71 protein-coding genes and 6 pseudogenes are annotated in these 81293 nt (G+C 70.3%); 47 read left to right on the forward strand and 30 right to left on the reverse strand.

The annotated features are described in order from the left end of the window. Positions 1–171: 171 nt before the first annotated feature. The 4 genes from ACIRVK_RS32815 (at position 172) to ACIRVK_RS32830 (ending at position 3830) form a co-directional block, all read left to right on the forward strand. A complete protein-coding gene (locus ACIRVK_RS32815; protein WP_404253557.1) occupies positions 172–357 on the forward strand; it encodes a hypothetical protein in 186 nt (61 codons plus the stop codon). A gap of 72 nt (positions 358–429) precedes the next feature. After that, positions 430–852, forward strand: a complete 423-nt coding sequence (locus ACIRVK_RS32820) for an Hsp20/alpha crystallin family protein (protein WP_404253559.1) — start codon at positions 430–432, stop codon at positions 850–852. Between the two features lie 356 nt (positions 853–1208). Continuing rightward, a complete protein-coding gene (locus ACIRVK_RS32825) occupies positions 1209–2645 on the forward strand; it encodes an MBL fold metallo-hydrolase RNA specificity domain-containing protein (RefSeq protein ID WP_404253561.1) in 1437 nt (478 codons plus the stop codon). Positions 2646–2759: 114 nt separating this feature from the next. Further along, entirely contained in the window at positions 2760–3830 is a 1071-nt protein-coding gene (locus tag ACIRVK_RS32830; RefSeq protein WP_404253563.1) for a zinc-dependent alcohol dehydrogenase family protein, read from the forward strand. Positions 3831–3882: 52 nt separating this feature from the next. Here ACIRVK_RS32830 and ACIRVK_RS32835 read toward each other — a convergent pair whose 3' ends face one another. Next, a complete protein-coding gene (locus ACIRVK_RS32835) occupies positions 3883–4104 on the reverse strand; it encodes a hypothetical protein (protein WP_404253565.1) in 222 nt (73 codons plus the stop codon). A gap of 507 nt (positions 4105–4611) precedes the next feature. Beyond that, positions 4612–5148, reverse strand: coding sequence for a TetR/AcrR family transcriptional regulator (locus ACIRVK_RS32840; RefSeq protein WP_404253567.1), 537 nt, complete (start codon positions 5146–5148; stop codon positions 4612–4614). Between the two features lie 75 nt (positions 5149–5223). Between ACIRVK_RS32840 and ACIRVK_RS32845 the strand changes: the two genes are divergently transcribed. Continuing rightward, a complete protein-coding gene (locus ACIRVK_RS32845; protein ID WP_404253569.1) occupies positions 5224–6273 on the forward strand; it encodes an aldo/keto reductase in 1050 nt (349 codons plus the stop codon). Positions 6274–6425: 152 nt separating this feature from the next. Here ACIRVK_RS32845 and ACIRVK_RS32850 read toward each other — a convergent pair whose 3' ends face one another. Continuing rightward, complete coding sequence (locus ACIRVK_RS32850) at positions 6426–7235, reverse strand: alpha/beta fold hydrolase (protein WP_404253571.1); 810 nt, start codon at positions 7233–7235, stop codon at positions 6426–6428. Between the two features lie 60 nt (positions 7236–7295). Continuing rightward, positions 7296–7781: a cupin domain-containing protein gene (locus ACIRVK_RS32855; protein WP_404253573.1), complete on the reverse strand. Its 486-nt coding sequence runs from the start codon at positions 7779–7781 to the stop codon at positions 7296–7298. Positions 7782–7933: 152 nt separating this feature from the next. Here ACIRVK_RS32855 and ACIRVK_RS32860 point away from each other — a divergent pair, with 152 nt between their 5' ends. Further along, positions 7934–8542 carry a TetR/AcrR family transcriptional regulator gene (locus tag ACIRVK_RS32860; protein ID WP_404253575.1) on the forward strand — a complete coding sequence of 203 codons (609 nt, stop codon included), beginning with the start codon at positions 7934–7936 and terminating at the stop codon, positions 8540–8542. Between the two features lie 157 nt (positions 8543–8699). Next, positions 8700–9962, forward strand: a complete 1263-nt coding sequence (locus ACIRVK_RS32865; protein WP_404253577.1) for a hypothetical protein — start codon at positions 8700–8702, stop codon at positions 9960–9962. On the opposite strand, the gene ACIRVK_RS32870 is transcribed toward ACIRVK_RS32865, so the two are convergent. Further along, positions 9917–10822 (reverse strand): aminoglycoside phosphotransferase family protein, encoded by a 906-nt coding sequence (locus tag ACIRVK_RS32870; protein WP_404253579.1) that lies wholly within the window; start codon positions 10820–10822, stop codon positions 9917–9919. The genes ACIRVK_RS32865 and ACIRVK_RS32870 overlap by 46 nt on opposite strands. 343 nt (positions 10823–11165) lie before the next feature. After that, complete coding sequence (locus tag ACIRVK_RS32875) at positions 11166–11726, reverse strand: hypothetical protein (RefSeq protein ID WP_404253581.1); 561 nt, start codon at positions 11724–11726, stop codon at positions 11166–11168. A 216-nt stretch (positions 11727–11942) separates the two neighbouring features. Between ACIRVK_RS32875 and ACIRVK_RS32880 the strand changes: the two genes are divergently transcribed. Next, on the forward strand, positions 11943–14876 hold the full coding sequence (locus ACIRVK_RS32880; RefSeq protein ID WP_404253583.1) for a BTAD domain-containing putative transcriptional regulator: 2934 nt from the start codon (positions 11943–11945) through the stop codon (positions 14874–14876). Between the two features lie 121 nt (positions 14877–14997). On the opposite strand, the gene ACIRVK_RS32885 is transcribed toward ACIRVK_RS32880, so the two are convergent. Continuing rightward, entirely contained in the window at positions 14998–15984 is a 987-nt protein-coding gene (locus tag ACIRVK_RS32885) for a hypothetical protein (RefSeq protein WP_404253585.1), read from the reverse strand. A 38-nt stretch (positions 15985–16022) separates the two neighbouring features. Continuing rightward, a complete protein-coding gene (locus ACIRVK_RS32890; RefSeq protein WP_404253587.1) occupies positions 16023–16538 on the reverse strand; it encodes a peptidase inhibitor family I36 protein in 516 nt (171 codons plus the stop codon). Positions 16539–16732: 194 nt separating this feature from the next. On the opposite strand from ACIRVK_RS32890, the gene ACIRVK_RS32895 reads away from it, so the two are divergent. Further along, the gene (locus tag ACIRVK_RS32895; protein ID WP_404253589.1) at positions 16733–17743 is read left to right on the forward strand and encodes an ArsR/SmtB family transcription factor; all 1011 of its coding nucleotides are present in this window, start codon (positions 16733–16735) and stop codon (positions 17741–17743) included. 721 nt (positions 17744–18464) lie between these two features. Here ACIRVK_RS32895 and ACIRVK_RS32900 read toward each other — a convergent pair. From ACIRVK_RS32900 to ACIRVK_RS32915, 4 genes and pseudogenes are all read right to left on the reverse strand, one after another. Further along, on the reverse strand, positions 18465–19271 hold the full coding sequence (locus tag ACIRVK_RS32900) for an alpha/beta fold hydrolase (protein ID WP_404253591.1): 807 nt from the start codon (positions 19269–19271) through the stop codon (positions 18465–18467). A 27-nt stretch (positions 19272–19298) separates the two neighbouring features. Then, positions 19299–19455: pseudogene (locus tag ACIRVK_RS32905) on the reverse strand (ISKra4 family transposase); the annotation flags it as partial. An 88-nt stretch (positions 19456–19543) separates the two neighbouring features. Further along, on the reverse strand, positions 19544–20029 hold the full coding sequence (locus tag ACIRVK_RS32910; protein ID WP_404253593.1) for a hemerythrin domain-containing protein: 486 nt from the start codon (positions 20027–20029) through the stop codon (positions 19544–19546). Positions 20030–20514: 485 nt separating this feature from the next. Next, positions 20515–21147, reverse strand: a complete 633-nt coding sequence (locus tag ACIRVK_RS32915) for an NAD(P)-dependent oxidoreductase (protein WP_404253595.1) — start codon at positions 21145–21147, stop codon at positions 20515–20517. Between the two features lie 120 nt (positions 21148–21267). On the opposite strand from ACIRVK_RS32915, the gene ACIRVK_RS32920 reads away from it, so the two are divergent. Beyond that, complete coding sequence (locus tag ACIRVK_RS32920) at positions 21268–21870, forward strand: TetR/AcrR family transcriptional regulator (protein ID WP_404253597.1); 603 nt, start codon at positions 21268–21270, stop codon at positions 21868–21870. Positions 21871–22035: 165 nt separating this feature from the next. Here the strand turns inward: ACIRVK_RS32920 and ACIRVK_RS32925 are convergent, their stop codons facing one another. Then, positions 22036–22635, reverse strand: a complete 600-nt coding sequence (locus ACIRVK_RS32925; protein ID WP_404253599.1) for a hypothetical protein — start codon at positions 22633–22635, stop codon at positions 22036–22038. A 239-nt stretch (positions 22636–22874) separates the two neighbouring features. On the opposite strand from ACIRVK_RS32925, the gene ACIRVK_RS32930 reads away from it, so the two are divergent. From ACIRVK_RS32930 to ACIRVK_RS32950, 5 genes are all read left to right on the forward strand, one after another. Next, positions 22875–23855, forward strand: a complete 981-nt coding sequence (locus tag ACIRVK_RS32930) for an Acg family FMN-binding oxidoreductase (RefSeq protein WP_404253601.1) — start codon at positions 22875–22877, stop codon at positions 23853–23855. 173 nt (positions 23856–24028) lie between these two features. Further along, entirely contained in the window at positions 24029–24469 is a 441-nt protein-coding gene (locus ACIRVK_RS32935) for a pyridoxamine 5'-phosphate oxidase family protein (RefSeq protein ID WP_404253603.1), read from the forward strand. A gap of 178 nt (positions 24470–24647) precedes the next feature. Then, positions 24648–26909 carry a formate C-acetyltransferase gene (pflB, locus tag ACIRVK_RS32940; RefSeq protein ID WP_404253605.1) on the forward strand — a complete coding sequence of 754 codons (2262 nt, stop codon included), beginning with the start codon at positions 24648–24650 and terminating at the stop codon, positions 26907–26909. 20 nt (positions 26910–26929) lie between these two features. After that, positions 26930–27655 (forward strand): pyruvate formate-lyase-activating protein, encoded by a 726-nt coding sequence (pflA, locus tag ACIRVK_RS32945; protein ID WP_404253607.1) that lies wholly within the window; start codon positions 26930–26932, stop codon positions 27653–27655. A gap of 71 nt (positions 27656–27726) precedes the next feature. Beyond that, positions 27727–28590, forward strand: coding sequence for a universal stress protein (locus ACIRVK_RS32950; RefSeq protein WP_404253609.1), 864 nt, complete (start codon positions 27727–27729; stop codon positions 28588–28590). 53 nt (positions 28591–28643) lie between these two features. Here ACIRVK_RS32950 and ACIRVK_RS32955 read toward each other — a convergent pair whose 3' ends face one another. Continuing rightward, positions 28644–29108 (reverse strand): pyridoxamine 5'-phosphate oxidase family protein, encoded by a 465-nt coding sequence (locus tag ACIRVK_RS32955; RefSeq protein WP_404253611.1) that lies wholly within the window; start codon positions 29106–29108, stop codon positions 28644–28646. Between the two features lie 432 nt (positions 29109–29540). Here ACIRVK_RS32955 and ACIRVK_RS32960 point away from each other — a divergent pair, with 432 nt between their 5' ends. Continuing rightward, positions 29541–30233, forward strand: coding sequence for a response regulator (locus ACIRVK_RS32960; RefSeq protein WP_404253613.1), 693 nt, complete (start codon positions 29541–29543; stop codon positions 30231–30233). Here the strand turns inward: ACIRVK_RS32960 and ACIRVK_RS32965 are convergent. After that, the gene (locus ACIRVK_RS32965; RefSeq protein ID WP_404253615.1) at positions 30193–30915 is read right to left on the reverse strand and encodes a CBS domain-containing protein; all 723 of its coding nucleotides are present in this window, start codon (positions 30913–30915) and stop codon (positions 30193–30195) included. The genes ACIRVK_RS32960 and ACIRVK_RS32965 overlap by 41 nt on opposite strands. 27 nt (positions 30916–30942) lie before the next feature. Next, positions 30943–31398 (reverse strand): annotated as a pseudogene (locus ACIRVK_RS32970) (cyclic nucleotide-binding domain-containing protein). 641 nt (positions 31399–32039) lie between these two features. Here ACIRVK_RS32970 and ACIRVK_RS32975 point away from each other — a divergent pair. From ACIRVK_RS32975 to ACIRVK_RS33010, 8 genes are all read left to right on the forward strand, one after another. Next, positions 32040–33455: an APC family permease gene (locus tag ACIRVK_RS32975; protein ID WP_404253698.1), complete on the forward strand. Its 1416-nt coding sequence runs from the start codon at positions 32040–32042 to the stop codon at positions 33453–33455. Positions 33456–33482: 27 nt separating this feature from the next. Further along, positions 33483–34697, forward strand: coding sequence for an arginine deiminase (locus tag ACIRVK_RS32980; RefSeq protein WP_404253617.1), 1215 nt, complete (start codon positions 33483–33485; stop codon positions 34695–34697). A gap of 19 nt (positions 34698–34716) precedes the next feature. After that, entirely contained in the window at positions 34717–35718 is a 1002-nt protein-coding gene (gene argF / locus ACIRVK_RS32985) for an ornithine carbamoyltransferase (protein WP_404253619.1), read from the forward strand. A gap of 3 nt (positions 35719–35721) precedes the next feature. Then, a complete protein-coding gene (locus ACIRVK_RS32990; RefSeq protein ID WP_404253621.1) occupies positions 35722–36645 on the forward strand; it encodes a carbamate kinase in 924 nt (307 codons plus the stop codon). 118 nt (positions 36646–36763) lie between these two features. Next, complete coding sequence (locus tag ACIRVK_RS32995; protein ID WP_404253623.1) at positions 36764–37591, forward strand: ZIP family metal transporter; 828 nt, start codon at positions 36764–36766, stop codon at positions 37589–37591. Between the two features lie 315 nt (positions 37592–37906). Beyond that, complete coding sequence (locus ACIRVK_RS33000) at positions 37907–38812, forward strand: universal stress protein (protein WP_404253625.1); 906 nt, start codon at positions 37907–37909, stop codon at positions 38810–38812. A 30-nt stretch (positions 38813–38842) separates the two neighbouring features. After that, positions 38843–39865 (forward strand): alcohol dehydrogenase AdhP, encoded by a 1023-nt coding sequence (gene adhP, locus ACIRVK_RS33005; RefSeq protein WP_404253627.1) that lies wholly within the window; start codon positions 38843–38845, stop codon positions 39863–39865. A gap of 5 nt (positions 39866–39870) precedes the next feature. After that, positions 39871–40743: a universal stress protein gene (locus ACIRVK_RS33010; RefSeq protein ID WP_404253629.1), complete on the forward strand. Its 873-nt coding sequence runs from the start codon at positions 39871–39873 to the stop codon at positions 40741–40743. Between the two features lie 63 nt (positions 40744–40806). Here the strand turns inward: ACIRVK_RS33010 and ACIRVK_RS33015 are convergent, their stop codons facing one another. After that, the gene (locus tag ACIRVK_RS33015; RefSeq protein WP_404253631.1) at positions 40807–43122 is read right to left on the reverse strand and encodes a PAS domain S-box protein; all 2316 of its coding nucleotides are present in this window, start codon (positions 43120–43122) and stop codon (positions 40807–40809) included. 123 nt (positions 43123–43245) lie between these two features. On the opposite strand from ACIRVK_RS33015, the gene ACIRVK_RS33020 reads away from it, so the two are divergent. From ACIRVK_RS33020 to ACIRVK_RS33040, 5 genes are all read left to right on the forward strand, one after another. Next, the gene (locus tag ACIRVK_RS33020; RefSeq protein ID WP_404253633.1) at positions 43246–43461 is read left to right on the forward strand and encodes a hypothetical protein; all 216 of its coding nucleotides are present in this window, start codon (positions 43246–43248) and stop codon (positions 43459–43461) included. Positions 43462–43691: 230 nt separating this feature from the next. Continuing rightward, complete coding sequence (locus tag ACIRVK_RS33025; RefSeq protein WP_404253636.1) at positions 43692–45416, forward strand: SulP family inorganic anion transporter; 1725 nt, start codon at positions 43692–43694, stop codon at positions 45414–45416. Between the two features lie 73 nt (positions 45417–45489). Next, entirely contained in the window at positions 45490–45915 is a 426-nt protein-coding gene (locus ACIRVK_RS33030; protein WP_404253638.1) for an ATP-binding protein, read from the forward strand. Positions 45916–46163: 248 nt separating this feature from the next. Further along, positions 46164–46514: an ArsR/SmtB family transcription factor gene (locus ACIRVK_RS33035; protein WP_404253640.1), complete on the forward strand. Its 351-nt coding sequence runs from the start codon at positions 46164–46166 to the stop codon at positions 46512–46514. Positions 46515–46613: 99 nt separating this feature from the next. Beyond that, positions 46614–47207, forward strand: coding sequence for a VOC family protein (locus ACIRVK_RS33040; protein WP_404253642.1), 594 nt, complete (start codon positions 46614–46616; stop codon positions 47205–47207). Positions 47208–47442: 235 nt separating this feature from the next. Here ACIRVK_RS33040 and ACIRVK_RS33045 read toward each other — a convergent pair. Then, positions 47443–47694 (reverse strand): annotated as a pseudogene (locus tag ACIRVK_RS33045) (universal stress protein); the annotation flags it as partial. Between the two features lie 198 nt (positions 47695–47892). Between ACIRVK_RS33045 and ACIRVK_RS33050 the strand changes: the two are divergent. The 4 genes from ACIRVK_RS33050 (at position 47893) to ACIRVK_RS33065 (ending at position 53772) form a co-directional block, all read left to right on the forward strand. Next, positions 47893–48870, forward strand: a complete 978-nt coding sequence (locus ACIRVK_RS33050; protein ID WP_404253644.1) for an L-threonylcarbamoyladenylate synthase — start codon at positions 47893–47895, stop codon at positions 48868–48870. A gap of 319 nt (positions 48871–49189) precedes the next feature. Further along, positions 49190–50779 carry an oleate hydratase gene (locus tag ACIRVK_RS33055; protein ID WP_404253646.1) on the forward strand — a complete coding sequence of 530 codons (1590 nt, stop codon included), beginning with the start codon at positions 49190–49192 and terminating at the stop codon, positions 50777–50779. 262 nt (positions 50780–51041) lie between these two features. Beyond that, positions 51042–52247 (forward strand): globin domain-containing protein, encoded by a 1206-nt coding sequence (locus ACIRVK_RS33060; RefSeq protein WP_404253648.1) that lies wholly within the window; start codon positions 51042–51044, stop codon positions 52245–52247. 199 nt (positions 52248–52446) lie between these two features. Continuing rightward, complete coding sequence (locus tag ACIRVK_RS33065; RefSeq protein ID WP_404253650.1) at positions 52447–53772, forward strand: PP2C family protein-serine/threonine phosphatase; 1326 nt, start codon at positions 52447–52449, stop codon at positions 53770–53772. Positions 53773–53800: 28 nt separating this feature from the next. Here ACIRVK_RS33065 and ACIRVK_RS33070 read toward each other — a convergent pair whose 3' ends face one another. The 9 genes and pseudogenes from ACIRVK_RS33070 to ACIRVK_RS33110 all read right to left on the reverse strand — a co-directional run bounded on the left by ACIRVK_RS33070 (position 53801) and on the right by ACIRVK_RS33110 (position 62873). After that, the gene (locus tag ACIRVK_RS33070; RefSeq protein WP_404253652.1) at positions 53801–54139 is read right to left on the reverse strand and encodes a cupin domain-containing protein; all 339 of its coding nucleotides are present in this window, start codon (positions 54137–54139) and stop codon (positions 53801–53803) included. A 15-nt stretch (positions 54140–54154) separates the two neighbouring features. Beyond that, positions 54155–54466 carry a hypothetical protein gene (locus ACIRVK_RS33075; RefSeq protein WP_404253654.1) on the reverse strand — a complete coding sequence of 104 codons (312 nt, stop codon included), beginning with the start codon at positions 54464–54466 and terminating at the stop codon, positions 54155–54157. Positions 54467–54554: 88 nt separating this feature from the next. Next, a pseudogene (locus ACIRVK_RS33080) lies at positions 54555–55001 on the reverse strand (class I SAM-dependent methyltransferase); the annotation flags it as partial. A 36-nt stretch (positions 55002–55037) separates the two neighbouring features. Further along, positions 55038–55392: pseudogene (locus tag ACIRVK_RS33085) on the reverse strand (DUF6457 domain-containing protein); the annotation flags it as partial. A 70-nt stretch (positions 55393–55462) separates the two neighbouring features. Next, the gene (locus ACIRVK_RS33090; RefSeq protein WP_404253656.1) at positions 55463–56098 is read right to left on the reverse strand and encodes a vitamin K epoxide reductase family protein; all 636 of its coding nucleotides are present in this window, start codon (positions 56096–56098) and stop codon (positions 55463–55465) included. Continuing rightward, positions 56095–56868 carry a respiratory nitrate reductase subunit gamma gene (narI, locus tag ACIRVK_RS33095; protein ID WP_404253658.1) on the reverse strand — a complete coding sequence of 258 codons (774 nt, stop codon included), beginning with the start codon at positions 56866–56868 and terminating at the stop codon, positions 56095–56097. The genes ACIRVK_RS33090 and narI overlap by 4 nt, the downstream gene beginning before the upstream one ends. Continuing rightward, positions 56865–57641 (reverse strand): nitrate reductase molybdenum cofactor assembly chaperone, encoded by a 777-nt coding sequence (narJ, locus tag ACIRVK_RS33100; protein WP_404253660.1) that lies wholly within the window; start codon positions 57639–57641, stop codon positions 56865–56867. Before narJ ends, narI begins: the two co-directional genes overlap by 4 nt. After that, positions 57638–59173, reverse strand: a complete 1536-nt coding sequence (gene narH, locus ACIRVK_RS33105) for a nitrate reductase subunit beta (RefSeq protein WP_404253662.1) — start codon at positions 59171–59173, stop codon at positions 57638–57640. The genes narJ and narH overlap by 4 nt, the downstream gene beginning before the upstream one ends. Position 59174: 1 nt before the next feature. Continuing rightward, complete coding sequence (locus ACIRVK_RS33110) at positions 59175–62873, reverse strand: nitrate reductase subunit alpha (protein ID WP_404253664.1); 3699 nt, start codon at positions 62871–62873, stop codon at positions 59175–59177. 559 nt (positions 62874–63432) lie between these two features. Here ACIRVK_RS33110 and ACIRVK_RS33115 point away from each other — a divergent pair. The 5 genes from ACIRVK_RS33115 to ACIRVK_RS33135 all read left to right on the forward strand — a co-directional run bounded on the left by ACIRVK_RS33115 (position 63433) and on the right by ACIRVK_RS33135 (position 68448). Beyond that, entirely contained in the window at positions 63433–64248 is an 816-nt protein-coding gene (locus ACIRVK_RS33115) for a DUF2249 domain-containing protein (RefSeq protein ID WP_404253666.1), read from the forward strand. Positions 64249–64292: 44 nt separating this feature from the next. After that, positions 64293–64793 carry a hypothetical protein gene (locus ACIRVK_RS33120; protein ID WP_404253668.1) on the forward strand — a complete coding sequence of 167 codons (501 nt, stop codon included), beginning with the start codon at positions 64293–64295 and terminating at the stop codon, positions 64791–64793. A gap of 188 nt (positions 64794–64981) precedes the next feature. Further along, the gene (locus tag ACIRVK_RS33125) at positions 64982–66022 is read left to right on the forward strand and encodes a hypothetical protein (RefSeq protein WP_404253670.1); all 1041 of its coding nucleotides are present in this window, start codon (positions 64982–64984) and stop codon (positions 66020–66022) included. Next, positions 65958–66848: a multicopper oxidase domain-containing protein gene (locus ACIRVK_RS33130; RefSeq protein WP_404253672.1), complete on the forward strand. Its 891-nt coding sequence runs from the start codon at positions 65958–65960 to the stop codon at positions 66846–66848. The genes ACIRVK_RS33125 and ACIRVK_RS33130 overlap by 65 nt, the downstream gene beginning before the upstream one ends. Positions 66849–67467: 619 nt before the next feature. Continuing rightward, positions 67468–68448 carry an Acg family FMN-binding oxidoreductase gene (locus ACIRVK_RS33135; RefSeq protein ID WP_404253674.1) on the forward strand — a complete coding sequence of 327 codons (981 nt, stop codon included), beginning with the start codon at positions 67468–67470 and terminating at the stop codon, positions 68446–68448. Positions 68449–68496: 48 nt separating this feature from the next. Here the strand turns inward: ACIRVK_RS33135 and ACIRVK_RS33140 are convergent, their stop codons facing one another. Further along, the gene (locus ACIRVK_RS33140) at positions 68497–68919 is read right to left on the reverse strand and encodes a pyridoxamine 5'-phosphate oxidase family protein (protein WP_404253675.1); all 423 of its coding nucleotides are present in this window, start codon (positions 68917–68919) and stop codon (positions 68497–68499) included. Positions 68920–69322: 403 nt separating this feature from the next. On the opposite strand from ACIRVK_RS33140, the gene ACIRVK_RS33145 reads away from it, so the two are divergent. From ACIRVK_RS33145 to ACIRVK_RS33155, 3 genes and pseudogenes are all read left to right on the forward strand, one after another. Continuing rightward, a complete protein-coding gene (locus ACIRVK_RS33145; RefSeq protein WP_404253677.1) occupies positions 69323–70609 on the forward strand; it encodes a nitrate/nitrite transporter in 1287 nt (428 codons plus the stop codon). Between the two features lie 91 nt (positions 70610–70700). Further along, on the forward strand, positions 70701–71177 hold the full coding sequence (locus ACIRVK_RS33150; protein ID WP_404253679.1) for a hemerythrin domain-containing protein: 477 nt from the start codon (positions 70701–70703) through the stop codon (positions 71175–71177). A gap of 42 nt (positions 71178–71219) precedes the next feature. Further along, positions 71220–72164 (forward strand): annotated as a pseudogene (locus ACIRVK_RS33155) (RNA-guided endonuclease InsQ/TnpB family protein); the annotation flags it as partial. Between the two features lie 38 nt (positions 72165–72202). On the opposite strand, the gene ACIRVK_RS33160 reads toward ACIRVK_RS33155, so the two are convergent. Then, complete coding sequence (locus tag ACIRVK_RS33160) at positions 72203–72370, reverse strand: hypothetical protein (protein WP_404253681.1); 168 nt, start codon at positions 72368–72370, stop codon at positions 72203–72205. Between the two features lie 265 nt (positions 72371–72635). Between ACIRVK_RS33160 and ACIRVK_RS33165 the strand changes: the two genes are divergently transcribed. Continuing rightward, complete coding sequence (locus ACIRVK_RS33165; RefSeq protein ID WP_404253683.1) at positions 72636–75020, forward strand: phosphoketolase; 2385 nt, start codon at positions 72636–72638, stop codon at positions 75018–75020. Positions 75021–75199: 179 nt separating this feature from the next. Here ACIRVK_RS33165 and ACIRVK_RS33170 read toward each other — a convergent pair whose 3' ends face one another. Continuing rightward, positions 75200–76894, reverse strand: coding sequence for a GAF domain-containing protein (locus ACIRVK_RS33170; RefSeq protein WP_404253685.1), 1695 nt, complete (start codon positions 76892–76894; stop codon positions 75200–75202). A 427-nt stretch (positions 76895–77321) separates the two neighbouring features. Here ACIRVK_RS33170 and ACIRVK_RS33175 point away from each other — a divergent pair, with 427 nt between their 5' ends. From ACIRVK_RS33175 to ACIRVK_RS33195, 5 genes are all read left to right on the forward strand, one after another. Then, positions 77322–78044, forward strand: a complete 723-nt coding sequence (locus ACIRVK_RS33175) for a CBS domain-containing protein (RefSeq protein ID WP_404253687.1) — start codon at positions 77322–77324, stop codon at positions 78042–78044. A 136-nt stretch (positions 78045–78180) separates the two neighbouring features. After that, on the forward strand, positions 78181–78603 hold the full coding sequence (locus ACIRVK_RS33180) for an Hsp20/alpha crystallin family protein (RefSeq protein ID WP_404253689.1): 423 nt from the start codon (positions 78181–78183) through the stop codon (positions 78601–78603). A gap of 191 nt (positions 78604–78794) precedes the next feature. After that, entirely contained in the window at positions 78795–79595 is an 801-nt protein-coding gene (locus tag ACIRVK_RS33185) for a universal stress protein (RefSeq protein WP_404253691.1), read from the forward strand. A gap of 98 nt (positions 79596–79693) precedes the next feature. Further along, positions 79694–80281, forward strand: a complete 588-nt coding sequence (locus tag ACIRVK_RS33190) for a hypothetical protein (RefSeq protein WP_404253693.1) — start codon at positions 79694–79696, stop codon at positions 80279–80281. A 115-nt stretch (positions 80282–80396) separates the two neighbouring features. Beyond that, complete coding sequence (locus ACIRVK_RS33195; RefSeq protein ID WP_404253696.1) at positions 80397–81209, forward strand: universal stress protein; 813 nt, start codon at positions 80397–80399, stop codon at positions 81207–81209. Positions 81210–81293: the final 84 nt, after the last annotated feature.

Here is an 81293-nt window from a genome sequence, read left to right on the forward strand (position 1 = left end):
ACCCCCCAGGTCATCCGTTCGACAGGGGGCAAACAGCCATACCGGACCCGGGGGCCAGGCGCCCCTTTTGCGGGGCCACGAGAAAGGTAACGGGGGGCACGCTCCAGCCCAGGTGCCTGGCCGGATCGATGGTGTCGGCCTCGTAGGCCACGACCACGCCGGAGTGCCCTCATGGGTGCGGATGACGGTGTCACCGGAAGGACCGGCGACACCGCCCCGGTGCCCGCCGCCGCACGGCTGGTGCGGGCCGTCGAGAGCGTCGTGGACGTGGACTGCGCGCTGCTGGGACCACGCCGGCGCCCCAACCGGCAGGTGCCGGGGGGACATTGGGGTGCCAGGGCCGACCGGGCCCGGTAGGGGTCCGGTCGGCCCACGCGCGTCCCGCCCCGGCGCGGGACGCTGGAAGTGGCGAGGAAAAGGAGGAGGGACATGACTGGCATGATCGAACGGCTGCCGGGCTGGCCGACCCTGCCCGACCTGTTCGGCTGGGTCGAATCCGGCTTCCCCGGGGCGCACACGGTCCCCGGACTGCACGCCATACGCATCGAAGAACACCTGGCGGACGAGAAGTACGTGCTGCGGGCGGAGCTCCCGGGCATCGACCCCGCCAAGGACCTTGAGATCACCGTCGCGGAAGGCGTTCTGACCCTTCGGGCCGAGCGCAGTGCGGAGACGACGCAGAAGCACCGCACGGAGTTCCGTTACGGCACCTTCGCCCGCTCCGTCCGGCTGCCGGCCGGGGCCAAGGGCGACGAGGCCGCCGCCGAGTACAAGGACGGCGTCCTGACCGTCACGATTCCGGTGCCCGAGACCAAGACGGGCACGAAGACCATCCCCGTGCGGCAGGGCTGAATGAGGGCGCTCGCCCGCACCGTGGTGCGCGGCCGGTACGCCGGCCGCGCACACGTCTGAAACCCGTCGCACCGTCGGGCACCTCGCCGCGTGCGTCGAGGCGGGGATCACCCGCCACCGGGCGGGGGTCGCACAGCACCTGGCCGGCACATCCGGCAGCAGGGACGGGCCCCGTGAAGGACGGGAAGGCCCATCCGCTTCTCGCGGATCCTGATTGCGCGGTGCACGGCCGCCGGCCGCTTCCCCGCGTCTTCTGGTGGGCCTTCCCGTCACCTCCAGCACACCATGTGCACCCCGGACACACCAGGGCCGATCGGCCCCGAATCCCGGCCCAGGCCGGTGAGGAGAAGGACGCCATGACCGCCGACGAACCGCGCCCGGCCGGCACTGCGCCGGCCCACCCCCGGCCCGCCCTGCTGACCTTCCTGGGCGGTGTGGGAACCGTCACCGGCAGCAAGTTCCTCGTCGAGAGCGACCATGCCCGCGTCCTCGTCGACTGCGGGCTCTTCCAGGGCCTGGCCGACCTGCGCCGACTCAACTGGCGCGGCCTTCCGTGCGACGCCGCGGACATCGAGGCGGTGGTCGTCACCCACGCGCACCTGGACCACTGCGGGTACCTGCCGCGACTGTTGCGCCACGGTTTTCGGGGACGGATCGTGACGACCGAGTTCACCGCGCGGCTCATGGAGATCGTGCTGCGGGACAGCGCAAAACTCCAGATCGAGGCGGCCCGGCACGCCGACGAGCACGGCTGGTCCAAACACCGGCCCGCGCAACCGCTGTACGACGACGCGGACGTCGACCGCACCCTCAAACTCGTCGACACCGTACCGGTGGGCGCATCCGCCGACATCGCCACCGGTACCACCCTGACACTGCACCCGGCCGGCCACATCCTCGGCTCGGCCTGGGCCCGGCTCACCCTGGAGGACGGGCACACCCTCGCCGTGAGCGGAGACCTGGGCCGACCGGGGCATCCGCTGCTGCGCCCCGCGGAACCGTTCTCCGGGGCGGACGTGCTGCTGATGGAATCGACGTACGGCAACCGGCGCCACGAGGAACAGGCGGGCCGGACCCACTTCGCGGACGTGCTGACCCGTACCCTCGCCCGCGGCGGCACCATCGTGATCCCCGCGTTCGCCCTGGACCGCACCGAGGTCGTCCTGCATGAACTCGCCGAACTCCGACGGCAGGGCCGCCTGCCCGCCGCGGTGCCGGTGTACGTCGACAGCCCGATGGCGCTGGCAGCCCTCGACGTCTACCGGGACGCCGTGCGCACGGTCGCTCCCGAGCTGCGGCCCGAGGTGGCGGCCGCGGGCACGGCCGCGCTGAGTCCCGAGCCGTTCCTGACGGCACGCTCGATCCAGGAGTCCGTCGAGATCGGCGAGTCCGGCGGCCCGGCCGTCATCGTCTCCGCCTCCGGCATGGCCACCGGGGGCCGTGTCCTGCACCACCTCAGGCGCCTGCTGCCCGACCCGCGCAACGCCGTCGTCGTGGTCGGCTTCGCCGCCAGGGGCACGCGTGCCCGGGACCTCGTCGACGGCGCCAAGGCCCTGAAGATGTTCGGCGAATACGTCCCGGTGCGCGCCCAGGTGGCCGACGTACCCCACTTCTCGGCACACGCCGACGCCGCCCAGATCATCGACTGGCTGCACGGCGCTGCCGCCCCGCACACCACCTACCTGGTGCACGGCGAACCCGACGCGGCGGACGCCCTGCGCGATCGCATCGACCGCACCCTGGGCTGGACCGCCGTCGTGCCCCGTGCCGGGGAGCGCGTACTCGTCCGGTGACGGGCCGCGGGGGCGACCGGCCCCTGCGGATCCCGCGAATGTTGGCCAAGCTGGACCTACGGGGGTGTTTCCGGCAGCTCGGGGATCCCGTGCATCAAGAGGGTGAGGTCGGACATGAAGGGCTACGTGTTCCACGGCCCAGGACAGGCGGCCTGGGAAGAGGTGGCAGACCCGGGCCTGGAGGAGGCCACCGACGCGATCGTGCGGGTCGAAGCCGTCACCATCTGCGGGACGGACCTGCACATCCTCAAGGGCGATGTGCCCGAGGTGCGTCCGGGCACGGTGCTGGGGCACGAGGCGGTCGGTGAGATCGTCGAGGTCGGCAGCGACGTGCGGACCGTACGGCCCGGGGACCGGGTCCTGCTCTCCTGCATCAGCGCCTGCGGACGCTGCCACTACTGCCGCGAGGCCATGTACGGCCAGTGCCGGGGCGGTGGAGGCTGGATCCTGGGTCACCTGATCAACGGCACTCAGGCCGAGTACGTCCGCGTCCCGTACGCCGACCTTTCCGTGTATCCGTTGCCCGGCGGCGTGGACAACGAGGACGCCGTGCTGCTGGCCGACATCTTCCCGACGGCCTACGAGGTGGGCGTGCTCAAGGGCCGGGTACGCCCCGGAGACACCGTCGCCGTGGTCGGGGCGGGGCCCATCGGCCTGGCCGCGATCGCCACGGCCCGGCTGTTCGCCCCGGAGCGGATCCTCGCCGTGGACCTCGCCGCGTCCCGCCTCGAGGCGGCCAGGAAGCTCGGCGCCGAAGCAGTGGCCGACGCGAGCGAGGCGCCGGAGCAGTTGATGGCCGACCTCACCGACGGGCTCGGTGCCGACGTGGTCATCGAGGCGGTCGGCGCGCCGGAGAGCTTCGAGCTGTGCACGCGCATGGTGCGCCCGGGCGGTCACGTGGCCAACATCGGTGTGCACGGCAAGCCGGCCACCCTGCATCTGGAAGACCTGTGGATCAAGAACGTGACGATCACCACGGGCCTGGTCGACACACGCTCCACCCCCACGCTGCTGCGCATGGCGGCGGCCGGACGGCTGCCGACCTCACAACTGGTCACCCACGGCCTCCCGCTCGACCGCATGGAGGAGGCGTACGAGGTCTTCGCCCGCGCCGACGAGACCGGCGCACTCAAGGTGGTACTCGGCGGCCCGCGGCGCGAGGTCGTCCCCGTGCCGACGGCATGACGGAAGCCCCGGCCGGACGGCTGCTCCGGCCGGGGCCATGCCGTTTCATGGTTCAGGTGCGGTAGTTCCGGTGGTGATCGGCATTGCCCATGAAGTGCTTTTCGATGATCGTCTCGCCTTCACCGGGCCGAGTGACCGCCCCGGGTGTGTTCATGAAGACGATCAGGCCCAGGATGCCGGCCGCCAACAGGACGAAGCCGACGACGAACGAGTTGTACCCGAAGATCAGGCACGCGCCCAGTACGGCCGCACCGATCAGGATGAGAGGGACCATGACTGCCTTCCTTCGGTCGGCGGTGCCCCGCGGACCGGACCCGGAGGAACGGTCCGGTCACTCTCAGTGTTCTTGGGGGACGACGCCCGGCCCAGAGGCTGAGCGGGCACGGGCCTGGTCCGAGCGGCCCCGAACGGAGGCCGAACCACCCCTGCTGAGACCGGGCCGCCGGTGTCACGGTGGGAGCAGAACTCTGCGCTGAGCTCCCGCGCTAACCGACGAAAGGGCCTGCCGTTGCGCCTGGTGTCCGCCTCGCTGTGGGAACGCTACGAGGGCACTGGGCGCCCCGGTGCCGGACGACGTCGGCGTGCCGTTGGATCTCATCCTCCCCGACGAGGGCACCTGTCTCGTCCTTCACGGCCGGATCCAGGGCCGGGCAGTGCCGTGGTTGTCCAGTCGGCCTGCGGTCATGGCGAGGACGAAGGCCAGGGAGCCGGACACGACACACGCGGACATCCTGGAGTTGCGGGCCGGCATCCGGCGCAGGTCCTGGCTCGTGCGCGGCGTCTACCGGTGTGTGCGGAGCCCGTCGAGGATGAGTGCGAGCATACGGGGAGCCCGGTCTTCGGGGCTGGATGCGGCGCGCCAGAGTGCGCCGGTGAGCTGCAGGAAGTCGCCCGGGTCGGCGTCCGTGCGGATGCTGCCGTCCTTCTTGCCTGCGTCAAGGAACTCTGTGATCGCGGCGACGACCGGGCCGTAGTTCTGCTCGCTGATCGCCTGGTGCGCGCTGGGGCTGAGGGCATCGCCGAGGCCGTGCTTCCTGCGCATTGCTTCGACGAGGTCGATGGTCCAGTGGCGGAGCGCTTCAAGTGGCGGCATCCGGGCCAGCAGGTCGGGCACGGTGCCGATGATGCGTGCGACCTCGTCCTGGTAGACGGCCAGTACCAGCGACTCGCGGGTGGGGAAATTGCGGTAGAGCGTGCCCGCGCCGACTCCCGCGCGCTGGGCGATCTGGTTCATCGACGTGCTGCCGTCCGCAGCGAGCGCTTCGCGTGCGGCGGCGAGGATGCGCGCCCTGTTCTCGCGGGCGTCTGAGCGGACCACAGGACCTCACCTTGCTAAGTGGAGAGTTCTCCACTACGTTTTGTGGAGAGCTCTCCACTTACTCTAAGGAGCGTCATGCATTACATCAAGCTGGGCATGACCGGCCTCGACGTGTCCCCGATCGCGATCGGCGCGATGACCTACGGCGAACCCGACCGCGGGCACCCCGTCTGGTCGAAGGGCGAACAGGATGCGCGCCCGCTCATCAAGCACGCGCTGGAGGCGGGGATCAACTTCTTCGACACCGCGAACATGTACTCCAACGGTTCCAGTGAGGAAATTCTCGGCCGGGCGCTCAAGGACTTCGCCGACCGAGATGCCGTGGTGATCGCCACGAAACTGCGCCATCCGATGAGGCTGGGACCCAACGGAAGGGGACTGTCGCGCAAGGCGGTCATGACCGAGGTCGACCATTCGCTGCGCCGCCTCGGCACCGACTACATCGACCTCTACCAGGTGCACCGCAACGACCACGCGACGCCGCTGGAGGAGACCCTCGAAGCCCTCAGCGACCTCGTCAAGGCCGGCAAGGTGCGCTACCTCGGCGCCTCGTCCATGCATGCCTGGGAGTTCGCGAAGGCGCTGCACCTGCAGAAGCAGAACGGCTGGGCACGGTTCGTGTCGATGCAGGACCACTACAACCTCCTCGCCCGTGAGGAGGAGCGCGAGATGATCCCGCTGTGCCTGGACGAGGGCGTCGGCACGATCATCTGGTCGCCGTTGGCGCGCGGACGCCTGGCTCGCGCGTGGGATGACGCCCGCTCGACGGTGCGCTCCGAAACGGACGGTGCCTACGCGGACCTCCTCTACTCGCCCGGGGAGGAGGCGTCCAACAAGGCGATCATCGACGCGGTGGGGGAGGTCGCGGACGCTCACGGCGTCAGCCGCGCACAGGTCGCGCTCGCCTGGTTGCGACGTCAGCCGGTCGTGACCGCGCCGTTGGTCGGCGCCGGCTCGATCCGGCAGATCGACGCGGCCGTGGCCTCCCTCGATGTGGAGCTCACCGACGACGAGGTACGCGCCCTGGAGGACCCGTACACGCCGCGGTACGACTGGCAGGGCATCTCGGACGAGGCCGAGATGGAAGCCATCCGTAAGCGCGTCCCCGGAATGGCCCTTTCGTGAAGCCCATCGTCCGCTCCGGCGCGACAGCCCGCGCCGGAGCCCTCCTCATCCCGCTCGACCCACCCGAGACCGCGTTGGGGTAGGTCGCGGCAGAGATCGCATCTCATGCCAGACCGGTCACGCCGGGCTTACGCGAACTTTCCGACAGTCCCTCAGCCAGCGGGTCGGTCGGTGGCGTGGCTGTTCGCGAACTCCCAGATCACAGACAGGAGTTGCTCGGGGGACTCCACCTGGGGCATGTGGCCGGTACGGGGCAGCAAGTGGAACCGGGCGCCGGGGATGGCTGCCGCGTAGGCCCGCCCGTAGTCGGCGTCCACGACCTGATCGCTCTCGCCCCACGCCACGAGGGCGGGCACCGTCGTCTTGGCCAGGCGCTCGCGCAGGGTGGGGTCGGCCATGGCGTCCGGGCCCGCGTAGACCTGCAGTGCGCCGCGGTTGCCGGCCATGACCGCGCGCTGTTCGTCGGAGAGCGAGCTCGGGTCGAAGCGGAACTTCGAGGGGTCGTGGAAGGAGAGCCTGGACAGTTCGACGGGGGTGAGCGGGAAGGTGTCGGCGACCGGGTGGCCGGGGACCTCGATGCCCACCGCGTTGATGAGGATGACGCTGGTGATCCGGTCGCTGCCGAGCGCGGCGAGCTCGGCGGCGAGCCACCCGCCGATGGAGTTGCCGACGACGGTCACGTCGTCCAGGCCGAGCACGTCGAGCAGGCGTATGTAGGCCTGGGCGAGCGTGGTGACGTCGGTCAGCCATTCGGGGCGGACGGTGCCGCCGAAGCCGGGGTGAATGGGCACGAACACCCTCGCCGGCCGCTGCTCCGACAGGAACTCGGCGAACGGGGTGACGGTCTGCGGTCCGCCACCGCCGTGCAGGAGGAGGAAAGGGCGTCCCTTCTCGCCGTGCAGGTCGACGGTGATGTCGAGGTCGCCCTCATCGAGGGAGACGGTGTGGGAGGTGCTGATCACGGAAGTTCTCCTCAAGTCGCCTGTGCTGGTGTGCTGTGCCGGTAAGGGGTTGTCCGGTCGTCACGCGAAGTCGGTGGCCGGGACTGTGGCGTAGCGGCCCATCACCTCGACCGTCGACTCAGGGGTCAGCTCCCGACCGCCGGCGATCATGTCCCGTAGGTCGCGGAAGTACTGCACGTACAGGTCGGGCGTGAAGGTGTTGAGCAGCACCGCCGGTTCGTCGCCGAGATTGGCGAAGGTGTGCGGGGCGCCGGGCGGGATCATCGCGAGGGTGCCTGCCGGGGCGATGTGGGTCGTCTCGCCCACGGTGAAGTGCACGGTGCCGGAGACGACGTAGAAGCCCTCGTCGTGCTGGGCGTGGCGGTGCTGGGGCGGCCCCTGGGTGTGCGGGGCGATGGTGATCTCACCGATGCCGAGACGGTGCCCCGTGGTCCTGCCGTCCTCGAGAATGCGCATCTGCGTCGGCCCGAGGCGGATCGTCTCGCCGCCGTCGGGGCCGATCACGGAAACCTCGCGCACCGCGGCCTCCTTGCTGCTGCCGGTCATGGCCCTTCCCTTCCGCCGTCGTGAGAGCCAGCTCTCACGAACCCTCGGCCTGAAACTAGAGGGTCAGGCTTCCTTATGCAAGTGAACTCTCATAATGAGAGCTGACAGTGGTAAGGTCATCCCGGATGTACAGGCGGGAAGAAGGACGCACGATGACGACGACCCGGACCGACACCGGCCGCACCAACCAGAAGAAGCGCACGCGTACGGCGATCGTGCAGGCCGCGCGTGAACTCATCGAAACCGGCGGCGAGGTGACCATGCCCGAGATAGCCCGCGCGGCCCTGGTCTCGGAAGCCACCGCCTACCGGTACTTCCCCGACCTCCCCTCGCTGATCAGCGAGGCTCTCGCCGGAGTCTGGCCTGCCCCCGCGGAGGCACTCGCGCCGGTCGCGCACTCCACCGACCCCGTCGAACGCGTCGCCTTCGCCTGCGAGTTCCTGCTGCGCGGCATACTCGCCCGCCAGGGATCGGTGCGGGCGATGATCTCGGCCACCATCACTCAGCCCAAGACGGCGTCCGCGCGCCCCGGGATCCGCTTCGCCCTGATCGACCACGCGCTCGCCCCCCTCGAAGCCACCGTGGGCGCCACGGATCCGGAAGCGTTCGCCCAGCTCAAGCGTGACCTCGCGGTGGTCGTCAGCGCGGAGGCGCTCTTCACGCTCACCGACCTCTGCGGGCTCGCTCCGCAGGCCGCGGTCGCCAGCGCCGTCCGTACGGCGACCACGCTGACGGAGGCCGCGGTCCGCGCGACCTCGTAGCCGTCCTGTTTTGTGGCTGACGGTCGTCTGTCTGGCTGTTGGGAACTGATGTACAAGTGAAGGCCTGTGTCGCATCCGGTCGCCGCGTGCCTGGGGAGGGCGCAGAGAGCGTCCTGCCGGATGGTGCCGGTCACGACTGATCGATTCAGGGGGGATCATGCGCAGACGTCTTTGTGCCTTGATGGTGGCGGGTGCGGGCCTGCTGGCCGTGGGCGCCGGCCCGGCGTACGGGGTGGCACCGGCCAGGGCCGGGTCGGCGGCGGGTCCGGTGCCGTACACCGTCGAGGATCTGGGCACCCTGGGTGGCACCCGCAGCCAGGCGAGCGCGATCGACGGCACGACGGTTGTGGGGACTTCGCTGACCAGCGGTGACGCGTCCGAGCACGCCTTCGTCTACGACCTGCGCCGGCGCACCATGACGGATCTGGGCACGCTGGGGGGTGACAGCCGGGCGACGGGCGTGAAGGGGGAGTACGTGGTGGGGGAGTCGGAGCTGTCTCCCAGTGGCGCCACGCACGGCTTCGTCTACAGCCTGCGCAGCCGTCGGCTCATCGACATCGGCACGCTCGGCGGCAGCAGCACCCACATCACGGGCCTTGACGGCGACACGGTGGTGGGAACGTCGTCGCTGCCCGGGGACGCGGTGTCCCACGCGTTCGCGTACAGCGTGCACGCGCGGACGATGACCGATCTGGGCAGCCTCGCCGGCCCGTCGGGTTCCAGCACCGCGACGGCGGTCAACAGCGGGACTGTCGTAGGCAGTTCGTCGCTGCCCAACTCGACAGGCACCGCGACGCACGGATTCGCCTACAGTCTGCGTACCCGGGTGATGACCGATGTCGGCACCCTCGGCGGACGCTCCAGCACGGCCAACGACATCAGCGGGTCCGTCGTGGTCGGTCAGTCCCGGACCGCCGGCAACAGGCTGAGTGGATACGCCTACGACCTGCGTACCGGCATCCGCACCGACCTGGGACCCCGCTTCCTGATCGCGCAGTTGATCAGCGGCGACACGGTGGTCGGCGGTGACAGCCTGCTCTCCAGTTCGTTCGACCTCACCACGCACGCGACTGCCGTGATCGGCTCGGGGCGTGGTGTCACCGAGGTCAAGCAGATCGCTCACAACCTCATGGTCGGCGACAACTTCGCCCCCAACTCCTTCGCCTTCGTCGCCCGCGTCGACAACGGCTCCTTCACCTACCTGCCCTCCCTCGGTGGCCTCAACTCCTCAGCGACGCAGGTCAATTGCCACGGTGTAGTCGCAGGCAGCGCAGCCCTCCCACCGGCTGACCCGGCCTCGGCCAACGGCCCCTTCCACGCCACCGTGTGGGTGCCGCACACGGGGGAGCGGGGCAGACTCGCCGGCGCCTCACGTCAGGAGAGCGAACTCGCCGTCAGGATGCGTTCCAAGGTCCGGTGACCCATCCGGCTCATGGGCGGGTTGCTCTTGACGTAGTACCAGACCAAGCCCATCGCCTGAACGAAGGCCCACGCCTTGCCCCGCTCCCACTCGAGGTCGTCGCTCCCCAGGTGATCACGGAGCACCTGCCGTGGCCCGGCCTCGAGCAGGTGCCACGCACTCACCAGATCCAGCGAAGGGTCGGCCGGTCCGAAGCCGCCGACGTCGAGAATCCCCGCAAGCCGACCGGCGGACACCAGCACGTTGCCGGGAATCAGATCGCAATGGGCCATGGCGTCCTCGGCTGAACCCCGCGGCAGCTCACGCAAGGTTGCCCAGAGGCGGCGCAGCCGCGGGACGTCGAGGAGTTCCTCGCTGTTTCTGAAGCAGGTCTCCATCCAGGCCTCATGGGACTGCAGGTCGCCTCCCCGCCCGGTGCCGGCGAACGTTCGGCCGTGCGTGTCGATCGCGCGCAGGTCGCCGATGAGCTCGGCCAAGTCGCAGGCGAACGCAGGTGATCGGCCCGGGTCGTCGTCGGTGGCCACGACGCCGGGCAACCACGTCTGCACCGACCACGGAAGCGGATAGCCTGCCCCGGGTTCACCGAGCCCGACCGGCTCGGGCGTCGGGTAACGCGTACGACCTGCCAACTCGCGAGCCGCTGCCGCTTCCGACTCCAGCCAGCGCCGCGTCGACTCGACGTCGGCGTACTCGAGAGGGAACCGGGCCGCCAACCGATCGCCGATACGGAAGACGGCGTTGACCGTACCCTGCGCCGCGATGCTCCTGACCGGCAGGCTCCGCCACTCGGGAAACTGCTGCTCCACCAGTATGCGCACCGTCTCAGGTGACACCGTCACCTGGTTGGCGTGCATCTTCATGCTGGAAGCATCGGCATCACGCTCTTCGGCGACAACTCATTTCCTTCAGCGGCCCGCTCCCGCATCGGTGGTTTGGGGCCAGGAGCCACGCCGTGTTCGGGTTTACGGGGGACCGACCCGCCGCCCTTCTAAACCGTCGGCCACCACGAGGCAGTCGTCCTCCGCGTCCCGCACGGCCGGCAACAGGGCCTGTTCTCCGCAGTCCAGGGAGATCTGGTAATTGCCGGATTCCAAGCCCCAGGAGGCGGCCAGACGCCCTGCAGGTTCTGCACCCTGGCTGTCGGAGCCCTTCCACCCGGGCGGCCTCCCGTGGAGGCGCACCCGCGACAGCCTTCGACCACAGCTACAAATGAGCCCAATCGATGGTCAGTTGCAGCCACCGTAGCGGCCGCTGCCCCAGCCGCCGTCCGAGAAGGTGTGCCAGTTGCCCCAGATGTGGTTGTTCGCGCACCGCGTGGACTGCTCCCACTTGGTTCGTCCTGTACACGATCAGGTCGACATCGGGCAGGAACTTCAGCGGGGGCGCGTACTGCCGGCCGTTCAAGTCGGTGTGAATGTCCATGATCGGTGACGTGGTGAAGGATCCGTCCGGATGGTCCGGCCTGAACGACGTCTTCTTGAGCGCGTCCTTGTTCTCGCCCTCGACGTACACACTGCCCTCGACGTGGTAGACGTCCACCTCCGGGGCTCCGGTGTCATTGTTCGCCGGGGAGGGGCTGGACGGACCGTACTGCCAGTGGATCTCGGCGTGCACGCCCTTGCAGTCACCGAAGTACCCCGGGTAGAGCTGGCCCAGTGTCGTGCCGTCCACGGTGAGAGAGATCGGGTGCGACTCCAGGATCGGCGACGTGGAACTGCCGCAATTGTGCGCCTCGACCGCGCTGGCGCTTCCGGCGCCTGTCATCGACACTCCGGCTGCGATGGTGAGTGCGCTGAAGCCGACAGCGAGCTTCGTGTGAATACGCGTCGTTCTTCCTGATGGATCACGTGGCGGGTATGCATCCCGGTGCGAGCCCCGCTGCGGTGACGCTATGGACAGTGATCCGTGGGCGGTCCTAGATTCGTCCTGGTGCCAGGTCCGGCCAGGGATCAGCGCTGCTCGGGGAGTGTCGGGGGAGACATGAGATTTGGCGTGCTGGGGCCGTTGTGCGCCCAGATCACGGGGCGCGAGGTCCGGCTCGACGGGCCGCGGCAGGCCAAGATGCTGGCCGCGCTTCTGGTCGACGCCAACAGCGTCGTCGCCACCGAGCGGCTCGTCGCCGTGATGTGGGATGGGAAAGCACCCGCCACCGCGGTCCGTCAGGTCCAGGACGCTCTCTCCGGGTTGCGCCGCAATCTGGCCGCGTACGGAGCACCCAGATCCCTGATCAGCACGCGACGCGGCGGCTACGAGATCCACCTGACCCCTGATCAGTCCGACCTCCTGGAATTCGATCACGAGCGGCGCCTCGCCGAACGGCACCAGGCCCCGTTCGAGACCGCTGCCGCCCTGCGGCGTGCGATGGCCTGCTGGCGTGGTGACGCCCTGGTCGACATCCCCAGCCGGGTCCTGGAGCTCGATGCGGCACGGCTGAACGAGAAGCGCGCGGCCACACACAAACAGTGCCTGAGCGTCGAACTCGACCTGGGGCGTCATCGTGAGGTCATCGAGGAGCTGACCGCCCTGCTCCGTGAAAACCCCTACGACGAGCAGCTCACCGAACACTTGATGGTCGCCCTCTACCGGTGCCGGCGGCAAGGCGAGGCGCTGCAGGTGTACGAGCGGCTGCGCCGGACACTGGCCGGTGATCTCGGCGTCGATCCCACCCCGTCGCTCCAGGCGCTGCATCGGCGCATCCTGAGCGCCGATCCCGCCCTGGCGGCTCCCGTCCAGGCCGGCGGTCCCTCGGACCCGCCACGGGAAGGCCCTGAGGCGACGGCCACCGAACCGGCGATGACGATGCCGGTACGCCAACTGCCGCTCGACGTGCCCGACTTCGTGGGCCGTACCGAGGCGCTGGCCGAGGTCGCCGGGCTCCTCGACGCGGCGGCGCCGAACCGGGCCCGGGTGGCCGTCGTGGTGGGCGGTCCCGGTGTGGGCAAGTCGTGTCTGGTCACGCATGCCGCACGGCTGGCCAGCGCCGCGTTCCCCGACGGCCAGCTCTACCTCGACCTCGCCGCCACCTCGGACGAGCCGCGGGACCCGGCGCTGATGCTGGCCGAGGCGCTGCGGGCCCTCTCGATCGCCGGCAGCGCGATCCCGAACAGTCTGTCCGAACGGGCCGCGCTCTACCGGTCGTTGCTGGCCGACCGCCGGATGCTGGTGGTGTTGGACGACGCAGGCCACGCCGATCAGGTGCTGCCGTTGCTGCCCGGAGCGGACGGCTGTGCCGTGTTGATCACCAGCCGCACTCTGCTGACGCAGCTTTCCGGCGCCCGGCACATCGACCTGGACGTGCTGAGCAGGGCAGAGGCCCGGGAGTTGTTCACGGGCATCGTCGGGCGGCGGCGGGTCGAGCGGGAACCGGCGGAGGCCGACGCGATCCTGGACTGCTGCGGCAACCTGCCGCTGGCGATCCGGATCGCCAGCGCCAAGCTCACCGGTCGCCCGGCCTGGTCGCTGCGGGTGCTGCGGGAGCGGATCGAGGACGAGTCCCGGCGGCTGGCCGAGCTGAGGATCGGGGATCTCAGCGTGCGAGCCAGCGTCGAACTGAGCTTGCGGCTGCTGCCCGCCGCGTCGGTGCGCGCGCTGAGCCTGCTGGGCCTGCTGGGCGCCTACACCCTGCCCGGCTGGGTGGTCGGCCCGCTGCTGGACCGCTCGGACGCCGAGGACGTGCTGGACACCCTCGTCGACGCCAGCCTGGTGCGGCTGACCGCCACCGACGCCATCGGCCAGCCGCGCTACCGGCTGCACGACCTGATCCGGACCTGTGCCGTGGAAATCGCCGCCCAGTTGCCGACGGCGGACAAGCGGGACGCGATCGTCCGGGTGCTGTCCGCCTGGCTCGAACTTTCCGGACGCGCTACCGATCGGATGCCGGCCGGGCTGCTGGTCTGCGAGCCCGGCTCGGCACCGCGCCGGTCCTTGCCCGACACGGTCGTGGACCGGCTGATGGCCGACCCGGTCGGCTGGTTCGACGCGGAACGCGACACCCTGCTCGGCGCGGTGAAACTGGCGGTGGACTGGCAACTGGACGAACTGGCCTGGGAACTGGCGGCCGGCGCGGTGACCTATTACGACCACCGCTGCCTGTATCAGGACTGGGAGCACGGGCACCGCCTCGCGTTGGACGCGGCCGAGGCAGCCGGCAACACCCGCGGCGCGTCGGTGCTGCTGCGCGGTCTCGGCCAACTGCACATCTACCGAGACGAGTTCGAGGCTGCCACCCGTACCCTGGAGTCCTCCATCGGGCTGTGCCAGGACGGCGGGGACAAGCGCGGTGAGGCGTTGTCGGTGGCGATGCTGGGCACGGTGAGCCGAGTGCAGGGCCGCTACGACGAAGCCGTCGACCGTGTCGAGCACGCGCTGGCCATCGCCGTCGGTGAGGGCGACCGGCACCTCGAAGCACAGCTGTCCTGTTCGATGGCCGTGATGCGGCTCATGCACGACGAACTCGACGAGGCGGAGTCCTGGTTCCGCGAGGCCCTGCGCCAGGCCAGGGCGCTCGACGACGGGCATCGGGTGGCGGTCGTCCTGAGGCGGTTCAGCCGGCTGCACGATCGACGCGGTGACCCGGACGAGGCGTTGAGCTGCCTGCGGCAGGCGTTGGCCACCTTCGAGGAACTGGCCGACGAACGGTGCGCCGCCTACACGCTGCTGGAAGTCGGCCGCGTCCACGCCGGCCGGCACGACCGGGACCGGGCGGGCCCGGCACTGGAACGCGCGGCCGACCTGTTCCACCGGCACGGCGACCGCCACGACGAGGCCGCGTGCTGGCAGCTGATCGGCGACCTCGACGCCGCCGCCGGCGCCCACGACCTGGCGCGCCAGCACCACGGGCGGGCGCAGCGCCTGTGGCAGACGATCGGCGACATGCACGAGACGAAGGCATCGGCGCCACCATCATCGCCGTGACCTGACTCCCGGCCAGGCGCTTTCTTCTCGCAACCCGGTGAAGAGCGCGTCCCCGTCCGCGACGTCCGGCACCGCGTCCCTCTCGACATGGCCTGTCGCGGGGGAGAGCTCCACAGCACCGTCAATCGAGTGGAGCTCGTGCGCTCTGGTCGAGGAGGGGCGCGGCACGGGTCACGGCCTGCCGGCGGTGCTGCCAGACACCGTCCAGGCGGGTCATGGTCCGGGTGGGCTGTCGGCGGAGGAAGGCGTCGCGCTGGGTGGCGGCGGCGCGGCGCAATCCGCTTGCCGTGTCGCAGTGTTGGTCGAGGGTCGCGGCAGCGCGTTGCTCCTGCGCCAATCGGGCAGCGCCGGCTCCCCTGACGGCCTCGGCCTGCAGTGACTGAATCAGCGCGGCGGGCGTCTTCGCCGGCCGGCCCGCCTGTGCCATGCAGCGTTGCCATCGCCCCAGAGCCGTCTGGTAGGAGGGGGCGGTGGCCAGGTACCGCTCGAGGAGCTGGTTGACGTCCTGCGGTACGAGTGTGTCCTCGAAGGCGGCGCGTACGGTGCCGTACAGTTGGGCCCGGGCGCGCGCCATGCAGCCGCCCGTGCCGTAGGACCCGCTCGCCCCGCTGGGCAGGACGAGTGCTGTCACCTGGTCGGCGGGGCCGTCGAGTGCGGCCGTGTAGCGGGTCTGCTGGGCGGCGGGCAGGGAGCGGACGTACCGGTCCTCGGCCGTGGCGCCGTTGTTCATGCGGCCCAGAGCCGTGGAGATGCCGTACGTGGGTGTCGAGCGGGAGCCGATCGACTGGGCCGTGGTCGCCCCGGCGGGTGGCTGCGGGCCCGCGTTCGTGACCAGGTAGCGCAGTCCCTGCTCGCGCATGCACCGCTGGGTGAGGATCTGCAGGGCGCTGAAGAGCTGCCACCGTTCGCGCAGGGCGGTGGCATCGGTGGTGAGGGTGGCAGCGGCATGACCGGACTCCCGCGCCGCCGGCGCCGCCTCAGCCGGTGCGGCCGTGTCCGTTCCGGCGCACCCGGTCGCGGCGGCGCAGACCAGTGCCACCACGAGGACCAGCAGGGGCAGCAGGCGTGTCGGTGCGCGCCCGGTGTGGCGGCGCGAGAGCTCTGTCATGGGTGAATGCCCGTCATCCGGTGGCCGTCAGTGTCCGGTCAGCAGTTCGAGGTCCAGTAGTTGCTGCTGATCGAGTCGTTGAAACTGGTCGACGTGCCCGGCCAGACGAGGTTCGCGAAGTTGTCGTTGGACCAGCCCCTGGGAAGGCAGGCCGACAGCCCGGTGTAGCCCGTGCCGCTCCAGACCTCGACGCCCAGGCCGCTCGTGCCGTGGTTGTATCCCGAGGACGCGCAGTCGGCCCATGTCCCGTTGTTGCAGGTGGAGTGGGAGTAGGCACCCCAGTTGGTGTTGTTTCCGGAGAACTTGCCCGGTCCGCCGCTGTAGCCGGCGTCGACCCAGAAACAGAAGTAGGTGCTCGGGCAGTCCCCGATGGCCTGCGGGGAGATCGCACCGGCAGCGGTTCTGTGTGCCGTCTGCGGTGCCGCGGCGGCCGGTTTGCCGGCGGGCGTGGTGGTGTGCCCGCCGGCGGCGAGGGCGTTGCCAGGAAGGACGAGGCCGACGAGTGCGGCCAGTGCGGTGGCGGCGAGTGCCATCGTCACACGGAAGGATCTCATGCGGATTCCCTCTTTCTCCGACTGCGAGTAGTGGAGTTTTTCGAAGCGTTGCCACGGATGCGGTCTTGGCGGAATTCAATCCCCAGGACGCCTGAGGCGATTGCAACGCCGGTGAGTGATATTGCCAACCGGGGCCCGGGGCGGCCATCATGTTTCGCCGGGATGAAAACTCCCAGGTGCAGAGGGGGAATCGGGTGCTCCGTATTCACTTCACCGACGCGGACCTGGCGAGAACCACGGTCGCCGCGCAGTGCGACCCTCTCTGGGAAGTCGCCATGAGCCTGCACCGGTTCCAGACGCGGGCGGGCCGCTGGGCCTATGCGGAGTGGTACCGCACCACCCGTCTGCGGCTCGGCGAACAGCAACTCGACCACCTGGTGCGCGAGGTCCTCGTGCCGCTCTTTCCACGTGCCGCCTACTTTCCGGACTTCCTCACGCCGCGTACGGCTGGAGGCGAGGGGCTGGACGCCGGATTCGATGCTGTCATGAGCACGTCAGGACGACGGATTCTTGACGAACTCGCCCTGTTCGACCGGGTGGTTGGCGCGCCGCAGTGGGCGCGGCGACTGGCCGGAACGCGGGAGCGTGCCGAGTTCATGGAGGCGGTTCGGGTGTATCACGCCGCCGCAGTGGCGCCCGTCACCGAAGAGATGCAGGCACGCGCGCACGCGGAACGATCGGCGCGGACCCGTGATGTGATGAACGGCGGGATCCACGGCATGCTGGGCGGGCTCGGGCCGACCATGCGCTGGCAGCCGCCGGTACTGACGGTCCACTACCCCGTCGAGGACCGGGACCTGCATCTGCGCGGACGGGGCCTGCGGCTCATCCCGTCCCATTTCTGCTGGCAGAACCCCATCACCCTGGCCGACCCCGAACTGCCGCCGACGCTTGTCTACCCCATGCTGCACGAGCCGGCGGCCCCGGTCCCGGCCGCGCCGCTGACCGCCCTGCTCGGCCGCACCCGGGCGACGGTCCTGTGGGTCACGGCCGCGGGGGCGGGGGCCACCACCTCCGAGATCGCCCGAGCCGTGGGGATCTCCGCCCCATCGGCCAGCAAACACGCGGCGGTGCTGCGGGAAGCCGGGCTGCTCGTCAGCAACCGCCGTGCCGCCCATGTTCTGCACACGCTCACCCCGGCGGGCGCGTCACTGCTGCGGGCGAGCCGGGGACGTCAGGAAGGGCGCCCGGAACAACTCCTGTAGGTGACACGGTAATACGGTTCCTTGAACGCGTGCAGCGTGTACATCGTGGAGACAATTCGGCTTGATCAGGCAATATCTTCCGGCGTGCCTGGCTCACCCATGTGAAATCATTTATCCCGGCGGATTATTGATGGGGGGCGCCTCGATGTCTTTCGTCAAGCGAGGCGTGGAGTTCTGGGTTCGCAGGATGGGCCGTCGCGGACCGAGGTCCCCGATGACTTGGTCGTCGGGGCGGGACCGGCGTTGAAGGCCAGGTGGGCGGCGGTGGGCAAGCTGGTGCCGTCGCCCGTCGCCCGTCGCCCGTCGCCCGTCGCCCGTCGCCCGTCGCCCGTCGCCCGTCGCCCGTCGCCCGTCGCCCGTCGCCCGTCGCCCGTCGGACCCAGGACGGGTGTCTTTCGGCGGGAGGCATCAAGTGACCGAAACCGCCCTGAAGTTGGAGACCGGAGGGCCTGCCGAGAGTGCCCCGGTTGGCGGCCTGCGCGAACGCCGGTCGACGGCACGTACGGTCGGCGGGGGTGGACCTTGATGGTCTGCGCGCCCCTGGACCTCCAGGAGGGCGGCCTTCAGCTGGCATCGAACTCCTGCCGCATCTCCCGCCCCTGTCCGCCGGTCTTGAGCCGCCACCCACCCCCTCCGCCCAACGGCAGGTACCCCTCGATGAACTCCCTTGGGTGTAGTTCCTTTGAAGGGGAAGTCCGAAGCGGTCAGGCGTCCCCAGCAGTCATTCTGGGGTGCTGTCCTGGCCTGCTGATGCCGGGGCAAGGATGCCAGCGAGGAGTGCGCCGAACTCCTCGGGTGCTTCCAACATCACCATATGGCCCGTGTGGGGAAGTTCGGTGTAGCTGGCTGCGGCGGACAGAGCCCAGGCAGGCACGTCCCATCCCGTGCGTGAGCGGGCCCCGGCGACCAGATGGACCGGGACACGCTCGAACACGTCCCGCAACTGCTGCTGGTAGTCAGGTCCAGCGGTGTACTCGACGACAGTACGAGCCATGGCGTGGATGGTCGAAGCGGGCTGGTAGGCCAGGTCTTGTGTCGCAGAGCGGAGGTACTCCCCGGTCGGCTCGATACCTGCGGCGCGCAGCCACCGTTCCGGATCGGCACGGTCGGCTTGCACGATGTGCTCCACCTCAGCGGGTGTCTTGGCTGCCAGTTGCTGCGACCAGAAAGCGTCCGCGAGGCTGAAGTTCCCTTCGACACTGACCAGCGATGCGGTCCGTTCCGGGAACCGGTGAGCGAACGCGGCGGCGATCACGCCGCCGACCGAATGCCCGACCACATGGACGCGACCGCCCGGCAGCGCCTGGTCAATGGCCGCACGCAGGTGTTCCACCTGCGTATCGATGGTGATAGTGCCGGGCTCGGCCCGGACATCGGCCCCGTAGCCGTGCAGGTCGGGACAGAGGGTAGGGGCCGGGTGGAGCGGCGCGAGGGCACGTGGGTCGGCGAATGAGCCGATCAGACCATGAATGAAGATCACTGGCAGCACGGGATGGCAGCTTTCCACGGGCCGGCGGAGCTCGTCCACTACGGCCTGTCCGAGGGCCGGTGGTGATCAGGCCGTGAGTTCGTACCCCCTGCTCGGGTTCCCGATAGAGACGCTGGTGTTCGCAGACGAGGTGATAGGCGAGGTAGGCGTCGAAGTCACCGTTGTCGTTCAGGGCGCGGAGTTTCAGCACGGCTTCGGCGCCGGCCAGGCCCCAGCGGGCACCAGCGCCTCTACCCCACCTTTGACCAGGACCAATACGAGCTCATGGCCTGATCACGAACCTCCCGAGCAAGAACGACAACCATGTCGATTCATGCCATGCCGAACCGGAAGACCATGTCGGGCCAGTCGGTGTCAGGTACTCCGTCGTCGAGCGCCTCGCTGATCGTCCGCTCTTCATAGCTGAAGTGGGATTCCATGATCGCCGCCAACCCGTCGAGCTCACGCCCGATCGCCTCCAGGACCGGGCCACGCGATTGCGCAGCCTTGTCAGCGAGTTCGCGCACCCGGGACAGGATCGAGGCGATCATTCCATGATCCTGAACAAGATTCGCGAGCGTCGCTGCGAGGTCCGGGCGTTCACGCAGCAACTGCGAGAACATCCCGTCGTCCTCGCCCTGATGGTGCGAGGTCAATGCGGCGCAGAAGGCCAGGCAATGGGTGACAAGCGCGTCGTCGCTCAACCGGCGGTGTCCGAGACTTGTCCTGATCTCGTTGATCTGGCGACGCAGTTCCTGATGTGCTTGGGAGAGCTGCAGGCTCAAGGCGGCTACACGGTCGCCGTCGCGGGAAGCCACGGATGGCGGTCCCTTCGGTTCCGCACCTCCATGCCTGACGCAGTCCGTCACCGGCACGCGATGCTGCCGCAATCTGATCACGCAATCCGGCGGCACGGCAACCACGCTGCCCGCCCGCATCCACGGAGAACCGCTCCGTACCCACGGCGTTCTGCCAGCTCAGCCCTTCACTCCAGAGGAACCACACCCAACTCCCTTCGCCTCCGTCAGTTGCACTCGCGTCATGCAAGCTGAAAGCGCAGCACCCCGTCTGACGCCGCGATCTTCCTGGAGTGGAACTCCTGCAGGCCATGGCCGCAGCTCACGGCTCGGGAGGTTCGACGGCGTGGGTTGGATGCACGCGGTGCGGGCATGGGGCCCTCGACCGCGTCCTGGACGAGACGTTGCCTTACGAGCCGAGGGCTGCGTGTCCTGAGGACTGCCATCGAGCCCTTTCTGCTTTCCTGGCCGCCTGCCGGACAGCCCGCTTCATGAACGCGCGAGGCCTAATACGCCACCCCAACCCCCTCCTTCGCCGTCCCCGGATCATCGATCATGCCCAGCATCGCGTGAGCGACGTCCGCCCGTGCGATGAACCGGCCCCGGCGCGGAAAGCCGCCGACGACGACCCGGTACGAGCCCGTAAGGGGCTTGTTCTGCAGCCGCGGTGGCCGTACGGACGTCCAGTCCGTGCCGCTGCGAGCGAGCTCGTCCTCCATCTCCCGCAGGTCGGCGTAGATGTCCTTGAGCAGTGACGAGACGATCCCGCGCATCCCGCGGTCGAGGAGGCCGTCATCCTCCGGCTCGGGGCCCACCGGGGCCGCGCTGACCACGAGCACCCGGCGCACGCCCTCGGCCTCCATGGCCCGCAGGACCGTCCGGGTCAGCCGGGTCGCTACCCCGGCGTCCTTGCGGCTGCGGGCACCCAGACCGGAGAGGACCGCGTCCCGGCCGGCGACCGCGGGGCGTACCGCCTCCGGGGCGGTGAGGTCGGCGCGGAAGACCTCCAGGCCGGTACCGGTCACCTCGAACCGGGCCGGGTCCCGCACCACGGCAGTGACCCGGTGGCCCGCAGCGAGCGCCTGCCGTACGACCTCCTGCCCGATTCCTCCGGTGGCGCCGAAAACGGTGAGGTTCATTGAGCCACTCCCATTCTCCATCAGTGGGTGAGTACTCACTCACCCCCATACCTCTAGAGTGAGTAAGTACTCACCTACTCGTCAAGAACCGTTGGACAGACCATGCGATCCTTAGCCGCCATGGAGCAGAAACCGGCCCGCGCCCGCATCCTCGACGCCGCCCACGAGCTCATGCTCACCGTCGGGCTGGCCCGTACCACCACCAAGGAGATCGCCAAGGCGGCGGACTGCTCCGAGGCCGCCCTGTACAAGCACTTCACCAGCAAAGAGGAACTGTTCATCGAGGTCCTGCGCGAGCGGCTCCCAGGGCTGGGTCCGCTGCTGCGCACCCTCACCGCCGAGCCGGGCAGGCACACCCTCGAGGAGAACCTCACCGAGATCGCCCGGCAGGCGGCCCTTTTCTACGAGCAGAGCTTCCCGATCGCCGCCTCCCTCTACGCGGAGACACAGCTCAAGAAACGCCACGACGACGCGATGCGGCAGATGGGATCCGGCGCGCACAGGCCCATCGAGGGCCTCGACGCCTACCTCCGCGCCGAACAGGCAGCCGGCCGCCTCCGCCCCGACGCGGACACCTTCGCGGCCGCATCCCTTCTCCTGGGCGCCTGCGCCCAGCGCGCCTTCGCCTATGACGCCACGAGCGACGGGCAGCCGCCCCCCGTGGACGACTTCGCCCGACGAATGGCCCGCACCGTGTTGAGCGGAATCGCCGTACGCGACTGAGACCGCGCCAGCCTGTCCGCCGACGAGGCGGCCAGTGTGCGCTACCTCGACTATTCCTCATGGGCCGAACTGTCGACTGGTAGCCGCCGGCCAACCGACGCGGCTGCACGCATCAAGGCAGGGCTACGGGCGTTCACCCAGGTCACACGGGCTCGGGGCCGACGGTCAGCTGGTCTTGTGGCCCCACTTCGGCCCGACCAAGGTCCATTCCTTGTCCCACTGCGCGATGCGCCGTCGGTCGAGCCACCACCGGCCGGCGCTGCCGATGCCGAAGACCAGGCCGCTCAGCGCGAGGGCGGCCGAGCCTCCGAAGAGTGCCGCTTCGGCGGCTGCCTCAGTGGGGGGCGTCGGCTGCGTGCTCAGTTTCCCGTTGCCGTCGATCCAGATCCTCACCGTTGAGCCGGCCGTCTTGCCGGTGGACACCAGCGTCTTGCCGCTGTGCGTGGAGCCGTCGGAGTTCGTCCAGCGGACCCTCGCCGGGGCAAAGTCCCCGCCCATGCCCGAGGTCGCGGGACGCGGGACGTCATCGAGGAGAACAGCGCTGACGGGGATGCGGTCCGCCCGCTGCTGGGCGAAGACCTGGTCGGCCGCGTGGGCCGTCACCACACCGGCCGCCGTGCCACCTACGGCGATGAGCACCCATATGGCCAGCACCAGCCACGCCTCGAGGACGTCGTCGCGTCGCCGGATCGGGTTGTTACGCCATCGCCACAGGGGCACACTCGTTCGCCTGCGCTTCCTGTTCGCGGGCCTGTCCTCGCGCATCTCTCCGCACCTCCTCGTCGTCACAGACACGAAGGTGACAGCCGCGGCCTTCCCGTGGCATGGGCCGATCAGGCGGGAGCCGAGGGCCGATCGGGCCACGGTTGTGTGATCCGCGCAGTGGGCCGTGTGCACTGAACGGGCCCGGCAAGGGGACCATCGGCCCCTCACCTTTCGACCGTGGTGCTCTCACGCTCGTAGGACATCAGCACCTGTCCGACTTCGTACGGGAGGAGGGCATCATGCGAACCGCGCCCCTCGATGCCGCGACTCTGGGAGCCTGTATCTCGGCCGCTGTGGCCGCGCCGTCGATCTACAACACGCAGCCGTGGCGCTTCCGGCTCGACCCGGAGACCGTCGTGCTGGAGGTACGTGCCGTACCCGAGCGTGGCCTGCGCCATGCGGATCCTGTCGGCCGGGCGCTGCATCTGTCCGTCGGTGCCGCTGTCTTCAACCTCCGTGTCGCTGCCGCCCACTTCGGCTGGGCACCCGTGGTACGCCTGCTGCCGGATCCCGAGGACCCGAGCGTTTTGGCCAACCTCCGGCTGGCCGGGGCAGCCCAGCGGCACACTGCGGGGCAGCGCCCCGATCTCTACCCGATGATCTGGCGCAGGCACAGCAGCAGGTTTCCCTTCACCGGCAGGCCGCTTCCACCGAACGTCCGAGTCGAACTCATCGACGCCGCTCGCACGGAAGGCGCCTCACTGACCTTCCCCCCGGCCGCCGAGACGGCTCGGCTGCTGCGCGTGGCCACGGCGGCTGAGCACCGCAACCGCGTCGATCCGGACCGTGCTGTGGAGAGCCGTCGATGGGTGCACCGGGATCCGGACGACTCCGCCGACCTGGGCATTCCCCAAGCGGCGCTGGGGCCGCAGGACGCGCGCGAGCAGCTGCCCCTGCGCGACTTCACGGCACAACGGCACCCCGAGCGGCTTCCAGCCCAGCCCTTCGAGTCGCTGCCTGTCGTCGCCCTGCTGACCACCGAGCACGACCGTCGCAGCGACTGGCTGCGCGCCGGACAGGCGCTGGAGCACCTCCTGTTGGTGGCCACGACGCACGGTCTGCGTGCCTCCCTGGTGCACCAGCCGATGGAGTGGCCCGACCTGCGCCGAGAGGTGAGCCCCGTGCCGGACCGCACCGGCCATGCACAGATGCTGATTCGCCTCGGGTACGGCCCGCAGGGCCCGGCGACTCCGCGGCGTGCGCCTGATCAGGTGTGCTGAGGGGCGGCGCCGTGAGAGTCGGGCGCGTAGAAGGGGCCGTCCGGCCCCCCTCCGCGGCCACGTTTCCTCGGGCCGCTCTCCGGCCAGGGCGGGAAAAGTGGCCCTCACCCGCGGCGGCCGGCGTACTCACCATGGAGTGTGATCCCTCCACCGGGCGAAGGACGGGCTGACTCATGTTTCCGAACGATGGTTTCCGCGAACTCGGTCGTCACGAGTCCCTGCGTTTGCTGGCGACGGCTCTCATCGGCCGTATCGTCTACACCCGCCAGGCGCTGCCCGCGGTCGTGCCGGTCAACTTCTGCCTGGACGCCGACGGAGCGGTGCTGCTGCGGACCTCGATGGCCTCGGAGCTGGCCCGTGCGGTCGATGGCGCCGTCGTCGCCTTCGAGGCGGACGCGGCCGACGTGGACGCGCACTCCGGCTGGAGCGTCGTCGTGACGGGCAGCGCCGAGATCGTGACGGATCCGGCCGAGGTGGCACGCCTGGAGCGGATCGGCCCGCGCTCGTGGGCTCCCTCGCCACGGGAGGTCTTCGTGCGCATCGAGCCGGAACTGGTCACCGGGCGCGAACTTGTCGGGGGCCGCACGATGTACGGAGTGCACCTCTCGGCCTGACCGCTGGGCACCATACGCCCGTGACCTGGCCCGAACGGCCCAACGCTGCTGGGCCGGACGGCGCGGCGAGAGGTTCCCGCAGGCCCTGCCCCACCCAGAGGTGCGCGAGGAGCATCGTCGGTGGAGCCGCGCACGGAACTGCCCGTGGTGCGGTGTCGCGAACGATGCGGAGACTGAGATGACCGTGGCAACCCGTCCCGACGTGGACGTTCCCGCTGATGCCTGGCGTGGCTTCGCCGGCCGGGGCTGGCGTGAGGGGATCGACGTACGCGACTTCATCCAGGCCAACTACACGCCGTACGAAGGCGGCCGGGAGTTCCTGGCCGGTCCGACCGAGCGCACGCTCGCCGTGTGGCACAAGGTCAGCGCCCTGTTCCCCGAGGAGCGGCGCAAGGGTGTCCTCGACGTGGACGCCGCCACGCCTTCCACCATCACCTCGCACGCCCCCGGCTACATCGACCGGGAGCGTGAGCTGATCGTCGGTCTGCAGACCGACGCTCCGCTGAAGCGCGCGATCATGCCGAACGGCGGTCTCCGGATGGTCGAGAACGGTCTGAAGGCGTACGGCTACGAGCCCGACCCTTTCGTGACCAAGGTCTTCGGTACCTACCGCAAGACCCACAACGACGGCGTCTTCGACGCCTACACCCCGGAGATGCGCGCCGCCCGCAAGGCCGGCGTCATCACCGGACTGCCCGACGCCTACGGACGCGGCCGGATCATCGGCGACTACCGGCGCGTGGCCCTCTATGGCACCGACCGTCTGATTCAGGCCAAGAAGGCCGAGCGTGCCCTGCTCGACGCCTGCGCGTCCTCCACCGAGGTCATCCGTGACCGGGAGGAACTGGCCGAGCAGATAAAGGCGTTGGACGAGCTGACGCGGATGGCGGCGTCGTACGGCTGCGACGTCTCCCGTCCCGCCGCGACTGCACAGGAGGCCGTGCAGTGGCTCTACCTCGGCTATCTCGGGGCCGTGAAGGAGCAGAACGGCGCGGCCATGTCGCTCGGCCGCACCTCCACCTTCCTCGACGTCTACCTCCAGCGGGACCTGGTGGACGGGACCATCGACGAGTCCCGGGCCCAGGAGCTGATCGACGACTTCGTGATCAAGCTGCGGATCGTGCGCTTCCTGCGCACGCCCGAATACGACGCCCTGTTCTCCGGTGACCCGACCTGGGTGACGGAGTCCATCGGCGGCATGGGCGCCGACGGACGGACCCTGGTCACCCGTACCTCCTTCCGCTTCCTGCAGACCCTCTACAACCTCGGCCCCGCCCCCGAACCCAACCTGACCGTGCTCTGGTCGCCCCGGCTGCCCGACGGCTTCAAGGAGTTCTGCGCCCAGGTCTCCATCGACACCAGCGCCGCCCAGTACGAGTCCGACGACCTGATGTGCCCCCGGACCGGAGACGACACCGCCATCGCCTGCTGTGTCTCGGCCATGGCGGTCGGCAAGCAGATGCAGTTCTTCGGCGCACGGGTCAACCTGGCAAAGGCGCTGCTCTACGCGGTCAACGGCGGCCGCGACGAGATGACCGGCGAACAGGTCGCGCCCGCAGCGCCCCCGCTGACCGGTGAGTACCTCGACTACGAGGAACTGGTCGAGGCCTACGACCACGTCCTGGACTGGCTGGCCCGCACCTACGTCAACGCCCTCAACGTCATCCACTACATGCACGACAAGTACGCCTACGAACGCCTGGAGATGGCGCTGCACGACTACCCCGTGCACCGGTTCATGGCCTGCGGGATCGCCGGTCTGTCGGTGGCCGCGGACAGTCTGTCCGCCGTGAAGTACGCGCGGGTGAAGGTGTTCCGGGACGCCACCGGACTCGCCGTCGACTTCCGCACCGAGGGCGAGTTCCCGGCGTACGGCAACAACGACGACCGCGCCGACAGCATCGCCGTCGACCTGGTGGAGTCCTTCATGGCCAGGGTGCGCCAGTACCCCACCTACCGCGGTGCCGAGCACACCCAGTCGGTCCTCACCATCACCTCGAACGTGGTCTACGGCAAGCACACCGGCAACACCCCCGACGGCCGCCGCGCGGGACAGCCCTTCGCACCCGGCGCCAACCCGATGAACGGCCGGGACATGCACGGAGTCGTCGCCTCGGCCCTGTCGGTGGCGAAGCTGCCGTTCGAGGACGCTCGCGACGGCATCTCCCTGACGACGACCATCACGCCCGAGGGGCTCGGCCACGATCCCGCGGAGCGCGCCGGAAACCTCGTCGGCATCCTCGACGGGTACATGACCTTCGGCGGTTTCCATATGAACGTCAACGTCCTGAACCGGGCGACGCTCGAGGACGCCATGGAACACCCGGAGAACTACCCCGAGTTGACGATCAGGGTCTCCGGCTACGCGGTCAACTTCGTCCGCCTCACGCGTGAACAGCAGCTCGACGTGATCAGCCGCACCTTCCACGGGTCGCTGTGAACGTCACCTCGGTGCCGGCGGTGACCGGTCGGGTGCACTCCTGGGACGTGTCCACCGGCGTGGACGGTCCCGGGACCCGGTTCGTCCTGTTCGTCAGTGGCTGCCCGCTGCGCTGCCTGTACTGCGCCAACCCCGACACCTGGCACATGCGCGACGGCCGGGAGACCTCGGTCGACGAGGTCATGGGGGAGATCGAGAAGTACCGGGGATTCGTGGCGACGGCCGGGGGAGGGGTGACCGTCACCGGCGGGGAGCCGTTGCTCCAGCCGGCGTTCATCGGCTCCCTCCTGCACCGCTGCAAGGAAGCCGGACTGCACACGGCACTGGACACCTCCGGCTTCCTGGGTGAGCGTGCCTCGGACGAACTCCTCGCCGACACCGACCTGGTGCTGCTGGACATCAAGTCGTTCGACGCCCCTGGCCACCGCAAGCTCACCGGCGCACGACTGGCCCCGACGCTCAGCTTCGCCACCCGCCTGGACCGGCTGGGCGTCCCCGTGCACATCCGTTACGTCCTCGTCCCGGGGTGGACGGACGACCCGTCCGCTGTGGACGGTCTCGGCGCCTTCCTGGCGGGGCTGACCAACGTCGACCGGGTGGACGTCCTGCCCTTCCACAAACTCGGCGCCCACAAGTACGACGCCCTCGGGATCGACTTCCCGCTGCGGAACACGCCCGCGCCCGATCCGGAGCTGACGGAACGCGTGCGCGAGCAGTTCCGGGAGCACGGACTACGGGCGTTCTGAGGACCTGAGGCATCTCCTGTCTCAGGTTTCCCGGCACCGAAACCCACTTCGCGACTTCGACGGAGGCCAAGATGCCCCGCACCATCACCGCAGCCCTGAACGGGTCCCCGGAGAGTCTGACCGCAGCAGCATGGGCAGCCAGAGAAGCCCTGCTGCGGGACCTTCCACTGCACCTGGTCCACGCCGTTGGAAAGCCTCCGTACGCGCCCCTGGGCGGGGCACCGCGGCCGTCTTTGAGCCCTGCACAGCAGATCAGCCGGGCGGACGAGGTGCTTCGCGAGGCCGAAGCGGTGATCCTCCGGCAGTACCCGGGCCTGCGGATCACCACCGACCGCCTTGCCGAAGAACCCGTGCCCGCCTTGCTCGGCGCGGCCGGGGAAGCCGACCTGGTGGTGCTGGGCTCTCGCGGCCGGGGCGGCGTAGCCGGATTCCTGGTCGGGTCCGTCGCCCAGGAAGTCGTGGGCGGCAGCCGAGGGCCTGTCGTCCTCGTACGGGGCGGCCTGCACCCGGAGGACGAACGCCAGCCCGGCGCCTTCGGATCTGGGGCCGCACCGTTCCGCGACGTCGTTCTCGGCCTCAACTCCGCGGCTCCGAACGACACCGTGATCGAGTTCGCCTGCGAGGCCGCATCGCAGCGCGGCGCGAGGCTGCGCGTCGTCCATGGCAGGAGCCCGGACCTGCCGTACGACGACCCCGGCGGCGACGTGTCCGCGGTGCTGGAGCCCTGGCGACACAAGTTCCCCCGTGTCGAGGTCACAGAGCAGGCCGTGATCGGAAAGCCGGACTCACACCTCGTGGAGGCCTCGCGCGATGCGTCCCTGGTCGTGGTCGGCCGTCGACGACGCCCGACCACGATCGGCGCGGTGATCGGCCCGGTCGCGCACGTGGTGCTCCACCACGCGACCGCACCCGTCGCGGTGGTCCCGCACGGCTGACGGGCGACCCGGTGAGCAGGGCCGGCTTCGGCTGAACGGCGGCCGGAGCGCGATCAGGTGCCGTCGGACTCGTCGTCGGCGATGAGCCGGACGCCGGTTATCAGATCCGGGCGGATACGCGCCGCGTAGTCCATGGTGCGGTGCACCCACGGGTTGAGCAGTGCCTGGTAACGAGCCAGTTCCTCCGGGTCTGTCACCAGGTGCGCGTAGCCGGTGACCACCACGCTCCAGCCGAGGTGTGTGTCGGGGTCGATCGAGTCGGCCTCGTAGGCCACCACGACGCCCTGACCGTCGGCCTGTCCGGCGCGCGCGGTCAGGGCCGCGCGCTCATGGGTGCGAATCACGATGTCGCCGTCGTCCAGGACGTGGTTGACCGGGCGTACCGTCGGCAGCGCGTGGCGGGTGAAGACAATCCGTCCGAAGGAAACGGTGCCCAGCAGCCGCAGTGCCTCGTCGCTGTCCAGCTCGATGCTCCGGCGCGGCCCGGCGGGGACGTCCTGGGCGGTGTCGGTGGTCATGGAAGGCTTCCGTACGGTTTCGTTGCTCACTGCTGCGTTTCTTCGACTGGGGCGGTGACGCGGCTGGCCGGCCCATCGTCGTTGGCGCGGCCGGTGCGCTGGTACGACATGTGCGTCGTCCCTTCAACACGTTTGGTCACCCGTCCGTGGCACGGGGCGTGGTGCCCCGGACAGGCTGATCAGGTCATTGGAACGGCATCGGACCTCTTCACGCCAGGGCCGTTCGGCCCTTCTTCGCGGGGTGTGCCACCGCTTTGGCGATCCTCACCGCTGCCGGCGCAGGGCTGTGGGACTCCAGCAGCGGGGCCATGGGAAACTGGGCCGACCGGCCCTGGCCCTTCGGGCCGGATGCGGGAAAGGATCTGGATACGGAGGACCGATTCCGTCCACGAGCGGACATCGGTGCGGAACGCGGAACCAGGGAGCAGTTTCATGGCGGACAGCGAGCAGGCCGGCGCCGGCGACCCGATCCGGGTCTTTCTGCTGGACGACCACGAGGTGGTGCGGCGCGGGGTTCGCGACCTGCTGAACGACGAGCCGGACATCGAGGTGATCGGCGAGGCCGGCACGGTGGAGCAGGCACTGGTGCGGGTCCCCGCGCTGCGCCCGCAGGTGGCGGTGCTCGATGTCCGTCTGCCGGACGGTGACGGCGTGAGCGTGTGCCGGGAGTTGCGATCACGTATGCCCGAGCTCGCCTGCCTGATGCTGACCTCCTTCGACGACGAGGACGCCCTGCTGGACTCGATCATGGCCGGCGCCTCCGGATACGTCCTGAAGCAGATCCAGGGCTCGGACCTGGTGTCCGCCGTGCGCACCGTGGCCGCGGGCCAGTCCCTGCTCGATGCCAGTGCCACCGCCAAGCTGATGGCCCGGCTGCGCGGCGGCAGGGAGGAGGAGCAACAGCCTGACGGACTGCAGGGTCTGACCGAACGGGAGCGGGAGATCCTGACCCTGATCGGCGAGGGACTGACCAACCGCCAGATCGGCCAGCGGCTCTACCTGTCCGAGAAGACGGTGAAGAACCACATCTCCCGTCTGCTGGCCAAGCTCGGCGTCGAACGCCGTATCCAGGCCGCCGTCATCGCTACTCAAGTCCAGGACCGGCAGCGGCAGGAAGGGAACTGAACACGTCCGCCGGAGCGCCGTTCGACCCCGCCGTGCCCTCCGAGCGCGTCACCTCGAACTCCACGTCGACCACGCCCTCCACGGCCCGCACCAGGCGCGCGGCCACCGGCGCCAGGGATGTGTCCCGGGCTTGGCCGACGAGCTTCACGACGCCGTTGCGCACCTCCACGTGCACGGCTGACATCGGGGCAGGGAAGACGTACGCCACGACCTCCCGTCGGACCTCCTCAGCGATCTCCTCGTCGCCCCGCAGGAAGACCTTGAGCAGGTCCGCGCGGCTGACGATGCCCTGGAGCATGCCCACGTCGTCGACGACGGGCAGACGCTTGACCTTGGCACGCGCCATGGTCCGTGCGGCCTGGGCGAGTGTCGCGTCCGCGTGGACGGTGAGGGCGGGGGAGGTCATGAGGTCCTCGGCGGTGAGGCCGCCGGCCTTGGCGAGGTCGTCGAGACGGCGCAACTGGGTGGCCCGGTCGGGGGCGCTGTCGCGGAACTCCTCCTTCGGCAGCAGGTCGGCCTCGGACACGACGCCGACCACCCGTCCCTCGCCCTCCAGGACGGGCAGGGCGCTGACCTTCCAGTCCTGCAGGAGCTGCACGATCTCCTTGAAGGCGGCCCGTCGGCCGACGGCGGCGACCGTGCGGGACATGACGTCGCTGACGATGTGCGGGGTGCTGTACACGGTGACTCCCTCGTCGGGTCTGCCCGCTCAGAAGGCGCTTGCGGCGCCGTAGAGGGCGTAGAGGTCCAGGAGCCGGGTCCTGGTGGTCCGGAGCCGGTGGGCGAGCACGTCGCCGGCCCACTGGGTGATGGCCTGGCCGAGTGCCGGGTCGTCCTGGCACACCGAGCGGACACCCGTGGCGTCGAACTCGTAGGCGCGCACGTGTGTCGACGCTGTGGCGCCCAGATGCCAGACATGTGGTGCGAACAGCCAAGACGCGCCTACGAGTTCGTCGTGACCGAGCGTCTCTCTGATGGCGGGGCGCCTGCCGGGTATGTGAGTCGTCCAGCTCGATCGAGCCGGTGCGGATGATCCAGAACCGGTCCGCGCGTGCCCCCTCGTTGAACAGGCGCGTTCCTTGGGAGAAGACACCTCCCGGGCCAGACGCATGAGCCGTTGCCGGTGCTCGGCGGGCAGTGCCCGCAGCATGCTCGGAGTGTTCATGGCCTGCCTCCCGGTCAGGGTGTACCGGCTGAGACCTCCACCGTGCGGCGCCGACACGGACCGGACGAGGGGCCACTGGGGCCGAAACAGGGCCACCCGGCCCCGGACAGACGGTGAGGAAGGAGAAGACGGCCGCCGCCCCCGTATCGGCGAGGGCGGCGGCCGTGGTGCGAGGATCGTGCCTCCCCCAACACGAGACTCGCGTGGAAGCCCTCGCGGCTCCTGGGGTCTACGGGAGAACCGACCCAGCTCGAACGAGCCGTGAGGACATGGCTCCACCGGCCGGTCAGCACCGTGTCGCGTGCCCGGCAGTAGCTCCTGTCCTCGATTGTCGAGTTCGGCACGGTGCTGGTGATGGGGCTGGACGGGCCATGCCGTGGACCGAACGGCCCATGTCCCGTGGCCATGAGCCCGGGAGGCAGGCGAGTTGGGCTGTCCAGGCCTGCGACAGAGGGACCATCGGGGGCGCGCCTGGGCCGTGTGGCCGCTGACGGTGCGCGGCTGAGGGACAGAAGGATCAGTTGCGGATCGACGCACCCACCCCCCTGTCGTAAGGAGCCTCAGCCATGCCCAGAACCACAGGAGACGGACAGGGGAGGGCGCCTGCGACGGCGCTGGGCCTTCCCGCCGCCTCTGCCCTCGTGATCGGCAGCATCATCGGCACCGGAGTCTTCGCGCTGCCCTCCGCCCTCGCTCCGTACGGGCCCATTTCCCTCGTCGCGTTCGTCGCCGTCACGCTTGGCGCGCTCGCGCTGGCGATGACCTTCGGTTCCCTCTCGAAGCGTGTTCCGGCCAGCGGCGGTCCGTACGTCTACGCTCGCGAGGCCTTCGGGGAGTTCGCAGGGTTCCTCAACGCATGGTCGTACTGGATCACGGCCTGGGCCGGCAACGCGGCCATCGTCGTGGCCTGGGTCGGTTACGTCGAGGTGTTCGTGAACACCGGTCACCGCACGTGGATATCGGTGCTGCTCGCGCTGGTCGGGCTGTGGATCCCCGCCGCGATCAACCTCACGGGCGTCCGGAACATGGGTGCGTTCCAGGTGATCACGACCGTGCTGAAGTTCGTCCCGCTGGTCTTCATGGCCACCGTGGGGCTGTTGTTCATCGACGCCCACAACTTCGGCCCCTTCAACGCCGGCGGCCAGTCGGCGCTGGGTGCGATCTCGGCCGCGGGCGCCATCGCCCTGTTCAGCTACCTGGGCCTGGAAGCCGCCTCGATCGTCGCCGGCCGCGTCCGTGAGCCGGAGCGCAACGTCCCCCGCGCCACCGTCTACGGCACACTCATCTGCGCCGTCATCTACATCCTGGGCACCCTCGCCGTCTTCGGCACGGTCGCGCACGGCAAGCTGGGCGGCTCGACCGCGCCGTTCACCGCCGCGGCGAACAACATCTTCGGCGGCAGCTGGGCCGGCGACATCGTCGCCGCCGCCGCGATCATCTCCGGCATCGGCGCCCTGAACGGCTGGACCATGCTGTGCGCGGAGATGCCATACGCGGCCGCCCGCGACGGACTCTTCCCGCAGGCCTTCGCCCGGCTGCGCGGCGAGAGCGGCGTGCCGGCCTTCGGCATCATCGCCTCCACCGTGCTTGCCTCGCTGATCACCGTGTTCAGCTACACGCGCTTCGACAACGTCTTCACCAAGATCGTTCTGCTCAGCGTGCTGACCGCCGTCATCCCCTACCTCTTCTCCGCCGCCGCCCAGCTGTACTGGCTGCTGGTCCGCGGCCGGGAAAGCCTCAGCCCCCGCAGGCTCGCCCGAGACGTCACCGTCGCCGGACTCGCCCTCGCCTTCTCCTACTGGTCGATCCAGGGCAGCGGCTACCAGACCGTCTACTACGGCCTGTTCGTCCTGCTGCTCGGCATCCCCGTCTACGTGTGGCTGAAGCGGGACCAGGACACCTTCGGCGAGGCCACGGCCCCGAGGACCGCAGCGGCCGTAGACCAGGCGGAACGGGCGCCCGAGACTCCTCCGCCGGCCCAGCGGCTCTCCCGAGGACTCCGCACGGGCCGCATCGGCGGACCCGGGAAGCGGAACGACCTCCGACAGCACGACTGACCTCCCCCGCACAGAGGAACCTCCGCGATGAACACCTTCCACGTCGACTCCGAGGTCGGCCCGCTGCACCAGGTGATCCTGCACCGCCCCGGCCTCGAACTCTCCCGCCTCACCCCGCGCAACGTAGACGCCCTGCTCTTCGACGACATCCTGTGGGCCAAACGCGCCCGTGAGGAGCACGACGCCTTCGCCCAGGTCCTGCGCGACCACGGAGCCCGCGTCCACTACTTCGCCGAACTGCTGGCGCAGACCCTCGATGTTCCCGGGGCCCGCGACTGGCTGCTGGACCAGGTCGTCACTCCCGGCACCGTGGGCCCGGCCCTCATCGACCCCGTGCGCGAACTGTGCGCCGAACTGGACGGCGAGACCCTCGCCGGATTCCTGATCGGCGGCCTCCTCAAGAGCGACCTTCCGCTCGCCACCCCGCACAGCCTGGTGTGGAACGCGCTCGGCGCCGACGACTTCGCGCTCGCGCCGCTGCCCAACCACCTCTTCCCGCGCGACAACTCCTGCTGGGTCTACGACCAGGTGTCGGTCAACCCGATGGCAAAGCCCGCCCGGCGCCGCGAAAGCCTGCACGCCGAGGCCATCTACCGGTTCCACCCGATGTTCGCCGGCGCCGCGCCCGCGCCTCTCCTCGACGGACCTGTCGGCACCCTCGAAGGCGGGGACGTCCACGTCCTCGGCAACGGCGCCGTCATGGTCGGCATGGGCGAGCGCACCACCGCTCAGGCCGTGGAGAACCTGGCCGCCCGGCTCTTCGCGACCGGTGCGGCGAGCAAGCTGATCGCCGTCCAACTCCCCGCGGCCCGCGCGTACATGCACCTGGACACCGTGCTGACCATGGTCGACCACGACACGTTCGTCATCTACCCCGGCCTCGCGGACTCCCTGCGCTCGTGGACGCTGCGGCCCAGCGACAGCCGCGAGACCGGGTTCGACGTCACCGCGAACTCCGATCTCGCGACCGCCCTCGCCGAGGCCCTCGACCTGGACAAGGTCCGCATGCTGTCGGCTCCGCAGGACATTCGCAACGCCGAGCGCGAGCAGTGGGACGACGGCAGCAACTTCCTCGCCCTCGCACCCGGCGTGGTCGTCGGCTACGAGCGCAACGTCACCACCAACACCTACCTGCGCAAGCAGGGCATCGAGATCGTCACCATCGCCGGTGCCGAACTCGGTCGCGGGCGGGGCGGCCCCCGCTGCATGAGCTGCCCCATCGAACGCGACCCGGTCGCCTGACCCCGTAAGGAACCCCTTCATGACCGTCGACCTGCGAGGCCGCTCCTACCTGAGCGAACTCGACTTCACCGCCCCCGAGATACACCGCCTCCTCACTCTCGCCCACGACCTCAAGGCCGCCAAGCGCGCCGGCACCGAACAACCCCGGCTGACCGGCAAGCACCTCGCCCTGATCTTCGAGAAGACCTCCACCCGCACCCGCTGCGCCTTCGAGGTCGCCGCCGCCGACCAGGGCGCCCGCACCACCTACCTCGGCCCCGGCGACACCCACGTCGGCCACAAGGAGTCCATCGCCGACACCGCCCGCGTGCTGGGCCGCATGTTCGACGGCATCGAGTACCGGGGCTCCGCCCAGTCGATCGTCACCGAACTCGCCGCCCACGCCGGCGTCCCCGTCTACAACGGACTGACCGACACCGCCCACCCCACCCAGAGCCTGTGCGACATGCTCACCATGCGCGAGCACAGCACCAAGCCCCTCACGGACGTCAGCTACTGCTACCTGGGCGACGCCCGGAACAACATGGGCAACTCCCTCCTGTCGATGGGTGCCCTGCTCGGCATGGACGTGCGCGTCGCCGCGCCCAAGGCACTGTGGCCGGAACCCGAACTGGTCGCCGCATGCCGTGCAACGGCCGTCCACAGCGGAGCGCGGATCACCTTGACCGAGGACGTCGAAACCGCCGTCCGAGGCGCTGACTTCCTGCACACGGACGTCTGGGTCTCCATGGGCGAACCGTCCGACACCTGGCGGGAGCGGATCGAGCTGCTGCTGCCGTACCAGGTCAACGACAAGACGCTTGCCCTCACGGACAACCCGGACGTGAAGTTCATGCACTGCCTGCCGTCCCTCCACGACCACCGCACCCGGCTCGGTCAGGAACTGTTCGAGGCCTACGGACTCAACGGCCTCGAAGTCACCGACGAGGTCTTCTCCTCGCCCGCCTCGATCGTCTTCGACCAGGCGGAGAACCGGCTGCACACCATCAAGGCCGTGCTCGTCGCCACCCTGGAGGACTGAACCATGCGCATCGTCGTCGCCCTGGGCGGCAACGCGCTGCTGCACCGCGGTGAACGCCCCGATGCCGCCGTGCAGCAGGCCAACATCGACCGGGTCGCGACCGCTCTGGCCACCCTCGCCCACGAGCACGAGCTGGTCCTCACCCACGGCAACGGCCCGCAGATCGGCCTGCTCGCCATGGAGAGCGAGGCCGACCCCGCCCTCAGCGCCCCGTACCCGCTGGACCTGCTCGGCGCCCAGACCGAGGGCATGATCGGCTCCCTGCTCGCCCGTGGGATGCACGACGCCCTGCCCGGACACCGGATCGCCGCTCTGGTCACGCACACCGTCGTGCGGGCCGACGATCCCGCCTTCGAACGGCCGACGAAGTTCGTCGGCCAGGTGTACTCCGCGCCAGTGGCCAAGGCGCTGGCGCGCCACCGGGGCTGGCACCTCGCCCGGGACACCACCGGCTGGCGGCGCGTCGTCGCCTCACCCGCTCCCGAACGCATCCTGGAGACCGACACCATCCACGAACTGCTCAGCAGCGGGACGCTGGTGATCTGCGCCGGCGGGGGCGGGGTTCCCGTCACCGCCAACCGTGACACCGGCGCACTGACGGGAGTGGAGGCCGTCATCGACAAGGACCTCACCGCGGCCCTGCTCGCAGAGGACCTCAAGGCCGACTTCCTTCTCATCCTCACCGACGTCCCCTACGTCTACGAGAGCTACGGCACCCCCGACCAGCACCCGCTGCTCGACGCCACCCCTCAGGACCTGCGGCACGGAGGTTTCCCTGCGGGCTCGATGGGCCCCAAGGCCGAGGCGGCCGCCCGCTTCGTCGAGCGCACCGGCGCTCTGGCCGCGATCGGCGCCCTGGACGCGGCCTACGAGATCGTCCACGGCAGGTCGGGCACACTGATCCGACCGGACCTCACGGTCGGATGAAAGCGCCAAGCATTGGGCCAAGCTTTCTCAAAATCGCCCCGCAGGTGTCTGTTAGGTAAGGCTCACCTCATCTATGGTGCGGAGTGTACTTCTCCGCTCGTTCGACTGGAGTTCCCCAGTGTCCAGTTCTCAGGTAGCCCTGCTCGGCGCGATCGCAGGGTTCACCATCTATCTCGGTCTGCCCCTCGGCCGGCTGCGCAGCCCCAGCCTCCGGCTGCGGGCCGGCCTGAACGCCGTGGCCATCGGCATCCTGATCTTCCTGGTCTGGGATGTACTGACCCACGCGTGGGAACCGGTCGATGGCGCCCTGGGCAGCCACCACTGGGGCAAGGTGGCCACTGGGGGCATCACCCTGGCCGTGGGTCTCGGCGTGGGTTTGATGAGCCTGGTGTACTACGACGGCTGGATCGCCCGACGCGCCGACTCCGTGGCGCGGCCCGCCGGTCCCGGTGCCGCCGCTTCCGCCGAGCTGGCACCGCGGGTCCGCAGCCAGGCGAGCTCGCTCGCGCTGATGATCGCCACCGGCATCGGTCTGCACAACTTCGCGGAGGGCTTGGCGATCGGCAATTCCGCCGCGAAGGGGGAACTCTCCCTCGCCCTGCTGCTGATCATCGGCTTCGGCCTGCACAACGCCACGGAAGGGTTCGGTATCGTCGCCCCGCTGGCGGCCGAGGGCGAGCGTCCCTCCTGGGCCACGCTGCTGTTGCTCGGCCTGATCGGCGGCGGACCGACCTTCCTCGGCACCGTGGTGGGCCAGCACCTGGTCAACGACACGGTGTCGATCGCGTTCCTGGGTCTGGCCGCAGGGTCGATTCTCTATGTGGTCATCGAACTGCTGGCCGTCGCCCGGAAGGCCGCGATGAAGACCCTGACCACCTGGTGCGTCCTGCTGGGCCTCGTTCTCGGCTTCGCCACGGACGCCGTTGTCACCGCCGCCGGCGCCTGAAGAGCCCGCGGTCTGGTCGAACTCGCCGCGCCCGACGACCAACCCCCTCTGCCCCACAACATACCCAGCGCTGGCTCACTGCTGCGGGCGGCGGGGCGGCCGGAGCCCGTCCGTTTCCTGGGCCGGCGCCACCTGGAGGCTGGGCAGGGCGGGGGCGCGGCTGCCCATCGTCCGCGACCACACCTGGCTGCACTCACCCCGCACCCGCAGGGCCCATCGTCACCGCTGAGGGACCAATCGGCCCCTGCCCTGAAGAACCCCCGGACATGACCCTGGAATCGGGTCGCCCGGACCCCGATTCAGGAGGTGGAGAGAATGCCCCGCACCATCACCGTCGGCCTCGACGGCTCACCCGAGAGCCGCGCCGCCGCGGAGTGGGCGGCCCGCGAGGCGAAACTGCGCGGACTGCCGGTGAAGCTCGTCCAGGTCTGGGAGCCCGTCCCGGGGCCCACGGCCCAGGCCCCGCTCCTCGGCGCCGAGACGCACCAGCACTGGACCGAGAGGGTCCCCCGCGAGTCCGCCGACGGTCTGAGGCTGCGTCACCCCGGAGTGGAGGTGACCACCGAACAGCTCACCGGGCGACCCGCCGAAGCCCTTGTCGAGGCGGCCAAGGACGCCGACATGCTCGTACTCGGCTCACGCGGACTGGGCGGGATCGGCGGATTCCTCGTCGGCTCGGTCGGCCTCGCGGTCGTGGCCCACACCGAGCGGCCCGTGGTCCTGGTCCGTGCCGGCGAGCAGGCCGCGGACGAACACCAGATGGACCCGGCAGGCATTCCCTCCGCGGCCACGGCGTTCCGGCCCGTCGTCCTCGGACTCGACGTCGCGAGCCCTGACGAGGCTCTGATCGGGTTCGCCTTCGATGCCGCGGCGCGCCGCTCGGTGCCGCTGCGGGTCGTACACGCCTGGAACCCGCCGCCCTACTACGCCTACGGCATGGCCCTCGAGCCCGCGGTCGAGCGGGAGATGGCGAAGGGGGACGCCCTCATCCTGAGCGAGGTGCTGCGCCCCTGGCGACAGAAGTACCCCGACGTCGGCGTCGTCGAGAAGTCGGGCTACGGCAGCCCCTCGCTCCTGCTGATCGACGCCGCCCGCGAAGCCTCCCTGGTCGTCGTCGGCCGCCGCATCCGCAGTTCCTCCGTCGGCGCCCACATCGGCACCGTCACCCACGCCGTCCTGCACCACTCCACCGCCCCCGTCGCCGTCGTCGCCCACGACTGACGTACCCCTCTGCAGAGGAGAGAACAGATCATGAAGGCAGCGGTCGTACGGGCCTTCGGCGAGCCCTTGGTGATCGAGGAGCGTCCCGACCCGCAACCCGGCCCTGGCCAGGTCCGCGTCCGCGTCGAGGCCTCCGGGCTGTGCCACACCGACATCCACGCCGCGCACGGCGACTGGCCCGTCAGGCCCACTCCGCCCTTCGTCCCCGGGCACGAGGGCGTCGGTGTCGTCGAGGAGCTCGGCGAGGGTGTCACCCACCTGTCCGTCGGGCAGCGGGTCGCCGTGCCGTGGCTCGGCAAGGCGTGCGGGCGGTGCGAGCACTGTCTGTCCGGCTGGGAGACGCTGTGCGAGCAGCAGATCAACACCGGGTACGGCTGTGACGGCGGGTACGCCGAGAAGATGCTGGCCTGGGCCGACTTCGCCCAGCCGGTGCCCGAGGGCGTCAGCCCCTTCGACGCGGCCCCCCTGACCTGCGCGGGCGTGACCACCTACAAGGCCCTCAAGGTCGCCGACGTCCGGCCCACCCAGCTCGTCGCGATCTCCGGCGTCGGTGGACTCGGCCACCTGGCCCTGCAGTACGCCAAGATCGCCGGGGCGACGGTCGCCGCCATCGACGTCACCGATGACAAGCTCGAACTCGCCCGCGAGCTCGGTGCCGACCTCGTCATCGACGCGCGGAAGCAGGACGTGGGCAAGGAGCTGAAGAAGCACGGCGGCGCCCACGCCGCGATCGCCCTCGCGGTGAACCCGGCCGCGTTCGAAGCGGCGGGCTCCGGCCTGCGGCGCGGCGGAAAGCTCGTCATGGTGGCCCTGCCGGCACACGGCACCATCCAGGTCCCCATCTTCGACACCGTCCTGAACGGCACGTCCGTCATCGGCTCCATCGTCGGCACACGGCAGGACCTCGCCGAGGTCTTCCAGCTCCACGCCGCCGGTCGCACGAAGGTCATCTACGAGACCCGCCCGCTCGTGTCCGTGAACGAGTCCATCGACGCCGTGCTCCGTGGCGACATCAAGGCCCGGATCGTCTTCGACCTGGACGCGGGAAGGTGAGCCCGATGGAACTGCCCCTGGTCGTCGGCGTCGACGGCTCGGAGCCGAGCCTGCGCGCCGTCGACTGGGCGGCCGACGAGGCCGCCCTGCGCGGGCTGCCGCTGAGGCTCGTGTACGCCTCCCTGTGGGAACGGTACGAGGGCACCGCGCTCGCGGACGATCTCGGCAAACCGTCGGACCAGGTGATGGCCGAGGACATCGTCGAAGCCGCAGCGCGCCGGGTCCGTACCGGGCGTCCTGACGTGAAGGTCATCACCGACGTGCTGCCGGAGGAGCCCGAGTACGCGCTCGTACGGGAGAGCCGCACCGCCGCTGCCTTGGTCGTGGGCTCACGGGGCCGGAGCAGCCTGGCCGAGGCGGTCCTCGGCTCGGTCAGCATGACCGTCGCCGGCCACGCGCACTGCCCGGTGATCGTGCTGCGAGGCAGTCACGACAACCGGAGGGTACCCGGCAGGCACGGCCGCATCGTCGTAGGCGTCGGTGACGATCCGACGGACACGGCGGCGATGCGCTTCGCCGTCGAGGAAGCGCGGCGCCGCGGCGTGCCGTTGGAAGCCGTTCGGGCCTGGCGGTCTCCGGCACGTGAGACGACCGACCATCCCCTGCTGGCCGGCGCACCGGCGCGGCTGCACGAGGAGAAGGCGGCGCAGGTGCTGGAAGCGGCGTTGCGAGACGTCCCGGCCGACATCGAGGTGCACCGGCGTACCGTCGAGGGCCACGCCCGCCAGGTCCTGCTCGGCGCCTCGGCCGACGCCGACCTGCTGGTCGTCGGGGCCCGGCGCCGCGAGGGCCACTACGGCCTCCAGCTCGGCCGCGTCGCCCACGGGGTGCTGCACCGCGCCGTCTGCCCCGTCGCCGTCGTACCGCAGCGGACGTGAGTGCGACGGGCTGAGTCGAAATCAACGGGGGAGTACGGCAGGCGTCCGGCCGGGCGCGCGTGCTCATACCTTGAGGCTGAACCAGGTCGTCTTCCCCTCGTCCGTGGGACGCACGCCCCAGTCGTCGGCGAGAGCACGGACGAGCAGCAGGCCACGCCCGGACTCCTCGTCCTGCGCGGCGAGACGCGGCTGGGGGAGGTGGGAGCTGCGGTCGCTGATCTCCACGGTGAGATCGGTGTCCGTGCGGCAGACATGCACCCCGATGGGGCCTTGCGCGTGCTGTACGGCATTGGTGAGGATCTCGGAGAGCAGCAGGAGCGCGTCGTCCGCGGCGCCCGCGCAGTCCCACGTGCTCAGGGCCTTGCTGAGGAAGTCGCGGCCCGTCGGAACCGACTCGGGCGTGGCGGGCAGGTCTGTGGTGGCCGTGGCGAGCGGAGCGGCGGGCAGCTGCGTCAGCAGCAGCGTGACGTCGTCGTGGCCGTCCGCGTCGGGCAGCAGCGTCGACAGGACATGATCGGCAGCGGTCTCCAGGTCGGGCACCGCGGCCGCCAGCGCGTCCAGGGTGGCGACGAGCTGGGCGAGCTTGTCCTCGATGTCGGTGCCGGGGGTTTCTATCAGACCGTCCGTGTAGAGCACGAGGGTGGCACCGGGCTCGATGGTGCTGCAGCACTGCTCGTAGATCACCCCGCCGACCCCCAGGGGGGCGTTCACGGGTGCCGGCAGCGTCCGGGCGCCCGCATCGGGGATCGCCACGAGAACCGGCAGGTGGCCGGCGGAACACACGGTCACTTCCCCCGTGTCGGCGGCGATGACCAGATAACAGCAGGTGACCAGCTGGTCGGGGACATCGAGATCGGCGACGACGGTGTCCATCGCCTGCATCAGTTGCCGCGGCTGGAGCCCGGTCTTGGCCAACGCATGTGCCGCGGAACGGAGTTGACCCATGACGGCCGCGGCCTCGAGACCCCGGCCCATCACATCGCCGATCAGCACACCCACCCGGCCGGCGCCCAGCGGGATCAGGTCGAACCAGTCACCGCCGACACCCGCTCCCTGGGTCGCCGGCCGGTAGCGGCTGGCCGTGGCGAGGCCCGGGATGGCGGGCGGCGTACCCATCAGGCTGCGCTGCAGGGTCAGGGCGATATGCCGCTGCTGCTCGTACAGCTCCTTCAGCTCCGCCTCGGCGCGCTTGCGGTCGCTGATGTCCCGCACGATCGCGCACGCCCCGACGACCGCGCCGTCCGCCGCCCGGGTCGGCCACAGCGTGACGTCGACGTCCAGCAGCGCTCCGGAGCGGGTGAGCCGCAGCGTCTCGAAGTGCTCGACCCGCTCGCCCTGGCGCAACCGTTCCAGCAGCGCGGTGATCTCGTCCCTCCTCGCCGGAGGCGCCAGCAGGGAGACGTGACGCCCCAGCACCTCGTCGGACGTGAATCCGTACAGTCGCTGGGCCGCAGCGTTCCAGTACGTGATGCGGCCGTCGAGGGTCTTGGCGAGAATCGCGTCCTGCGAGGACTCGACGAGCGCGGCGAGCTCGTTGATGCGCTCCTCGGCGGCTTTGCGTTCGCTGACGTCGCGGACGGCGGCGGAGACGAGGAGGCCGTCGGTGGTTTCGAGGGGGCTGAGGCTGATCTCGACGGGGAACTCGGTGCCGTCCTTGCGTAGTCCGTACAGGTCGAGTCCGGCGCCCATGGGGCGTACTTGCTGGTTGTGGGCGTAGCCGTTGCGGTGTGCGGTGTGGTGGGTGCGGAAGCGGCCGGGGACGAGGAGTTCGACGGGGTGGCCGAGGAGTTCTTCGCGCTGGTAGCCGAAGAGGGCTTCGGTCTGGGCGTTGACGAGGCGGATGGTGCCGGTGTCGTCGACGATGACCATCGCGTCCGGCGCCGCTTCCAGCAGCCCCCTGAACCTCTCCTCGGCGGCTTTGCGTTCGCTGACGTCGCGGACGGCGGCGGAGACGAGGAGGCCGTCGGTGGTTTCGAGGGGGCTGAGGCTGATCTCGACGGGGAACTCGGTGCCGTCCTTGCGTAGTCCGTACAGGTCGAGTCCGGCGCCCATGGGGCGTACTTGCTGGTTGTGGGCGTAGCCGTTGCGGTGTGCGGTGTGGTGGGTGCGGAAGCGGCCGGGGACGAGGAGTTCGACGGGGTGGCCGAGGAGTTCTTCGCGCTGGTAGCCGAAGAGGGCTTCGGTCTGGGCGTTGACGAGGCGGATGGTGCCGGTGTCGTCGACGATGACCATCGCGTCCGGCGCCGCTTCCAGCAGCCCCCTGAACCTCTCCTCGGCGGCGCCCGGAACACCGACGGCGGCCGAAGCGTCGCACCGGCAGGTGGCCGCTTCCACTGTGCGGACGGGATCAGGCGGTGCCGTTTCCATCAAGTCGTTCATCTCGACCTCGCCTCCCCAGACTCACGGTGAGACAGGTCATCTCAACGCAGACAACAGGGCTCTGCCCCGACAAGTCGTGTAATGGTCCCCAGTGCCCGAACTTGTGCGCACACGACGACCGCGGTGACCGTTCCGTTGCGGCATCCGTCCGTTCAGCCGCCGGAGGCGCGATGCACACCTGCCCTGGCGGCCGCCGCCGCGACCGCAGTGGTACCGCTCGCCGCCCAAGCGCCGGTCGCCGGCACCTCATGGGCACGACTGCCGGCCTCGCTGGCCATCGCCGCGACCACGGTCTGCCTGGTACTGGCACTGCGCACCCGTCGCAGCCCGCGCGGCTGATCGCCGAGACCATTGCCCGGCTGGAGGCGGAAGATACTCAAGTGCGGTAATAATGAATTGCAAAATTTCGCAATTGGTTAGATGCTGTGTTTGTTGTGCCTGCAGGCAGCTGAGGGTGCAACCTTGCGTGGCCGCCCCTCAGGGGGCTTGAAGGGAAGGCCGAGGGCCGTGTCCGTTCCGCTGTACCGGGTGTCGCTGGCCGAGCCGCGGGAAGCCGGGGTCGCCGCGCGATGACCTCGGGGATCAGCCGGGTCTGGGCCCGGATCACGTCACTGCTGCCTGCCCGTGCCGATCTGGACCAGATCCGCCGCGACCCGCGCCGGGATCTGCTGGCCGGCTTGACCGTGGCGATCGTCGCGCTGCCGCTCGCGCTCGGCTTCGGGGTCTCCTCCGGGCTGGGAGCGGAGGAGGGCCTGGCGACCGCTGTGGTCGCCGGTGCGATCGCGGCCGTCTTCGGCGGTTCGAATCTGCAGGTGTCGGGACCGACCGGCGCCATGACGGTCGTACTCGTGCCCATCGTCGGTAGGTACGGCCCGAACGGCGTCCTCACCGTCGGCCTGATGGCGGGCCTGATGCTCGTCGCGCTGGCCGCGCTGCGCGCCGGGAAGTACATGCAGTACGTGCCCGCCCCCGTGGTCGAGGGCTTCACCCTCGGCATCGCCTGTGTGATCGGACTCCAGCAGATCCCGAACGCCCTGGGTGTTCCCAAGCCCGACGGTGACCAGGTCCTCGCGGTCACCTGGCGTGCGATCGAGGCGTTCGCGAAGGCCCCCAACTGGACCGCGCTGGCCTTCGCGGTCAGTGTGGCCGTGGTCATGCTGATCGGCGCCCGGTGGCGGCCGACGATCCCCTTCTCCATCGTCGCGGTCATCGCGGCGACGATCGTGGCCCAGGCCGCCGGACTGGACGCGGCGAAGCCGATCGGCGCCCTACCGTCGGGGCTGCCGATGCCCTCGCTGTCCTTCCTCGATGTGGGCTCCCTGGGCACCTTGCTTCCCTCGGCCGTCGCGGTCGCGGCCCTGGCGGCGCTGGAGTCGCTGCTGTCGGCCTCGGTCGCCGACGGCATGACCGTGGGGCAGAAACACGACCCGGACCGAGAGCTGTTCGGCCAGGGACTGGCCAACATCGCCGCACCGCTGTTCGGCGGTGTCCCGGCGACCGGTGCGATCGCCCGCACCGCCGTCAACGTTCGCACCGGCGCGAGCTCCCGGTTCGCCGCGGTGACCCACGCCGCCGTCCTCGCCGCCATCGTCTTCGCCGCGGCACCGCTGGTGTCCAAGATCCCGCTCGCCGCTCTCGCCGGTGTCCTGCTCGCCACGGCGATCCGCATGGTGGAGGTCGGCTCCTTGCGGGCGATGGCCAGGGCGACCCGCTCGGACGCGGTGATCCTCGTACTGACCGCCGTCGCGACGCTCGCCCTGGACCTCGTCTACGCCGTGATCATCGGCCTGCTCGTCGCGGGTGCGCTCGCCCTGCGCGCAGTGGCCCAGCAGGCCAGCCTCGACCAGGTGCCGCTCGACATCGGCGACCACAGCGCCGAGGAACACGCTCTGCTCGCCGAACACATCGTCGTCTACCGCATCGACGGACCGCTGTTCTTCGCCGCCGCCCACCGCTTCCTGCTGGAGCTCACCGAGGTGGCGGACGTCCGCGTGGTGATCCTGCGCATGTCCCGGGTCTCGACCATGGACGCGAGCGGCGCCCTGGTCCTCAAGGACGCGGTGGAGAAACTCAACCGACGCGGCATCCTCGTCCTCGCCTCCGGCATTCGAACCGGACAGCGCCAGGTCCTCGACTCCGTCGGCGCGCTGGAACTGCTGCGCCACGAGGGCCGGGAGTACGGCACCACACCCGAGGCGATCCAAGGAGCCCGCGGTCACCTGGAGCGCGCCGGGGTCCTGCCCGCCGCCCCGGCACCCGCGAGCAGTCCCTCGTCGGAGGAAGCCGTCCGATGAACGTGTCCGACGCGGTCCTGCGGATCCGCCCCGACAGCGTCACCGGATACCGTCTCACCCGCGCGAGGGTGTGATGTCGACGCAGATGGAAGCCATGCCGTACCGGCATGTACTCACACTGCCCAGCGAACCGTCCGCAGTCCGGATCGCCCGCCAGACCGCGGAGTTGGCGTTGGTGGAGTGGCGGATCGGCCTGCGTCACCCCGCGGTGGGCCCCGCCCTGCTGATCCTCAGCGAACTGGTCACCAACAGCGTCCGGCACGCCGCCGCCCTGTCCCCTCAGCTCACGGTGATCTATGCGGCGGGCAAGGACTGCCTCGCCTTCGCCGTCCACGACCGCCACCCCTGCCAGCCGCCGCTGTACGGATCAGCGACCGGAGGCGGTGGGCGCGGTCTCGGCACCGTCATGGAACTCGTTCTCGGCCTGAGCGGTACGGCGGTCGTCCGACCGGACGCCGACGGCGGGGGCAAGAGCGTATGGATCACTCTCCCTCTGTGACGCCCAACCGATCCCCGACTTGCCGCCCGCTCAAGGAAGTTCACGGCCAGGATCACGAGAGGCCATTGGTTGCTAACATTTGCAATTAATGAAGTCATCACTGCTGGAATCGGCGGCCCTCGGAGCGATTCGGCCTGGCCGGGATCGCAAGCAAGGATGAGTCGTATGTACTTGACGAGTGGGTGGATGCGACGCGCCGAGGCCCGGTCAGTGGAGCCGTGCTGTTGTGTCGAGAAGGAGACGGCACGATGAGTACGCCGCTCTACCAACTGAAGGCCGAGTTCTTCAAGACGCTCGGTCACCCGGCCCGGATTCGTGTTCTGGAGCTGCTGAGCGAACGTGAGCACGCGGTTGCTGAGATGCTGCCCGAGGTGGGTATCGAGCCGGCCCACCTGTCCCAGCAGCTGGCGGTGCTGCGCCGGGCGAACCTGGTGAAGACGCGTAAGGAGGGCTCCACTGTGTACTACTCCCTTACCAGTCCCCACGTCGCCGAACTCCTCCGAGTCGCTCGCACCATCCTCTCCGGCGTACTGGCCGGGCAAGCCGAACTACTCGCCGATCTGCAGTCGGCCCGGCTGGAGGGGAGGCCGCCGTCATAGCGACGGCCGTCGGACGGCGATCGCCACCTTGGTCGACAGGGTGTCCGGGGTTGTGCGCTGGTCTTGTTTCTGACGGCCGGCGGGAGAGAGGGGAACGGGATGCTGACCGGGATCGTGATCGACGCGCTGGATGTCGCACGTATGGAACGCTTCTGGCAGGACGCGGTGCAGGGTCGGATGGGCGGCCTGCAGCTGCGGTTCGTGCCGACCGCGAAGCCGAAGGGCGCGGACAAGAACCGACTCCACCTCGACCTCGCCGGGGGGCCGGAATGGGAGGCAGAGGTGGCGCGCCTGCTGGCACTTGGTGCGACGCGGGTCGACATCGGCCAAGGGGACGTCCCGTGGGACGTGCTGGCCGATCCAGAGGGCAACGAGTTCTGTGTACTGCGCCCCGATCACCCCGGCGTGCTTGCCGACTCCGGGCTCGTCGCGATCTGCCTCGACGTCTCCGAGGAGGACCGCGACGCGCAACTGGCCTTCTGGCAGTCCCGGACCGACTGGCAGACGGTTGAGTCCCACGACTGGGGTGTCCGGCTGCGCCGGAGCCCCACCGGCACGGTCTCGCTGGTGATGGGGCCGCCTGCGGCGCCGAAGGCGGCGCGGAACAGGCTGCGCCTGGAGGTCGCGCATCCCGACTGGGAACCTGGTGAGTTCCTCGACGCAGGCGGGAACGAATTCCACGTCACGCGCTGATGCCCCGCTTCCCCCGCATTCCAGGCCTGCTTTGCGCAGGGTGAGTGATCCGGAGCCTTGTGTTCGGCGATCTTCGTCGAAAGGGTTCCGGGGCGCGTGCCTCGGCCTCCAGCTCGGCCGGGTCGCCCACACGCTGCTCCATCACGCCGACTGCCCGGTGGCAGTCGACGCCGGCAGGGTGAGAGCGGCGTCTCAGACCGCCTTGAGGTGGTCCGTCACTCGCGCACAGTACCGGGGCCGGCTCTCCGGTGAAGCTCTCGCCCCGCGCACTCAGCGCCGGGTGCCGCTCCACGAGCTCGGCCACCACGTGCTCGGCCACCGCCTGCGGACGGTACGGCCACTGCTCCACGGGATCCAGCGACGCAGGCGGCACCACGTGCACCACCCGCAGCGGCACTCCGCGCAGCAGCGCCTCGCGCGTGGCCCACTCCGCGGCTGCGCGGCTGCGTGCCGACCGGTCGACGCCGGCGATGATCGCTCGTTGCATGGTGTGCTGCCCTCCCGGTGGGGGATCTTCCACACTCCCCGCGCGGCCGCGAGGTGGGCAGGGGCCGAACGGTCCCGGTGGGTGACCCGGCGGCCCATACCCGCCGCCCTTGGATGTGGTGCCGTCGGCCGTGGTTGCGTCGTTATGCGTTGGTGAGGCCACGGAATGTGGAGAGCTGGACGGTGGGAGGATGGCATAGTGACCGCACGAACCAGGGATGTTGAGAAGGCGGCCGGTGTGCTGCGCGCCGGCGGGCTGGTGGCTTTGCCGACCGAAACCGTCTACGGTCTGGGCGCGAACGCCGAGGATTCGGCTGCTGTCTCGCGCATCTTCCGGGTCAAGGGACGTCCGCCCTCGCATCCGCTGATCGTCCACATCGGCGGCGCGGAGCTGCTCGACGACTGGGTCGAGCACGTACCCGCGACGGCGCGCGTGTTGGCCGAACGCTTCTGGCCCGGACCACTCACGCTGGTCCTGCGGCGCGGTCCCCGGGTGCCCCTCGAAGCGACCGGCGGCTTGGAGACGGTGGCCGTGCGGGTGCCCGACCATCCCGTCGCACTCGAGCTGCTGTCGCTCTTCGGCGGCGGTGTCACGGCTCCGTCCGCCAACCGCTTCGGCCAGGTCAGCCCCACCACCGCGCAGCACGTCCGTACAGAGCTCGGCGATGCCGTCGACTTCGTCCTGGACGGCGGCCCTTGTGAGATCGGCGTGGAGTCGACCATCGTCGACGCTACGGGCGAACTCCCGAGCATCCTGCGGCCTGGCGGGGTGACGCGCGAGGACCTCGAAGCCGTGCTGGGCTGCCCGCTCGCGGTCCACTCGACCAGCCGCGTCCGGGTGCCGGGCCAGCATCCGTCCCACTACGCGCCGCGTGCGAGGGTCGTCCTGGTCGAGCCAGAGAAGGTCATCGCCGAAGCGGAAGCCGCGCAGGAGCTGGGACACAAGGTGGGCGTCTTCCTTCCGCCCTCCTTCGCCGAAGCCCCGGTCGAGGCGCACGCTGTGGTGACGGTCCCCGCTTCGACGGCCGCGTACGCGCGTGAGCTGTACGGATTCCTTCGCGAACTCGACCAACAGGGGTGTGACCTCATCATCGCCTCCGTGCCGGTGGAAGAGGGACTGGGACTGGCGATCGCCAACCGGTTGCGCCGCGCTGCAGGACCCCGGTCCGCCGTGTGACCGGCACCGACGTCCGATGATCCTGCCGTCGGCCCTGGGGCCCAGACCCGGCGCAGCCGGCGACGGCCGCGGCGACGACCTGGTCCTGGCCGGCGCGGCGCAGGCTGCGTCCGCCGTGGGCCGGTCGGCCGGACGACAGAGACATCCGGCCCCTGCCTGTACAGCTTCCTCACGAGTTCACTGACGGTTACAGGCGCCGGCTCCATCCCGTCGGCGCTGCGCCGTGCGCACACCGCTGCCGCCCCAGGGGCGGACCGCTGCACGGCTCGTGACCACAGTCGGCCGTCCGTGACAGCGGGCGGCAGAACGGAGGGACGTCATGACCGACGCTCCGCAGCAGTCCCGGGCCTACCTCGTTGGCGGCGGCATCGCCTCTCTGGCCGCCGCCGCTTTCCTGATCCGTGACGGCGACTTCCCCGGTGAGAGCATCCACATCCTGGAGGAACTCCCGGTCACAGGTGGCTCCATGGACGGCTCCGGCGCGCCCGGCGGGTACGTCTCGCGCGGCGGACGCATGCTGGAGGACGAGGCCTACACGTGCCTGTGGAACCTCCTGGAAACCATCCCCACCCTCACCGATGAGACCGTGTCGGTGCGCGAGGAGATCCGCGAGTTCAGCGCCAAGTGGCCCACGGACGCCAAGGCCCGTTTGATCGGCAAGGGCGCCGAGATCCTGGACGCCTCCGACTACGGGCTCGACACCCGCGACCGCCTGGAGTTGACCCGGCTGCTCGTGCTCCCGGAGGCGGTGATCGGGGCGCGCCGGATCGAGGACTTCTTCTCCGCGCACTTCTTCGAGACCAACTTCTGGGCAATGTGGCGCACGACGTTCGCGTTCCAGAACTGGCACAGCGCCATCGAACTCAAGCGCTACTTCCTGCGGTTCATGCAGGAGTTCCCGCGTATGCACACCCTCGCGGGCGTGCGCCGCACCCGCCTGAACCAATACGACTCGATCATCCGCCCGCTGCAGGCCTGGCTGAAGGAGCGCGGGGTCCGCTTCGAGCACGGTGTGCGCGTCACCGACGTCGACTTCACCACCGAGGAGGACGGCACCAGGCGGGTGCGGCGCCTCCACCTCGACCGCGCCGGACAGCCTGACGCGTACCACCTCGCGGACACCGACTACGCGTTCCTCACCCTGGGCTCGATGACCGCCGATGCCGCATACGGCAGTGACGACACCGCGCCCGAACTGATCCGGGGCAAGCGTGACGGCAGTTGGCGGCTGTGGGAGACCATCACCGCCAAGGCCGACGACTTCGGGCGCCCGGCCGCTTTCTACGGCAACGTGGAAGAGGCCAAATGGGAGTCCTTCACCCTGACCATGCGCAGCCCGCTGCTCCTGCACCGCATCGAGGAACTGTCCGGCAACCTCCCCGGCACCGGCGCTCTGATGACGTTCAAGGACTCCAACTGGCTGATGTCCATCGTCGTCCCGCACGCCCCGCACTTCGACGGCCAGCCCGAGGACGTCTACACCCTGTGGGGCTACGGCCTCTTCGTCGACAACGAGGGCGACTTCGTCGGAAAGACGATGGCCGAGGCCACCGGTCGGGAGATCCTCACCGAACTGCTCAACCACCTCGGATTGTGGGACATCGAGGAGCAGGTCGCGGCGACGACAACCGTGATCCCGGTGATGCTGCCGTACATCACCAGCCAGTTCGCCCCGCGCACGGTCCACGACCGGCCGCTGGTCATCCCGCGAGGCGCCGCGAACTTCGCGTTCCTCGGCCAGTTCACGGAGATCCCGGAGGACGTCGTCTTCACCGTCGAGTACTCCGTGCGCGGCGCCATGCACGCCGTCTACGGCCTGCTCGGCCTCGACCACGAGATCCCCGGCATCTACCACGCCCTTGCCGACCCGAAGACGGCCATCGGCGTGCTCAGGGCCGCCCTGGCCTGACCTGCAGCCGGCCAACCGCAGTTGAGGAAGCGTCGGCGGTCCAGGCACGGCTCCGTCGTGGGCAAACCGGGTCCGCCCCCTTGTGATGAGCATCATGCCTTGCCCGGGGCCGGACCGACGGGCCCAGTCTGCTGGGGCGGTTCGGCCCTGTTCCGGGTGACGGCCACACCAGATGATCGATGTGCCGGCCGGACCGCACGACGGATCCCGGCTGTGACGGTGAACGCCGTCCCTCCAGCTATCCACATCTCAGGGGAGTTCCATGCTTTTGCCCGAGTCGGCCGCTGTCGTTCGCGCCACCCTGCCCGCCGTCGGCGGCGCCCTGGACGAGATCACCACCCGCTTCTACGGCACCATGTTCGCCGAGCAACCCGATCTGCTGGACGGCCTGTTCAACCGCGGCAACCAGGCCAGCGGGGAGCAGCGTCGGGCACTGGCCGGATCCATCGCGGGCTTCGCCCAGGCACTGCTGGCCAACCCGGACGCCCGGCCGGACGCCCTCCTGGCCCGAATCGCGCACAAGCACGCCGCGCTGGGCGTCACGGAGGACCAGTACACGATCGTTCACAAGTACCTCTTCCGCGCCATCGCCGACGTACTCGGCGACGCGGTCACGCCGGAGGTGGCAGGTGCCTGGGACGAGGTGTACTGGCTGATGGCCGGCGCCCTCATAGCCCAGGAGGCGCGCCTCTACCAGGAGGCCGAGGTCGACCCCCGCGAGCCGTGGGGGCAGTGGACCGTGGTCGAGCGGCGCGAGGAGACCCCGGACGTGGTCTCCTTCCTGCTGCGCCCGGCCGACGACGGACCCCTGCCCCAGGCGCGCGCCGGCCAGTACGTCAGCGTCAAGGCGCTCATGCCTGACGGCATCCACCAGACCCGCCAGTACAGCGTGTCCAACGCCCCCGGCGACCGGCTGCGACGCATCACCGTCAAGCGGGTGGCGAGCGTCGCCGACGCCCCGGAGGGCGAGGTCTCCAACCAGCTGCACCGCACCGTACGGGTCGGCGACGAGCTCACCCTGTCCGCTCCGTTCGGAGACGTGGTCCTCGACGACGCCGACACTCCGCTGCTGCTGGTCTCCGCCGGCATCGGCTGCACCCCGATGGTCGCCATGCTCGAACACCTCGCCGCCACCGGCTCGACCCGGCCCGTACGGGTACTGCACGCCGACCGCACCCCGGCCGACCACGCCCTGCGCGCCGACACCCAGCGCCTGGTCGAGCAACTGCCCGACGCGAGGGCCGACTTCTGGTACGAAGAGGACGCGACCGAGGAACTCGGCTCCCACACCGGCCTGATGGACCTCGACGGCCTGGACCTCCCCGCCGACGCCGACGTCTACCTCTGCGGCTCACTCCCCTTCATGCGCACCGTCCGCGCCCAGCTCCTCCAGGCCGGCGTCCCGGCACGCAGCATCCGCTACGAGGTCTTCGGCCCCGACCTGTGGCTCGCCCACGCGGAAGGCTGAGGGCCATGGTCTCGGCGCTGCGGCCGGCGGAGGATTCAGAAGGGGACGCCGCCGCGGCGCCGGTGGCGTCCGCTGCCGAAAGGCTGACCGCCGTGCCTCACCCCGTGTCGAGGAGCCTGCCCCTCGTCGCGTGAGCGCGTAGGGTGACAGGGAAGGCGCGGTGATGACGGCGCCGGGCGGCGCCGGGAGGAATCTCACCATGGTGCACGATCCGTCCAACGACAGCCCGCGGTCCGGAGCCTTTCCGGTCGGCGAGGCGCGGCAAGGGGCCCGGGACGGAGCGACCGCCCATGCATCGCCGCTCGTTCTCGATCCACAACGGCTGCGGCAGCTGCTCGGCACGGTCGTGGCGATGAGCGGCGACATGGACACCCGCACCGTGCTGCACCGCATCGTGGAAGCGGCGGCACATCTCGTCGGAGCTCGCTACGCGGCCCTGGGCGTGCTCTCGGAGAGCGACACGGTAACCGACCTGATCACGGTTGGTGTCGACGACCCGCACCTGTGCGCTGCCATGGGCCTGCCGCAGGGCCATGGACTGCTGCACACCATGGTGGACGACCGGCAGCCGCTGCGGGTGGCGGACGTGGCCGCGCACCCCCGTTCCGCGGGTTTCCCGGCCGGGCACCCGGCCATGCGGACCCTGCTCGGCGTTCCCCTCATGGTGCGCGGGACCGTCTACGGTGACCTCTACCTCGCCGACAAACGGGACGGTACGCCCTTCAACGACGAGGACGAACACCTGCTAACCGCGCTGGCCAGCGCCGCGGGCGTCAGCATCGAGAACGCCCGGCTGTACGAACACCTCAAACGCGCCGCCGAGCACTTCCAGCGCCGAATGCTGCCCGTCCTTCCGGACCTGGCGCCGTTGGAGGCCGCGGCCCGCTACGAGCCCGCATCCGAGTTGCCCAGGCTCGGCGGCGACCGGTACGACGCCATGGTCCTGCCCGACGGTGCGACGTGTGTGGTGGTGGGCGACGTGACCGGCCATGACGTCGAGGCCGCCGCGCTGATGGGCCAGATCCGCAACATGCTGAGGGCCCTTGCCTTCGACCGGTGCGGGCCGCCCGGTCTGGTGGTGTCGCGCCTGGACCACACCCTGACGATGTTCGAGGACCCACCGACCGCCACCCTGGTGTTCGGCCGCCTCGAACGGACTCCTGAGGGGTACACCTTCGGCTGGAGCAACGCCGGGCACCCGCCTCCGCTGCTGATCGGGCCGGACGGCAGCACCTCCTACCTGGCGCCCGCTCGGCACGGGATCCCGGTGGGCATCGACGCGTCCGTCCCGCGGTACAGCCACACCTGCCCGCTTCCGCCGGGCGCCACGTTGTTGCTGTTCACCGACGGGTTGGTCGAGCGCCGTGGCCAGAACATCGATACGGGGCTGGACGACCTGTCCGAGCACGCGGCCCGCCTGGCCGGGGCCCCGCTGGAGGAGCTGTGCGACGCCCTGATCGCCCAAAGCCGGCAGGTGTTCGACGGCGACGTCGCCGTCCTCGCTCTGCGCACCCCGGACGATTAGGAGCCTCCCGGATGTAGTGGGGCGACGGTCACACCTCTGCTGAGCTGCTGGATGTCCCGGGCAGCATCGTCAGCAGCATGACGGTGGGCTCGGTGGCGCGCACGGTGTGTGGCAGCCGGGCGGGCAGGTGGATCCAACTGCCGGGCGTCGCCTCGGTCTTCTCTTCGCCCAGAACGAGCTCGAGGCGGCCCTGGACGACCTGGATGACGACCGGCAGGGCCGAGGTGTGTTCGGTCAGCTCCTGTCCGGCGGCGAACGCGAAGCCGACCACACGCAGACGGTCGTCGCGGTAGAGGACGCGGCTGAGGGTGCCGTCCTCGGCCAGGGGCAGTTCGGCGGTCAGGTCGGGGATCACGGTGGCGGACATGCGGGTCGCCTCTCCTCAGGAAGTCGACGTGGTGGGGTTGGCGATGAGGCTGACGGCCCCCAGGTGGGCCTGGTGGCGGCGGAAGACGCGGCGCATCTCCAGGACTCGGCGCCGGGCCGCCGGGTCGCGCAGGGCCCGGCCGGCGATGCCCAACATCTGCGTGAACCCTTCGTCGGAGATGAGACGGCGCGGTTCGAGCGGGGCCATCGGCGTCCGCCGGCGAGCGGTGACGGTGAAGCCCTCCGCGGCGAGCAGGGCGGCCCAGCCGCGCGGGGGCAGGGGGCGGGCGCCAACGTGGATGGCCGCGCCCAGATCCCTGCTGATCACCTCGGCGTGCTCGGCCGTCGAGGTCCTCGGGCAGCAGGCACAGCTCGTGGATGCCGTACCGGCCGCCGGTGTCGGCGGGCAGCCGGCGCGCCTCTCGGATGACGCGGCGTTTGGCGGGCTCGGGCTGCATGGTCTGCATGGCCTCTCCGTACACCACGGTGGCGCTGCCGGACGGCAGACCGGTGTCGGTGGCGTCCCCTCGCACCGCGGCCACCTCGGTGGGTCCTGGGGCGGTGAGGGTGCCCAGTCGTGCTACCGCGGCGGGGTCGCGGTCCACGGCGGTGTACGCGGCCGGGACGCGTTCGAGGGTGAGCCGGGCCGTGGCGCCGAGCGCCGCGGCGAGCTCGACCACTCGGTCGTCGCTGCGGATGTCCAGGGCGTCCAGCATCCAGCGGGTCAGTTCCAGGCCGCCGGGGCGGAGCACCCGCTTGCCCAGACGTGCCAGCAGCCAGTGGCCGGGCATACGGGCGGCGTCCAGTCCGTCGCCGGGTACGGGGACGCTCTCGTGGAGGGCCCGAGGATCCGTCGCTGCCATGTTCGTGCCTCGCTCTCTGCGGGCACCGACCTGTACTTAGGTGAACCTAACTCGGTGTGTGGTCCGAGTGCTGGGGCCGAAGGTCCCGACCGTCGGGCCCTGTGGGCCGGTGCAACCGGTACCGCCGGGTGTCCCGGGCGCGCTCGGACGGTGGTCGTCCTCGGCGGCCCACTTGGCCGCGAGATCTCCCGCGCCGGGCTGCGGCTGCCACGGCCTCGGGCCCACCGCCGGTACTTCCCGCCGCTTATCCGACGAGGAAGGTGGTGAGCGGGGCGGCGGGCCGGGCGACGCCGTGAGCGGCGTCGCCCGCGAGACTGAGGAGGAGCGCCCGGTCGACCTCGAGGTCGATGCCCAGGTCGGCTTTCACAGCGGCGGTCCACTCCGCCAGTACGCCGTCCATGAGGACTGTTCCCTTCGTTCGTGCGGTCTGCGGCCGATCGGCGAAGCCTCGAGGCAGCCGGTCACATCAGGCCGCTCCAGTACGGCCAGAACCGGGTGAGCACGAGCAGGGCGATCACCCCGTACCAGGCGCCGAGCAGCATCCAGTGCGTGTCCCGAAGGATTACGAGGAGGCTGTGGGGGACCGGAACGATCCCGTGGTTGACGCAGTGCAGGGTCACGCACCAGAAGAGGGCGATGGTGACGACCCAGACGACGGCGCAGTAGGGGCAGAGCTTGCTCAGCTCGTACAGCGACTGGACGATCAGCCAGTGCACGAACACGACCCCCGCCAGCGCCCCGGCGGCCAGCGCGAGCCACAGCCGTCGGTGCAGGCGTGTCCCGGTGAGTACGACGGCACCCAGAACGGCCACGGCGGCGAACGCGCCCAGGCCGAGCAGCATGTTGGGGAAGCCGAAGACACCCCCCTCCGAGCTGGACATGACGCTGCCGCAGCTCACCACCGGGCTGATGTTGCACGGCGGTTGGTAGGAGGGGTCCTTGAGCAGCCGCCAGTCGTCCACGGCGAGTTGGAAGGAGGCGAGCCAGCCGAGGGCGCCGGTCAGGAGAAGCACCAGGCCGGTGCCGCGGCTCGCGCCCGCCCCCCGGGCATGCTGTGCGGTCGTTGCGTTCGGCGTGCGGGCCGGTGGGTGGATCATGCGGCGCGCCGCCCGGGGCGGGCCGTGCGGTTGGGGACGCGCACGGTCGAGCCGGCTGTCGGCGCGGCACGCCTCCGGTACACCAGGTAGGGCCGGGCGAGGTAGCCGATCGGGACACTCCACACGTGCACCAGCCGGGTGAACGGCCAGACGGCGAAGAGCAGGCAGGCGCTCAGAGCGTGGAGCTGGAACAGCAGCGGTGCTCCGGCGATGGCCTCGGGTTGCGGCTGGAGGGTGAAGATGCCACGGAACCAGACCGAGACGGTCTCCCGGTAGTCGTAGCCGGGGCCGAAGACGTTGTGCGCGGCTGTGGCGGAGATGCCCAGCAGGACGGTCGCGGACAGCAGCGGGAAGAGCAGCTTGTCGCTGCGGTCGGTGCCGAGCCGGATCCGCCGGGTCAGCAGTCGCCGGGCGCACAGCATGCCGAGTCCGGTGACCATGGCAACGCCCGCCACGGAACCCGCCGCGACGGCTGTGGTGTGGTACGCGTGCTCGCTGATGCCGACCGCCTCCGTCCACGAGGCGGGCACGGCGAGCCCCACGACATGCCCGGCGATGACCATGAAGGCACCGAGGTGGAACAGCGGACTGCCCCAGCGCAGCCAGCGGTTCTCCAGCAGCTGGCTGGTGTGGGAGGTCCAGCCGAACTGATCCTGCCGGTAGCGCCAGATGTGCCCGACGACGAACACGGCCAGGCAGATGTAGGGGAACGCCACCCACAGCAGCAGATCCGAGCCGCTGGCTGCGACGAGGGAAGAGGCGGTGCTCATCGAAGGCCTTCCGGGGAGGACAGGGGCGGAACGAGGGTCGGCTGAGCCTGCTCGGGCGGGACGAAGGTGCCGGGCGGGGCGAACTCCCCGCTCCCGTACGGGTCGAGTCCGACGTCCTCGTTGGGTGGTCCCTGGGCGGCCAGTTCGGCCACGGCCTTCAGGTCGGCTTCGGTCGCCGGGGGCAGGAGGCTGAGCAGGGCGGCCAGGACGTGCCGGTAGGGGGAGTCCGCGTCGGTCAGGGCTCGGTGGATGAGTTCCAGGCCGCGGCGGTGCTGCCGCAGCGGGGCCTCACCCGTTCCGGGACCGGCGAGGGCGGCGAACTCCACGACGACCGGGAGGTGGTCGGGCAGCTCTCCGTTGTCGATGTCCCAACCGGAGGCCTTGTACCGCTGGGCCAGGGTGAGCAGGGCCATGCCGCGGCGGCGGGTGTCGCCGTGCAGGTAGTAGGTGAGGTAGAGGCTGCTCTTGCGGCGCAGGTCGAACATCTCGACGTAGTGCCGTTCCAGTGCGCCGGGTTCCTGCCCGGTGAACCAGGCGGTGAAGGCGGCCAGTTCGGTGGCGGCCGACGAGGGGGGCAACGCGTTGACGGTGGCGGTGAGGGTCGGCCGGGCGGCGGCGAGTTCGGTGTCCGGGTACTGCAGCAGCAGCGAGCACAGCCGCAGCACCAGGACGCGGGCCTCCGCCTCCTCGGGCGTGCGCCGGGCCGGGCGGCGTACGGCTGCCCGCAGACGGGTGCGGACGATGGCGGGAACGGTGGCGGGGAGCGGGCTCACGCGTGGCCTCCGGCGGGGGCTTCGGGGTTGCGGCGGCGGAGGGTGGGGATGCCGAGCATGACCTTCCGCTCGGCCGGCTCACCGGAGGACTCCACCGGGCAGCGGTTCTCCATGGCGCTCAGGGCGGCCGCGTCCTCCTTGTGGGCGGCCGGGACGACGTAGCGGTCCTTGTACTTGGCCACCGCGAGCAGCCGGTGCAGGTCCTCGGCCTCCCGGGCGGTCAGCCCCACGGCCTTGACCGTGGTCTCCTCGGCGGCCTCGCCGAGCGTCTTCTGCCGCATGTACGAGCGCAACGCGGTCAGCTTCATCAGCACCCCGGCGACCACGTCCGTGTCCCCGGAGGTGAACAGCTCGGCGAGATACTCTAGGGGGATGCGCAGCCGGGTGACGGCGGCGAACACATGGTCCGGGTCGTCCTGGTTGCCGCCCGCAGAGGTGACCGCGTCCAGGACCGGGGAGAGCGGCGGCACGTACCAGACCATCGGCAGCGTGCGATACTCCGGGTGCAGCGGCAGCGCCACCTTGTACTTCGACACCAGCGCGTACACCGGCGAGCGGCGAGCCGCATCCAGCCAGTCCTCCGGAATGCCGGACTCCCGTGCGGCCGCGATCACCTCGGAATCGAACGGGTCCAGGAACACATCGCGCTGCGCGTCCAGCAGATCCTGCTCGTTGGGGGTCGCCGCGGCCTCGCCCACCTTGTCGGCGTCGTACAGCAGCAGCCCGAGGTAGCGCAGCCGGCCGACGCAGGTCTCGGAGCAGACGGTGGGCTGGCCTGCCTCGATGCGCGGGAAGCAGAAGGTGCACTTCTCGGCCTTGCCGGTGGCGTGGTTGACGTACACCTTCTTGTACGGGCACGCCGTCACGCACATGCGCCAGCCGCGGCAGCGGTTCTGGTCGACCAGGACGATGCCGTCCTCGACCCGCTTGTACATCGCGCCGGACGGGCAGGCGGAGACGCAGGCCGGGTTGAGGCAGTGCTCGCACAGCCGGGGCAGGTGGAAGAGGAAGGTCTGCTCGAACTCGAACTTGACCTTCTCGGCCCACTCGCCGCTCAGGTTCGGGTCGCCGCCCGCGTGCTCGGGAGCGCCACCGAGGCCGTCCTCCCAGTTGGCGCCCCAGGTGATGGCGGTGGGCTTCCCGGTGAGGACCGAGCGGGGACGGGCGACCGGGACGTCCTTACCGGCCGGCGCGGAGACGAGGTTGTCGTAGTCGTAGGTGACCGGCTCGTAGTAGTCCTCGATGGACGGAAGGTCGGGGTTGGAGAACAGCGACAGCAGTCGCTTCACCCGGCCCCCGGAGCGCAGGACGAGACGCCCGCGCTTGTCGAGCATCCAGCCGCCCTTCCACTGCTCCTGGTCCTCGTAACGGCGCGGGTAGCCGACGCCCGGCTTGGTCTCGACGTTGTTGAACCAGGCGTACTCGACGCCGGTTCGGTTGGTCCACGTCTGCTTGCAGGTGACCGAGCAGGTGTGGCAGCCGATGCACTTGTCGAGGTTCATCACCATCGCCACTTGGGCCATGACGCGCATATCAGTACTCCACGTCCTGCGAGCGACGGCGGATGACGGTGACCTCGTCGCGCTGGTTGCCGGTCGGGCCGTAGTAGTTGAAGGCATACGTGAACTGCGCGTAGCCGCCCGCGAGATGGGTGGGCTTGAGCAGCAGCCGCGTCAGGGAGTTGTGGATGCCTCCGCGCTTGCCGCTGACCTCGGTCTTCGGGACGTTCACGTTGCGGTCCTGGGCGTGGTACATGTACACCGTGCCCTCGGGCATCCGGTGGGTGACCACGGCGCGGGCGGCCACGACGCCGTTGCGGTTGTACGCCTCGATCCACTCGTTGTCCTTCACGCCGATCTTCTCGGCGTCGGCAGTGGACATCCAGATCACCGGGCCGCCCCGGGACAGGTCGAGCATGTACTTGTTGTCCTGGTAGTTCGAGTGGATGGACCACTTCGAATGCGGGGTCAGATAGCGCACGGTGACCTCTGCCCGGCCGGCCTCGTGCAACTGCTCGTCGCCGAAGTGCCGAGGTGAGTTCAACGGCGGCCGGTACACCGGGAGTTGCTCACCGAGCTCTGTCATCCAGTCGTGTTGCACGAAGAAGTGCTGGCGGCCGGTGAGGGTGTGCCAGGGCTTCTTGTGCTCGACGTTGATGACGAACGGCGAGTAGCGTCGGCCACCGGTCTCCGAGCCCGACCACTCGTACGACGTCATCACGGCCCGGGGCTGGGTGCGCGTGTCGGCGAAGGTGATCCGCTCGGCCTCGCGCTCGGAGGCCAGTTCCACCAGGCCCTCGCTGCCGGTCTGCCGCTCCAGCACCCGGAAGCCTTCCGTGGCGAGCCGCCCGTTGGTGGTGCCGGACAGGGCGAGGATCGCCTCACACATGTCGGAGGCGGTCGCCAACGAGGGACGGCCCTCCGCGATTCCGTCGCGGACGGTTCCGCAGCGGTGCCGCAGTTCGTCGATCTCCCGGTCGGGGTGCACGGTGACGCCCTTGGTGGTCGTCCCGAGCGTGTCGAGCAGCGGGCCGACGGCGCGCATCTTCTCGGCTATGGCCGCGTAGTCGCGCTCAATGGTGACGAGTTTGGGCATGGTCCGGCCGGGGATCGGCTCGCACTCGCCCGCCTTCCAGTCCCGTACGGCACCTCCGGGCTGGGCGAGTTCGTCGGGGGTGTCGTGCGTGAGCGGCACGGCCAGGACGTCCGTGCGCGTCCCCAGGTGCTCGGCGGCCAGCTCGCTGAACCGGTCGGCGATGGTCAGGAACGTGTCGTAGTCGGTGCGGGCCTGCCAGGGCGGGGCGATGGCCGGGGTGAAGGCGTGGACGAAGGGGTGCATGTCGGTCGAGGACAGGTCGTCCTTCTCGTACCAGGTCGCCGCGGGCAGGACCACGTCGGCCATCAGCCCGGTCGAGGTCATCCGGAAGTCCATGCAGACCAGCAGGTCGAGCTTGCCCTCGGGGGCCTCCTCATGCCAGACGATCTCCTCCGGGCGCCCCTCGGGTGGGGTTTCCTGGGAGCGGACGGCGGCGTCGGTACCGAGCAGGTGACGCAGGAAGTACTCGTTGCCCTTACCGGAGGAGCCGAGCAGGTTCGCCCGCCACACGGTCAGCACGCGCGGGAAGTTGGCCGGGTCGTCGGGGTCCTCTACGGCGAACCGCAGCCGCCCCGACTTCAGCTCGTCGACGATGTGCTCGGCGACCGGTCGGCCCGCCCGCGCCGCCTCGTCCGCCAGATCGAGGGGGTTGCGGTTGAAGCCGGGGTGGCCCGGCGTCCAGCCCAGCCGCACCGCCTGGGCCAGGCAGTCGGCGAAGCCCTTGCCCTGGAACCTCCCCTGCCCGAGGGGGGAGGCCAGCTCGTCGGGCCCGAAGGCCTCGTAGCGCCACTGGTCGGAGTTCAGGTACCAGTAGGAGGTGCCGGCCATGTGCCGGGTGGGACGCTGCCAGTCGAAGGCGAACGCCAGGTGCTGGAAGCCCGTCAGCGGACGGACCTTCTCCTGGCCGACGTAGTGCGCCCAGCCTCCGCCGTTGACGCCCTGGCAGCCGGTCATCGTGGTCAGCGCCAGGAAGGCGCGATAGATGGTGTCGGAATGGAACCAGTGGTTCGTGCCCGCGCCCATCGCGATCATCGAACGGCCCCGGGTGCGTTCGGCGTTGCGGGCGAACTCGCGGGCGATGCGGGCCGCCTGCTCGGCCGGCACCGAGGTGATCGTCTCCTGCCAGGCCGGGGTGTACGGCTGGGACGCGTCGTCGTACGCCAGCGGCCAGACACCGGGCAGACCGGGCCGGGCCACCCCGTACTGGGCCAGCATCAGATCGAAGACCGTGGTGACGAGCCGCCCGCCGACGCGGCGCACGGGCACCCCGCGCACCATGACCGAGCCGCCCTCTGTCGCCCCCTCGTCGAACCGGGGCAGCGTCACCCGCACCGTGTCCTCTGCCGACTCCAGCAGACTCAACTCCGGCACCACGCCGCCCAGATCGAGGTTCCAGCGGCCCTGCTCGGCTTCCCCCCAGCGGAAGCCGAGCGAGCCGTTCGGCACCACCGGTTCACCGGTGGCCGAGTCGAGGAAGACCGTCTTGGACTCGGCGTGTTCGGTGTCGTGTCCGAGATCGGCGGCCGTCAGGAACCCGTCCGGGACGAGACCGTGTTCATGCTCGCGCAGGCCCACCAGGAAGGGGGCATCGGTGAACTTCCGCAGGTAGTCCTGGAAGTAGGGAACTTCGCGTTCGACGAGGAACTCGCGCAGGATCACGTGGCCCATGGCCATCGCCAGCGCCCCGTCGGTGCCCGGGTGCGGGGCCATCCACTCGTCGGCGAACTTGACGTTGTCGGCGTAGTCGGGGCTGACCGCGACGACCTTGGTGCCGTTGTAGCGGGTCTCGGTCAGGAAGTGCGCGTCGGGGGTGCGGGTGACGGGGATGTTGGAGCCCCACATCACCAGGTAGCCCGCGTTCCACCAGTCGGCCGCCTCGGGGACGTCGGTCTGGTCACCGAAGACCTGCGGGGAGGCGACCGGCAGGTCGGCGTACCAGTCGTAGAAGGACAGCAGCGTCCCGCCGATCAGCGACATGAAGCGGGAGCCGGCCGCGAAGGACGCCATCGACATCGCGGGGATCGGGGAGAAGCCGGCGACGCGGTCGGGGCCGTACGTCTTGATGGTGTGCACCTGGGCGGCGGCGACCAGCTCGGCCACCTCGTCCCAGTCGGCACGCACCAGCCCGCCCTTGCCGCGGGCCCGCTTGTAGGCGCGGGCCTTCGCCGGATCGCCGGTGATCTCCCCCCACGCCGCCACCGGGTCACCCAGGCGCCGCCGGGCCTCGCGCCACAGCTTCAGCAGCGCGCCCCTTACGTAGGGGTAGCGGACCCGGCTGGGGGAGTAGGTGTACCAGGAGAACGACGCACCGCGCGGGCAGCCGCGCGGCTCGTACTCGGGGCAGTCGGTGCCGATCGACGGATAGTCGGTGGCCTGGTGCTCCCAGGTGATGATCCCGTCCTTGACGTACACCATCCACGAGCACGAACCGGTGCAGTTCACGCCGTGCGTGGAGCGCACCACCTTGTCGTGCGCCCACCGGTCCCGGTAGAAACCCTCCCACTTCGGGTCGGCTTCGCCGAACACTGCGCGTCCGTCGGCCGAGACCTCACGGCGGCTCAGCAGCCTGCGCGCGGCCAGCGGCCAGCCTCCTTCGACGCGCGACTGTCCGGGCCGTGCCTTCTGATCGTTCTCCATGGTCGTGAACGTTAGGTTTTTGCCATCGGCAGGGCCTTGGGCCTAACGGCCCTCACTGCACGTCCTACCGGTCCCGTCCATGTCCGGCTCTGGGGGACCGAGGTCCCTCTTGCCAACCGTTGAATGCTTGTTTGGGGCCTTATGCGCGGACGTTGGGAGGGCGCGGCTGCCGTGGTGCATGGGAGCGGACGCCAGACGAGCGGTGTCGGCTGTGCCTGGGCCGAAGCTCCCTCGTGGACCCGGCCGTTCGGCCCTGTTTGCTATCGGCGATCGAGGACCAGCGACGCTGTGGCCGGAGCCCGCCCGGCCCAGGCGCCGACGGGGACGGCCTGATGATGCTGTGGCGTGATCGACCCGAAGCTGCCACGGACTGTCGCGTCCCGCCGCCCGGCCACCACCTCCACTCGCGCCGAAGGTGCCACGGCAGGCGCGGCGTGCCTCCGGGTCGGTCACCATCCGGTCGTCCCACCGCGTACCCGCCGCGTCAGGGACGTGGCGGACGAACAGCCCTACCCGCACCGGCCGGTCGGACCGGCCGTGAACTGCTGGAGACACCCTGATGAGTGCTGTCACCCTCGCCTCGGCCCCCGAGGACGCCACCGCCCTCGCAGCGGCGGAGGAGCACCACGCCCAGTTGGCCGGCGAACTGGCCGGACGCGTGGCGATGCTGCTGACCGCCGCGGAACGTGACGCCCGGGCAGCCGAGAAGATCCGCGCCGGGCTCGTCGCCTTCTGTGAGCGGGAGCTGCTGCCGCATGCGAGCGCGGAGGAGACCACGCTGTATCCCGCCGCGCGGCACCTGCCCGACAGCCGCCTGCTCATCGAGAGCCTGATCGCCGAGCACAGCTGCCTCATGTCCCTGGTCGACGCCCTGCGCGCCGCGCCCACCCCCTTCGGCGCGGCGACCGAAGCCCGGGCCCTTCAGGTGCTCTTCGAAGAGCACGTGGCCAGGGAGAACGGCCTGGTGCTGCCCCTGCTCGCCGTGGCACCGGCCATCCGTCTGGCCGCGCTGCTCGGCGAAATGCGTGAGGAACTGGCGCGGCGTACGCCGACTGGCGGTACCGCCGCGTCCCGGAACACGGTCAGCGACGAGACTGAGGAGAGCGGCGGCTGCGGCGGACAGTGCGGCTGCGGCGCTGGGAAGGAGGCTGACGTTCCGGAACTGGACGTGCGCTCGGTCCCTCACGCCCTGCGCCACGCCACGGTCTTCGGCGCGCTCGACGCCGTCCCGGCCGGAGCCGCCATGGTGCTGATCGCACCACACGACCCGCTGCCGCTGCTGGCGCAGATCGAAGACCGCAGCCCCGGCACCTTCTCCGTCGAGTACCTGGAACGCGGCCCCGAGGCCTGGCGGCTCCAGCTCAGCCACCGCTGACCGCGCCCTGCCCGCATGCACACGAGAACGAAGGACGAGACATCATGAACGCTGCGCGCCGCCGCACCAGCACCTTGATCGGCATGGTCGGCCTCGCGGTGGGAGCCGCCGGACCGGTCATGCTGCTGCGGGGCCGCAGCGGCAGGCAGGAGATTCGAGCGGAACTGGCCGCGCAGAAGATCACGTTCCCGGATCACGGTCTGCCCCCGCGCCTGGCTCACTTCGCGGGCAGCCCCGTAGAAACCGGCCCTGCCGCCCATGCCTACGCCGAGCTCATCAAGGACCATCTCGTCAAGGCCACCGGTGGACGCACCTACGCGCAGATCACCGAGGAACTGCACGCCGGCGGAGGCGACGACGAGAAGCTCGCCCAGCTGCGCCAGACTGCCTTCATGGGCGAAACGCTGCGCGGCTCCCTCCTGTCCGCCTACCAGGCATGGCACCTCACCACGCTGGTCACGGGCCTGGGAGGTGCGCTGACCGGTCTCGGCGCGGCGCTGGTGGCCACGGCGAACGCCCTGGGCACGAACCCGCGTTGCCGGTGATCTGCCCGGCCCCGTAAGCCACACCTCGTCCTTCGGCCGGTTCGAGCCGGGGCAAGCCCCCCTACGTCCCGAGTGCCGAAGGACGATCCGCGCGCGTGCCGGATTTGGCGGTCCTCTCAACCTCTGCAACACGTCGCAGGGTTGGCCGAGTGCGTGCGCCCTGAGCTGCCTTGTGGAACGAGGGACTGTTGGCCCACCGCGAAGGGCTGATCGGCCGCCGCGCCGGACCAAATCGACGCCGCATGCTGATCAGCGACCGATCCGGAGGTATTCCGTGTACTACTGCAACCAGCGTCCGTGCGGCTGCCTGCACGCTGGGCGCGGCCACCGGATGGCTTGTCGCGGGCGTCATCGCGTACGCGGCGATCCTGGCCACCGGACCGCTGGCCGAAGCGCCGGACGGTATCGGCTCCCTGGTCCTGGTGTGGCTTGCCGGATTCGTCGCACAGGTCCTCATCGGCGCCCTGACGTATCTCCTGCCGATCGTGCTCGGTACCGGCCCCAAGGAACGGGCCGAGCTCAGGGCGGTGCTGGAGCGTGGCTGGCCGGTCCGCCTGGCGACCCTCAACACAGGTGTTGCACTGCTGGCGCTCCCGCTGCCCGGTCTTGTCGGCGCAGCCGGCGTGCCGCTGGTCGCGGCGTCCGGAGTGACGTTCCTCGTTTCGACGGTCTGGGTCCTGGTTCGAGGTGTGGGCCGCGTCGGAGAGGGCGGCTCGTCGCGACGGCCGGTCCTGCTGGGCTCGGCGGCGGGCGCCGTACTCACCGTATTGGCTGTCATGGTGGCCAACAGCGGCGGCGGCACGGACAGCTCGACCGTCGCCGCCGGGGCGGGCAGCGGCGTCGCCACCGTCACGCGGACCGTCGACGTCACCTTGGCCGACATGCGCATCCAGCCGGGCCGGATCGAGGTCCCCAAGGGAACCGGACTGAAGCTGAAGGTCACCAACGAGGACGCCCAGCACCACGACCTGAAGGTCGAATGCGGCCCCGCCACCCCCGCTCCTCTCCCAGGGCCAGACTCGCACCCTCGACGTCGGACAGGGCACCAGGAATCGCACCGCCTGGTGCACCCTGCCCGGACACCTGGCCGCCGGGATGACCCTCGACATCGTCGTGGAGACCAGTTCCGGCGAGACCACCGCCGGCCACGACGGGCAGATGTCCATGGCCGGCAGCAGCGGAGGCCTGGATCTCGCAGCCGACTTCTCCCACGGCTGGAAGGCCCGTGACGCCTCGCTGGCCCCGGTGGCCGGAGGAACGGTGCACCGGATCGAGTTGCACGCCGTCCGCCGGACCATCGTGGTCGCTCCGGGCGTCAAGCAGCAGATGTGGACCTTCGGCGGCACCGCGCCGGGGCCCACTCTGCACGGCAAGGTGGGCGACGTCTTCGAGATCACCATCGTCAACGACGACCCCACCATGGGCCACGGCATCGACCTCCACGCCGGCTCCCTCGCCCCCGACCAGGCCATGCGGACCATCCAGCCCGGGCAGCGCCTGGTCTACCGCTTCCGCGCCGACAGGGCCGGGGCCTGGCTGTACCACTGCAGCACGGCACCGATGCTCCAGCACATGGGCAACGGTATGTACGGCGCCGTCATCATCGACCCGCCGGGCCTGGCGAAGGTGGACCGCGAGTACGTGTTGGTCTCCTCCGAGCTGTACCTCGGTACCCCTGGCAGCGCGGCCCAAGTGGCGAAGATGCGTCAGGACACTCCGGACGCCTGGGTGTTCAACGGCATCGCCGCCCAGTACGCCAAGGCGCCGCTGAAGGCGACAGCGGGGCAGCGCGCCCGCTTCTGGGTGGTGGCCGCCGGACCGAGCGACGGCATCTCCTTCCACATGGTCGGCACCGTCTTCGACACCTTGTACAAGGAAGGTGCCTACCTGCTCGAGCCCGGCCAGGCCGGCGGTTCGCAGGTCCTGGACCTGGCCGTGGCCGAGGGCGGTTTCGTCGAGACGACGTTCCCGGCGGCCGGGCGCTACTCCTTCGTCGATCACGACATGCGCCATGCGGAAGCCGGGGCGACGGGCATGATGGAGGTGAGCAAGTAGTGGGCACCGTCGGCCTGTGGTCCCTGGTGCGCTTCCTCCATGTGACGGGCGCCGTTGTGTGGGTCGGTGGGCAGTTGGCCCTGACCCTGGTGGTGCTGCCACTGGCCCGGCGGATGTTGTCCGCGGAGGCCAGGGATCGCTTCGCGGCCGAGGCTGGCCGCCGGTTCGGGCTTCTGACGGGGACGGTGTTCCTCCCCGTCCAACTGGGTACCGGGTGGGCCATGGCCTGGCACAAGGGCGTCACCCGGGCCTCGCTCGCCGAGCCCGGGTACGGGCGCACCCTTGCCACGAAACTCGGATTGTTCGTGCTGGTGATGCTCGCGGCGGCAGGGCACGGCATCGCCTACTCCAAGGGCCCGCGCCGAAATGGCCCGGGCGTTGGCCGTCGTATCGCTGGTCGGCTCGCTGGGTGTCGTCCTGCTCGCCACCGCCTTGCCCGCCACGTAGACCGCGCGCGGCGCGGACATCCACGACGAGACGCCGCCTTCGGCCCGGGTCGTCCGGTCCGCAGCCGGGGACGGACGGCCCTCGCGATGCGTCCTGTGACGACCGAAGGTAGACGACATACGGGGAGCCCCCCACACCACTGGGGCCCCTCACAGGAGTTGAGGAGCCGCGCATGCAGACCCGGGAGATCGACGCCGGCGTGCTGGAGACGCTGATGGCCGCGGCCGTGGCGGCGCCGTCGATCCACAACACGCAGCCGTGGCGCTTCGGGCTGCAGGCGGCCACCCGGACCATCGAGGTCCGCGCCGACAACAGGCGAACACTGCCGCTGGCCGACCCCGACCGACGGGCCCAGCATCTGTCCGTGGGCGCCGCGGTCCTCAACCTACGGGTTGCCACCGCGCACCTGGGCTGGGACCCCATGGTCCGGCTGCTGCCCGATCCCCGCGAGCCGGACGTGCTGGCCACCGTACAGCTGACCACCCCCGCGGGAGAGTTGCCGGACTGCCGGTGGCTGTACCCGGCCGTCGAGCGGCGCCACACCAGCCGGATGCCGTTCACCGGTCGTCCGGTACCCGAGGCGGTCGTGGCGGAGATGGCCGAGGCCGCACGGGCCGAGGGCGCGCGCCTGCACGTCCCGGACTTCGCCGAAACCCGGCTGCTGCTCGGGCTGACCGCCGAGGCCGAAGCACGCAACCAGGCCCACCCGGCACGGACCGCCGAATCCCGCACCTGGATCACCGCCCCCGGTGCGCACGTGCCCTACGGCATCCCGCTCACCGCTCTCGGCCCACAGGACGCGGACGGACGGATACCGATGCGCGACTTCACCGGCCGACTGCCCGTACCGCACCTGCCGGACCGGCGCTTCGAGCGTCACGTTCAGATGGCCCTGCTGTGGACGGCCCACGACCGGCGAGAGGACTGGCTGCGCGCGGGACAGGCCCTGGAACACGTGCTGTTGACTGCCACCGCGCATGGGGTGCGCACCTCCTTGCTGCACCAGGCGATGGAATGGCCGGATCTGCGGGCGGCGGCCTGCCTGCCGCAGCGGCGCTGCTGTCCCCAGCTGATCATCCGGTTCGGCTATGGACCGGACGGTGGCCGCACACCGCGTGCCTCCGCACAGACGGTCCGGCATCGCGTGGACTGAGCGGGCCGCCCCCCCCACGGGGCCGCTGACACCCCGCGGTGCGCTGGGTCAGTCCCTGACGGGCGTGCCGATGATCTCCCGCCCGGTGACCATCTCGGCCTCGATCCGCAGGAAGACCCAGTCCTGGGTGACCACCCAGGAGAGCGGGCCGGTCCGGGAGAGGCGTTCGTGTTCCGCGGGATCGGTCACCGCGGTGGCGCGGCCGGTGACGACCACGCTCCAGCCCGAGTGCTCGGCGGCGTTGAAGTCGTCCGCCTCGAAGGCGACCACGACTCCGTCGACAGCGCGCACCAGGTCGGACGTGGCCGAAGTGCGCACCAGGATCGAGGAGTCCGTGTCCAGGCCGAAATTGACGGGGAGGACAGCGGGCAGCGCCTGTCGGGTGTAGACGATGCGTCCGACCGGCACCTTGGCCAGCAGGCGCAGGCACTCCTGCCGATCGAGTGCGCGGAAGCCGTCGTTGTGGGACATCGGTCCATACTCTCTCACTCGGCCGAGGCCGTGATAGGGCCGGAGGGCCCTCATGGTCGTCTTCTGCCCGCAGGTGAAGCGAACTCACAGCGCGGGTGTCCGAGGGGCCGCCTGGTCATACGTGATCGGATGAAAGGCCCGCTCACGGGGTCGGACGGCCCCAGAACGACCAGGCCTGAAAGGGCCGGCCTCCCCTCACCGGTCTCCGGCCCGCGGAGAGGGCCGGTCGGCCCTGACGGCCCGCCCGGTGATCGGCCCATACGGCCCCCGCGCGAGGACCGGTCGGATGGGCAGGAGGCACCGACGGCCCCATGCACCAGCGCCCCGGATCACGAAACCTGGACAAGGGTCGCCGCGCCGTCAGAGCGGGGTGGCCGGAACCTTGCGATCAGGGAGGGACACGATGGTGGTCCAACGGTCTGGGAGAAGCGACGCGACATCGTCGGCGCACGAGCCGGTGCCGGGCCGCGCCTGGCTGATGCTGGCGCTGGCCACGGTCGGCTTCGCCGTCAACTTCTGGGCCTGGGCGCTGCTCAGTCCGCTCGGCCCGCGGTTCAAGGACAGCCTGCACCTCAGCTCGTTCCAGCAGTCGCTGCTGGTGGCGGTGCCGGTCGTGGTCGGCTCCCTGGGCCGCATCCCGATCGGCGCGCTCACCGACCGATTCGGCGGACGGGTGATGTTCCCGCTCGTGTCGGCGGCCACCATCGTGCCCGTGCTCTACCTGGGCCTTGCCGGGCACTCCTCCCTGACCGCCCTGCTGGTCGGCGGGTTCTTCCTCGGCATCGGCGGCACCGCGTTCGCCGTCGGCGTCCCCTTCGTCAACGCCTGGTTCCCGCCCGAGCGGCGCGGTCTGGCGATCGGCGTCTTCGGCGCCGGCATGGGCGGCACCGCCATCAGCGCCGTGACCACGGTCAAGCTGGTCAAGGCGCACAGCATGGCCACCCCGTTCCTGATCACCGCCGCGGTCCTGGCCGTCTACGCGCTGATCGCCGCGCTGCTGCTGCGTGACGCGCCCGGCCGTACCGTGCCCACCGAGCCGCTGGCCCGCCGGCTGGGTGCCACTCTGAAGCTCGGGATCACCTGGCAGGCGTCCGCGCTGTACGCGGTCGCGTTCGGTGGCTACGTCGCCTTCTCCGTCTACCTGCCCACGTACCTCAAGACCGGCTACGGGCTCACCCAGGCCGACGCCGCGAACCGCATGGCCGGGTTCGTGCTCCTCGCCGTGGCCATGCGCCCGGTCGGCGGCTGGCTGTCCGACCGCCTGGGCCCGGCACGGGTGCTCGCCGCGGCGCTGTCCGTGGTCGTGGCCGGAGCGGTCGTCCAGTCCTTCACCCCGGACCTCGCCCCGGTGGGCACCATCGCCTTCCTGGCCATGGCCGCCGCGCTCGGCGCGGGCAGCGGAGCGACCTTCGCCCTGGTGGCCCTGCTGACTCCGGCCAACAAGGTCGGCTCGGTCACCGGCGTGGTCGGAGCCGCGGGCGGGCTGGGCGGCTTCCTGCCGCCGCTGGTGATGGGCTCGCTGTACGGCAAGTACGGGACGTACGCGGCCGGCCTCGCCCTGCTCGCCGTCGTGGCCGCGGCTGCGCTCGCCTACACCCTCACCGGTGTCCGCGCCGCCGCCGAAGGCAGCGAGCGGAAGCAGCGCACCGGCCGCCCGCGTGGCCACCGCACCGCACGCACCACCGCGTAGGCGAGGGGACGCGAACGGTGCGTCGAGCAACGACGGCGGGCTACGGGCGGGTTGAGAAAAACCGGCACATTGAGGAAGGAGGAGAAGTCCGGTGTGCGAGTACTGCGGCTGCCAGTCGCTGACGACCATCGAGGAACTGACCCGGGAGCACGACGAGGTCGTCCGCCTCATCGGCCACCTTCGCACCGCTCGCCAAGGGGGGAGTGTGGGCCGGATGGCCGAGACCGCACGGGAGATCGCGAGGGTCCTCGACCCGCACACCCAGGTCGAGGAGCACGGACTGTTCCCGGCCCTGGCCGCCGAATTCCCCGACCAGATCGCCGCTCTGGAGGCCGAGCACCGGCAGGTGGAAGCGGTGCTGGCCGAGACCGCAGACGGCGTGACGCCTTCGGACCCGACCTGGCCGGACCGGCTGATCGAGGCGATGGACATGCTGCGCGACCACATCCTCAAGGAGCAGGACGGCGTCTTCCCGGCCGCACTCGCCAACCTCAGCATCGAGGAGTGGGAAGCGGTCGAGGCCACGCGTGCCAAGGCAGGCAGCACCCTGTCGCGGCCGGCCGCCTGAACGTCCGGCTCTGCACGCAGACGATCTTCAACAAGCCGCGCGGGGTTCCGGGCTGATGCCGACAACCGGATCACCGGCGCCCGGCTGGTCAAGGACGCTTTGGGCTGGCACATCGCCTTCCGTGTGCAGACATGGGCAGTCAAGCCCGAGCCGCACCAGGGGCCGGAAGCCTGCATTGACGCCTTGCCTGCCGGACGGCACCGGCGACCGCGACAAGTGGCTGACGCCCAAGGAGAAGGCCAAGCTCCTCCAACTGGAGCGGCAGGCCGCGCAACGCAAGACGTTCCGCAGGCACGGAGAGAAGACCTCCCGCCGTTTGCAGCACACCTACGATCAGATCAAGCAGCTGCGAGCGAAAGCCACGCGACGAGCCCTCGACTGGCAGCACCAGACCACCACCTACCTCGCCCGCACCTACGGCACGGTCGTGGTCGAACAACTCGACATCCTCGGCATGACCAAAGCCCCCAAGCCGAAGCCCGACCCCGACAACGAGGGCGAGTTCTTGCGCAACGGCGCCAGGGCGAAGGCCGGGCTCAACCGCTCCATCGCCCAGGAGGCGTGGGGTCGGACCGTGACGATGCTGACGTACAAGAGCGCCCGCTTGGGCGGCCGGCTCCTCAAGGCCCCGCCCCGCACACCTCCCAGCGGTGCTCAGCCTGCGGCTTCATCTCCCCTGGCAGCCGAGAGAGTCAAGAGAAATTCGCGTGCAAGAACCCCGACTGCGGCTTCGTCGGCAATGCCGACTGGAACGCGGCCCGCAACATCGTGCACCTGTACCGGATCGGCCACGTCATCGTGGAGGTCCCGGCCGCCGGAAGGCGCGGTCGCAGGGCGGGTAAAACCGTCAAACCTGCCGCAGCAATGCAGGCAGGAATCCCCTTCCTGAGCTTGCGAAGGGAGGGGAGAACTTCAACGGAGCCGCGACACCCAGCTCGTCAACTCGGCACTCGCCCTCCCCGCCGCGGCTGGGAGAGTGTGGGCTGATCATTGCTGTGCAGGCATTCCGCCGAAGGCTCGTGACCTCAGCGCCTGTCAGCAACCGAGTTCCGCTCCAGTACTTCCTTCATCCGCTGGTGGCGGGCGAACTCACGCCCCAACGGGGGAGTGTGGACGCGTTGCACGAGGAGGGACCAGAGACCGGCCCCCACCCCGACGACGGCCGGTATCAGCAGCCAGACCAGTGCTCCCACGGGCGCGCCTCCTTCGGCCGTATGTGCGGGCGCCTTTCCGATCTCAGCTGGTGTAAACGGGGTGAGTCCTGGCCTTCTGGCTCAGCAAAGGGGTGGTGGTGGCGGAGGACTCGGGGCTCCCGTCGAGGGATGCTCCGTTTGGCTCTCTGCGGCAGGTGTGCCCCGAACGGCCCTGGTGGGCACCCGGCGCGGCAGCAGAGGGTGGGGTTTGCAGACCGGCATGTACGGCACCCGGAGCCCGGCCCCGACTCGGAAAGGATCCCCGATGTCCGTCGACACGCAGCAGACGCCCGTCCAGCTGGAGGAGGATGAGCTGAGGTCACTGGACGCCCACTGGCGCGCCGCGAACTACCTGTCCGTCGGCCAGATCTACCTCATGGCCAACCCCCTGCTCACCGAGCCCCTGCGCCCCGAGCACGTCAAACCGCGGCTGCTGGGCCACTGGGGTACGTCGCCCGGCCTGAACCTGGTGCACACACACCTCAACCGCGTCATCAAGGCCCGCGGCCTGGACGCCCTGTGCATCTGGGGGCCTGGTCACGGCGGCCCGGCCGTGCTGGCGAACTCCTGGCTGGAGGGCTCGTACACCGAGATCTACCCGGACATCACGCGCGACGCGGGCGGCATGGGCCGACTGTTCAAGCAGTTCTCCTTCCCCGGCGGGGTGCCCAGCCATGTCGCACCGGAGACGCCGGGCTCGATCCACGAGGGCGGCGAGCTCGGCTACTCGCTCTCCCACGCCTACGGCGCCGCCCTCGACAACCCGAACCTGCTGGTCGCCTGCGTGATCGGTGACGGTGAGGCGGAGACCGGACCGCTGGCTGCCTCCTGGCATTCCAACAAGTTCCTCGACCCCGTCAACGACGGCGCGGTCCTGCCGATCCTGCACCTCAACGGCTACAAGATCGCCAACCCGACCGTCCTGGCGCGGCTGCCCGAGCACGAACTCGACGAACTGCTGCGCGGCTACGGACATGCCCCCATTCACGTCACCGGCGACGACCCGATGGCCGTCCACCGGGCGATGGCCGCCGCGATGGACGACGCACTGGAACGCATCGCGGCCATCCAGAGCAGCGCCCGGGAGGACGGCGTGGCGGAGCGGCCGCACTGGCCGGTGATCGTGCTGCGCACTCCGAAGGGCTGGACCGGCCCGGCCGAGGTCGACGGCGTCCCCGTCGAGGGGACCTGGCGTGCCCATCAGGTCCCGCTGGCCGCCGTACGGGACAATCCCGAGCACCTGCGGCAGCTGGAGCAGTGGATGCGCTCCTACCGTCCGGAGGAACTGTTCGACGAGCACGGCGCTCCGCGTCCCGACGTGCTCGCCTGTATCCCCGAGGGCAGGCGCCGACTGGGCGCCAATCCCCACGCCAACGGCGGCCTGCTGCTGCGCGAGCTGCCGCTGCCGCCCCTGGAGAAGTACGCCGTCGAGGTCGACAAACACGGCGCGACCCTGCACGAACCCACCCGCGTTCTCGGCGACCTGCTCGAGGACGTCATGCACGCCACGAGTGGACGGCGCGACTTCCGGCTCGTCGGCCCCGACGAGACCGCCTCCAACCGCCTCCAGGCGGTCTACGAGGCCAGCGGCAAGGCCTGGCAGGCCCAGGTGCTCCAGGTGGACGAGCACCTCGAGCGTCACGGCCGGGTGATGGAGATCCTGTCCGAACACACCTGCCAGGGCTGGCTGGAGGGCTACCTCCTCACCGGCCGGCACGGGCTGTTCTCCTGCTACGAGGCGTTCGTGCACATCGTCGACTCGATGGTCAACCAGCACATCAAGTGGCTGCGCACCACCCGCCGTCTGCCCTGGCGCGCTCCGATCGCCTCCCTCAACTACCTGCTGACCTCGCATGTGTGGCGCCAGGACCACAACGGCTTCTCCCACCAGGACCCCGGCTTCGTCGACCACATCCTCAACAAGAGCCCCGAGGCGGTACGGGTGTACCTGCCGCCGGACGCCAACACCCTCCTCTCCGTGGCCGATCACGCACTGCGCAGCAAGGACTACGTCAACGTCATCGTGGCCGGCAAGCAGCCCTGCTTCGACTGGCTCTCCATTGAGGAGGCGAAGGTCCACTGCGCGCGCGGTGCAGGTATCTGGGAGTGGGCGGGCACCGAGGACGGCACCCGTGAACCGGATGTGGTGCTGGCCTGCGCCGGCGACGTTCCGACCCAGGAGGTGCTGGCCGCCGCCCAGTTGCTGCGCCGGCAGCTGCCGGAGCTGACGGTGCGGGTGGTCAACGTCGTCGACATCGCGCGGCTGCTGCCGGGCGAGGAACATCCGCACGGGATGAGCGACTTCGAGTACGACGGCCTGTTCACCCCGGACAAGCCCGTGATCTTCGCCTACCACGGTTACCCGTGGCTGATCCACCGTCTGGCCTACCGCCGCACCGGCCACCGCAACCTGCACGTGCGCGGCTACAAGGAGATCGGCACCACCACCACGCCGTTCGACATGGTGGTCCGCAACGACCTCGACCGCTACCGCCTCGTCATGGACGTCATCGACCGCGTCCCCGGCCTCGCGGTCCGCGCCGCCGCCGTACGCCAGCACATGGAGGACGCCCGCCAGCGCCACCACGACTGGATCCGCGAACACGGCATGGACCTGCCCGAGGTCGCCGACTGGACGTGGGATGGCTGACCAGCCGTCTTCCGTCTCCGACGCCCCGGCCGCACGACAGCCCGTGGCCGGGGTACGACACCATCCAGCGGTGATCGCTCATCACAGCTGGCGTGCCGAGGACGTTCAGCTCCGCGTCGCCGACGCCATCACCAAGTTCGCCGGCTCGATGACGTTCGCCTACATCCACGCCGGAAGCGTCAGCCTGTTGACGAGAGCGGAACGATCCACTCGACGACGGTGCCACTCGGCTGGTTCGCGCGGACGCTGAAGTTGCCGCCCAACTCCTCTGCGCGCTTGCCCAGGTTGGCCAAGCCGCTGCGGCGGGTGGTCGCCGGGTCGATTCCGCGGCCGTTGTCGGCCACCTGCAGCCGCAGAGCGGAGTCGGTGACCTCGACGCCGACGTCGACGCTGGTGGCGTGCGCGTGCCGGGCGGCGTTGGACAGGGCCTCGCCGAGCACGGCCAGCAGTTGCTCGGCTTGTCCGGCGGATACGGCGGTGTCCAGCAGCCCGGTCATGCGGAGCGCGGGGGAGAAGCCGAGCGGCTCGACGGCCCGTTCGGTGGCCGCCACCAGTTGCGCGCGCAGCCCGCTGCCGCGCCGGGTCCGGTCGTGCTCGCGCAGGCCGTAGATGGTGGAGCGGATGATCTTGATGGTGTCGTCCAGGTCGTTCACGACGCGCTGGATCCGTTCGCCGACCTGCGGCCGGTCGGAGACTCGGCCCAGCGTGGACTGCAGAGACAGCGCCCCGGCGAACAGCCGCTGGATGACCAGGTCATGGAGGTCCCGGGCGATCCGGTCACGGTCGTTGAGCACGACCATGCGCTCGGTGTCGCGCCGGTGCTCGGCGACGTCCAGTGCCAGCGCCGCCTGGTTGCCGAACCCGGTGACCATGTCGATGACGGCGTCGGTGAAGAGAGAACCGCCGGGTAGGTTCGCGACCTGCAGCACGCCGCGGACGTGCTCGCGGGTGCCGAGGGGGACGAAGAACGCCGGGCCCAGCTCCACCACCGAGGCGCTGCCGCCCTCCGCGCGCGGGTCGGCGCTGACGGCCTCGCTGGTGATCGTCTCGCCGGACGTGTAGACCTTGGCGGCCAGTGTCGAGGCGGGCAGCAGCAGCCCGCGGACCTCTTCGCAGGGCGCGCCCGAGGCGGCCTCGATGACGAGCTCGCCCTTGTCTCCGACCGGCACGGCCAGGGTGACCAGGTCCGCGCCGGCGATCTCGCGCACGGTGGTGGTGAAGGAGTCCAGCACGGCGCCGGGCTCCGCGCCGGACAGGAGGCTGCGGGTCAGTTCGTTGCTGGCCGCCAGCCACCGCTGTCGGTGGTGGGCGTCCTCGTAGAGACGTGCGTTGTCGATCGCCACGCCGGCCGCCGCGGCCAGGGTGCGCAGCACTGCCTCGTCGTCGCTGTCGAACTCCGCGCCGCTCTGCTTGTTGGTCAAGTACAGGTTGCCGAAGACCTGGTCCCGCACGCGGACAGGGGCGCCGAGGAAGCTGGTCATGGGCGGGTGCCCGTCCGGGAAGCCGGCGGAGTCCGGGTGGTCCGCCAGGTTCGCCAGGCGCAGCGGCTCCGGGTGCCGGATGAGCAAGCCGAGGATGCCCTCGCCGCGCGGGTAGTTCCCGATGCGGGCGATGGCCTCCTCGTCGATGCCGACGGTGACGAACTGCTTGATCGTGCCTTCCTCGCCCAGCACGCCGAGCGCCCCGTACTGGGCGTCGACCAGGGAGACCGCGGATTCCACGATGCGGTGCAGCACCACCTCCAGGTCGAGGTCGGAGCCCACCGCCAGCACCGCGTCGAGCAGCGTGTGGACCCGGTCCCGGGCCGCCCGCACCTGCGCCACCTGCTGCTGCAGGTCGTCCAGCAGCACGTCCAGCCGCAGCTGTGGAGACATCCCCGACGCCTCCATCTCACGCGAACCCTGCGCGCGTTCTTCCACCACAGCTCCCCTCACCGTCTCTCCCCCAAGAATGCCCGACGAGCGAAATCTGTTCGACGGCACCCGGTGCATGGGCTGCACGCGTCTCATGATCGGTCAGCCGTCGGCGGGCTGTCGCACGGGCCAGCCCGTGCGACAACGGCGTTACAGGGCAACCTCACGATGCACACACTGAATGGGCCGACAGCGCCGGTTGCCGCCCGAACCGGCGCCGCGTGCCGTGGCGTCCCAGGCGAACCGGCGTCGCGCGCACGAACCGACGAGAGCCCACCGGAGCCCCCGCTTGGACCGTTCGGCCCATGCCGGCGCAGCGGCAGTGCCCGAACCTGAAGACGTCACGCGACGGATCCAGTCGCGCGACGCGAGCCCTCTGGAGGTCGCCATGATCGGCGCTCCGCACCTGGTGAGCGATGTGATGACCGGCACCGTCGTCGCCCTGCGGCGCGGGGCCACGTTCAAGGAGATCGTCAGGACCATGCAGCGCTGGCACGTCAGCGCCATGCCCGTGCTGGCGGACGGGGACCGGGTGGTCGGGATGGTCTCCGAGGCCGATCTGCTGCCCAAGGAGGAGTTCCGCGACGGCGATCCCGGCCGGTGGACCCAACTGCGCCGACTCGCTGACCTGGTGAAGGCCGGCGCCGTCACCGCCGGGGACCTCATGAGCGCCCCGCCCGTCACCGTCGAGGCCGGGGCGACCCTCGCTTGGGCCGCCCGGATCATGGCGCTGCACCAGGTGAAGCGACTGCCGGTGGTCGACGAGGAGGGGGCGCTGCGCGGCATCGTCAGCCGTTCCGACCTGCTCAAGGTGTTCCTGCGGGACGACGAGGACATCGCCGGCGAGGTACGCCGGGATGTCGTCGCCGAGTTGTTCCCTGCTCCGCCCGAACCGATCCGGGTCGCCGTGCGCGACGGTGTCGTGCGGATCACCGGACGGGTCACCGACACCGCCCTGGTCCCCGTCGCCGCTCGGCTGGCGCGTGCCGTCGAGGGCGTGGTGGACGTGGACTGCTCCCTCCTGGGCCCACGCCGACACCCTGACCTCGACCCGGATCTGCCGGACGTCGGGATGACCGCCCCACCCCCGGGAGCCGTCGGCGCGGGCTGAGACGGCCCCCAACCGGCAGGCGTCCCGCGGACGTTGTGTGCCAGGGCCGACCGGGTCCAGGTGGGGCCAGGTCGGCCCACGCACGCCTCGACCCCCCGGCGGGACGCTGGAAGCGGCCGAGAAGAGGAGGAGGGACATGACTGGCATGATCGAGCGGCTGCCTGGCTGGCCGGCGCTTCCCGACCTGTTCGGGTGGGTCGAGTCCGGCTTCCCGGGGGCGCACACGGTCCCCGGACTGCACGGCATCCGGATCGAAGAGCACCTGGCGGACGAGAAGTACGTGCTGCGGGCGGAGCTCCCGGGCATCGACCCCGCCAAGGACCTTGAGATCACCGTCGCGGAGGGCGTTCTGACCCTTCGGGCCGAGCGGAGTGAGGAGACCACACAGAAGCACCGCACGGAGTTCCGTTACGGCACCTTCGCCCGCTCCGTCCGGCTGCCGGCCGGGGCCAAGGGCGACGAGGCCGCCGCCGAGTACAAGGACGGCGTCCTGACCGTCACGATTCCGGTGCCCGAGGCGAAGACGGGCACGAGGACCATCCCCGTGCGACAGGGCTGAGAACGACGCGAGGTGCGCGGTCGGTTTCACCGGCCGCGCACTTCCGTGTGTGCCGGCGCCGACCGGTCCACGGCCCGGCGGGCCGCCGGGGGCCGGTCGGGCCGTTGCCAGGGTCTGGACGGCCCCATGCGGTGTGCGGCCCGCCGATGAACGCTTGAGGCCTTGGAGGATCCGGACGAGGGAGGGCTGCCATGAACGGTCCGGTGGTGGTGGGAGTGGACGGTACGTCGGCGGGTCTGGACGCCGTGGAGGCCGCGGCACGGCAAGCCGAACGGCGCGGTGCCGAGCTGCGGCTGACGCACGCCCTGACGTGGCCCTCGCGGCGGGTGCCGGCCGGCGTGGCGCCCTGGGACCCGGACGGCGCCGGAGCCGGGGGCCGGGTCAACCAGGTCCTGTCCGACGCCGAGGAGCGGGCCCGCGGGATCGCGCCGCACCTGGCGATCAGCCGCGAAGTCCTCTTCGGCGAGCCCGAGACGGTACTCGGATCCGAGGCGCGTGCCGCCTGTCTCGCCGTGGTGGGCGGCCACCGGGTGAACGGAACACGCGGCCGCCTGCGCGGGTCGGTCGCCGGCCGGCTGACCGCCCACGTGGACTGCCCGGTGCTGGTGGTCGGCGGCGGCCACACCCGGACGGGTCCTGTCGTGCTCGCGGCTGACCAGCACACGGCTGCCGATGCCGCCGAGTTCGCATTCGCTGAGGCGGCGGAGCGTGGCGCGGACCTCGTGGTGCTGCGCACGAGGCGGGGCGGCGGTACGCCGGTCGGCGTGCTGGCCGGTCTGCGTGAGCGATACCCGCACGTGGCCGTGCGCACGGCGGCGGTCCGTGGCCGCCATCACCGAGCCCTCCTCGAGGCGAGCTCGGACGCCCAGCTCGTCGTGGTCGCCGTGCGGCGGCGGAGCGGCAGGGCGGCCCTTGTGTCGGGCTCCGACGGGCGGTCAATGCTGTGGGACGCGCGCTGTCCTGTCGCCCTGGTGCCGTCAACGGGCCGATGACCTCCCGCCAGGACCGGCCCGATCCTCCCGTCGGCTGCCAGGAAGTGAGACCTTTTAGGTGTGTTCGTCCTCATTGCGCCCGTGAGGGGGTGTGACCGATGCGGAAGCTCCACCGCGGGAACCTTCTGGGATGGCGCTGGCGCCGCAATCCGCTCCGTCGGCACAGCGACGTGGTCGAGGCGTGGCTTGTGCTGGTCGTCTGGACGGTCGCGGCCGTGGGGGCGGTGGCCGCCGGGGTGATCGCGGCGCGGATCGCGGACCGGGTCGTGGAACAGGACAGGACGGGACGCCGCCCCGTGTCCGCGGTGCTCGTGCGGACCGTGCCCGGCAGCGGGCGGGACGTGGTCACGGGTCTCATCGGAGACCGCCTGCGAGCGACGGTGCGCTGGACCGACGCGCAGGGAACAGTGAGGACCGGCGCGACGGACGTGCGATCCACGGCGGCACCGGGCAGCACGGTGACGGCGTGGACCGACGGACGCGGCCGACTGGTGTCGGCGCCCATGAACCCGGCCGCGGCAACGACCCGCATCGTGCTGCTCGGCACCGGGGCCGCCCTCACCGCCGGACTGACGGTGCTCGGCACCGGGGCGCTGGCGAGGCTGCGGATCCAGCGGCGCGCCACCGAGCGGTGGGGTGCCGAGTGGGAGCGGGTCGGCCGGCAGTGGGGACACACGACCGGCTGAACCGCCCGGGGCCGCTTTCCGGCGTGGGCGGGACAGACGGCCCCTGCCCCCTCGCGGCGGACGGGCCCACGATGGCACCGCGAGCGAAAAGCGGGACCCAGCGGAGGGAAACGACATGACTGCCCAGGACGTGGTCGTCGGAGTCGACGGCTCGATCATCGCCGTACGCGCACTGGACCTGGCCGCCGAGGAGGCACTCCGTCGCGGGGCCACCCTACGGGTCGTGCACGCCGTTCCCGACCGCGACGAGGCCGCGCCGATCCTCGCCGCGGCCGCCGAACGAATCCGCGAGCGCCACCCCCGGCTGCCCTTCGTGACCCTGCCCGTCCAGGACGGCACCGTGCGCGCACTGGCCCGCGAGGCCGCCGACGCGGCACTCACCGTCGTCGGCACCCGCGGAATGGGCGGGGTCGGCGGCACCCTGTTCGGCTCGGTCAGCCTGCGTCTGGCCGCACACACGCACGGCCCGCTGCTGGTCGTGCGCGGCGACCACCCGTGTGCCGACGGGCGGCCGGTGCTGCTCGGCCTGGACAGCGACGCCGACGCCGACGCGGCCGCCTACGCCTTCGAGGAGGCTGAGCGGCGTACGGTGCGGCTGCGCGTCCTGCACGCCCCGGCCCACCGGCACACCGCCCCCGAACTGCCGTCCCTGGTCCCCGCCACCAGCCCCGGCCAGCGGCGACAGGCCCGCGAGGAGCGCGCCGAGGAGGCCGTGTCGCGGTTCGGGATCGCCAGGTTGCGGGAGGCGCACCCCGCGGTCGGCGTCGACACGGAGACCGTACGCACCGGTCCCTCCCACGCGCTGCTGGAGGCCACCCGTGAGTGCGCGGTCGTCGTCATCGGCCGGCACCGGCACCTCGGCCCCGTCGCGCACACCCTGCTGCACCGCTCCCACTGCCCGGTGGTGCTGGTCCCGGCCACCTCCTAATGATGTTGTCAAACCGCAGGCGTGACGGACGGTTTGCTTTGGTAGCACTGTCCGTCACGGATGAGGGCCCACAGGACGTTGACC

Source organism: Streptomyces sp. NPDC101152, from assembly GCF_044768275.1.
In the GTDB taxonomy this organism is placed as follows: domain Bacteria; phylum Actinomycetota; class Actinomycetes; order Streptomycetales; family Streptomycetaceae; genus Streptomyces.

Excerpts from the sequence above, each read along its gene's own strand:
- ACIRVK_RS32815 (WP_404253557.1), top strand. The coding sequence starts at position 172 with ATGGGTGCGGATGACGGTGTCACCGGAAGGACCGGCGACACCGCCCCG.
- ACIRVK_RS33070 (WP_404253652.1), bottom strand. The coding sequence starts at position 54,139 with ATGTCCGCCACCGTGATCCCCGACCTGACCGCCGAACTGCCCCTGGCC.
- ACIRVK_RS33180 (WP_404253689.1), top strand. The coding sequence starts at position 78,181 with ATGACTGGCATGATCGAGCGGCTGCCTGGCTGGCCGGCGCTTCCCGAC.
- ACIRVK_RS32930 (WP_404253601.1), top strand. The coding sequence starts at position 22,875 with ATGCGAACCGCGCCCCTCGATGCCGCGACTCTGGGAGCCTGTATCTCG.
- ACIRVK_RS33170 (WP_404253685.1), bottom strand. The coding sequence starts at position 76,894 with ATGTCTCCACAGCTGCGGCTGGACGTGCTGCTGGACGACCTGCAGCAG.
- adhP (WP_404253627.1), top strand. The coding sequence starts at position 38,843 with ATGAAGGCAGCGGTCGTACGGGCCTTCGGCGAGCCCTTGGTGATCGAG.
- ACIRVK_RS33015 (WP_404253631.1), bottom strand. The coding sequence starts at position 43,122 with ATGAACGACTTGATGGAAACGGCACCGCCTGATCCCGTCCGCACAGTG.
- ACIRVK_RS32820 (WP_404253559.1), top strand. The coding sequence starts at position 430 with ATGACTGGCATGATCGAACGGCTGCCGGGCTGGCCGACCCTGCCCGAC.
- ACIRVK_RS33140 (WP_404253675.1), bottom strand. The coding sequence starts at position 68,919 with ATGTCCCACAACGACGGCTTCCGCGCACTCGATCGGCAGGAGTGCCTG.
- ACIRVK_RS33135 (WP_404253674.1), top strand. The coding sequence starts at position 67,468 with ATGCAGACCCGGGAGATCGACGCCGGCGTGCTGGAGACGCTGATGGCC.
- ACIRVK_RS32915 (WP_404253595.1), bottom strand. The coding sequence starts at position 21,147 with ATGAACCTCACCGTTTTCGGCGCCACCGGAGGAATCGGGCAGGAGGTC.
- ACIRVK_RS32990 (WP_404253621.1), top strand. The coding sequence starts at position 35,722 with ATGCGCATCGTCGTCGCCCTGGGCGGCAACGCGCTGCTGCACCGCGGT.
- pflB (WP_404253605.1), top strand. The coding sequence starts at position 24,648 with ATGACCGTGGCAACCCGTCCCGACGTGGACGTTCCCGCTGATGCCTGG.
- ACIRVK_RS32845 (WP_404253569.1), top strand. The coding sequence starts at position 5,224 with ATGCATTACATCAAGCTGGGCATGACCGGCCTCGACGTGTCCCCGATC.
- ACIRVK_RS33120 (WP_404253668.1), top strand. The coding sequence starts at position 64,293 with ATGAACGCTGCGCGCCGCCGCACCAGCACCTTGATCGGCATGGTCGGC.
- ACIRVK_RS32890 (WP_404253587.1), bottom strand. The coding sequence starts at position 16,538 with ATGAGATCCTTCCGTGTGACGATGGCACTCGCCGCCACCGCACTGGCC.
- ACIRVK_RS32960 (WP_404253613.1), top strand. The coding sequence starts at position 29,541 with ATGGCGGACAGCGAGCAGGCCGGCGCCGGCGACCCGATCCGGGTCTTT.
- ACIRVK_RS32830 (WP_404253563.1), top strand. The coding sequence starts at position 2,760 with ATGAAGGGCTACGTGTTCCACGGCCCAGGACAGGCGGCCTGGGAAGAG.
- ACIRVK_RS32925 (WP_404253599.1), bottom strand. The coding sequence starts at position 22,635 with ATGCGCGAGGACAGGCCCGCGAACAGGAAGCGCAGGCGAACGAGTGTG.
- ACIRVK_RS32870 (WP_404253579.1), bottom strand. The coding sequence starts at position 10,822 with ATGAAGATGCACGCCAACCAGGTGACGGTGTCACCTGAGACGGTGCGC.
- ACIRVK_RS33190 (WP_404253693.1), top strand. The coding sequence starts at position 79,694 with ATGCGGAAGCTCCACCGCGGGAACCTTCTGGGATGGCGCTGGCGCCGC.
- ACIRVK_RS33130 (WP_404253672.1), top strand. The coding sequence starts at position 65,958 with ATGGCCGGCAGCAGCGGAGGCCTGGATCTCGCAGCCGACTTCTCCCAC.
- ACIRVK_RS33025 (WP_404253636.1), top strand. The coding sequence starts at position 43,692 with ATGACCTCGGGGATCAGCCGGGTCTGGGCCCGGATCACGTCACTGCTG.
- ACIRVK_RS33060 (WP_404253648.1), top strand. The coding sequence starts at position 51,042 with ATGCTTTTGCCCGAGTCGGCCGCTGTCGTTCGCGCCACCCTGCCCGCC.
- ACIRVK_RS32950 (WP_404253609.1), top strand. The coding sequence starts at position 27,727 with ATGCCCCGCACCATCACCGCAGCCCTGAACGGGTCCCCGGAGAGTCTG.
- ACIRVK_RS32860 (WP_404253575.1), top strand. The coding sequence starts at position 7,934 with ATGACGACGACCCGGACCGACACCGGCCGCACCAACCAGAAGAAGCGC.
- ACIRVK_RS33040 (WP_404253642.1), top strand. The coding sequence starts at position 46,614 with ATGCTGACCGGGATCGTGATCGACGCGCTGGATGTCGCACGTATGGAA.
- narH (WP_404253662.1), bottom strand. The coding sequence starts at position 59,173 with ATGCGCGTCATGGCCCAAGTGGCGATGGTGATGAACCTCGACAAGTGC.
- ACIRVK_RS33110 (WP_404253664.1), bottom strand. The coding sequence starts at position 62,873 with ATGGAGAACGATCAGAAGGCACGGCCCGGACAGTCGCGCGTCGAAGGA.
- ACIRVK_RS32865 (WP_404253577.1), top strand. The coding sequence starts at position 8,700 with ATGCGCAGACGTCTTTGTGCCTTGATGGTGGCGGGTGCGGGCCTGCTG.
- ACIRVK_RS32825 (WP_404253561.1), top strand. The coding sequence starts at position 1,209 with ATGACCGCCGACGAACCGCGCCCGGCCGGCACTGCGCCGGCCCACCCC.
- ACIRVK_RS32885 (WP_404253585.1), bottom strand. The coding sequence starts at position 15,984 with ATGACAGAGCTCTCGCGCCGCCACACCGGGCGCGCACCGACACGCCTG.
- ACIRVK_RS33145 (WP_404253677.1), top strand. The coding sequence starts at position 69,323 with ATGGTGGTCCAACGGTCTGGGAGAAGCGACGCGACATCGTCGGCGCAC.
- ACIRVK_RS32980 (WP_404253617.1), top strand. The coding sequence starts at position 33,483 with ATGAACACCTTCCACGTCGACTCCGAGGTCGGCCCGCTGCACCAGGTG.
- ACIRVK_RS33065 (WP_404253650.1), top strand. The coding sequence starts at position 52,447 with ATGGTGCACGATCCGTCCAACGACAGCCCGCGGTCCGGAGCCTTTCCG.
- ACIRVK_RS33030 (WP_404253638.1), top strand. The coding sequence starts at position 45,490 with ATGTCGACGCAGATGGAAGCCATGCCGTACCGGCATGTACTCACACTG.
- ACIRVK_RS33115 (WP_404253666.1), top strand. The coding sequence starts at position 63,433 with ATGAGTGCTGTCACCCTCGCCTCGGCCCCCGAGGACGCCACCGCCCTC.
- ACIRVK_RS32920 (WP_404253597.1), top strand. The coding sequence starts at position 21,268 with ATGGAGCAGAAACCGGCCCGCGCCCGCATCCTCGACGCCGCCCACGAG.
- ACIRVK_RS33000 (WP_404253625.1), top strand. The coding sequence starts at position 37,907 with ATGCCCCGCACCATCACCGTCGGCCTCGACGGCTCACCCGAGAGCCGC.
- ACIRVK_RS32875 (WP_404253581.1), bottom strand. The coding sequence starts at position 11,726 with ATGACAGGCGCCGGAAGCGCCAGCGCGGTCGAGGCGCACAATTGCGGC.
- ACIRVK_RS32935 (WP_404253603.1), top strand. The coding sequence starts at position 24,029 with ATGTTTCCGAACGATGGTTTCCGCGAACTCGGTCGTCACGAGTCCCTG.
- ACIRVK_RS33055 (WP_404253646.1), top strand. The coding sequence starts at position 49,190 with ATGACCGACGCTCCGCAGCAGTCCCGGGCCTACCTCGTTGGCGGCGGC.
- ACIRVK_RS33035 (WP_404253640.1), top strand. The coding sequence starts at position 46,164 with ATGAGTACGCCGCTCTACCAACTGAAGGCCGAGTTCTTCAAGACGCTC.
- ACIRVK_RS33010 (WP_404253629.1), top strand. The coding sequence starts at position 39,871 with ATGGAACTGCCCCTGGTCGTCGGCGTCGACGGCTCGGAGCCGAGCCTG.
- ACIRVK_RS33185 (WP_404253691.1), top strand. The coding sequence starts at position 78,795 with ATGAACGGTCCGGTGGTGGTGGGAGTGGACGGTACGTCGGCGGGTCTG.
- argF (WP_404253619.1), top strand. The coding sequence starts at position 34,717 with ATGACCGTCGACCTGCGAGGCCGCTCCTACCTGAGCGAACTCGACTTC.
- ACIRVK_RS33195 (WP_404253696.1), top strand. The coding sequence starts at position 80,397 with ATGACTGCCCAGGACGTGGTCGTCGGAGTCGACGGCTCGATCATCGCC.
- ACIRVK_RS33165 (WP_404253683.1), top strand. The coding sequence starts at position 72,636 with ATGTCCGTCGACACGCAGCAGACGCCCGTCCAGCTGGAGGAGGATGAG.
- ACIRVK_RS33090 (WP_404253656.1), bottom strand. The coding sequence starts at position 56,098 with ATGATCCACCCACCGGCCCGCACGCCGAACGCAACGACCGCACAGCAT.
- ACIRVK_RS32880 (WP_404253583.1), top strand. The coding sequence starts at position 11,943 with ATGAGATTTGGCGTGCTGGGGCCGTTGTGCGCCCAGATCACGGGGCGC.
- narI (WP_404253658.1), bottom strand. The coding sequence starts at position 56,868 with ATGAGCACCGCCTCTTCCCTCGTCGCAGCCAGCGGCTCGGATCTGCTG.
- ACIRVK_RS32955 (WP_404253611.1), bottom strand. The coding sequence starts at position 29,108 with ATGACCACCGACACCGCCCAGGACGTCCCCGCCGGGCCGCGCCGGAGC.
- ACIRVK_RS32855 (WP_404253573.1), bottom strand. The coding sequence starts at position 7,781 with ATGACCGGCAGCAGCAAGGAGGCCGCGGTGCGCGAGGTTTCCGTGATC.
- ACIRVK_RS32835 (WP_404253565.1), bottom strand. The coding sequence starts at position 4,104 with ATGGTCCCTCTCATCCTGATCGGTGCGGCCGTACTGGGCGCGTGCCTG.
- ACIRVK_RS33175 (WP_404253687.1), top strand. The coding sequence starts at position 77,322 with ATGATCGGCGCTCCGCACCTGGTGAGCGATGTGATGACCGGCACCGTC.